General features: G+C 57.1%; 78 protein-coding genes and 28 pseudogenes (1 of these 106 running past the window's edge). 31 read left to right on the top strand and 75 right to left on the bottom strand.

Going from position 1 to position 115,343, the window contains the following annotated elements:
* A pseudogene (locus tag ACZ9DP_RS13050) lies at positions 1-750 on the top strand (citrate/2-methylcitrate synthase); the annotation flags it as partial.
* A 192-nt stretch (positions 751-942) separates the two neighbouring features.
* Here the strand turns inward: ACZ9DP_RS13050 and ACZ9DP_RS13055 are convergent.
* Positions 943-1,419 carry an Lrp/AsnC family transcriptional regulator gene (locus ACZ9DP_RS13055; protein ID WP_476202300.1) on the bottom strand — a complete coding sequence of 159 codons (477 nt, stop codon included), beginning with the start codon at positions 1,417-1,419 and terminating at the stop codon, positions 943-945.
* Between the two features lie 125 nt (positions 1,420-1,544).
* Here ACZ9DP_RS13055 and alr point away from each other — a divergent pair, with 125 nt between their 5' ends.
* The 4 genes and pseudogenes from alr to ACZ9DP_RS13075 all read left to right on the top strand — a co-directional run bounded on the left by alr (position 1,545) and on the right by ACZ9DP_RS13075 (position 5,956).
* Positions 1,545-2,678: an alanine racemase gene (alr, locus tag ACZ9DP_RS13060; RefSeq protein ID WP_476202302.1), complete on the top strand. Its 1,134-nt coding sequence runs from the start codon at positions 1,545-1,547 to the stop codon at positions 2,676-2,678.
* Between the two features lie 32 nt (positions 2,679-2,710).
* A pseudogene (locus ACZ9DP_RS13065) lies at positions 2,711-3,959 on the top strand (D-amino acid dehydrogenase).
* Between the two features lie 35 nt (positions 3,960-3,994).
* Positions 3,995-4,375: a RidA family protein gene (locus tag ACZ9DP_RS13070; RefSeq protein WP_476202304.1), complete on the top strand. Its 381-nt coding sequence runs from the start codon at positions 3,995-3,997 to the stop codon at positions 4,373-4,375.
* Positions 4,376-4,486: 111 nt separating this feature from the next.
* Entirely contained in the window at positions 4,487-5,956 is a 1,470-nt protein-coding gene (locus ACZ9DP_RS13075; protein ID WP_476202305.1) for an NAD-dependent succinate-semialdehyde dehydrogenase, read from the top strand.
* A gap of 193 nt (positions 5,957-6,149) precedes the next feature.
* Here the strand turns inward: ACZ9DP_RS13075 and ACZ9DP_RS13080 are convergent.
* From ACZ9DP_RS13080 to ehuB, 14 genes and pseudogenes are all read right to left on the bottom strand, one after another.
* Positions 6,150-7,396: pseudogene (locus ACZ9DP_RS13080) on the bottom strand (Glu/Leu/Phe/Val family dehydrogenase).
* A gap of 132 nt (positions 7,397-7,528) precedes the next feature.
* Positions 7,529-8,026: a UPF0262 family protein gene (locus tag ACZ9DP_RS13085; protein WP_476202306.1), complete on the bottom strand. Its 498-nt coding sequence runs from the start codon at positions 8,024-8,026 to the stop codon at positions 7,529-7,531.
* Between the two features lie 12 nt (positions 8,027-8,038).
* Complete coding sequence (locus ACZ9DP_RS13090; protein ID WP_476202307.1) at positions 8,039-9,220, bottom strand: acetyl-CoA C-acetyltransferase; 1,182 nt, start codon at positions 9,218-9,220, stop codon at positions 8,039-8,041.
* A gap of 72 nt (positions 9,221-9,292) precedes the next feature.
* Entirely contained in the window at positions 9,293-9,922 is a 630-nt protein-coding gene (locus ACZ9DP_RS13095; protein WP_476202309.1) for a 3-oxoacid CoA-transferase subunit B, read from the bottom strand.
* Positions 9,923-9,937: 15 nt separating this feature from the next.
* Entirely contained in the window at positions 9,938-10,636 is a 699-nt protein-coding gene (locus tag ACZ9DP_RS13100; protein ID WP_476202311.1) for a CoA transferase subunit A, read from the bottom strand.
* A 313-nt stretch (positions 10,637-10,949) separates the two neighbouring features.
* The gene (locus tag ACZ9DP_RS13105) at positions 10,950-11,447 is read right to left on the bottom strand and encodes an Lrp/AsnC family transcriptional regulator (protein WP_476202312.1); all 498 of its coding nucleotides are present in this window, start codon (positions 11,445-11,447) and stop codon (positions 10,950-10,952) included.
* 50 nt (positions 11,448-11,497) lie between these two features.
* Complete coding sequence (locus ACZ9DP_RS13110; protein WP_476202755.1) at positions 11,498-12,274, bottom strand: 3-hydroxybutyrate dehydrogenase; 777 nt, start codon at positions 12,272-12,274, stop codon at positions 11,498-11,500.
* 158 nt (positions 12,275-12,432) lie between these two features.
* Positions 12,433-13,191 (bottom strand): maleate cis-trans isomerase family protein, encoded by a 759-nt coding sequence (locus tag ACZ9DP_RS13115; RefSeq protein WP_476202313.1) that lies wholly within the window; start codon positions 13,189-13,191, stop codon positions 12,433-12,435.
* Positions 13,188-14,423, bottom strand: a complete 1,236-nt coding sequence (locus tag ACZ9DP_RS13120) for a M20 metallopeptidase family protein (protein WP_476202315.1) — start codon at positions 14,421-14,423, stop codon at positions 13,188-13,190. The genes ACZ9DP_RS13115 and ACZ9DP_RS13120 overlap by 4 nt, the downstream gene beginning before the upstream one ends.
* A complete protein-coding gene (locus ACZ9DP_RS13125) occupies positions 14,423-15,604 on the bottom strand; it encodes a M24 family metallopeptidase (protein WP_476202316.1) in 1,182 nt (393 codons plus the stop codon). Before ACZ9DP_RS13125 ends, ACZ9DP_RS13120 begins: the two co-directional genes overlap by 1 nt.
* Positions 15,605-15,625: 21 nt before the next feature.
* A complete protein-coding gene (ehuD, locus tag ACZ9DP_RS13130) occupies positions 15,626-16,285 on the bottom strand; it encodes an ectoine/hydroxyectoine ABC transporter permease subunit EhuD (RefSeq protein WP_476202318.1) in 660 nt (219 codons plus the stop codon).
* Between the two features lie 8 nt (positions 16,286-16,293).
* Positions 16,294-16,962: an ectoine/hydroxyectoine ABC transporter permease subunit EhuC gene (gene ehuC, locus ACZ9DP_RS13135; RefSeq protein WP_476202319.1), complete on the bottom strand. Its 669-nt coding sequence runs from the start codon at positions 16,960-16,962 to the stop codon at positions 16,294-16,296.
* 32 nt (positions 16,963-16,994) lie between these two features.
* Positions 16,995-17,810 carry an ectoine/hydroxyectoine ABC transporter ATP-binding protein EhuA gene (ehuA, locus tag ACZ9DP_RS13140; RefSeq protein WP_476202321.1) on the bottom strand — a complete coding sequence of 272 codons (816 nt, stop codon included), beginning with the start codon at positions 17,808-17,810 and terminating at the stop codon, positions 16,995-16,997.
* 65 nt (positions 17,811-17,875) lie between these two features.
* Entirely contained in the window at positions 17,876-18,694 is an 819-nt protein-coding gene (ehuB, locus tag ACZ9DP_RS13145; RefSeq protein WP_476202323.1) for an ectoine/hydroxyectoine ABC transporter substrate-binding protein EhuB, read from the bottom strand.
* Positions 18,695-19,073: 379 nt separating this feature from the next.
* Here ehuB and ehuR point away from each other — a divergent pair, with 379 nt between their 5' ends.
* Positions 19,074-20,456: a MocR-like ectoine utilization transcription factor EhuR gene (ehuR, locus tag ACZ9DP_RS13150; protein ID WP_476202325.1), complete on the top strand. Its 1,383-nt coding sequence runs from the start codon at positions 19,074-19,076 to the stop codon at positions 20,454-20,456.
* A 246-nt stretch (positions 20,457-20,702) separates the two neighbouring features.
* On the opposite strand, the gene istB is transcribed toward ehuR, so the two are convergent.
* From istB to ACZ9DP_RS13180, 6 genes and pseudogenes are all read right to left on the bottom strand, one after another.
* A complete protein-coding gene (gene istB / locus ACZ9DP_RS13155) occupies positions 20,703-21,440 on the bottom strand; it encodes an IS21-like element ISRel16 family helper ATPase IstB (protein WP_114710568.1) in 738 nt (245 codons plus the stop codon).
* A gap of 11 nt (positions 21,441-21,451) precedes the next feature.
* A pseudogene (istA, locus tag ACZ9DP_RS13160) lies at positions 21,452-22,981 on the bottom strand (IS21 family transposase).
* Positions 22,982-23,241: 260 nt separating this feature from the next.
* Positions 23,242-24,335: pseudogene (gene tnpC / locus ACZ9DP_RS13165) on the bottom strand (IS66 family transposase); the annotation flags it as partial.
* 61 nt (positions 24,336-24,396) lie between these two features.
* Positions 24,397-24,549: pseudogene (gene tnpB, locus ACZ9DP_RS13170) on the bottom strand (IS66 family insertion sequence element accessory protein TnpB); the annotation flags it as partial.
* Positions 24,530-24,991 (bottom strand): annotated as a pseudogene (tnpA, locus tag ACZ9DP_RS13175) (IS66-like element accessory protein TnpA). The pseudogenes tnpB (ACZ9DP_RS13170) and tnpA (ACZ9DP_RS13175), both read right to left, overlap by 20 nt.
* A gap of 375 nt (positions 24,992-25,366) precedes the next feature.
* Positions 25,367-26,495, bottom strand: a pseudogene (locus ACZ9DP_RS13180) (IS110 family RNA-guided transposase).
* Between the two features lie 280 nt (positions 26,496-26,775).
* Between ACZ9DP_RS13180 and ACZ9DP_RS13185 the strand changes: the two are divergent.
* From ACZ9DP_RS13185 to ACZ9DP_RS13200, 4 genes and pseudogenes are all read left to right on the top strand, one after another.
* The gene (locus tag ACZ9DP_RS13185) at positions 26,776-27,804 is read left to right on the top strand and encodes an NAD(P)-dependent oxidoreductase (RefSeq protein ID WP_476202327.1); all 1,029 of its coding nucleotides are present in this window, start codon (positions 26,776-26,778) and stop codon (positions 27,802-27,804) included.
* 658 nt (positions 27,805-28,462) lie between these two features.
* A pseudogene (locus ACZ9DP_RS13190) lies at positions 28,463-28,652 on the top strand (transposase); the annotation flags it as partial.
* Between the two features lie 236 nt (positions 28,653-28,888).
* Positions 28,889-29,146: pseudogene (locus ACZ9DP_RS13195) on the top strand (transposase); the annotation flags it as partial.
* 244 nt (positions 29,147-29,390) lie between these two features.
* Positions 29,391-29,611: pseudogene (locus ACZ9DP_RS13200) on the top strand (ATP-binding protein); the annotation flags it as partial.
* Positions 29,612-29,884: 273 nt separating this feature from the next.
* On the opposite strand, the gene ACZ9DP_RS13205 reads toward ACZ9DP_RS13200, so the two are convergent.
* From ACZ9DP_RS13205 to ACZ9DP_RS13215, 3 genes are all read right to left on the bottom strand, one after another.
* Positions 29,885-31,294: an aldehyde dehydrogenase family protein gene (locus tag ACZ9DP_RS13205; RefSeq protein ID WP_476202328.1), complete on the bottom strand. Its 1,410-nt coding sequence runs from the start codon at positions 31,292-31,294 to the stop codon at positions 29,885-29,887.
* A 136-nt stretch (positions 31,295-31,430) separates the two neighbouring features.
* Positions 31,431-32,834 carry an aminotransferase gene (locus ACZ9DP_RS13210; protein WP_476202329.1) on the bottom strand — a complete coding sequence of 468 codons (1,404 nt, stop codon included), beginning with the start codon at positions 32,832-32,834 and terminating at the stop codon, positions 31,431-31,433.
* Between the two features lie 407 nt (positions 32,835-33,241).
* On the bottom strand, positions 33,242-34,129 hold the full coding sequence (locus ACZ9DP_RS13215) for a LysR substrate-binding domain-containing protein (protein ID WP_476202330.1): 888 nt from the start codon (positions 34,127-34,129) through the stop codon (positions 33,242-33,244).
* Between the two features lie 290 nt (positions 34,130-34,419).
* On the opposite strand from ACZ9DP_RS13215, the gene ACZ9DP_RS13220 reads away from it, so the two are divergent.
* Both ACZ9DP_RS13220 and ACZ9DP_RS13225 read left to right on the top strand, forming a co-directional pair.
* Positions 34,420-35,832, top strand: a complete 1,413-nt coding sequence (locus ACZ9DP_RS13220) for an amidase (RefSeq protein WP_476202332.1) — start codon at positions 34,420-34,422, stop codon at positions 35,830-35,832.
* 48 nt (positions 35,833-35,880) lie between these two features.
* Positions 35,881-37,068: a M24 family metallopeptidase gene (locus ACZ9DP_RS13225; protein ID WP_476202334.1), complete on the top strand. Its 1,188-nt coding sequence runs from the start codon at positions 35,881-35,883 to the stop codon at positions 37,066-37,068.
* 286 nt (positions 37,069-37,354) lie between these two features.
* Here ACZ9DP_RS13225 and ltrA read toward each other — a convergent pair whose 3' ends face one another.
* Positions 37,355-39,178: a group II intron reverse transcriptase/maturase gene (gene ltrA / locus ACZ9DP_RS13230; protein WP_476202335.1), complete on the bottom strand. Its 1,824-nt coding sequence runs from the start codon at positions 39,176-39,178 to the stop codon at positions 37,355-37,357.
* Between the two features lie 181 nt (positions 39,179-39,359).
* On the opposite strand from ltrA, the pseudogene ACZ9DP_RS13235 reads away from it, so the two are divergent.
* Positions 39,360-39,495 (top strand): annotated as a pseudogene (locus ACZ9DP_RS13235) (IS66 family transposase); the annotation flags it as partial.
* Positions 39,496-39,610: 115 nt separating this feature from the next.
* Here ACZ9DP_RS13235 and ACZ9DP_RS13240 read toward each other — a convergent pair.
* The 3 genes and pseudogenes from ACZ9DP_RS13240 to ACZ9DP_RS13250 all read right to left on the bottom strand — a co-directional run bounded on the left by ACZ9DP_RS13240 (position 39,611) and on the right by ACZ9DP_RS13250 (position 41,875).
* Complete coding sequence (locus ACZ9DP_RS13240) at positions 39,611-39,910, bottom strand: IS66 family transposase (RefSeq protein WP_476202336.1); 300 nt, start codon at positions 39,908-39,910, stop codon at positions 39,611-39,613.
* A gap of 13 nt (positions 39,911-39,923) precedes the next feature.
* A pseudogene (locus ACZ9DP_RS13245) lies at positions 39,924-40,279 on the bottom strand (ATP-grasp domain-containing protein); the annotation flags it as partial.
* Positions 40,280-40,582: 303 nt separating this feature from the next.
* Entirely contained in the window at positions 40,583-41,875 is a 1,293-nt protein-coding gene (locus ACZ9DP_RS13250) for an LLM class flavin-dependent oxidoreductase (RefSeq protein ID WP_476202338.1), read from the bottom strand.
* Between the two features lie 604 nt (positions 41,876-42,479).
* Here ACZ9DP_RS13250 and ACZ9DP_RS13255 point away from each other — a divergent pair.
* Positions 42,480-43,244 (top strand): hypothetical protein, encoded by a 765-nt coding sequence (locus ACZ9DP_RS13255; RefSeq protein ID WP_476202340.1) that lies wholly within the window; start codon positions 42,480-42,482, stop codon positions 43,242-43,244.
* Positions 43,245-43,434: 190 nt separating this feature from the next.
* Here ACZ9DP_RS13255 and ACZ9DP_RS13260 read toward each other — a convergent pair whose 3' ends face one another.
* The 3 genes and pseudogenes from ACZ9DP_RS13260 to ACZ9DP_RS13270 all read right to left on the bottom strand — a co-directional run.
* Positions 43,435-44,727 (bottom strand): LLM class flavin-dependent oxidoreductase, encoded by a 1,293-nt coding sequence (locus ACZ9DP_RS13260; RefSeq protein ID WP_476202341.1) that lies wholly within the window; start codon positions 44,725-44,727, stop codon positions 43,435-43,437.
* Positions 44,728-44,932: 205 nt separating this feature from the next.
* Positions 44,933-45,340, bottom strand: a pseudogene (locus ACZ9DP_RS13265) (aminotransferase class III-fold pyridoxal phosphate-dependent enzyme); the annotation flags it as partial.
* Positions 45,331-45,501, bottom strand: a pseudogene (locus ACZ9DP_RS13270) (IS66 family transposase); the annotation flags it as partial. The pseudogenes ACZ9DP_RS13270 and ACZ9DP_RS13265, both read right to left, overlap by 10 nt.
* Here ACZ9DP_RS13270 and ACZ9DP_RS13275 point away from each other — a divergent pair.
* Positions 45,502-45,676, top strand: a pseudogene (locus tag ACZ9DP_RS13275) (transposase domain-containing protein); the annotation flags it as partial.
* Between the two features lie 168 nt (positions 45,677-45,844).
* Here ACZ9DP_RS13275 and ACZ9DP_RS13280 read toward each other — a convergent pair.
* On the bottom strand, positions 45,845-46,918 hold the full coding sequence (locus tag ACZ9DP_RS13280) for a dipeptidase (protein ID WP_476202756.1): 1,074 nt from the start codon (positions 46,916-46,918) through the stop codon (positions 45,845-45,847).
* A gap of 169 nt (positions 46,919-47,087) precedes the next feature.
* Complete coding sequence (locus ACZ9DP_RS13285) at positions 47,088-47,924, bottom strand: gamma-glutamyl-gamma-aminobutyrate hydrolase family protein (RefSeq protein ID WP_476202342.1); 837 nt, start codon at positions 47,922-47,924, stop codon at positions 47,088-47,090.
* 737 nt (positions 47,925-48,661) lie between these two features.
* Between ACZ9DP_RS13285 and ACZ9DP_RS13290 the strand changes: the two genes are divergently transcribed.
* The gene (locus ACZ9DP_RS13290; RefSeq protein ID WP_476202343.1) at positions 48,662-49,333 is read left to right on the top strand and encodes a methyltransferase; all 672 of its coding nucleotides are present in this window, start codon (positions 48,662-48,664) and stop codon (positions 49,331-49,333) included.
* Between the two features lie 365 nt (positions 49,334-49,698).
* Here ACZ9DP_RS13290 and ACZ9DP_RS13295 read toward each other — a convergent pair whose 3' ends face one another.
* Positions 49,699-50,649 carry a GlxA family transcriptional regulator gene (locus ACZ9DP_RS13295; RefSeq protein ID WP_476202344.1) on the bottom strand — a complete coding sequence of 317 codons (951 nt, stop codon included), beginning with the start codon at positions 50,647-50,649 and terminating at the stop codon, positions 49,699-49,701.
* 244 nt (positions 50,650-50,893) lie between these two features.
* On the opposite strand from ACZ9DP_RS13295, the gene purU reads away from it, so the two are divergent.
* Positions 50,894-51,781: a formyltetrahydrofolate deformylase gene (purU, locus tag ACZ9DP_RS13300; RefSeq protein WP_476202345.1), complete on the top strand. Its 888-nt coding sequence runs from the start codon at positions 50,894-50,896 to the stop codon at positions 51,779-51,781.
* A pseudogene (locus tag ACZ9DP_RS13305) lies at positions 51,781-52,193 on the top strand (tetrahydrofolate dehydrogenase/cyclohydrolase catalytic domain-containing protein); the annotation flags it as partial. The gene purU and the pseudogene ACZ9DP_RS13305, both read left to right, overlap by 1 nt.
* A gap of 14 nt (positions 52,194-52,207) precedes the next feature.
* Here the strand turns inward: ACZ9DP_RS13305 and ACZ9DP_RS13310 are convergent.
* The 7 genes and pseudogenes from ACZ9DP_RS13310 to ACZ9DP_RS13340 form a co-directional block, all read right to left on the bottom strand.
* Positions 52,208-52,805 (bottom strand): annotated as a pseudogene (locus ACZ9DP_RS13310) (3-oxoacid CoA-transferase subunit B).
* Positions 52,806-52,824: 19 nt separating this feature from the next.
* A complete protein-coding gene (locus tag ACZ9DP_RS13315) occupies positions 52,825-53,523 on the bottom strand; it encodes a CoA transferase subunit A (RefSeq protein ID WP_476202347.1) in 699 nt (232 codons plus the stop codon).
* A gap of 105 nt (positions 53,524-53,628) precedes the next feature.
* Positions 53,629-54,993 (bottom strand): annotated as a pseudogene (locus ACZ9DP_RS13320) (aldehyde dehydrogenase family protein).
* A 158-nt stretch (positions 54,994-55,151) separates the two neighbouring features.
* Positions 55,152-56,528: pseudogene (locus tag ACZ9DP_RS13325) on the bottom strand (aminotransferase).
* 338 nt (positions 56,529-56,866) lie between these two features.
* Positions 56,867-57,082, bottom strand: a pseudogene (locus tag ACZ9DP_RS13330) (IS110 family transposase); the annotation flags it as partial.
* Between the two features lie 191 nt (positions 57,083-57,273).
* Positions 57,274-58,608, bottom strand: coding sequence for an ISNCY family transposase (locus ACZ9DP_RS13335; RefSeq protein ID WP_476202348.1), 1,335 nt, complete (start codon positions 58,606-58,608; stop codon positions 57,274-57,276).
* 139 nt (positions 58,609-58,747) lie between these two features.
* Positions 58,748-59,701, bottom strand: a pseudogene (locus tag ACZ9DP_RS13340) (IS110 family RNA-guided transposase); the annotation flags it as partial.
* 112 nt (positions 59,702-59,813) lie between these two features.
* On the opposite strand from ACZ9DP_RS13340, the gene ACZ9DP_RS13345 reads away from it, so the two are divergent.
* Together ACZ9DP_RS13345 and ACZ9DP_RS13350 are read left to right on the top strand one after the other, a co-directional pair.
* Positions 59,814-61,183 (top strand): IS1182 family transposase gene (locus ACZ9DP_RS13345; RefSeq protein WP_476202350.1). Its coding sequence is split into 2 segments (ribosomal slippage): positions 59,814-60,048 and positions 60,048-61,183, totalling 1,371 coding nucleotides; the frame shifts between segments, so codons are not numbered across the junction.
* A gap of 445 nt (positions 61,184-61,628) precedes the next feature.
* Positions 61,629-61,967 (top strand): annotated as a pseudogene (locus ACZ9DP_RS13350) (NAD(P)-dependent oxidoreductase); the annotation flags it as partial.
* Between the two features lie 64 nt (positions 61,968-62,031).
* Here the strand turns inward: ACZ9DP_RS13350 and ACZ9DP_RS13355 are convergent.
* From ACZ9DP_RS13355 to ACZ9DP_RS13410, 12 genes are all read right to left on the bottom strand, one after another.
* Positions 62,032-63,213, bottom strand: a complete 1,182-nt coding sequence (locus tag ACZ9DP_RS13355; RefSeq protein ID WP_476202352.1) for an alpha/beta hydrolase family protein — start codon at positions 63,211-63,213, stop codon at positions 62,032-62,034.
* Positions 63,214-63,529: 316 nt separating this feature from the next.
* Positions 63,530-64,834, bottom strand: a complete 1,305-nt coding sequence (locus tag ACZ9DP_RS13360; RefSeq protein ID WP_476202757.1) for a CapA family protein — start codon at positions 64,832-64,834, stop codon at positions 63,530-63,532.
* Positions 64,835-64,944: 110 nt separating this feature from the next.
* Positions 64,945-65,991, bottom strand: a complete 1,047-nt coding sequence (locus tag ACZ9DP_RS13365; protein ID WP_476202353.1) for an ABC transporter ATP-binding protein — start codon at positions 65,989-65,991, stop codon at positions 64,945-64,947.
* Positions 65,988-66,989 (bottom strand): ABC transporter ATP-binding protein, encoded by a 1,002-nt coding sequence (locus ACZ9DP_RS13370; RefSeq protein WP_476202758.1) that lies wholly within the window; start codon positions 66,987-66,989, stop codon positions 65,988-65,990. Before ACZ9DP_RS13370 ends, ACZ9DP_RS13365 begins: the two co-directional genes overlap by 4 nt.
* 7 nt (positions 66,990-66,996) lie before the next feature.
* Positions 66,997-67,875 carry an ABC transporter permease gene (locus ACZ9DP_RS13375; protein ID WP_476202354.1) on the bottom strand — a complete coding sequence of 293 codons (879 nt, stop codon included), beginning with the start codon at positions 67,873-67,875 and terminating at the stop codon, positions 66,997-66,999.
* A 1-nt stretch (position 67,876) separates the two neighbouring features.
* Positions 67,877-68,818, bottom strand: a complete 942-nt coding sequence (locus tag ACZ9DP_RS13380; protein WP_476202355.1) for an ABC transporter permease — start codon at positions 68,816-68,818, stop codon at positions 67,877-67,879.
* Between the two features lie 6 nt (positions 68,819-68,824).
* On the bottom strand, positions 68,825-70,429 hold the full coding sequence (locus ACZ9DP_RS13385; protein WP_476202356.1) for an ABC transporter substrate-binding protein: 1,605 nt from the start codon (positions 70,427-70,429) through the stop codon (positions 68,825-68,827).
* A gap of 507 nt (positions 70,430-70,936) precedes the next feature.
* Positions 70,937-72,541 carry an ABC transporter substrate-binding protein gene (locus tag ACZ9DP_RS13390; protein ID WP_476202358.1) on the bottom strand — a complete coding sequence of 535 codons (1,605 nt, stop codon included), beginning with the start codon at positions 72,539-72,541 and terminating at the stop codon, positions 70,937-70,939.
* A 251-nt stretch (positions 72,542-72,792) separates the two neighbouring features.
* Complete coding sequence (locus ACZ9DP_RS13395; RefSeq protein ID WP_476202359.1) at positions 72,793-73,974, bottom strand: M20 family metallopeptidase; 1,182 nt, start codon at positions 73,972-73,974, stop codon at positions 72,793-72,795.
* Positions 73,975-74,186: 212 nt separating this feature from the next.
* Positions 74,187-74,654 (bottom strand): Lrp/AsnC family transcriptional regulator, encoded by a 468-nt coding sequence (locus ACZ9DP_RS13400; RefSeq protein WP_476202360.1) that lies wholly within the window; start codon positions 74,652-74,654, stop codon positions 74,187-74,189.
* A gap of 66 nt (positions 74,655-74,720) precedes the next feature.
* Positions 74,721-75,308: a carboxymuconolactone decarboxylase family protein gene (locus tag ACZ9DP_RS13405; RefSeq protein WP_476202361.1), complete on the bottom strand. Its 588-nt coding sequence runs from the start codon at positions 75,306-75,308 to the stop codon at positions 74,721-74,723.
* A gap of 14 nt (positions 75,309-75,322) precedes the next feature.
* Positions 75,323-76,648, bottom strand: coding sequence for an aspartate aminotransferase family protein (locus tag ACZ9DP_RS13410; protein ID WP_476202759.1), 1,326 nt, complete (start codon positions 76,646-76,648; stop codon positions 75,323-75,325).
* 236 nt (positions 76,649-76,884) lie between these two features.
* Here ACZ9DP_RS13410 and ACZ9DP_RS13415 point away from each other — a divergent pair, with 236 nt between their 5' ends.
* A complete protein-coding gene (locus ACZ9DP_RS13415; RefSeq protein WP_476202362.1) occupies positions 76,885-77,769 on the top strand; it encodes a MurR/RpiR family transcriptional regulator in 885 nt (294 codons plus the stop codon).
* Between the two features lie 818 nt (positions 77,770-78,587).
* Here ACZ9DP_RS13415 and ACZ9DP_RS13420 read toward each other — a convergent pair.
* The 3 genes from ACZ9DP_RS13420 to ACZ9DP_RS13430 all read right to left on the bottom strand — a co-directional run bounded on the left by ACZ9DP_RS13420 (position 78,588) and on the right by ACZ9DP_RS13430 (position 82,890).
* Positions 78,588-79,583: a D-alanine--D-alanine ligase family protein gene (locus ACZ9DP_RS13420; protein WP_476202364.1), complete on the bottom strand. Its 996-nt coding sequence runs from the start codon at positions 79,581-79,583 to the stop codon at positions 78,588-78,590.
* Between the two features lie 1,631 nt (positions 79,584-81,214).
* Positions 81,215-82,477 carry an ATP-grasp domain-containing protein gene (locus tag ACZ9DP_RS13425; protein WP_476202365.1) on the bottom strand — a complete coding sequence of 421 codons (1,263 nt, stop codon included), beginning with the start codon at positions 82,475-82,477 and terminating at the stop codon, positions 81,215-81,217.
* Positions 82,478-82,626: 149 nt separating this feature from the next.
* A complete protein-coding gene (locus ACZ9DP_RS13430) occupies positions 82,627-82,890 on the bottom strand; it encodes a hypothetical protein (RefSeq protein ID WP_476202367.1) in 264 nt (87 codons plus the stop codon).
* 227 nt (positions 82,891-83,117) lie between these two features.
* On the opposite strand from ACZ9DP_RS13430, the gene ACZ9DP_RS13435 reads away from it, so the two are divergent.
* From ACZ9DP_RS13435 to ACZ9DP_RS13455, 5 genes are all read left to right on the top strand, one after another.
* A complete protein-coding gene (locus ACZ9DP_RS13435; RefSeq protein WP_476202368.1) occupies positions 83,118-84,389 on the top strand; it encodes an ATP-grasp domain-containing protein in 1,272 nt (423 codons plus the stop codon).
* 38 nt (positions 84,390-84,427) lie between these two features.
* Positions 84,428-85,171, top strand: coding sequence for a hypothetical protein (locus ACZ9DP_RS13440; protein ID WP_476202370.1), 744 nt, complete (start codon positions 84,428-84,430; stop codon positions 85,169-85,171).
* 19 nt (positions 85,172-85,190) lie between these two features.
* Complete coding sequence (locus ACZ9DP_RS13445) at positions 85,191-86,522, top strand: MATE family efflux transporter (RefSeq protein WP_476202371.1); 1,332 nt, start codon at positions 85,191-85,193, stop codon at positions 86,520-86,522.
* A 568-nt stretch (positions 86,523-87,090) separates the two neighbouring features.
* Positions 87,091-87,777 carry a response regulator transcription factor gene (locus tag ACZ9DP_RS13450; RefSeq protein ID WP_476202372.1) on the top strand — a complete coding sequence of 229 codons (687 nt, stop codon included), beginning with the start codon at positions 87,091-87,093 and terminating at the stop codon, positions 87,775-87,777.
* A 909-nt stretch (positions 87,778-88,686) separates the two neighbouring features.
* Positions 88,687-89,928 carry an ATP-grasp domain-containing protein gene (locus ACZ9DP_RS13455; protein ID WP_476202374.1) on the top strand — a complete coding sequence of 414 codons (1,242 nt, stop codon included), beginning with the start codon at positions 88,687-88,689 and terminating at the stop codon, positions 89,926-89,928.
* 280 nt (positions 89,929-90,208) lie between these two features.
* Here the strand turns inward: ACZ9DP_RS13455 and ACZ9DP_RS13460 are convergent, their stop codons facing one another.
* Complete coding sequence (locus ACZ9DP_RS13460) at positions 90,209-90,400, bottom strand: hypothetical protein (RefSeq protein ID WP_476202375.1); 192 nt, start codon at positions 90,398-90,400, stop codon at positions 90,209-90,211.
* A 53-nt stretch (positions 90,401-90,453) separates the two neighbouring features.
* Between ACZ9DP_RS13460 and ACZ9DP_RS13465 the strand changes: the two are divergent.
* Positions 90,454-90,714, top strand: a pseudogene (locus ACZ9DP_RS13465) (IS110 family transposase); the annotation flags it as partial.
* Positions 90,715-91,258: 544 nt separating this feature from the next.
* Positions 91,259-91,678, top strand: a pseudogene (locus ACZ9DP_RS13470) (IS66 family transposase); the annotation flags it as partial.
* Positions 91,679-91,718: 40 nt separating this feature from the next.
* Here ACZ9DP_RS13470 and ACZ9DP_RS13475 read toward each other — a convergent pair.
* From ACZ9DP_RS13475 to ACZ9DP_RS13500, 6 genes and pseudogenes are all read right to left on the bottom strand, one after another.
* Positions 91,719-92,606: a MurR/RpiR family transcriptional regulator gene (locus tag ACZ9DP_RS13475; protein WP_476202376.1), complete on the bottom strand. Its 888-nt coding sequence runs from the start codon at positions 92,604-92,606 to the stop codon at positions 91,719-91,721.
* Positions 92,607-92,620: 14 nt separating this feature from the next.
* Positions 92,621-92,764 (bottom strand): hypothetical protein, encoded by a 144-nt coding sequence (locus tag ACZ9DP_RS13480; protein WP_476202377.1) that lies wholly within the window; start codon positions 92,762-92,764, stop codon positions 92,621-92,623.
* A 776-nt stretch (positions 92,765-93,540) separates the two neighbouring features.
* Positions 93,541-94,590: a KamA family radical SAM protein gene (locus ACZ9DP_RS13485; protein ID WP_476202760.1), complete on the bottom strand. Its 1,050-nt coding sequence runs from the start codon at positions 94,588-94,590 to the stop codon at positions 93,541-93,543.
* A gap of 237 nt (positions 94,591-94,827) precedes the next feature.
* A pseudogene (locus tag ACZ9DP_RS13490) lies at positions 94,828-96,234 on the bottom strand (condensation domain-containing protein); the annotation flags it as partial.
* 817 nt (positions 96,235-97,051) lie between these two features.
* Positions 97,052-98,344 carry a diaminobutyrate--2-oxoglutarate transaminase gene (gene ectB, locus ACZ9DP_RS13495; RefSeq protein WP_476202379.1) on the bottom strand — a complete coding sequence of 431 codons (1,293 nt, stop codon included), beginning with the start codon at positions 98,342-98,344 and terminating at the stop codon, positions 97,052-97,054.
* Positions 98,345-99,203: 859 nt separating this feature from the next.
* Positions 99,204-100,049 (bottom strand): LuxR family transcriptional regulator, encoded by an 846-nt coding sequence (locus ACZ9DP_RS13500; protein WP_476202380.1) that lies wholly within the window; start codon positions 100,047-100,049, stop codon positions 99,204-99,206.
* A gap of 1,054 nt (positions 100,050-101,103) precedes the next feature.
* Between ACZ9DP_RS13500 and ACZ9DP_RS13505 the strand changes: the two genes are divergently transcribed.
* The gene (locus tag ACZ9DP_RS13505; RefSeq protein ID WP_476202382.1) at positions 101,104-101,787 is read left to right on the top strand and encodes a winged helix-turn-helix domain-containing protein; all 684 of its coding nucleotides are present in this window, start codon (positions 101,104-101,106) and stop codon (positions 101,785-101,787) included.
* A 232-nt stretch (positions 101,788-102,019) separates the two neighbouring features.
* Here the strand turns inward: ACZ9DP_RS13505 and ACZ9DP_RS13510 are convergent, their stop codons facing one another.
* Positions 102,020-102,925 carry a glycosyltransferase family 2 protein gene (locus tag ACZ9DP_RS13510; protein WP_476202383.1) on the bottom strand — a complete coding sequence of 302 codons (906 nt, stop codon included), beginning with the start codon at positions 102,923-102,925 and terminating at the stop codon, positions 102,020-102,022.
* A gap of 1 nt (position 102,926) precedes the next feature.
* A complete protein-coding gene (locus ACZ9DP_RS13515; protein WP_476202384.1) occupies positions 102,927-104,405 on the bottom strand; it encodes a Gfo/Idh/MocA family oxidoreductase in 1,479 nt (492 codons plus the stop codon).
* Positions 104,406-104,822: 417 nt separating this feature from the next.
* On the opposite strand from ACZ9DP_RS13515, the pseudogene ACZ9DP_RS13520 reads away from it, so the two are divergent.
* Both ACZ9DP_RS13520 and ACZ9DP_RS13525 read left to right on the top strand, forming a co-directional pair.
* Positions 104,823-104,996: pseudogene (locus tag ACZ9DP_RS13520) on the top strand (IS3 family transposase); the annotation flags it as partial.
* A 92-nt stretch (positions 104,997-105,088) separates the two neighbouring features.
* Positions 105,089-105,322 carry a DUF6429 family protein gene (locus tag ACZ9DP_RS13525; RefSeq protein WP_476202385.1) on the top strand — a complete coding sequence of 78 codons (234 nt, stop codon included), beginning with the start codon at positions 105,089-105,091 and terminating at the stop codon, positions 105,320-105,322.
* Here the strand turns inward: ACZ9DP_RS13525 and tnpC (ACZ9DP_RS13530) are convergent.
* The 10 genes and pseudogenes from tnpC (ACZ9DP_RS13530) to ACZ9DP_RS13575 all read right to left on the bottom strand — a co-directional run.
* Positions 105,303-106,706, bottom strand: a complete 1,404-nt coding sequence (gene tnpC / locus ACZ9DP_RS13530) for an IS66 family transposase (RefSeq protein ID WP_476202387.1) — start codon at positions 106,704-106,706, stop codon at positions 105,303-105,305. The genes ACZ9DP_RS13525 and tnpC (ACZ9DP_RS13530) overlap by 20 nt on opposite strands.
* A 45-nt stretch (positions 106,707-106,751) precedes the next feature.
* Positions 106,752-107,024: an IS66 family insertion sequence element accessory protein TnpB gene (gene tnpB, locus ACZ9DP_RS13535; RefSeq protein WP_476202389.1), complete on the bottom strand. Its 273-nt coding sequence runs from the start codon at positions 107,022-107,024 to the stop codon at positions 106,752-106,754.
* 78 nt (positions 107,025-107,102) lie between these two features.
* On the bottom strand, positions 107,103-109,001 hold the full coding sequence (locus ACZ9DP_RS13540) for a recombinase family protein (RefSeq protein WP_476202390.1): 1,899 nt from the start codon (positions 108,999-109,001) through the stop codon (positions 107,103-107,105).
* A 42-nt stretch (positions 109,002-109,043) separates the two neighbouring features.
* Positions 109,044-109,232: a hypothetical protein gene (locus ACZ9DP_RS13545; RefSeq protein WP_476202391.1), complete on the bottom strand. Its 189-nt coding sequence runs from the start codon at positions 109,230-109,232 to the stop codon at positions 109,044-109,046.
* A gap of 188 nt (positions 109,233-109,420) precedes the next feature.
* Positions 109,421-109,711, bottom strand: a complete 291-nt coding sequence (gene tnpB / locus ACZ9DP_RS13550) for an IS66 family insertion sequence element accessory protein TnpB (RefSeq protein WP_476202392.1) — start codon at positions 109,709-109,711, stop codon at positions 109,421-109,423.
* On the bottom strand, positions 109,708-110,115 hold the full coding sequence (tnpA, locus tag ACZ9DP_RS13555) for an IS66-like element accessory protein TnpA (protein WP_476202393.1): 408 nt from the start codon (positions 110,113-110,115) through the stop codon (positions 109,708-109,710). The genes tnpB (ACZ9DP_RS13550) and tnpA (ACZ9DP_RS13555) overlap by 4 nt, the downstream gene beginning before the upstream one ends.
* A gap of 126 nt (positions 110,116-110,241) precedes the next feature.
* Positions 110,242-111,408, bottom strand: a complete 1,167-nt coding sequence (locus tag ACZ9DP_RS13560; protein ID WP_476202394.1) for an amino acid kinase family protein — start codon at positions 111,406-111,408, stop codon at positions 110,242-110,244.
* A pseudogene (locus ACZ9DP_RS13565) lies at positions 111,405-112,410 on the bottom strand (aspartate-semialdehyde dehydrogenase). The gene ACZ9DP_RS13560 and the pseudogene ACZ9DP_RS13565 overlap by 4 nt, the downstream one beginning before the upstream one ends.
* A 347-nt stretch (positions 112,411-112,757) precedes the next feature.
* Positions 112,758-113,771, bottom strand: a complete 1,014-nt coding sequence (locus ACZ9DP_RS13570; protein WP_476202395.1) for a 1-aminocyclopropane-1-carboxylate deaminase — start codon at positions 113,769-113,771, stop codon at positions 112,758-112,760.
* Between the two features lie 25 nt (positions 113,772-113,796).
* On the bottom strand, positions 113,797-115,343 hold the 3' portion of the coding sequence (locus ACZ9DP_RS13575) for a glycosyl hydrolase 2 galactose-binding domain-containing protein (RefSeq protein WP_476202396.1). 922 nt of this gene lie beyond the right edge of the window; only the last 1,547 of its 2,469 coding nucleotides appear in the window; its start codon lies off the right edge, out of view; the stop codon is at positions 113,797-113,799.

The following is a 115,343-nucleotide window of genomic DNA, read 5'->3' on the forward strand; positions in this document are numbered from 1 at the left end:
CTGCTACCTCCTGCTCTACGGCGAACTGCCGACAGCGGCACGGAAGGCGGACTTTGACCATCGGGTCGCACGCCACACCATGGTGCATGAGCAAATGCCGCGCTTCTTCAGCGGATTTCGCCGTGACGCGCATCCAATGGCCGTCATGTGCGGCACAGTCGGCGCTCTCTCGGCCTTCTACCATGACTCCACCGACATCACAGATCCGCACCAGCGCATGGTCGGCAGCCTGCGCATGATCGCCAAGATGCCGACGCTCGCCGCCATGGCCTACAAGTACCATATCGGCCAGCCCTTCGTGTATCCGCAGAACGACCTCGACTACGCCTCGAACTTCCTGCGCATGTGCTTTGCCGTGCCGTGCGAAGAATATGTGGCCAACCCGTCCTGTCGCGCGCCATGAACCGCATCTTCATCCTGCATGCCGACCACGAGCAGAACGCATCGACCTCGACTGTTCGTCTCGCCGGCTCTTCCGGCGCCAACCCGTTCGCCTGTATCGCGGCCGGCATCGCTTGCCTCTGGGGTCCCGCTCACGGCGGCGCCAACGAAGCAGCGCTCAACATGGTCACAAGCCGCTGGGTCTATCGCAAGCTCAGAAACTTCCGCGACGCCGGCATCTCTTGCCTGAAACGCGCTTATGGCTTGGGGCGCTGCACCTGGCGCGGGCTCGACCACTTCAAGGCTTATGTCTGGTCCTCGGTGGTCGCTTACAATCTCGCCCTCTTTGCCCGCCTCAGGCCGACCTGACGCCCTGATCTCGCAGCGTTCACAGCCCGCCCCGCAAGCCTCGGCCGATACCCCATGCCTCAATTGTCGCCAGATCGCTCTTCGGGCATAACCTGCATGGCCTTGTACCGTCACGCCTTCCAAAAATACGCGTCAGCCGGCAAACAACCTTTGAAAATTCCAGAAAAACAGACCTTTATGGACGGGAACTAGCTAGGCCGCGGGATTTCGCCTCGCCTTTTGGCGGGCCGCCAGGACATCCCGGATCGAGAAGCTCGAGTGTATCCGCAACACACCGGGAAGCGTTGACAGCACCTCTTTGTGTATTCGCTCGAAAGCCCCTGCACTGTCGACGTCAACACGCAGCATGTAGTCCGATCCGCCGGTCATCAGATAGCATTCGCGAATTTCGGGATGTTTGCGGACGGCCGCTTCGAACCTGTCGAGATAGTCTTCCGTTTGCCGCTCGAGCGTGATGTTGATGATCACGGCGATCGTTGCGTCCGAACTTGCCGTGTCGACTAGTGTCGTATAGCCGCGGATCGCCCCGGCATTTTCCATGATCTTGATACGCCTGAGGCAAGCGGATGGCGACAGGCCAACCTCGGTTGCGAGCTTGGCGTTACTCATGCGCGCATCGACGCGCAGCAGCCTCAAAATGTTCCGGTCGATGTTATCCAGGGCGGCCATGGCATAATCTTTCAAAACGCCTCATGTTATGCGACATTATACTGAATTTCGCTCATTTTGAGTGCAGATTCGCAGGCTCGTTCGCTGATTATTTCATATCTTTCGCCAAGTCTAGGGAGCGGAAGATGGATAACCTTCTATCGGCAAAACATGCAAGCACCGGCGTCGCGGGCGTAGGCGCAACGGGATATCTGACGATCGATATCGCTGCACTCAGCCGCAACTACGAAAAGCTCGCCGCGATGGTCATGCCGGGCTGCGCCGCCGCGGTTGTCAAAGCCGATGCTTATGGGCTCGGTGCAGAGCGCGTGTCGCGGGCGCTTTACGAACGGGGTTGCAGGCATTTCTTCGTTGCCCAGTTTGTTGAAGCGCAAGAGCTGCGGCTAACGCTCGCGCCCGATGCGCAACTCTTCGTGCTGAACGGTTTGCAGCCTGGAACCGAGTTGGCAAGCGCGGAGATGGGCATTATTCCCGTTCTCAATTCGCTGGAGCAGTATCGTCAGTGGTCCGCGGCTGCGCGTACGCTCAAACGCGCCCTTCCCGCAGTCGTGCAATTCGATACCGGCATGTCACGCCTCGGTTTCCCGCCAGAAGAGCGTGATGCCCTGGCCAAGGCTATGGATGAACAGGGCAATGTCGAAGTCCTGTTCATCATGAGCCATCTTGCGTCCGCAGACGAACTCGATGCGACCCAAAACGCTGAACAACTGGCGGAGATAAGGCGCATCGCCCACGAGTTCGCTCGCTTCGACATATCCTTTGCGAACTCCGGCGGCGTGTTCCTGGGCGACGCCTATCACGGCGTGATGGCCAGACCCGGGATCGCACTTTTCTGCGGCGCGCCGACGAGCGGTGCGCCGAACCCGATGGAGCCGGTCGTCGGTCTCGAGGTGGCGGTTGTGCAGACGCGCACCGTGCCGGCGGGCACAAAAGTCGGCTATAGCGGCGTTCATGTTACGAACGGCGAGGCACGACTTGCGACGATCGCTGCCGGCTACGCCGATGGTCTCCCCCGCGCCTTAAGCGGACGCGGCGCTGTCTACTACGAAGGCATCCGCCTGCCGATCGTCGGGCGCGTTTCAATGGACAGCTTGACGATCGATGTGTCTGCCCTGCCTGAGGGCACCTTAACTCTTGGAAGCCTCGTCGAGATCATCGGTCCGCATCAGACGCTCGAGGACATCGCGCGCGACGCCGGCACGATCTCCTACGAGATCCTGACCAGCCTCGGTCACCGCTATTATCGGCACTATCGCTAAGAGCCTTTGTCGGCTCCATCATTGGGGAAATCATGAAAGTTGTTGTTCTCGGTTCCGGCATCATCGGTGTCGCATCCGCCTACCAGCTGGCCAAGGCCGGTCATGAGGTTACACATCGACCGTCAGCCAGGACCTGCGCTGGAGACGAGCTTTGCCAATGCCGGCCAGGTTTCATTCGGCTATTGCTCGCCATGGGCAGCACCCGGCATCCCGATGAAGGCGTTAAAATGGCTGTTCATGGAGCACGCGCCGCTGATCTTGCGCCCGAAATTCGATGCGGCGATGCTCTTGTGGCTTCTCAAGATGCTGTCGAACTGCACGTCGGAACGTTACGCGATCAACAAGAGCCGCATGTTGCGCCTCGCGAACTACAGCCGTCAGGCGCTCGGCGAGCTGCGCAGTGAGACCGGGCTTGCCTATGATGAAGGTATGCAGGGCACTGTGCAGCTCTTCCGGATGCAGCAGCAGCTCGATGCATCGGCGAAAGACGTGAAGGCTCTTGCGTCCGATGGCATTCCCTATGAAGTGCTGGATCGGGACGGCTGCGTGCGGGTCGAACCGGCGCTGGCCCATGTCCGCGAGAAGATCGTCGGCGGTCTGCTGACGCCGAAAGACGAAACAGGCGACTGCTTCAAGTTCACGAACGCGCTCACGGAAAAGGCGAGAGAACTCGGCGTTCGCTTTCTCTTTAGCACAACTGTCAAACGCCTCGATGTCGAAGCCAATCAAATACGCGGCGTCGTGATCGGTGATGAACGGATCGCGGCCGATGCGGTGGTTGTGGCGTTCGGCAGTCATTCGCCAACATTGCTGAAGCGCTATGGCATTAAGCTGCCGGTCTATCCCGTCAAAGGATACTCGCTGACGGTTCCAATCATCGATGCCTCTCGCGCCCCGAAATCAACTGTCATGGACGAGACCTACAAGATCGCGATCACGAGACTCGGCGACCGCATCCGTGTCGGCGGCATGGCGGAAATCTCCGGCTACTCCAATGAGCTCGGCCAGGCGCGCCGGCGCACTCTGGAACACTCGGTCACCGACCTCTTCCCGGGCGGCGACATTTCCCAAGCGACCTTCTGGTCCGGCCTGCGCCCCATGACCCCGGACGGTACGCCGCTCATTGGCCCGACCAGGGTCAGCGGTCTTTATCTGAACACCGGGCACGGCACGCTAGGCTGGACGATGAGCACCGGCTCGGCCCGGGTGATCAGCGATCTCGTGAGCGGCCGCAAGCCAGAGATCGACGCCTCCGAACTGGCCGTCGCCCGCTACGTCTAACACCAACTCGAAGAATTCTTCCATGGAGACCTGATGTGATCACCGCTATTTCCACCGCCGAAGCCCCCGGGGCTGTAGGCCCCTACTCCCAAGCCATCAAGACCGGCGACCTGCTGTTCGTCTCCGGACAGCTGCCGATCGACCCGGCGACGGGCGAGTTCAATTCCGAACATGCCGTAAAGCAGGCCGAGCAATGCCTGAAGAACCTTGCCGCGATTGCCAAGGCCGCCGGAACCGAGCTCTCGAACACGGTCAAGACCACGGTATTGTTGACCGACCTCGGCGATTTTGCGGAGGTGAACCGCGTCTATGCCGAGTTTTTCTCGACGCCGTTCCCGGCCCGTGCCTGCTATGAGGTAAAGGCCCTGCCCAAGGGCGCCAAAGTGGAAATCGAAGCGGTCATCGCTGTCGGCTGAACTACTAGGCACCATTGCACGTGCTATTGCCGGAGCGGTCGAAGGATTGCTTCGGTTCTGCCGTTTGAGGACGGAAGAAACGGGCATCGGCCCAACTGAGAGGAGGACCGCGTGACCCTAACACAGGCGCTCACGAAGCATATCAAGAACCCTCGAACGTTCGGCGACCTTGCAGCAGTCGCTTGCGCCGTCGAAACCACCAGACGCTTTCCGGTCCACAATCCCTCGACCGATGAATTGCTGGCGGAGTTGCCGGACATGCAGGCCGCGGATGTGGCTCTCGCAATTGACCGGGCTGACGCCGCAAGAGAGCATTGGGCGGATCTGACTGCGCGCGAGCGCTCCGACACCCTATGGCGATGGCACCAATTGATTGTCGATCACATCGACGATCTCGCCGCTATTCTGACCTGCGAAATGGGCAAGCCGCTCGCCGAGGCGAAGTCCGAAATTTCACACGCTGCGGCATACGTCAAATGGTATGCGGAAGAGGCAAACCGTATATACGGCGAGACGATCCCGGCGCCGTCCACCGACAGACGACTGCTGGTGATCAAGCAGCCAGTCGGCGTCGTCGGCGCCATCACACCCTGGAATTTTCCGGCTTCGATGGTCGCGCGCAAGATTGCGCCGGCGCTGGCAGCCGGCTGCACGGTCGTTCTGAAGCCAGCAGAGCAAACGCCGCTCGTCGCCAGCGCCATGGTCGCGCTTGCCCGCGTAGCCGGTTTTCCGGAAGGTGTGCTCAATCTGATCTATGCGTCGGACGGCGATGCCGTTGGCAAAGAGCTTTGCTCCAATCCGAAAGTTCGCAAGATCAGCTTCACCGGATCGACAGAGGTCGGCCGGCAGCTGATGCGCCAATGCTCCGACCAGATCAAGCGGATCAGTTTTGAGCTCGGCGGCAATGCACCCTTCATTGTTTTCGACGACGCCGATATCGGCGCCGCCCTCGATGGAGCGATACAGGCCAAGTTTCGCAACGCTGGCCAGACCTGTGTGTCGGCCAATCGTTTGTACGTGCAGGCCAGCGTCTATCACCTATTCTCCGAGCGGTTTACCGAGCGCGTCGGGCGGCTTCGGGTTGGCGACGGGTTTAAACCCGACTCTGCTATCGGTCCTCTGATCGACAGCCATGCGCTTGCGAAGATTGAGGCGCATGTCGACGATGCGGTCAAAAAGGGAGCGATGGTTCGTTGCGGCGGCCGTCGGATCGGCACGAAGGGAACATTTTTCGAGCCGACCGTGATTACCAATGTCGCCGGTTCGATGCGTATTGCACAGGAAGAGACTTTCGGTCCCCTGGCGCCAATCATCCGGTTCGAAGACCCGGATCAGGTGATCCTAGAAGCCAACGACACGATCTACGGCCTCGCCGCCTATTTCTACGCCTCGAACCTCAAACGCGTTTGGCGTGTGGCCGAAGCACTGGAATATGGCATGGTCGGCATCAACACCGGCCGCATGTCGTCGGAGGCGGCACCCTTCGGAGGCATCAAGCAGTCCGGCATCGGGCGAGAGGGGTCTCGGCACGGTCTCGAGGACTATCTCGAAATGAAGTACCTTTGCATGGGTGGCCTCTAACGCAGTCTACCGCCTTCCAACGTCCGCCGCTCGGTTTGACGATGTTGAAGCCGGGTCATCGCGGAAAAAAAGAGGCTGCCGTCGAAACATGTTCCACGGCAGCCAAGTCGCTTGGGAGGCGAATCAAGTCCGGGCCACCGATCGCAGACCGAAAGCCCTCGGGCGGCGGGTAGCGGATCAAATCCCTATGGCTTCATAGGCATCGGCGATCTGTGCTGCGCATGACGTCTTCCAGTCCGGAACGAACGAGGTCGATTTCTGCGCCGCCTTCGAGGAACTCGTCGCGGATATCGGCGGGGAATTCCTTGCCGGTCATGCGTTCGAAAGTGTCTGGTTGCGCCGCTCGCGGCGGCGCCGTTCCATCAGGCCGAAGGGAATATGCGTCAGGTTCTTCACCCACTCGAAGTAGCTGACGACCACGCCGCCGGCATTGACGTAAAGATCGGGAAGAATGGTGACCCCACGGTTGCGAAGAAGCTTGTCTGCCTCGAAGGTCACCGGGCCGTTGGCAGCTTCGACGACGAGGTTTGCCTTGATGCGGTCCGCATTGCCCGCATGAATGGCGTTTTCCATCGCCGCTGGAATGAGAACGTCGCATGGCTGCTCGATGCCCGTCATATCACCGGGAAACGACGTGGCGCCTTCAAAGCCGAGAATGCTGCCGGTTTTTATCTGATGCTGCTTCAGTGCCTCGATCGCCAGACCGTCGGTATTGGCGACATAGCCGTCCCGTTCAGCAACGACGGTTACCTGGGCGCCGTCTTCTTCAGAGAGGAACTTCGCCGCATGGTAGCCGACGCTGCCGAAGCCCTGAACAATGACGGCAGCACCCTTCAGATCAGGCTTGCCGTTCAGCCCGGCGGTTCGCGGATCGCGAAGATAGCTTTGGACGGCGAACTGGACGCCCCTGCCGGTGGCTTCGGTCCGACCGGCAATGCCACCCTTCGACAACGGCTTGCCGGTGACGCAGGCGCGCGCATTGATCACATCAGTCGGATTGGCGCGGCGGAACTCGTCCATCATCCAGGCCATTTCCCGCTCGCCCGTGCCGATGTCGGGAGCCGGTACGTTGACGCCGGGGCCGATGAGACCACGTTTGTTGAGTTCCTGGGTGAAGCGGCGGGTGATGCGCTCGAGCTCCTGCGACGTCCATTCGCGCGGATCGATCCTGAGAGCGCCTTTCGAGCCGCCGAAGAGAACATCGACCAGCGAGCATTTGAGCGTCATCAGCGCTCCCAGCGCCTCGACCTCTTCAGCATCGGCATTCGATGCATAGCGGATGCCGCCCTTTACCGGTTCGCAGTGCTCGCTATGGACCGATCGCCAGCCGATGAAGCTGTACATACGGCTGCGCAGTCTGACGCCGAACCTCACCGTATAGGTCGAGTTGCATTGCATGATCCGCTCCGACAGCCCTTCGGGCAGATCAAGGAACATCATGGCATGGCGGAAGTTCTGGCCAACGCTATCGAGAAAGCCTGCGGAGCTGGTTTCTCCGGGCGTTACTTCGCGTTGTGGTATTGCATTCACTGGAGGTTCTCCTTGTTCGAGTATTTCAGGGACCGTGCTGTCTCAGCTCAACAAAATTCGTTGATCAACATTGCGAACAAGCAGCGCGTAGATCAGCGTGAACAGCCGGCGCGCGGTGTCGTTGTCGATGTTCACCTTCTTCGACAACCGGGCTCTCAGCAGTTCAGCAGCCTCGTTATGGACACCACGCCGGCCCATATCGATTGCCTCAAGCCGTTCAGGTCCAGGGTGGCGGACGGCGTCGTAGTAACTCTCGCAGATGCGGGTGTAGTCTTTGAGCAATCGGCGGAAGGGCGTGAGCGACAGGTAGTGACTGACAACATGCTCGCCCTGATCATCAGCGACATGCAATGCCAGGCGCCCGTCCACCGCTTCGATCCTGAGGCGATAAGGTCCGCCGTCGTGACCGATCGGGATGAATGTATTGGATTCCAGCAGGTCGATGACCGCGAGCGCTTGCTCCCGCTCAATTCTCGCGTCCCGGCCACCGAACGACCGGTCGAGCGATACGTCGCAGAGACGGTACTCGGCGGATGCCATGACATTGCCCCCTCAGAGCGCTTCCACGCACATGGCAACACCCATGCCGCCGCCGATGCAGAGCGTTGCCAATCCCTTCTTGGCCGAGCGGCGCTTCATCTCGAAGAGCAGCGTGTTGAGCACGCGGGCGCCAGACGCGCCGATCGGATGGCCGATGGCGATCGCGCCACCATTGACGTTGACGATCGACGGGTCCCAGCCGAGATCCTTGTTGACCGCGCAAGCTTGGGCGGCGAACGCCTCATTGGCCTCGACCAGTTCGACGTCACCGATCGCCCAGCCTGCCTTCTCCAGCGCCTTGCGCGATGACGGGATCGGGCCGGTGCCCATGACCTGCGGATCGACGCCGGCCGTTGCCCAGGACACGATCCGGGCGAGCGGCTGGATGCCGCGCTTGGAGGCCTGCGCCTCAGTCATCAAGAGGGTGGCTGCGGCGCCGTCGTTGAGACCGGAGGCGTTGCCGGCGGTGACCGTGCCTTCCTTGTCGAAGGCCGGACGCAGCTTCGTCATCTGGTCGAGCGTTGCGCCATGACGGATATATTCGTCCTGGTCGACAGCAACATCGCCCTTGCGGGTCTTGACGACGAAGGGAATGATTTCGTCGGCGAAACGCCCGGTCTTTTGTGCCGCTTCCGCCTTGTTCTGCGAGGCAACGGCGAAAGCGTCCTGCTCGCCGCGGGAAAGCTGCCACTGGCGGGCGACGTTCTCGGCGGTGATGCCCATGTGATAGCCGAAGAAGGCGTCGGTCAGACCATCCTTGATCATCGTGTCGATCATCCTGAAGTCGCCCATCTTCACGCCGCCGCGAAGATGGGAGCAATGCGGCGCCATCGACATCGACTCCATGCCGCCGGCGACGACGATATCGGCATCGCCGGTGACGATCTGCTGCATCCCGAGCGCCACGGCGCGCAGCCCCGAGCCGCAGAGTTGGTTCATGCCCCAGGCGGTTGCCTCCTGCGGCAGACCGGCCTTCATGGCGGCTTGACGCGCCGGGTTCTGCCCCTCGCCTGCCTGAAGCACCTGACCGAGGATCACCTCGTCGACCTCGCTCGCCTCGACGCCGGCACGCTCCAGCACGCCCTTGATGACGGCGGCGCCGAGCTCGTGCGCTGGCGTGTCGGCGAAAGCGCCGTTGAAGGAACCGACCGCGGTGCGGGCGGCGCTGGCGATGACGATCGATGGGGTGCTCATGGTGGTCTCCTCTATGGTCCTGCGGCGCCGGCGGAGTGCCGACTCCAGCTTCTCGGCAAAGAACTGTCGACCCTAGTTGACGATTGTCGCTTCGGTAGCGCTGCGGATCTCGCCGTCGGTGACTCCATCGGCGAGCTCGACCAGCTTCAGTCCGCCCTCGACGACGTCGAGCACACCAAGATTGGTGATGATCCGATCGACGACGCTCTTACCGGTCAGCGGCAGGGTGCAGGCCTTCAGCACCTTGGATTCGCCGGCCTTGTTGGTGTGGTCCATGACGACGACCACCCGCTTGACGCCGGCGACGAGATCCATCGCGCCGCCCATGCCCTTGACGAGCTTGCCGGGGATCATCCAGTTGGCGAGATCGCCGTTCTCGGCCACTTCCATGGCGCCGAGGATTGCCATCGCGATCTTGCCGCCGCGGATCATCGCGAAGCTCTGCGCCGAGTCGAAGAATGCCGAATGCGGCAGTGCCGTCACCGTCTGCTTGCCGGCATTGATCAGATCGGCATTGATCTGGTCCTCGGTCGGAAAGGGACCGATGCCGAGCAGGCCATTCTCCGACTGCAGCGTCACATGGACGCCGTCGGGAATATAGTTGGCGACCAATGTCGGAATGCCGATGCCGAGATTGACGTAGGTGCCGTCTTCGAGCTCGCGGGCAGCGCGCGCCGCCATCTGGTTTCTGTCCCAGGCCATGTCTTTCTCCTCCCCTTATGCCGCCGCGCGCGTCGTGCGCTGTTCGATGCGCTTCTCGTGCTGGCCCTGGATCAGGCGATGCACGTAGATCCCCGGCACGTGGATATGGTCAGGATCGAGGCTGCCGAGTGGCACGATCTCCTCGACTTCGGCGACGCAGATCTTGCCGCAGGTGGCGGCCGGCGGATTGAAGTTGCGGGCCGTCTTGCGGAAGACGAGGTTGCCCGATGTATCCGCCTTCCAGCCCTTGACGATCGACAGATCCGCGACAATGCCGGTCTCGAGAACGTAGGTCTCGCCGTTGAAGGTCTTGTGCTCCTTATCCTCGGCAACGACGGTGCCAACACCGGTCTTGGTATAGAAGCCGGCGATGCCAGCGCCGCCGGCCCGCATGCGCTCAGCCAGCGTTCCTTGCGGGTTGAACTCGAGCTCCAGTTCGCCACTGAGGTACTGGCGCATGAACTCGGCGTTCTCGCCGACATAAGACGAGATCATCTTCCTGATCTGCTTGGTCTTCAGCAGCACGCCGAGACCGAAGTCATCGACACCGCAGTTGTTCGAGGCGACCGTAAGGTCCTTGGTGCCCGCCTCACGAATGGCCTGGATCAAGAGTTCCGGTATACCACAAAGACCGAAACCACCCGCTGCAATAAACATCCCGTCAAACAGCAAGCCCTCAAGTGCCGAACCTGCGTCGACATAAATTTTGTTCATGTTCATCCTCATTGGAGCTCATTCACTGCGACCTCGAAGCAGCAATTGCCACCGGCCTGCGAAGGCGCCGAATGCCGGCTGTAGCGAGCACGCCGCTCATTCGGCCATCAGCGTGTCGATGGCTTTGCATTGGTGGTCATTAGTGCAATCTAGCCGTCTCCAACCGCGGTTTTGGAGCATTCCTCGATGGCGTGGAGGAGAAAGCTGCAATCTGTCGCCGTCGAACGCAGGATTCCACCACAAGGCAACTGCCAACGCCCTATCGTCAAAAGCCAATCATTAGCCGAAAGGACGTCGAAAAGGACGGGATCTACTACGATCCGGATCCCCCGAAGACAGGATCGCCAAGATCAATCGGAAACTCGTAGCCTGCTTTCACGCGGTCCATCACGACCATGGTCTTGAATCCTTTGATATCTGGATTTTCGTAGAAGAAGCGTCGCGTAAACTGCTCGTAGTCTTCCATGCTTTTAGAAGTGACGATTAGCATGAAGTCCGCCTCTCCCGTCACGTAGAAGCCCAACATGACTTCGCGCGTAGAGCGGATCGCATTTTTGAAGCGATCGACAATGTCGGCCCGCTCACGCTCGAGAGAAACCAGTACGATCATTGTGACAGGGCGGCCCAACGCCTTAGGGGATATGACGGAGATATCAGCTTCAATGACGCCTTCGCACCGGAGTCGTTTCAATCGCCGCTGACAGGCCGACGGCGATAGATTGACTTGAGCAGCAATTTCTTCCGACGTTAGACGATTGTTTTTTTGAACAATCTGAAGAATTCTTCCATCCATACGATCAAGTTCGAGCATGTCAGCATTCCCTACCACGACGTTTTGATGGACCATTCCGGACGCTTACTTCATGCCGCAGTCCAGCCGCCATCGATCGAGATGTGAGTTCCGGTGATTTGCCGTGCATCGTCGCTTGCAAGAAAGAGAGCGGTGGCTGCGATTTCTCCAACCGACACGAACTCCTTTGTCGGCTGAGATTTTAGCATCACGTCGCTGATCACTTGGGCCTCGGTAATGCCGCGCGCACGGGCCGTGTCCGGAATCTGTTTTTCCACAAGAGGCGTCAAAACATAACCGGGGCAAATCGCGTTGACTGTGATGCCGAATTCCGCGAGTTCAAGCGCTGCCGCTTTAGTAAGTCCCAAAATGCCGTGCTTCGCCGCCACGTATGCAGCCTTGAAGGGCGAAGCGACGAGTCCATGAGCGGAGGCGATGTTTATCACGCGGCCTTTTCCGCTTTTCTTCATCACCGGAATGGCTGCCCGTATCGTATGAAAGGCACTTGAAAGGTTGATCGCGATGATCTGATCCCACTTCTCGATTGGAAAGTCCTCGATCTTTTCGACGTGCTGAATGCCGGCATTGTTTACCAGCACATCAACGCTCCCGAAGGTGTTCACCGCGGTCTCGATCAGGTCCGCAACCTCGGCAGGTTTTGTCATATCTGCGTCGTGGTAGAGCGCTCGCGCTTTCGACGTCGCCTCGAGAAGGTCCTTGATCCCGTCGATCTCCCCAGGCTTTCCGAAGCCATTGACGACAACATTATCACCCGCTTGAGCAAATGCGGTCGCGATGGCCAATCCAATGCCACTGGTAGACCCAGTAACGACGACGCATCTGTTCATGATCACTCTCCCGACGCATATAAAGTTTCCGAAGTCGACAAGCCGGTCGGCAAATCGGCAATTAATCTTGCAGGGGCATATGAAACTGGTTTGTTCAGAAACCGAGCTCCGGTTCACACCTGTGCTCACCTGTAACGATTTGCCCTGTGAATCTTCAATCAAATGGTGAGTAGCTTCCCAAGGCCGGACAATGGTTGATTGTAACCCGCAAGTCGAAGAGCATCCCACAGCATAGCCTGATGAGCTGTAATCACCGGCTTTCCGATGCGAGCCTCAAGCGGATCGATGATCGTGGATGTCCGCAGACCGGTGCAAGGAATGAACAAGGCTTGTACGTCCGCCGAATGGATGGCCTCTCCTGCCGCTATGATGCTTTCGGGAGTCACGTTTATTATTTCATAGTCGTTTTCGATGTGAAACGACGCACAAGCGACAACGGAAATCCCAGCTTGGCTCAAGCAGTCGACCATTGCTTCGGTGACTTCGTCCGGATAGGGAGTCAGCATCGATATATGAGTGATTCCAAGCTGACTGAAAGCCTTGTAGGCGCCGGTCATCGGAGACGTCAGTTTGGCGCCGGGCGCAGTTCGATGAAGTTCTGCCTCCAGTGTATTATGGGAAATCAAGGCAGATCCGGATGTGCATCCGTAGGCAAAAACGTCCACCGACTCTCGTGGGACGAATAGCTCCGCTGCCCCAGCGATTTCATGTGCATGTCCGCGCAAATTCTCAATAGTGATCGGATTTTGCGTCTCGATCCGAGTTGCTGAGATGCTAACTCCATCTGTTGGCAGCATTTTCCGCAGCTCATATTCGGTCACAACATCGGTCGAAAGCGCAATCAACCCGATGACTACCTGTTCCGACATTCCGCCATCGAGTTGAGCTTCCATGTGCTTGATCGTTGAAGAGTTCATGACAACTTACCCTCATTTGCTGAACACTGAAGAGTCCTGACAATTGCCCAGGCGGCGCGGGCGGCCCGGAGGACATCGTCATCCGAGACTCCAAACTCTGCTGTATGGACGTGGGTCCTGTTGCCGAGCGCATCATTGCGGCACCCGACCCAGAAGTAGACGGATGGGAGTTTCTCCGCGTAAAACCCGAAGTCATCAGCTCCCGCTAATGGTCTCGTCGGAACGAGCGAGTTGATCCCGTAGCTCTGGGCGATAGCTGCACGGGCTATCTCGCTAATGGCATAATCGTTCACCACGGCAGGTTCCCCAGGAACCAACTTGAACTCGGCCTCTCCGTGATGCATTGCGGCGATTTGCTGGGAAAGTATCTCAAGGCGCGCCCGGAGCCTTTGGCGCGCCTCTGGCGATCGGGTACGCAATGTACCGTCGAGAACGACGCGGTCGCAGACAATATTCGTTGCATCGCCGCCATGGAACCGCCCTATGGAAATCACCGGTGCTTCGTCGGCATGGCTCTCACGAGATATCAGCTTCTGCACTTCAGTGACAAAAGTGGAGGCAATCGCAATTGCATCGACACCCAATTCCGGCCACGCAGCATGGCATTTCTTGCCCGTAAAGATGATCTTGAATTCGTCGGAAGACTTCGTCACCGGACCGGTCAGGACCGAGAATGTCCCGGACGCAATCTCCGGATTCACATGCATGCCAACGGCGCAATCGAAACCATCGAGGAGTCCTTGATTAGCGACCGAGCGGCCTCCGAGCGGCTCAGCCTCCTCAGCAGGCTGAAATACGACTCGAACCTTTCCTGCGAAGTGCTGGCGTTGAGCAAGGGCCGTAAGGACGACGCCGAATGCTGCCGATGCATGTGCGTCGTGGCCGCAGGCATGCATTTTTCCAGCAATTCGAGAGCGATATGGGAGATCCGGACGCGCCTCTTCGATGGGCAATGCATCGATGTCACCGCGCACGACTACGCTCACCGGTGTGCCATTGCCTTCACCAACGATGTCGACAAACAAGCCCGTGTTATGAAAGACTGTGGGGTTTTGCAATCCGGCCCCCGCCAAGAATTCTGCGATCTTGGCCTGAGTTTGATGCTCTTCATTCGAGAGTTCCGGATTGGCATGCATATAGTGGCGCAGAGCGAGGATAGTCTCCTCGCTCCCAGCCGGCAGATCAAAGCCATCGCTGCCAATTTCGAGATCGGTTTGGTCGGACGTGTTCATCAGTCGATCACGATCAATCGCCGTGGAGAATTTGCCAGGCATTCGGGCTGCTTATCGGTGATCAGAATGCTTTCGGTAATCTCGATTCCCCAGTCGCCGAACCAAAGACCTGACATGAAGTGGAACGTCATGCCTGGTTGCAATTCCGTCCGATCGCCCCTGCGGAAACTTGCCGAGTGCTCACCCCAATCCGGTGGATAAGCAAGCCCGATGGAGTAACCGCACCGGCTTGGTTTTTTCAGTCCGTAACGCTCGATGACGCCGTAGTAAGCTTGCGCGACATCCTCGCAGTGGTTTCCGGAAACGGCTTTTTCGAGACCAGCCGCCATTCCTTCGAGCACCGCCTTTTCTGCATCAAGGAATTTCTGGTCTGGTTTACCGAGGTAGAAGGTCCTCGATAGCGGACTGTGGTAACGTTTGTGAACGCCGGCGAGTTCAAAGAAAATGCTTTCTCCGGAACGAAGCTCGCGATCAGACCAGGTTAGGTGCGGTGCAGAAGCATCAATACCCGCACCGATCATAGGAACTGCCGCGGGGTAATCACCCCAAAAGCCATCAACGCCTCCTATTGCGGTATGGTAGATTTCAGCAACCACGTCCGACTGCTTGACGCCGGGACGAAGCACTTCGGCTACTCTCTGATGCATGGCTGCCGAAATTTTGCCCGCCGCACGCATGTATTCAATCTCGCGCGGCGTCTTGACGATCCGCTGCCATTTCACGAGGCGGGTCGTGTCTTTGAAAGTTGCGTTGGGCAAAGTTGAAGACAGGGCTTCGAAAGCCGCATGAGTGAAGTAGTAGTTATCCTTTTCGATCCCAATGACACCGGTCGACCAGCCGAGGTCGGCAATCAACGCGCCAAGCGCTGTCATCGGGTGATACTGTGAAGACTGTACATAGTGATCCGAATACGACTTGATACGGCTCTCATCCATGTAGACGGTTCTACGGGCGCCGTTAGCGTCCATTTCACGCCCGAACCATATCGGCGCTTCATCCTGACGAACGAGCACGCACTGGTGCACATAGAAAGACCAACCATCATAACCGGTGAGCCACGCCATGTTCGCGGGATCTGTGACAATCAGAAGATCGACGCCTTCGCGTTCCATTGATTTGCGAGTTGCTTCCAGCCGAGCTTTATACTCGGAGACATCGAAGCGTAATGTCAGTGCAGTCATATTGTCCTCTAATTCTGCTGCTCACGCAGCACGAAGGTTCAGATGGTTTTCTAGGAGTTTGATAATCGCCGCGGAGCAAAGGCTAACGACTAAGAAGCCGGTGGCGACCAGAGTGATGGGTTCAAGATAGCGATAGCTGAAGTTGGCTTGGGCCAGCGCTTCGCCCATGAGGTCGAGAACTGTAATCGCCGATAAAATCGGAGTTTCCTTGAACATTGCGATGACGTAGTTTCCCAAGGGTGGGATCATCGGCGGAATGGCCTGGGGCAGTACGATTTGGGTCCATGTCTGCCTCGTCGTCAGGTTGCAGGCCTTCGAAGCCTCCCATTGTCCCGCCGGCACGTTTATGATCCCTGCGCGGTACACTTCAGAGATGTACGTGCTGTAGTGCAGGCCTAGACCGATCACGCCAGCGACCAGAGGAGACAAGACAAGCCCGACGTCAGGAAGGACGTAAAAAAGGAAGTAAAGTTGCACCAACAACGGTGTTCTTCTGATTGCCTCGGTTAAAATGATCGCGAGACGGCGAACGGCGGTCACCGATGACATCTTCGCGATAGCGAAGAACAGCCCAATCACCAAGGCGACAACAGATGAGATCAACGTGATCTGAACTGTTACAGTTAGGCCCTGAAGCAGGGCTGGCGTGATTTCGGCGGCGAATTCCCAACTCCAATCCATGACTGACCTCACACTTTCACATCAACGATGCCGCGGCCGAAGCGCTTCTCGAGCAAGTGAACGAAGCTCGTCAACACGGACGCAATCAGAAGGTACGTGACCATTATGAGCAGGAAGGGCATCGCCGTGTCCCCTGTCTGAGCTCGAACCGTCTGCGCCTGAAAGGTCAGCTCCGATACTGTTATCAGTGAAGCCACAGCGGTTCCTTTCATGATCTCGATCGCGAGATTTCCAAAACTCGGCAGCATCAAAACAACCGCTTGCGGAAGGACAACCCACCAAAGTGCCTGCCATCGCGTAAGATTCAACGCAATCGTCGCCTCTCGTTGGTCGCGGCCAACGGCATTGATCGCCGCGCGCACGACTTCAGCGCCATATGCTCCTCCATTCAGACCGAGTGCCAGTACACCGGACTGAATCGGCGTCAGGGAAATGCCGACAAATGGGAGAACAAAAAAGGCCGCAAACAGTTGAACGAACACTGAGGTGCCACGGAAAATCTCTACATATGTACGAACAAAGAAGCGGACGAAAATGCTTCGAGTGGTAAGGCCGATACCTGCTAGCATCGCCAGGATCAGCGCTATAATGCAGCTGAAGACCGTTAACTGCAGAGTGGCCCAGGCTCCGCTCAAAATGAACCAGCCAAAGCCCATCGCGGATTCGAAATTTTGCATTTGTTCACCTTTCTCCGCTTGACAATGACCGCCTAAACGCGGTGTCCTGCGGCGATTACTTTGCGAAGAAAACTCTTCGTTCGCTCGTGGTGAGGCGACTGAAAAATTTCTGTGGGCGGACCCTCTTCAACGATCTTGCCGCGCTCGAAGAACAAAACTCGGTCAGCAAAGTCCTTGGCGAAGCCCATCTCGTGCGTCACCAGAAGCATCGTCATGTCTGTCTCATCGCGAAGATTGGAAATGACAGTCAGAACTTCCTCGACCAACTCCGGGTCGAGCGCAGACGTAATCTCGTCAAGCAATAAAATCTTCGGCTGCAATGCAAGGGCGCGCGCGATCGCAACCCGTTGCTTCTGGCCGCCCGAAAGTCTCGACGGATACTCCGCCGCCTTGTCGGCGAGTCCTACTTTCTCCAGCAACTGCAGCGCTCGCTCTTTGGCTACCGCCTTCGACAGGCGCCCGGTTAATACCGGCGCGAGCGCAACATTTTGCAGCGCAGTCTTGTGCGGAAAGAGGTTAAAGTGCTGGAACACCATTCCGAAATCGGCTCGCATCTTACGGAGATGCGCCTCCGATGAAGGCACTTCGCGACCGTTCTTGTGTTCACGATTCAGACTTACGCCATTGACGATAACGTCGCCGCCCGAAACAGACTCCAACGTCATCAGCATTCTGAGGATCGTCGTTTTTCCGGATCCGGATGGGCCAATCAGAGCCAAATGCTCGCCGGGCTTCACCGAAAAGGAGAGTTGGTCTAGGACCGTGATAGGTCCGTAGCGTTTCTCGACGTTTCGAAATTCAATAATTGGCGCGCATTCCGGCCCGGTCGGTGCAACGTGCAATCCCATCACCGTGGTCTCCTATTCTTGTATATCGAAGCCCAGCAGCATTTACTGCCGGGCCTTGATTGCTATTAGGGTTTGCACATTTCTGCCGCTGACTTGGCACTAGCCAGAAGCTTATAATTCGATTGAAGACCATACTTCGTCATGATCTGCTCGAACTCGCCGCTTTCCTTGAGCTTCTTGAGGCCTGAATTGTAGGCTTCGCGAAGGGCTGTATCATCCTTATTGAAAGCTGCGGCTGCACAGTCGACGGGCGTATCCGCAATGGGCATGACCACTTGCAAAGACTTGTCACCAGATCTTTGCTGCATATCCAGGACCCCAGCGTCGTTGAGAGCGACGGCGTCTACGCGCTTGTCTTGCAGCATCTTTACCGCGCTGGCATTGTCGGGGTACGCTACCAAGTTCTCCTTCTTAACGCCTGCTGCAAGCGCATCTTTCGCTTGCAAAGTGCCAGCACCCGCTGCCAACTTTAGCCCTAACGCCGCAAATTCCTTGTAGCTTTTGAATTTGCCATTCATATCCGAGCGGATCAAGAACGCTTGTGATGTGCAGATTGCCGGCTCTGCGAAATCAACGACGGCGCAACGCTCAGGCCGAATGTTGAGAGAGCCCGCGGACAGAATCCTTACGCGCTTGGCCTGGACGGCCGGGATCATAGCGCCGTACTGAATCAGTTCACCTTTGAAGTTTTTCAATCCGGAAAGCTCAAGGGCTGCGCGATCGATGTCGGGTCCAGCGCCGCTAAGAGTTCCATCGGGCTTAAGCTCGGTATAGGGCGGCTCGCCGCCGATGGCGATAGAAATCTCCTGGTTCACGTCCAAGTCTTCCGCGATCGCTGCGTTTCCAGCGGTCAAGGCGAAAATTGCGGCAAGCGCAACGCGCAAGCGGCGAGAGCCGACAAGCGATGTCTGACTGATGCTATTTGGTGCCATTGCTGTTCCCTTTCCTTTGTTCTGTGGATCACCGCATCCTCGTAAGACGTCGATTGATCCTACTTCGTGTTCAGACGTCGGGCTCCGTCGTTGATGCTGCGCTCGGTTGGATAAGCGCAGTGGCGGAGGCGCGAGCCTGTCCTAGGCAGTGGCGACTTATCGACTGCCCAAACGAACATGACAATTCAGTGAAGGCCTGTCAATTGACCAAATTGTACAAGAACAATATAAATTCATTTCCCTCGGCCTTGCAGATGCGTTATCCATAACGTTATGTTTCCACCCATTGGAGTGGCGGATTATGAGAAATTGCGGCGGAGCTTGATAAACCATGACAATGTGGACGCCTTCCAAAGATCGCCTTACACAGCCTTACTTCCAGTCGATTGCTGACCAGATTGCGGGAGCGATCTCCTCGGGCGCGCTCAAATCTGGCATGCAGTTGCCTCCACAGAGGCAACTTGCTGATAAGCTTGGCGTCTCGCTTCCCACTGTGTCGAGGGCTTATGAAGAACTTACTCGTCGGGGCCTTGCTGTGGGAGAAACGGGTCGCGGGACGTTCATCAAAAACCAAAATGCAAACGCTGATGCTGTCACACCCTACGTTCCAGAGCGCACTACCGGACTTGTTGACTTATCAATTTTGAAACCGGTCTCCGACAACTTGCACCTCGAGCGTATGAAGTCTGCACTCAGCAAGTTGGCTGTAGACCTACCAGCAAGCGCTGTGCTCGGTTCTCGTCCAAGCGCCATGTTTGCCCGGCACCGCTCCATTGCAACGGAATGGCTGGAGCTCTGTGGAGTGCAGACTGACGAAAGAACGGTTCATCTAACGAATGGAGGTACGCCAGCGCTGACAGTTGCGTTCATGACAGCGTGCCAACCCGGATCAACCATCGCGACCGAAGCAACAGGATTGCATGTCATGATGCCGCTGGCATCCTATCTCGGCGTAAAGGTGCAGGGAGTGGCGATAGACAGCAATGGAATCATACCTGAAGCGCTTGAAAATGCCTGCCAACAGAATTCGATTCGAGCGCTTTTCATGATGCCAAATGCTCTTGGGCCGACGACTTTTGTAATGAGCGAGCAGCGGCGTCTTGACATCGTGAACATCGCCCGCAAGTACGACCTGCATATCATCGAAGATGACGCTCTGGGGCCACTTGTCGAGCATAAACCGCCAACTTTCCATGCCCTAGCACCTGAGCGGACTATATACATTACCAGCTTCACGAAACCTATAATGCCCGGACTACGGACTGGTTATCTTGTCGCGCCGGAGCGTCTTTTGCCGGCCGTTGAGAATCGCCAACTCGTGACCAATTGGACTGCGACACCCTTGATCGCCGAAATCGCGGCGCGATGGGTTGAGGATGGCACGAGTTTAGAGCTTATTCGTTGGCAGCGCGCTGCACTTGTCGAACGTCACCAACTCGTTGCTAATATCTTCAAAGGCATCTCTTATTGTTCAAATCCATACAGTTTGCATATTTGGCTCCCGCTAGGTGAGAGATTTCCTGAAGACGAATTTGTTTCGCATGCTCGAAGGCAAGGGGTGGCAGTGGCGCGAGGCGCCGCATTTGCGATATCAGAAAGCAGCGCAGCGGTAAGAGTCTCAGTGGGATCGACAAGCCAAGAAGAACTCCAGCGAGGTTTGAGCGTTCTCCATAACTTGTTGCACAGTGAGCCGGAGCCAATCCTTTCATTTTAAGGGAATCCCGGCATATGCCGCAGTCGCGCGCGGAAGTACCAGAAATTCGACGGATCTCTTCACAGCTGCTCCGACGACGCTGTGGCTCGCGTCAGTATAAGGGTAAGCGCTCGTTTCCATGCCGATTCCGATGAAGCCGCCCCTTTGTTCCGAGATGATTGCGCCCCCGGATTCCGGGATGATCTCGCCCCCTTGAGGCTGGGGTCCTGCTGGCTGTGATTGTTGTCAGTTCATTCGTGTAACGAGTCAAGATTTCCGGCGCTGATTTCGCCGCAAGCTTTCGCCGGATAGGTCGATGCGATGGGCGTTATGAACGAGGCGATCGAGGATGGCATCGGCGTAGGTTGGGTTGCCGATGATCTCGTGCCAGGCTGATACCGGAAGCTGGCTGGTAATGATTGTCGAGCGACGTCCGTAGCGATCTTCGAGGATCTCCAGGAGGTCGTGGCGTGCCTGCTCATTGAGGGGTTCCAGGCCCCAATCATCGAGGATCAAGAGCTGGACGTGGCCGAGGGTTCGCTGCAGCCTTGCATAGCGGCCATCGCCGTGAGCGAGAGCAAGATTGGCAAACAGCCGTGGCACGCGCTGATAGAGAACCGAGCGATCATCGCGGCAGGCCTTGTGCCCAAGTGCACAGGCCAACCAGCTTTTGCCGACGCCGGACGGCCCGCAAATCGCGAGGTTGTCGTGGGCATCGATCCAGTCGCCGCCGATCAGCTTCATGAACAGCGCTCGATCGAGACCGCGGTCACTGCGGTAATCGACATCCTCAGGCACAGCATGATGGCGAAGCTTGGCAAACCGCAGGCGTGCGGCAAGCTTGCGATCGTGGCGCGAGCTCCATTCTCGTTCGAGCAGAAGCCCGAGCCATTCGGCATGGGAGAGTTGTTCGCTCTCGCCGTTGCTGATCAGTTCGTTGAACGCTTTGGCCATGCCGGTCAGGCCCATGGCGTTCAATTTATCAAGGGTGGGATGTGCAAGCATATGTCGTCTCCTTAGTGGTAATAGCGGGGACCGCGGATGTTGGAGTGGTTGATCGGTTCAGATGATGCTGTGCCTGATGACGCCGACGGTCGGTCGAGATTGTTGTCGAGAATGGAGCGCACCGATCCATAGGTTCGAGCGCCGATTTCCAATGCCCGGCCGCAGGCCGCATTGGCCCTCTCGCGCTCAAACGCTTTGACGAGGCGGATAATGCCCAGACAGGCTCTGTAGCCTTGTTCGGGATGCGGTCGATCGGCGAGGATGCGCTCGCAGAGCAATGCAACGTCTGAGCCGATTGCGGAGGCTTCGCGGGCTGATACGTTCGATCGTCCAGTCGGCAAAGCGACGATGGGAGGATGGCATATGCTCGGGCGTTGTCGTGTGCTTGCCATTGCCACTCGAACGCCTGTGGGCGGCAATCCGCTCACCTTTGTGGAAGATCTCAATGGTATTGGCGGTGATGCGGGCCTCGACCTGCTCACGCGCAAAGCGGTAGGGCACCGAGTAATAGTGCTTGTCGATATCGACATGATAATCGAGACCAGCCCGGCGTATCTTCCATTCGGCAAAGACGTATCGTTCCACAGGCAGCGGACGCAGGGCAGGATAATCCAGTTCTTCGAACAATTGCCGTCGCGTGCGCCCGACGCGACGCAGGACACGCCTGTCGTTGAGATCAGCGAGCAATTCGGCAATCGCCGCATTCACATCGGCAAGGCTGTAAAAGACGCGGTGGCGTAGCCGGCCCAGCAGCCAGCGCTCGACAATACGAACAGCCGCCTCCACCTTCGCCTTGTCCCGTGGCCGGCGCGGTCGCGTCGGAAGAACAGCGCTTCCGTAGTGAGCCGCCATCCCGGCATAGGTGCGATTGACTTGCGGATCAAAATGGCAGGCCTTGATGACGGCCACCTTGGCGTTGTCGGGAACCAGCAGCGCTGGTGCCCCGCCGAGGGCCTCCAGCGCAAGCAGGTGGCACTCAATCCAGTCGGGAAGCGTCTCGCTCCAGCGGGCATGTGCAAATGACAGGCTTGACGCCCCGAGCACGGCGACAAACAAATGAGCTTGCCGCGTCTTTCCCGTCAATCTGTCAATGACCACCGTCACCGTGTCGCCAGCATAGTCGACGAACAGCTTTTCGCCAGCCGCATGGTTCTGGCGCATAGTCACCGGCAGCTTCAGCGTCCAGCCGCGATACAAATCACAGTAACGACTGTAGCGAATCCCTCGGGATGAAGGTCGATATACTCGTCCCAGAGGATCTGCAGCGTCACATGCTTGCGCTTCAGCTCGCGGTGAACAAGAGCCCAATCCGGCTCAGCGCTGCGACGGTGTCCGGTCTTCGTGCCTGCAGCCTTGTAGAGAGCCGTTTCCAACATCGCATCGCTGACATCGTCGCCCAACGGCCAGGAAAGTCCGGTACGCTGCAAACGGCGCAATGTCTCGCGCACGGTCGAGGGGGCCGCACCAACGCGCACCGCAATCGACTTGTGGCCAAGGCCTTCCTCAAATCGATGTCTCAGTATCTCGCGGACACGCCGCATCTTTAGTCTCTCCGCTGGCATCCCGTTCCTTCCTCTCAGGCAACTGAAAGGACGAACGTCTCACCAGCAGAACACCCCGACAAACACCCCAATCAGGGGGCGGCATCATCTCGGAACAAGGGGGCGGTTAATTCTCGGAATTGGGGGGCGGAATGATTTCGGAATGCGGGGGCGGCTTGCCTCGGAATCTGCATCGTTTCCACGCACGTTGACGTCCCCTGCGACTACGGATCGCTTTCAGACGAAAGCGTTGCGTCAGGTCAGGCTGCTGTGGCTTTGGTGAAGTTGAAGGGTGGGAGATCGTCGATATCGGCCTCGTCGGAGCGCTGAGGCAGCTCGGTGAGGACGTGGCGCAACCAGGCTAATGGCTCGACGCCACAGGCGCGGCAGGTCAACATCAGGCTGTAGATGAGGGCGCTGGCCTTGGCTCCGTCGACGGTATCGCTGAACAACCAACTCTTGCGGCCCGTGGCAAAGATTCTGATGTCGCGCTCCAGAAGATTATTGTCGATCGGCATCCTGCCATCTTCGGTGTAGCGCGTCAGATAATCCCACTGGTTCAGGGTATAGGACACGGCATCGCCGAGCTTGCTGTCCGGCAAAACCTTTGGTGCGATGTCGTCGAGCCATTCCTTGAGGGCGTTCAGGACGGGTATGCTGTGTTGCTGGCGGAAGCGACGAATGCAGTCGGCCTGTGCCTCACCGTCGTCAGACTTTTGATCACGCACTTGCCTTTCAACCCGATAGAGCTGTTCGAAGAACCGGAGAGCCTGCTCGGGCGGTCTTTCTGGCTTTGAGGGCATCGACAAAGCGCCGTCTGGAATGGGCCATGCATCCAATATGGGTTGCACCCTCCAGTGTGCGCCAAGCGGTGTAGCCATCGCTCATCAAGATCCCGCGGTAATCGCCGAGGAAGGCTTGCGGGTATCTGGCCACGACCTGGTTGATAATCGAGCAGCACGATCGGCTGGTCACTGTCCTCGCCGCTCCGATAGGCCCACATAAACGATGTGCTGGTGGCCTCCCTGTTCTCTTCCTTCAGCACCTGGACCGTCGTCTCGTCGCCATGGATGAGAGGCTGTGATCTGAGCCGCAGTTTCAGCGCGTCATAGATGCGATGCAGGTGCTTCTCGCTTGAGCTGATCACCCAGTGGCCCAAAGTGCCTCTGCTGATAGGAACGCCGGCGCATTCGAAGGTCTGCGCCAGACGGTAGAGCGGTGTGCCATCGACGTATCTGTGGACGAGCGCGAAGGCCAGCGTCGAGGCCGTGGCGATGCTGCCCGGCAAGGGCTGCGCCGGCATTGGCGCGGTCATGACAGGCGTGTTGATCCCGGTGCGGTCGCAATGGCGGCAACAGTCGCTTCAGGATTAGCACAAAGCCCGATCGGTCGAAGAACAACAGCTTCATCCGGTCGCGATGGCGATTGCAGAAGGCAAAAACCGCAGGAGCAAACGGATCGAGTGCCATCGTCTCCTGGACCAGAACCGCAAGACTGTTAATGCCAGCCCGAAAGTCGATCGGTTCGCGATGCAGGTAGACCTTGATATCAGCGCCCAGTCTGAACACGACCCAGCGCTCCGATTATTGCTGCCAACGCGTCGACATCACCGCATTACAGCGTCAGACTTACACCGTTCGGCAGTGACGCACTCACCTTGGCTGGAGAGGACAACCGGTCGATCCTCTCCGATTGCGGTCGTCGGTCTTCACCACGCGTGGCAGGCCTATCCAACGCGCTGCTTTGTATTGGCAGGCTGCGATCGGTGCTGACCTGAACCGGAACAAACGCCGATGTTGAAGACGGCGGCAGAGGACGGACCTCCTTTGCCTTCTTTATCCATTTCCGAAGCAGGTTGACGTTGATCCCATGTTCAAGCGCAAGCCGCGATACCGGGACGCCTGGCTCAACGCAGGCTGCGACAAGGCGGTCTACCGAAGCTGGGTCATATCGACGTCGTCCGTCACAACCCACAAGCCTCACACGCAGTTTTTGCTCATCTTCTTCCATGATTTGGTGTCCACCTATTTTGGTGGACACCTTGTATGGGGATTTCGTTGTCAAGGGGCCTTGGCACCGATTTCGCGGCAAAGCGGTTAGGATCGTTATCACAGAACGGTTGGTTACTGCCCGTGCGTTGATCCGCGAGCATCAAATTCGAGGGGAGCCTGCCTTTGGGCGCATTGCATTGCGCCGCAACCTTGTATTCGGTGGGTCTGCAAAAGACCCGTACCATGAAGCAGTCGTTGGCTTCGGCAGCAAGGCCCCGAGGCGGCGGGCCCATTCTCATGACGGCAAATTACGCCATGGTGTCCATCGGGACACCGCCACCTCGTACACGCGGCTCTTTACGGCGGTTGATCCGTCAAGCGCCCTGCAGTGTGTTCAATTGATCGGGCGCAATGTGACGCCCGTCGGGATTTCGCCGACGGTAACCAATCGCCAGAGCGCGATGAGCAACTTGCGCGCGAGCGCAACGATCATCGTCGTTTTGCGGGCACCTTGTGCCGCTCGTGCCTGGTACCATTGCGTTAATTCACTATTTTCTTGGAATCTCAGGAAGCGCCAAGCCAATTGTATCAGCCCGCGTCGCACCCGGGCATTGCCTGCTTTGGCCAGCCCCTTCTCGCGTCGTTTCGATCCGCTCTCGTCGGGGGAGCCTGTCAGACCGGCGTTAACGCGCCACCGCCCGCCGGTCTCTGAGGTTGCGGCTAAGAACCTCGTGGACCAGCATGTCGGCTGTCTCAATCCCGACACCAATCACGCGCGCCAATAGTACAACCATTGCGTTATGCTCCGAAGCAGGCGCCTGCTCAAGCTGGGCAATTCTGGCTTTTTCAATCGTCGTGATTTGATCGCGCAGCATTGAAAGCCGAGCTATGTCGCGCGGCTGTCCTTCCGGAGTGCGCAGGTCCGGCAATTTCTTCGGCGCCCGGCGAAGCTCGGGCTTGAAGCCACGGATGCCGAGCCGAGCCAGCGCCCCTTTCATGCGATTGACTATCCGCGTTTTCTCGCTGACCAGGTTCTCCCGCTCGCGGCTCGGCCGCTTGGCATCCTCTTCCGCCAGTGATGGGATCGCCACCATACCGCAGTGGCCACGCTCGCCACGCAGCCAGCCGAGGAACACGCGCATCAGCATGGCCGTGTCTAGCCTGTCGGTTTTCGCCCGTCGATGTTCACGGTTCACGGCGACGCTGGTCGAATGGATGACGTGAGCCTCTATGCCTTGCGTCTCCAGCCACCGGGCCAGCCAGAAGCCATCTCGCCCAGCCTCGAAGGCCAGCGCGACCGGGTCCATCGGTATCCCAGAAGCCTCAGCCTCCGATCGCCAACGCGTGATTAGGTCGAGCAAAGCATTCGGATCGGGATCGAGTTTCTTGAGGGGGTGCCGCTGTATGCCGGGAAGCATTCCGGCCACCAGCCAGCTATTCTGACTCATCTCTATAACGATGAGCACAGTGCGCGCTTGATCTAAAACATTAACTGATCGGCTGAGATCTTCGACTTTGGACATGGTAGGCTATCCTTCGGGTTGATCGCACGACGATGGTGCCACCTCGCCGCTTTCCCGCATAGCTTCTCATGCCTCAGCGTACTCAAGAGCAAAAGGTGCGGGGAAATTCGCGCTTAGTAAGGATTTCGCCTGCCTCTCCCTCTAATAACGCAGGTATTCAGCGTGCACTGCGTGTTGAATGCATAAAAGTGGCTTCTCTTTCACTTTATGCTTGGACGCAGAGCGCGAAAGCTGCCTCACATCACCTTAAAACGACGTTGAAATAAGGAGCAGTCGGTCGATGAAAGTTCTATGCCTGTGGTACGCGACGGAAGAAGAGAAAAACTCCATCAGGGCTAGACTGCCTGCCGGTACGGAAGTCGTAGCTCCAGAAGGAAATTACCTCTCTCGATTTGACTGCGATTATGCTGACGTTGCGCACTTAGCGCCCGATGCTGATGCAGTTCTCGCCTTCAGTGTTCCGGATGGAATCCTTCAAATCTGCGAGAAACTCAAGATGTTTTCCTGGTTACATTCGGGGGTCGACGACCTCGGCCTTATGGGTGCACTTGATCTTTTCAAAAAACGCGGTGTCAAGCTTGCGAATATTCGCGGTGCGAACGCAGTGGCGGTAGCGGAGCAGGCGATGATGTTTGTTCTAGCTCTCGCCAAAAAGACGCTCCTCAAGCACCAGGCGACGGAAGAAGGTCGGTTTTTGTTCCCTCTTTACGCAGATGAGCACCGATCTGCAATGCTGCATGGGCGTACTATCGGGGTAATTGGGATCGGGAATATCGGCGGACGAATTGCGAAACACGCAAAGGGTTTCGAGATGGAGGTTCTCGGTGTCCGTCGGTCCAGGGACGGGCAAGCAGTTAATTGCGTCGATACCATCTACGGCATTGATCAGTTGCACGAGGTGCTTCCAAAGTGCGATTACGTTGTCTTGGCGACACCGGATACGAAGGAAACCCACGGCTTCATCGGAGCAAAAGAGCTCGCGGCGATGAAGCGATCAGCATTTCTCATCAATGTTTCACGCGGTATGTTAGTTCAGGAGAAGGCTCTTTATGAAGCTCTCACATCAGGGCAGTTGCGCGGTTTTGCAACCGACGTTTGGTGGCAGTATAACTATGGACAAACTTTTCCCATCGGCTGGGGTTCACGGCTCGGAATTCACAGGCTTCCCAACGTGACACTGTCCAACGATCAGGCGGCGAATGCGGATGACGTGCTTCAGCGCAATATCCAGTGGGGTACGGAGAACCTCGCCGAATTCTTGGCTGGGCAACCGATGAATAGAGAGGTCCGCCTAGATCTGGGCTATTAGCGCAATAGGATCATCATTCCGGCGGCGCTAAGACTACGCCGCCGGAATTTCATCGGCCTCGTGTCGAGTTTCTGATGAGCGAGGAATGAGGCCGATGGGGAAGAACACTTCGACACAAGTCGCCATGGCGGAGCATACTCCTGGGTTGATGTTTTTGATTGTGAGCATAGGATACAGCCGGGCACTAATGATGACTGCATTTCTCAATCCGGTCTGAAGGTCTGTCCGGTAACGCGTGTCTTTTCTTTCAGTTTGCTGGCTTAGGGAAGTTATTTTTCCGTTTTCCCGTGCCAGCCAAACGCCAATCGCATCATTCGAAAACTGGCGTCTCCAGCAACGTCTAAACACGCATGTTCAAAACCCTGGCTGGCAACGCGAGACGCGAACCTAGCTTCTGTGACACAAGTGCAACCTGCGCGAATCGCGGTGGTCGCGCACAGAAAGGATCCGATGCCGAAGCTTCGCTGAACAAGACCCGTGGGTACGCACAAAATAGTATCGGGCGGCAGGAACGCCTCTTAGACGTTGCGAATTTAGGTACAAAAGCTGCGCGCAGGTTGGGAAGCACGCGGAAATACTGCTTTTGAAGAGCATCAAGAAGTGTAACTCCGTTGGCCAGTATCGGATACAATTGAGACCTTGAGAACCTGCGTATAGCCAGCCGATTGTCGTGTTCGATGGCGATGGCCGGTTCGTCGGTGCGGTCCTGCGACCGGCCAGGCGCCCCAATAGCGTCGAGATCCGCGCTCTCCTGCGCCGACTGGTACGGGCGATCGGGACCAATTGGCCCAACACCTACTCTGATCCGGGCCGACAGCCACTATTGCAGTCCACAGGTCATCGACTGGTGACGCGCCAACGCTGTCGACTTTCCACCACCCTGCGCAAGCAGTCGCGGAGCTGGAAGCCACGATGACGCGCTTTGAAGCGTCGGCGAAGACGGCAAGGTCGTGAGCGTCCGGTGAGCCGGTTTTGTTGAAGGGCTTAAACGGTGCAGGTTACGTCACAGATGATTCATTTGCGACGTAACAAGGTATGAATGGCCAAGATTGAGATCCTAAGGGGTGCCTAGCGACAACGTCGATGGTCCATAGAGCTGAAGCTTTCGATATTGCAAGAAGCGTTCGGCACGGATGGCAGCGTTTCGGTTGTAGCGACGCCGCCACGACGTTCTCCGCAACAGATATACGCTTGGCGAGAGAAGTTCTCGCCGCCCAAGCTGGAAGCTGCGGAGACGTCATCGTTCATCCCGGCTTCCGTTATCGGGACGTTGGACAGCCCTGCCGACGGTTCCAGGAGGAGTGGTCTTCGGTCAAGGCCAAGGACGTTGAGATCGTTCTAAGGAATGGCCGCATTCTCAGAATCGCAGCTGACATGGATCTCGAGCTGCTATCGTCATTGGTCGCTTGCGTGGAGGCGGCATGATCGGGCCTTCGGGGAATGTGCGGGTTTATCTGGCCTGCGGAGTGACCGATATGCGGCGTGACAACGCTGGTTTCGGCGTGGTCCTTGGTGGCGTAGGCCAGTTCATCGAGTAATGTGGGGCACAACATTACTCGATGACGCACCAGAAAAGCTCAAATTAGCGGCGTGATCTTCTCGAGATCATCGATGACCGCTACGAGCGTCGATCAACGATCGTCACCAGTCAGGTGCCCTTGGATCGCTGGTGGGAAACATAGCAAATCCAACTCTCGCCGATGCCATCCTAGACCGCCTTGTTAACAATGGCTATCGCATCGATCTCACTCGCGAGAACATGCGAAAACAGCGTTTGCCAATAGCGCCTGAAACACCGCACGCTTGACCAGAAACAAAACCCGATCCAAACATCAACGAGACCCAGGATCAGCACGAGAAATGGCCGGCTTCAAATCGGAATCGGTGGCTGGCTTCATCGGAATACGCAGTCAAAACGCCTCCGCCTCCGGAACGGCGATCGCCGGTGCTGTATGCACGCTCCAGCGACCGCGTGTTGGTCGGTCGCGTGAGACGCGCTGCAACCGCCTCATACGTCTACGCTTTTGAAAAATCGTCAAGCCCGAGGGAAGCAAATGGGAGCAAGACGGTTGGCGAATGGTCACCCACGATTGATGCAAACGACCTTCGGCTGGGTCATCTCTTCATAGGCAAAGCGCACGCCTTCCCTGCCCATGGAGCCGTATTTGGAGCCGCCGAACGGCATGGCGTCGAAGCGGTAATCAGAAGAGTCGTTGATCATCACTCCACCGGCCTCGATTCTGCTTGCCGCCTCAAGTGCAACGGACAGGTTGCTGGTGAAGATGCCAGCGTGCAGGCTGTATTCCGGTTCATTGGCCATCTCAATGGCTTCATCGAGCGTCGCGAATGGTGCAAGCATCACGACAGGAGCGAACACTTCCTCGTGCCATAGGCGGCAGATGGTCGGCGTGCCTTCCAGTACCGTCGGTTGATAGAGAGATCCCTCGCGCTTGTGACCGCACAGCAATTTCGCACCCGAAGAGATCGCGTCATTGACGGCGGCTTCTGTGCGTTCGGCCACCTCCTTCGAGATCATCGGGCCAACATCCGTATCCTCACGCAACGGATCGCCAGCCTTGAGCTTTTTCGTGGCCGCGACAAAGGCGTCGCGAAAGCGCTCATAAAGCTCGGCCTGCACAAGAACACGCTGGGCGCCGATGCAATTCTGTCCGGCGGCCCAAAAGGCGCCAGACACACACCCTTCAACCGCCTTATCGAAGTCGCAGTCGTTCATCACGATGACCGGCGCATTGCCGCCAAGTTCCATCGCCACCTTTTTCAGGCCAGCTTTGCGAGTGATAGCTTCTCCCGTGGCGAAACCACCGGTAAAGGACACCATGCGGACGTCCCGTGCAGCAACCAGAGCTGTCACGGTTTCTCTATCACCGTGAATGACGGTAATGATCTCCGGTGGCAAGCCCGCTTCCACCAGCACGTCGACAAGGTTGATTGTCGAGAACGGAGTGAGGTTCGACGGTTTCAGCAACACCGCGTTACCGCCAGCGATCGCCGGGCCAAGCTTGTGCGCCACAAGGTTCAGTGGGTCATTGTATGGGGTGATGGCGGTGATGATGCCGAGCGGCTCGCGCGTGAACCAGCCTTGGCGCTGTTCTGATCCCATATAGGCATCGAAGGGCACGATCTCGCCGGCGTTCCGCTTTGCCTCCTCGGCGGACAGCTTCAATGTGTTGACGCAACGAAGCACTTCCTTGCGCGCCTGAACAATCGTTTTTCCGGCTTCGCGAACGATCGTTTCGGCATACGCCTGGCGACGGCTGTCTATGATTTGAGCAGCCTCTTCGAGTATGCTCGCGCGCTTGTGTCTTGGCAGCTTGCTGGAAATCTCGGCCCCGCGACGGGCGCGGGCCAGGAATTCGCCGATTTCGCGCGCATCTGTGGCGTCAACCGTCCCCAGGATAGACCCGTCATAGGGGCTATGGACAGTGATCGGCGCCAAGCTAGTCGTGGTGTGAAGTTTGGCAGCGGTCATTGGCCGGCTTCCTCTTGTGATGATGCGCCATCTGCGCGACGGCTGAGTTTCTAGGTCAGGGCAAGGAGAAATCCCTCCCTGTTCTCAATTCGATGGATGCGATTGAGTGCGGCCGGAACCTGCCGACCGCCTTCCGTCAGATCTTCTGACCGTCGCGAACGAGGTCGTCCATCACGGAGCGAACCGCCTTCTCGGCGATGGAGACGATCTCGTCGACTTCCGCCTTGGTGGTGACGAGCGGCGGGGCAAAGCCAAGGATGTCGCCATGCGGCATGGCGCGGGCAATCAGGCCACGGTCACGGGCAGCCTTGGAGACGCGAGCACCGACCTTCAGCGAGGCATCGAAGCGCTTCTTGTTCTCGCGGTCGCCGACGAACTCGATGGCGCCCATCAGGCCAACGCCACGCACCTCGCCGACGATTGGCAGCTGTGCGAACTTTTCCTTGAGCTGGGCCTGGAAATAGGCGCCTACGTCGCGGGCGTTGCCAGGAAGGTTTTCCTTCTCGACGATGTCGAGAACAGCGTTGGCGGCCGCCGCGCCGATCGGGTGGCCGGAATAGGTGTAGCCGTGAGAGAAGGCGCCGACTTGGTCAGCCCCCTCCTCCATCACTTTGTAGACCTTTTCGCCGACGATCGAGGCGGAGAGCGGGAAATAGGCCGAGGTCAGGCCCTTGGCGACGGTGATCAGGTCGGGTTCGATGCCGTAGTGGTGCGAGCCGAACATCGAGCCGGTACGGCCGAAGCCGGTGATGACTTCGTCAGCGATCAGCAGGACGTCGTGCTTCTTGAGCACCGCCTGGATTGCTTCCCAATAACCTTCCGGCGGCGGCGTGATGCCGCCCGTGCCGAGCACCGGCTCTGCGATGAAAGCGCCGATATTGTCGGGACCGAGGCGCTCAATCAACTGGTCGAGTTCGACGGCGCGGCGGGCGGAGAATTCCCGCTCGGTTTCGCCCGGATTTGCACCCCAGTAGTGATGTGGCACGCCGGTATGGACGATCTGCGACAGTGGCAGGTCCATATGGTCGTGATAGAAGCTCATACCGGTCATCGAGCCGGAAACAACGCTGCAGCCGTGATAGCCGCGTTCGCGTGAAATGATCTTCTTCTTCGTCGGCTTGCCACGCAGGTTGTTATAGTACCAGACGAGCTTGGCTTGGGTCTCGTTAGCGTCCGAGCCGGACATGCCGTAGAAGACCTTGCTCATCTTGCCAGGCGCCATCTTCACGAGTCGATCGGAGAGAATTGCGAGTTCGTCGGTCGTGTGCGCAGCGTAGGAATGGTAGTAGGCCAGGCGATAAGCCTGGCGCGAGATCGCCTCGGCGACCTCGGTGCGACCATAACCGACATTGACGCAATAGAGGCCGGCAAAACCATCGATCAACTGGTTGCCACGAGCATCCTGGATCCGGATGCCCTTCCCGGTCTCGACGATTGTCGGCTCTCCAAGCTTGCCACTGGCAAAATCCTTGAGCTGCGTGAAAGGATGCAGGACGCTGTTGCGGTCCTTTTCACTGATATCTTCGATGTTAATGGTCACTTTTTTTCCTTTCAATAACGAGACCCTGCTCCGCCGAACATGGGTTCGCAGGTCGTCGTCGTCCCGAGAGAGGCTTAGAGATCGTGGACGCCTTCGAACCTTCACTTATGAGTGAGCTTAGCGTGGCGTTGTCTTCGTTTCGTCGCGTTTTTTGACGTCCAGACGCAGGACTCCTGCAGATATGCTGCGCATTCTGCACGTTTTCATCGCGCCGATTTCGGCTGGCACGAACGGGCGCGCGTTAGCACGGTAACGCGATGTTCTAATCAGTCGTGACTTGCAGCTTTCCGAAAATTATTTCGTAGGGTTTTTTCGACCGCAATCCCTGGCGATAGCTACGGGCAAAGTAATTGGGCGTTGCGTGCTGACGTCCGTTGGACTAGCAGACATGCTCATTCTAGCCGAGCTTAAGTATTCCCAGATAACTCACTTTGCAGCCAGGTACTGAAAGCACCGACAGCCCGCGGATGTCCTCTCGCAGGAGGCATGACGAGGTAATAGGCGCTTTGCGACTTTACGGTCAGTTCAAACGGCTGCACAAGCAGACCCTGCTCAAGAGCTGCGCGGCATGTAAACGCATCACCCAAGGCGACGCCTTGTCCGTAAAGCGCCGCGGAATAGGAAAGGTACCAGTCGGAGAATTTAAGCCGCGCGTAGGCTAATAACGAGCCTTCACCAGCAGCCGAAAGCCAATGCTCCCAATCATGCTGTTGATCGTTCACATCGAATAAATGGACTCTTCGCAAATCAGAGGGATGTGTAATCGCGTGCTTGTTCAACAGGACTGGACTGCAGACGGGCGTTACCCGGACCTCCATAAGCTCAACCACGTCCATTTCCGCCCACCGTCCGTCGCCGTAGCTGATGAAAAGATCAGCTTCCTCGTCACTGACATCTGAAAGAGTTTTCGGTGTCTTGATGTTGATCCGGAGGTCCGGCTGCAGATCTAAAAAGCGGCCTATACAACCTGAAAGCCACCCTCCCCCGAATCCAGGTGTGCAGGAAACTGTCAGGGTTCCTTGCAAACCATGGCTGGCATTTCGAGTGGCGGCGGTTGTGAGAGTACTTAAGGCTCGGCGTACATCCAACGCGTACGCTAAACCTTGAGGCGTAAGAGTTAGCATGTTGTTCTCGCGCTCGAAAAGGCGGAACTTCAACCGCTCCTCGAGCTGCCGAAGTTGGTAAGAAACAGCACTTCTAGTGAGGTTCAGCTCTTCCGCCGTTTTTTGAATGGATTCGGTCTTTACGAAACAGTCAAGCGCGCGGAGCGCCTGGATTGGCGGATACGTTGCCATAGACTACCTTCCAAAAAGTATGCGAACGAATGCGTCCTAATGCGCTTCGGCCGAAAGGTCGTGTTTGTCTTAACTAATAGCCCGACGCCATGAACGCATAGCTAGGTGTTTGGCCACGCAGTTCCAAGACAGTACTGGTAGCCCGGTAGATCATTTCGAATGAGGCGCTAGGGTGTTTGACAAAACTCCTTTGTCAAGATGGCGAAGACATTGCGTTTGACCCGTTCATTTTGCCCGTCCTATCGTAACGGTGCGGTATTTGACAACCGTCAGATGATAGGGAGGAAAAATTGTTTCACGAACCGTCAAGCATTATCGCTGATCTTAGCGCTTGTGAGACGATTGAGCTCTTCCGCCGACGGCGCCTCTCGCCCTTGGAAGTTGTAAACGATTGCTTGAGGCGAATCGACTCGGTCAATCCAACCCTCATCGCTTTTTGCTGGGTAGATCATGAGGGAGCGCTTGAAGCCGCACGTCTTGCTGAAGAGCGTTGGTTTAAGGGCACACCGGCAGGTGCTCTTGATGGCATTCCAGCCACGATAAAAGATTTAACTCTGACTATCGGCATGCCGACACGCCGAGGATCGGCAACGACTGTGGCCACGGGGCCGTGGGACATTGACGCGCCCGTTTCCGCTCGTCTTCGCGAAGCTGGCGCCATCCTCATTGGAAAAACAACATCTCCGGAATTTGGCTGGAAGGGGGTCACCGACAGCCCTCTCTTCGGTGTTACGAGGAATCCTTGGAACCAAGAACTTACGCCTGGCGGTTCGTCGGGCGGTGCTGGTGTAGCCGCAGCATTGAATCTCGGTATGCTGCATCAGGGAAGCGATGCCGGCGGATCCATTCGGATTCCAGCCAGCTTCACGGGCACCTTTGGTTTTAAGCCGACCTTTGGCTACGTCGCACAGTGGCCTGAGAGCGCGATGAGGACGCTTTCGCACCTAGGTCCCATGACGCGAACAGTTTCCGACGCCGAGCTCATGATGACGGTCATCAGCGGCCGAGATCCACGTGACGGATTTTGCGGACCGGATTATCTAAGCGCAGTTGCGGTTGACGTCGATACGCTGGAGGGGTGTCGGATCGCTTATAGTGCCGACTTAGGACATGTCGATGTCGAAGATGACATCCGCCGTGTCACTGATGCCGCCGTGGATCAAGCGCGCGCGCTTGGAGCCATCGTCACTGAGGTAGATCCCGGCTTTCCGGACCCAATAGAGGTTATCGAGGTACTGTGGTGTGCCGGGGCGGCCCGGATTCTGCGGTCCCTTGAGGATCGACAAGTTGAGTTTCTCGAGCCCGGCTTCCGTGAGATGGCGGAGCGGGGCCTCCGGATTACTCTGGCGGAGTATGAGGCGGCCGAGACGTCTAGAAGTCAATTGGCGGCACAGATGGCGGCATTCCACCAAGAATTTGAATGTCTGCTCACGCCAACCATGCCAATTTCGCCGTTCCCGGTCGGCCGCATTGTGCCAGATCCGTCTATGAAGCAATGGGCAGCTTGGACGCCATTTACTTACCCATTCAATCTGACTCAGCAGCCCGCGGCTTCTCTCCCCTCGGGACTGGATGCGAAAGGACTACCAGTTGGACTTCAAGTAGTTGGCGCCCGGTACACAGATCGCCGCCTCTTAAATATTTGCCGTGTTTTCGAGAAGTGCTTAGGGCGACTCTCGCCGCCTCAGCAACCTTCTGCCTAGCTCTCTCTCAGGTGGCATGACGATTCTAATGGAAAGGTAGTAGTTAAGGTGGAATACGCTAACGGCTTCAATAAAGTAGACAAGACAGCACAAACATATGCGTTTGACGTCTCGGAGTACAGGCAGCGAACTGCGCGCCTTGAAACCATGCTCGTAAAGCGAAATATCGACCTCTTCGTCGGCTCTAGCCCCGAGAGTCTAAACTATTTCACAGGCTTTGACCCGCTCGGCACATACTTTCAACAGATGATCATTTTCAAAGTTGGGGATGCGGAACCGGCATTGCTTACCCACAAATGCGAGATGGTACTCGCTCAAATGCAGTGCTGGATCGACAATATGGTGATCTGGAAGCACGGAGACGATCCCACCCAAGTTGCCGTGGATATGCTCAAACGCTATGGCTTGCCGCGTGGAGCACGCGTTGGATTGGAGATGGGTAGCTGGTACCTCAAGCCAGCGGTCTATCAAGCGCTTCTCGACGCGATGCCAGAGGTTGAGTTCTTTGACGTGACTGAGGATGTGCTAAGACTTCGGACAATCAAGTCTTCCGCTGAAGTCGCGTACATGCGCTTGGCGGCTCACTATGCGGACCTTGGTTTCGAGGCGCTTGTGGAAACGCTCCGACCAGGCGTGACTGAGGCTGCCGTGTTAGGGGCCGTTCAAGCAAGAATGTCTGACGCGGGTTCTGAATATCCCACCCTCCCCTTCATCATCGGGTCCGGCTATAGGAGTGGGATCTTTCACGCGGTTCCAACTACAAAGCTGATCGAAGCACACGATCCTGTCCTGATCGAATTCACCGGTTCGAAAAATCGATATAACAGCAACCTTTGTCGGACGGTGATCGCAGGGAAAGCGCCCGCCAGAATGTGGGATCTGAGGAAAATTGTCGAAGATTCCTTTTGGCGCCCTTTCGAGTTAATCAAACCCGGCGCACCGATCGGAGAGGTTGATCGCCTCAGCCGCGAAATTAGGGATCGATATTCTGATTACATCCCTGCCCGTGCTGGCTTCGGAATGGGTCTCTCGTATCCGCCGACCTTTGCCGCGCGTCCTGACATTTTGATAGGTAATGAGGAAATGTTCGAACCAGGAATGGTCGTTTCCTTGGAGCCATCAATTGCGCAGTACAATGGCGTCACGATGAGCTTTGGTTACAACATTCTCGTCACGAATGATGGCGCTGAAATCATCCATAAGACCAGCCAAGAGATATTCGAGATCAACGCTTAGTAGATTGCGTCGAAATCGTGCCGTACGTGCGCAATTTCCGCGTGACACCATAAAGATTCGTGAAATCGCGCACCTGATGCTTGTTAGGACTGAGAGAGGAAAGAAACCCAGAGGTCCTTTTCCGGAGCAGACAAGGAAGGAGCTCAGAATTAGGCGCGACCCTGAGCAAGGTTTTGGCAGCGTCACAAAAAAGAACCGACCAGCGGGACACAAAAATGAAGATGAAATGGTCCCGGTAGGGACGATGGTTACCCATCGCCCCCCGGCCAGATTCGTACGTGCGGCACTACCGCATACGGCTCCCATCGGATGTTGTGACGGTGAGTCGAGCATCTGGATGCGGATGCACCAAGCGGCACGGTGGTAAGTATTTGCGAAGCAGTCTTTGGAAACGAGCCCAAGACATGCGGCTGCGCTGGCTTCGACGCATTAATGCGTGTCGCCAGGCTCGCCCGACCTCCCATAGGAAACCTCTCAATCTTCGCAGATTGTCAGGTACCGCATGGTAGTTCAGATACCCCTGTAACACTTGCCGTAGCCACCGACCTACTGCTGCCACCGGTTCATGGCGTCGCCGCATTAGCGTTTCCCGAATGGTCGTCAGCGTCGTGCGCATGCGCTTCTTCATCGTCACACGGACAATCTTGAAGCCCCCATCATTGCGCCGCCTGCCGCAGCAATGTGTGAATCCCAGAAAGTCGAAAGTCTCTGGCTTGCGGGTACCACGTTCCCGGCATTGTTGCACAGCATACCGCCCAAAGCGTATCAGCCGCGTCTTATCCGAGTGCAGTTGCAAACCAAAATGAGCGAGACGCTCCCGCATTGCTTGCAGGAAGCGCTGCGCCTCTCCTTCGTACCGGAATCCGATCACGCTGTCGTCGGCATAACGTACAATGATCACGTCGCCTTTAGCATTTCGAGTACGCCATTGCTGGACCCATAAATCCAATGCGTAATGCAGGTAGATATTCGATAGCACGGGGCTAATTACAGAGCCTTGAGGAGTTCCTCGCGTTGATGCTACGCGGCGGCCGTCCTCAATCGTGCCCGCTTTCAGCCATTTGTGGATCAGGCGGATCAGCCGGCGGTCACCTACTCGATGTCTCAGGAAACGAAGCGTCCACTCGTGATCGATTTCATCGTAAAACGAGCGAATATCCGCATCCAGTATCCAGTTGATTTTCCGCTTGTCGATCCCAACCCACAAGGCGTCCAGCGCGTCGTGCTGTCCCCTTCCTTGCCGGAACCCGTATGAGAAGCCGAGGAAGTCCTGTTCATAGATCGCGTTCAAAACCGTGGACACGGCCATCTGCACGACTTTTTCTTCCAACGCTGCAATGCCGAGTGGACGGAGCCTTCCGTCATTCTTCGGAATGTAGACCCGTCGGGACGGCTGTGTGCGATACGCACCGGACTGAATCTTCCGGTGCAATTCGTGCACGCGCCCTTCGAGTATCTTCTCATAGTCGTACCACGTCACGCCGTCCACACCGCTCGCCGCTTGCTTGCGAAGAGCATGGAAGCTCTCCACCAATAGCGCCGGGGTGATGTGATGCATCAGCGCCGTGAGACGCAACTTCGGGTCCCGTTTGGCGGCTTCCCGTACGCCCTCGATACCCATCGAAGCGTGTTTGATCCGGCTCTGTGTCCGGTACGCTGGGGTTTCGACGACATTCCTTCCGATTACACCCCTTCCCTCCATTGCCTCCGCAGGATGATCTCCCTTGTTCGGCAACTTCTCCGGTACTATGGGCGTATCCGACTTCTCATCAGCGTCGATGACTGGATTGTGGTCAACGACCTTCCCAGTCCCATCCAGTCCATTTGCACTGGACACTGATGAGATCTCGCTGCTTCCGTATGAAAGACTTCCCGACATGCACAGGGTCTCCGACCGCGCGGGATCGGGGCATGGCTTGCGATTGACGCCATGTACCGTGTTGCCTGCCGCTTCGCTTAACAGCGTCGGCATCCCGAAGTGAACATTTCGCGGCTCAATGGCCGGCCTGCCGGTTTCCCCTGTCAACGCTTCGACGCACACCTCGCGATGTGCCCCGCATGACTCGGGGTCAGAGTGATTCGCCACTTCTTCTCCGTATTGAACTTTCATCAACTATCTTTCATCGGCTTCGCAGCCGCACTAAGCGCTCGTTTCCACGCACGTTGACGTCCCCTGCGACCCTGCGACTACGGATCGCTTTCAGACGAAAGCGTTGCGTCAGGTCAGGCTGCTGTGGCTTTGGTGAAGTTGAAGGGTAGGAGATCGTCGATATCGGCCTCATCGGAGCGCTGAGGCCGTGTCCTACACCCTGAATCAATGGGATTATCTGACGCGCTACACCGAAGATGGCAGGATGCCGATCGACAATAATCTTCTGGAGCGCGACATCAGAATCTTTGCCACGGGCCGCAAGAGCTTGCTGTCAGGCAAAACCTTTGGTGCGATTTCGTCGAGCCTTTTCTTGAGAGCATTGAGGATGAGGACGCTGTGCTGCTGGCGGAAGCGACGAATGCAGTCGGCCTGTGCCTCACCGTCGTCAGACTATTGGTCACGCACTTGCCTTTCATCCCGATAGAGCTGTTCGAAGAACCGGAGCGCCTGCTCGGGCGGTCCGCCCCTTTCGTTCTGGCTTTGAGGGCGTCGACGAAGCGCCGTCTCGAATGAGCCATGCATCCAATATGGGTTGCACCCTCCAGCGTGCGCCAAGCGGTAGCCATCGCTCATCAAGATCCCGCGGCAATCGCTGAGGAAGGCTTGCTGGTATATCTGGCCACGACCTGGTTGATAATCGAGCAGCACGATCGGCTGGTCACTGTCCTCGCCGCTCCGGTAGACCCACATATACGATGTGGAACGCCTGCCTTTGGAGCTGACGTTGAGCGAATTTGTCGCAGCACCTCTCAATCGATTCAGGGTTCGGTTCCGGTAGACTGAAATGCCGGCAGAGCTTCCGACTCCTTGGGAGATGTAATTCCAGCAATGTCGTATGTCGTATGTCGTATGTCGCACGTAGCCGGGAACATTCGCGGATCAGTACATCGAGATTGTCCGTATCGACACGGATTGCCTCAACGCTTCAACGCTTTCCGCAGTAAGATAGTCGAATCCAGTTGGATCAGCCGACAAGGTAATTGGATGAAGATGAAGGCCCAGACGCCGGGCCGCTTGCACGAACCGCAGACCATTACTTGCGCCTTCAACTAGGATGATCTTCTCGCCATTGGCTTACATCTCCGATCTTTGAAGACTTACTAGCCGAGTTGAACCCCTTGGGTCGATCTGATCGACCTCGATCACCTGTCCCAGCTGCCTGCCTCGCAGACGCATCGATCTCTTCCACTGCGATGTTCACGCCCGTCGTTCTCGTAAGAGCCGTCGCAACTCCCAAAGACGAGGCGGAAGGGAGAGTGTCGCGCAGGCAAGGATAGCAGTCGCAACAAGGTATTTGACGATGCGACGGGTATTCGAACACATCTGTGAACTTTCTCGCTGATGTGAAAAATGCCGCACTGATTATGATTTGATTGTTTCCCTCAATGTGGAGCCCGGGTACTCCTTACGGAAGACACCGCGCTTCTGTAGGATCGGGACGACCGATCGTGTGAACGCCTCGAAAGAACCCGGCATTTCGGTTGGTGTCACGATGAAGCCATCACATCCTTTGGTTTCAAAGAACTCCTGAAGCTGATCGGCCACGCTCTCAGGAGTGCCAACGACTTGAGGGCAAAGTTCGCTTGTGGCGAAACGTTTGGCTGCTTCGCCGAGAGTAAGATTGCTAGCCTTGGTCCCCTGGAGAACGACATCGAAAGAGCCACGCGAGCCGGCTTCGGCCGGGATTTCGCTAATTGGTTTGTCTGTCGGGTATCGCGACAGATCGAGCCCGGTGTGAGCCGACATAAAGGGAATGCCGAGGCGAGGGTCGACCAATTCATTGATATAAGCCTGCTTCTCGCGGGCAATCGATTCCGTTTCGCCGACGACCGGATCCACCGAGACAAGGATGGCGCAATCGTCCGGATGCCGCCCGGCCTTGTCGACGCGATCCTTCATGTCGGCATAGAAGTCCTGCATATCGGGCAACGAATGCTGAAGCGTAAAGACAAGCTCGGCGTAGCTGGCGGCAAAATTGCGCCCACGCGGCGACGATCCGGCCTGCATGATGACCGGGTGCCGTTGAGGGCTCGGCGGAACGGTGAACATGCCCCCTCCCCCGATATATTTCCCGGCTATTTCGGTGCGGCGCATTTTCGCTGCGTCGATGAAATCGCCGCTTTCCTTGTCGAGGACGAGCGCGCCGTCGGCCCAACCCATCCACAAGTCGATACACGCTCTCAGGACCTCTTCGGCGCGGTCGTAGCGTTCATTGCGCGGCAGGAGCGTATCCTTGCCAAAAATCTGCGCCTCTCGGTCGATTGCGGACGTCACGATATTCCAGGCAATTCGGCCGCCGCTCAGCACATCGAGCGAGGAAAGCACACGGGCTATCGCATACGGCTCCTGGAAACTCGTGGATATCGTGACACCAAGTCCGATGCGCGATGTCGCCCGCGCCATCATCGCGACAAGGGGGACAGGATCGAGGAGCGACATCTGCCCACCCCGCGCCATGATGGTTTCGTTATAGAAGCACAAGACATCGGCGAAAAAGAGTCCGTCAAATCTGCCGACCTCAAGCGTTCGCGCCAGCGTTTCCCAAAATGCCGGGTCAAGGAACCGATTCTCTGTTTGCGGATGGCGCCACATGGCATGATGATGGCAAGTTGGCCCCGCCATGAGAAACGCTACGAACCTCATCTGACGCGACATTCCGGTCTCCTTCAATTTGGTGTTTGACGTCAATGCCGCCATCAAACGCAAGGGACGTGCCAAGATAGAAATCTCTAACTAAGTGGCTGAGTTAACAACAAAACATTAAAAGTACCAGACCTTTTCCGTAAACCCGATACATTACATTGTGCTGGCAGGTTCAGGACATTTGATGGCGTTCGAGATAACGGAGTGAGCCAGCGACTCGATCAGACCGATGTGCTTTCCGCGTACCGCAGAGATTGAACCTGGCCAGGGGCAAACGGTCAGAATGGCGGCTAAGAAGCGTTTCGGGAACCCGGCCGGTCATCTTTGACCGGCGCTTGTGCTCGAAAAGGAGCTACCGCCGAGGACCTTATCGCCATCTCGTCTCAGCCGCTCCACCTCCAGGCCTCGAACTGCAATTCCATCTGTCGAGAAGCCGGCCCCGGGCGCTCCAGTTGGCTAGGAGGACAACGCGATGTTCACGGCCACACAAGCGTGCTTTTCTTCGGTTCGCCGGGGCGGAGCTAAGCTAGCCGCTGCACACTAGGCAGCGCAGCTTGTGTGGCCCAAAAAAGTCGGCTCGTCGGTAGCTCAACTACAAGACATGATAGTTTATTCTATGGCTCTGTCTCTTATTTTGAGTTTCATTATCGGACTACGGCGGGTACTGATCATGGATCGACATGCGACAAGTCTTGATGCATCGAAATACGTTTGTCTGTTTGATGAAATAGGCCGCAAAGCGGGCATGCGGTTCAAAATGGGTGAAGACTTTGAAGAGTATCTTGAAATCACCGCACGTATTGTTGGAAAAGTGCCGACTTTTCCGAACTTCCGACCGGATTGTTCACGACTTGAAGCTAGCCGGGCGTTTTGGATTGCCGGACATGACCGATCGGGCAAAGTAGCGCATGTTCAGGCCGTTCGCGTCGACGATCTGACGACTACCAACTTGGCTGAGCACCTCGAGTCACTGGAAGCAAGCTACGCGGATCCAAGGAGACATGCCGGCTCAGGCTCCTCATGCGTTTGCTGTGCCCCGAGCGCTCGGAGAATAACCGGAATCGTGGCTTATCACGGCGACTTGTGGCTCCGAGATGATTTTAGGGGACAGGGATTGCCCAGTACCCTGGCAGGTGTTGCTTTCGGACTGGCGTGGGCGAAATGGTCACCCGATTTCATCTATGCCCTCGTTCCCACTTGGTTGATCGAAAAGGGAGTGGCCGATCAGTATGGTTATCTTCACAGAGAAGAACATGGATCCGTTCTGAACTTACCTGATCGATGCATCGAGGATGATGATTGGCTTATTTGGCTGACGCGGGGCGAATTGTCCCAGCTCATCAAACGCACAGTGAACTCGATGCAGGAACAGTCATGTTGAGAGGCTCATCGGCGCTGCCCGTTGCAATTTATATTTTAGGTGAATTCGTCGATCGGTAGGCTGATGGGCGCGCCTCCAGGATGACCACGCGATGATGTAAGCGGCAGGGCAAGCCTGGCAAGAAAGTTGCGACGCTTGTTCAAACTCATCTCCTATTCCTCCTAGAGGTGGAAGAGATGTGGCGCATTGATTACGTTTTGATCGTTTCCCTCAGTGTCGAGCCCCGATACTCCTTGCGGAAGACTCCACGTTTCTGGAGGATCGGGACGACCGATCGCGTGAAGGCCTCGAAAGAACCGGGCATTTCGGTGGGCGTTACAATGAAGCCATCGCAGCCCTTGTTGTCGAAGAATTCCTGAAGTTTGTCGGCTACGCTCTCGGGCGTCCCGACGACTTGGGGACAAAGCTTGCTTGTGGTGAAACGCCGCGCCGCTTCGCCGAGCGTGAGATTGCTGGCCTCGGTCCCTTCAAGGAAGACTTCGAAGGAGCCGCGCGAGCCGGCAATCGCGGGAATGTGGCTAATTGGCTTTTCTAACGGGTGTCGCGACAGGTCGATACCAGTATGGGCCGCCACGAGGGCGATGCTGAGGCGAGCGTCGATCATTTCATTGATGTAAGCCTGCTTCTCGCGGGCGATCGATTCCGTTTCTCCGACAATCGGATCCACCGAGACGAGGATGGCGCAGTCGTCCGGATTTCGCCCCGCCTTATCGATGCGATCCTTCATGTCGGCATAGAAATCCTGCATGTCAGGCAACGAATGCTGGAGCGTAAAGACAAGCTCGGCGTAACTAGCGGCAAAATTGCGCCCACGCGGGGAGGATCCAGACTGCATGATGACCGGGTGCCGCTGAGGGCTCGGCGGAACGGTGAACATGCCTCTCAACCCGACGAATTTCCCGGCAATCTCGGTGCGGTGCATCTTCGCCTCGTCAATGAACTCACCGCTTTCCTTGTCGATGACGAGCGCGCCGTCGGCCCACCCCTTCCACATGTCGAGAAAGATTTTCAGGACCTCTTCGGCGCGGTCGTAGCGTTCCTCATGTGGCAGGAGCGCATCTTTGCCGAAATTCTGCGCCGCCAGATCGTCTGCGGAAGTTACGATATTCCAGGCAATCCGGCCGCCGCTCATCACATCAAGCGAGGAAAGAAGGCGGGCAACCGCATATGGCTCCTGGACGCTGGTCGATATTGTCACGCCGAGTCCGATGCGCGACGTCGCCCGCGCCATTATCGCGACAAGAGGAATAGGATCGAGCAGCGACATCTGCCCACCCCGCGCCATAATGGTTTCGTTATAGAAGCACAAGGCATCAGCGAAAAAGAGTCCGTCAAATCTGCCGACCTCAAGCGTTCGCGCCAGCGTTTCCCAAAATGCCGGGTCAAGAAACCGATTCTCTGTTTGCGGATGGCGCCACATCGCATGGTGATGGCAAGTTGGCCCCGCCATGAGAAACGCTACGAACCTCATCTGACGCGACATTCCGGTCTCCTTCAATTTGGTGTTTGACGTCAATGCCGCCATCAACGCAAGGGACGTGCCAGATCGTGCCCTTGGAAGTGGTGGAGCTCGCGGCTGATGGCCGTGCTTTCGACATAGGGCCGGAGAGAGATCAGCTTGCCACAGCAGGCAGACTGATTTGGGGTCATCGCTTATTTGCGCCATGGTCTCAAGGGTTATGTACCTGGCCCAGCGTCTCGATCATCTCGTCAAGCTCGGCGGCACGTCGCGCAGAGAATTCGCGTTGGGTCTCGCCGGGGTTGGCATCCCAGTAGTGGTGCGGAACTTCGGTATGGTCGATCTGCGGCAGCGGCAGATCCATGTGATCGTGGTAGAAGCTCATTCCCGTTATCGAGCCGGAGACGACGCTGCAGCCGTGATAGCCGCGTTCGCGCGAGATGATGTTCTTCTTCGTCGGCTTGCCGCGCAGATTGTTGTAGTACCAGACAAGCTTGGCCTGGGTCTCGTTGGCGTCCGAGCCGGACATCCCGCAAAACACCTTGCTCATTTTGACGGGCGCCATTTTGACAAGGCGATCGGAGAGGATCGCGAGCTCGTCTGTCGTGTGTGCGGCGTAGGAGTGATAGTAGTAAAGATTCTGATGATGCGCTCCAGAAGATTATTGTCGATCGGCATCCTGCCATCTTCGGTGTAGCGCGTCAGATAATCCCATTGGTTCAGGGTGTAGGACACGGCATCGCCGAGCTTGCTGTCCGGCAAAACCTTTGGTGCGATGTCGTCGAGCCATTTCTGCAAGAGGGCGGTGGACGGACATGGGCGATGCTGGCCACGCTTCTCCAAACGGCAAACGAACAACGTCGACCCGCTCGACTGGCTTTCCTAGACCTTGACCCGCATTGCTAAAGACTGGCCAGTATCAGAGCTCGAGGCGCTTATGCCTTGGAACTTCGGGCCTGACGCCATCAGCTAACCGCTTACGGCCAAGTCGACCGAGAAGAGCCGTCGCCGTCGGCGCGAGCTATGGGATTTTCGAACCTTCGGACCTCCTTTTCCACATTGGTTGAATAATGTTGAACAGTCGGAGGGAACTCGCTCCAATCGGCGGGCCGGGATCGAGCGAGGCGCCCACAAGCGCATCCTATTCGCCGAAGGTGCGTTCCAGAATGCTGATCCAGTTTTCGTGGGCGAGCTTCGCAATCAATTCCTCGGAATATCCATGGTCGCGCAGGGCATCGATAATTCTCGGCAGCCCCGTCACGTCGTGGATTGGATCGGGCATCTTGGTGGCCCCGTCGAAATCAGAGCCGAAGCCGACGTGGTCCTCTCCGAGTTTGTCTATCAGATGGTCTAAATGCCTCAGCATCGGCTCAAATGTGATATCGGGCGACCGCTTGCCGTCCGGGCGTAGGAAAACGGAGACGAAATTGAGCCCGACAATGCCCTTCGTCTCGCGGATTTTGGCCAACTGCCGATCGGTGAGATTACGGCTCAAAGGCGTGACGGCATGGGCGTTCGAATGGGTAGCGACAAGTGGTGCATCCGAGATCGACGCCACATCGTCAAAGCCCTTCTCGTTGAGGTGTGAAAGATCGACGATGATCTTGAGCTCGTTGCAAGCCTTCACCAACGCCTTGCCTGCGTCGGTCAGGCCAGGACCGATGTCCGGGCTTGCGGGGAATGCAAAGGGAACGCCGTGGCCGAATGCGTTCGGCCGGCTCCAAACAGGCCCGATCGAGCGCAGACCCATCTTGTGGAAGGCGTAAAGAGCGTCAAGATTGGGGTCGATAGCCTCCGCCCCCTCCATGTGCATGATCGCAGCAATGCTGTCCTCGGCCATCGCCGCACGCACCTTTCGAGCGCTACGGCACACCGTGAAGGCGCCGCGCGAGACGCGCTCCATCCAGAAGAGGTGCCCTACCATTGCAAGTACGCTCTCTTGCGAAGGTCCGAGCTTCAACGCCTGCGGCAGCGGCAACTCGTAGGGCGGGTTGTCCATCGCGTCCGTGAAACCGGCGTAATCCTCCTTGGGCGAAGGGGCGAAGAGGGCGAAAAAGCCGCCAGCGAACCCGCCGGCACGCATGCGCGGCAGGTCCAGATGACCGGCTCCATCGCCCGTTAACCACATCGTTTCCCGCGTCTCGGGCGCCTTGAGCAGTCGGAACAGGAAGTCGTCATGGCCGTCGAATATGGGTACCTTTTTTGTCATGTCGATCTGGCTTCGGACCTGTGACGTAGCATAGGCGCCGCTCGCTGCTGACGGGCCTACGGCAACCGGCGGGAACAGTGGAGATTTCGTCATAACATCACTTTCAGGATCATTTTTGGATGCGTATGGTGGAGTCGAGATGGGCTCACTGTTGCTAGGTGCCAGCCTTGCGAGTTCATTCGACGGCTTCCGTTATCCCCAGCCTGATGGCCGCGCGAGCGCGAACCGCGCCTCCGAAAGCGCGGAAAATACGTGCGGATGGTTCGTCGGATTTTACCCAGTATTCGGGATGCCATTGGACGCCCACGGCGAAAGCGCGCGCACTCCGGACCGACACCGCTTCAACAGTTCCGTCTTCAGCCCGCGCTTCGACCTCAAGCTCTTCTCCCAATCGGTCGATTGCCTGGCGGTGGACGGAATTCACCTTGATATTGCCTGCACCGATCAGGCCGGAGAGGCAGCTATCTGGCTTGATCGTCAAGGTTTGGCGGATGGCAAACCGCGCATCGCGGCTATCGCTCGGCGGCGCCCGATGATCGAGCATGCCAGGGCGGTCCTGGATTTCGGTCGCCAGTGTCCCGCCAAGTGCGACGTTCAATTCCTGAAGGCCGCGGCAGATCGCAAGCAGCGGAATCCCTTGGTCGATCGCCTTGCGGATCAAAGGCAACGTGGTTGAATCTCGAGCAGGATCATACGGGCCGTTTGCTTCGCTCGCATCACCGCCATAGAGCGATGGATGCACCCCTGACCCAGACCCCGTGACAATCAGGCCATCGACAGAGGCGAAGAGCTGGTCGAAATCAAGCCGGTCGCCCAAGGAAGGAACGACCAAAGGAAATACCCCTGCCCCTTCAACCGCCGCCTCAAGATACTGCAGGGGTGTCGCGTGCCACAGATATTTGTACAGTTCAACGACATCAGCCGAGACTGCAACAAGCGGCTGACCTGGGAGTGCATTGCCCTTCCTATCAGCGACGCAAGATCTGTTGAGTCTGACGTCTTCGCCCTGCATTATTTAAGGCCTCCCTCTACGCATTGCGATTCAAATAGATCATTTTACTATTCGTTGCAACAATTGTTTCGCATGCGACTCTTCAAATAGAAACCGCACGCAGGCATCGAGCTGTCGCACCGCTCGGTCCTTGTCTGCATCGAATCGCACGGGGAGCAGTGCCATGGAAGGAGCGGCTATCCGAACCATAATGATACGGGGCTTCCGCTGCATGGCCCTCGAGTATCAAGCGTCATCGTGAACTGGTCCGTTGACGACCCGCTGCGGCGAGCTGATCCACTTCCGTCTCTGTCCTGAAGGCAAACCACTCCTCGGGATATCATCGAAAACGACTGAACACGCTGCCTGCTTTCGCGCAAATCGTCCATGCCGGCTTCGTGCCCCCTAACAAGATGGCGAACACAAATTGTCGTAAGTTCGCCAGCGCGATGAAAGGGACCAGTGTCAAATGACCTTGGCGCACTCATCAGTCTTCTTCGGGACGAGAGAGGACGCAATAATGGCACAGTCATTAGCAAAGCCCGTTATCTGACGGTGTAGGCTATATCCTGTTGGACCAGCCTCGCAACAAAACAAGAGCTTGGTCGGTAAATTCAAGCGTCCAGTTGACTTAGATCAAACCCGGACCTCCGATGAAGTATAACATAAACCGGGGGAGTTTCTCTGCGATGACGAAGCTTACCAGCCGGGCGCGAACCGTTCGCAGTATTTGTTATGGCTACGAGGAGAGTAGGAATATGACGGATCTTGACCAGATAAGAACGAGGCTCAAACTCAGCCAGCAGCGCAATTTTCCTCTGCGTATTCACGAATTTGGACTAGAGTTGACTGTAAACGAGGAGGTCTTTTCACCACAAGACTTCCTGAATTGGCGTTGGCTTGCTGAGAACTTTCCTCCTGTTGCCGGGAAAAAGGTCCTGGAGATCGGCTGCGGCTGCGGCCTCCCAGGACTGTACCTCGCAAAACTCGGTGCGCTGTCACTGCTTGCTTGTGACATCAATCCTAAGGCGGTGACGAACACGTTAGAAAATGCGGCAAGAAACGGCATCCAGAATGCCGAGGTAATCCAAAGCGACATTTTTAGCAATATTCCGCCTCACCGAAAATTCGATCTTATATTTTGGAACTTTCCATCGACCTTCGCGCCGGACGATTACGAGTATAGGAGCAATCTCGAACGAGGGGCTATCGATCCGGGTTATAGAATGCTCAGCCGCTTCTTATCGGAAGGCCCAGAATTCCTCGCAGAGTCTGGCAGCATCCTCCTAGGCTTTGCCAGCGGTGGCCAGGACGATCTTCTCTGGGAAATCATCACCGCAAACGATCTCGCCGTCGTGCTTCTAAGGTCCGGTACCTACCCTAATGTGAGCAAGACCTACAGGATGTTCTCCATACGCAAAAAGGCCTAAGCGCATAACTTCAGAACTGTGGCATTGCGTTTTTTCGCCGTCGCCCCGCCTCCGTTCAACACATGGTGCATTCAACCGCGCGTCGACACGGGCCCCTCCTAGGCCCGATACGTCACTCCCTCTGTGCACAGCTACTTGTCGTGACCGGCACAGTGCCCGCTCGTCTTTGTCGAAGGCCCAGGGCTTGGGATGGCATGCGCGAGCTTGACCGGTGACAAGGCGGATGGCGCCCCGGCGACCGCACCTGAGAAGATAAGTTTCGCGGAGACAAGTATGCGGCTTGGAACGATCATCACCATAACCCAAACGCGAATATAAAGAGCACGAACTGCATCAATCCGCTCGTCTACCTTCACTCCGCGTCATCACTGCCGATCTTTTTTTGGGCTTTTCCCAAACATCGCTGCATAACAACGAGTAAAGTGCCCAGCGCTTGAGAAGCCGGTCGCAAAGGCAATCTCGGAAATAGATAGTGGACTTTGTTGCAGGAGGCGTCGCGCATGAGCGAGCCTGATTTTCCGCGATGCTTCCAAATATCCCATTTTGAGCTGCTCAGAAAAAAGCCGATCAAGATGACGCCGACTAATCCCCGCGTAAGCGGCCATCGAAGTACGATTCGGCGGTCGTTCAATCGTCGTCTCCATCTTTTCTAGGACATTCAGCAGGACGGGATGGTTGACGTGAAAGCGTTCGGCTGCCGAGGCGCGCTGCGGTGCGGCCGGCTCCGCCACCCCCGTATGAAGATACCAGTCGCTGACGCGCCGGGCAAAATCCGCGCCCATTCGTTCGGAAATCAACGCATGCATCATGTCGAGGGGCGCCACACCGCCGCCGCAGGTGATACGGTTTCCGTCTAACACGAAGCGGGCTTGTCTCGGATTGAGATGAGGAAAGGCTTCGATGATCGCTGCGGCATGCTCCCAGTGAATTGTGAAATCCCGCCCATCGAGCAATCCCGCCGCTGCCAGTAAATAGGGTCCGCCGGAAATACCCCCCACCCGTACGCCGCTGCGCGATAGTTGACGAAGAGCCGTATAGAGCGCAGGTGAGCCCAGGGTTGATGGATTCCCGCCCGCGCAAACAAAGACCGTGTTCAGCGGCGAGCGATCGAGCCGCTGACACGGAATGATCGCACCTGACGAACTTACGACGGGGTCCCCGTCTATGGAAAGCGATTTGACATCATAGAGCAATTGGCCAGCAAGCAGGTTTGCGGCACGCAACGGTTCCGTTGCCGACGCATAGGACATCAGCGCGAAGTCGGGCAGCAGAAGGAATCCCATCGCCTGCGTCAATCGTGTGTCTTGTGGGCTCATGGCTCATTCCTGTCATTTGTTGTCTTTCCTATGCTATTTAGCTCAAAAAACCTTCACTATACAATGCTGAACGACGTGGAGCACATCAGCGCTACTCAGCTTTCTCCGTCTTCCTGATGGTGCTGCGAGGCTTTGCGGAAAGCCCGTGGGCTGAATTCGCCGAGTTTGCTGATTTCAAACACCATTGATAGGCAGCGCTGCGCCGCTTTCACGGCCAGCTTGCTGTAAATCGACAGGAGTAGCTATGACGGAGAACCTTATCCTGACCGTATCGTGCCAGTCGACGCGAGGCATCGTCGCTGCGATCTCGAGCTATCTTGCCGACACAGGCTGCAACATCGTTGATTCAACGCAATTCGATGACCTCGACACCGGCAAATTCTTCATGCGCGTGTCGTTCATTTCCGATGGCGGCGCGTCGTCCGAGAAAATCAAGGAAGGCTTTTCGCCCATCGCCGAGAAATTCACCATGGCCTGGGAGCTTCACGACAGCCGTCACCGCATGAAGGTGCTGCTGATGGTTTCGAACTTCGGCCACTGCCTGAACGATCTGCTCTACCGCTGGCAAATCGGGGCGCTGCCGATCGATATTGTGGGCGTTGTGTCTAACCATCTTGCGTACCAGAAGGTGGTCGTCAATCACGACATCCCGTTTCATCATATCAAGGTGACAAAGGATAGTAAGCCGCAAGCAGAGACGCAATTAATGCTGGTCGTCGAGGAAACAGGCGCCGAACTCGTGGTTCTGGCTCGCTACATGCAGATCCTCTCGGATGCGCTGTGCAAGTTAATGTCGGGAAAGATCATCAACATCCACCATTCGTTCCTGCCATCCTTCAAGGGAGCCAACCCTTACAAGCAAGCCTATGAGCGTGGCGTGAAGCTGATCGGTGCGACGGCACATTATGTGACGGCCGACCTCGATGAAGGCCCCATCATCGAACAGGATGTTGCCCGCATCACCCATGCGCAGTCGGCAGAAGACTATGTGTCGCTCGGCCGCGATGTCGAGAGCCAGGTTCTGGCACGCGCCATCCATGCCCATATTCACCATCGCACGTTCATCAACGGCAACAAGACGATTGTCTTCCCCGCAAGCGCCGGCTCCTTCAAGTCGGAGAGGATGGGCTGATGACGATATGTATCGACGGCAAGTGGGCCGCGAATTCGGACATCGACAAGGCGAAGGACGTCGCCTGTGTTCTGGAGACCGAAAATGGTGTCTCGCGGTAATCATTGTCGGCGATGATCCAGCCAGCCACACCTATGTCGGGGCTAAGAACCGCATGGCCAAGGAATGCAGATTTCATTCGTGCAGCTCAAACTGCCACAAGAAACCACGCAGGAAGATCTGGTCGCCCTCGTCCACGCTCAATGCGATTCTTCCATTCATGGCATTCTGGTACAATTACTGCTGCCGAAGCACTTGAGTTCCGATGCGATCATTCAATCCATCCTGCCGGAAAAGGACGTCGATGGGTTTCACGTCGTCAATGCCGGCAGGCTTGCGACTGGAGACTTGGAGAGCGTTAGTATCCTGCACAACCAACCGTCAGGCCTAGTTGACGATGGTGGCCTCGGTGGCGCTGCGGATCTCGCCTTCGGTGACACCGTCGGCGAGCTCGACCACCAAGATTGGTGATGATCCGATCAACGACGCTCTTACCGGTCAGCGGCAGGGTGCAGGCCTTCAGCACCTTGGATTCGCCGGCCTTGTTGGTGTGGTCCATGACGACGACCACCCGCTTGACGCCGGCAACCAGATCCATCGCGCCGCCCATCCCCTTGACGAGCTTGCCGGGGATCATCCAGTTGGCGAGGTCGCCGTTCTCGGCCACTTCCATGGCGCCGAGGATTGCCATCGCGATCTTGCCGCCGCGGATCATCGCGAAGCTCTGCGCCGAATCGAAGAAGGCCGAATGCGGCAGCGCCGTCACCGTCTGCTTGCCGGCATTGATCAGATCGGCATCGATCTGGTTTTCGGTCGGAAAGGGACCGATGCCGAGCAGGCCATTCTCCGACTGCAGCGTCACATGGACGCCGTCGGGAATATAGTTGGCGACCAGCGTCGGAATGCCGATGCCGAGATTGACGTAGGTGCCATTTTCAAGTTCGCGGGCAGCACGCGCCGCCATCTGGTTTCTGTCCCAGGCCATGTGTCTCTCCTCCCCGCCCTTAAGCCGCCGCGCGCGTGGTGCGCTGTTCGATGCGTTTCTCGTGCTCGCCCTGGATCAGGCGGTGCACGTAGATCCCTGGCACGTGGATATGGTCAGGATCGAGGCTGCCGACCGAGACGATCTCCTCGACCTCGGCGACGCAGATCTTGCCGCAGGTGGCGACCGGCGGATTGAAGTTGCGCGCGGTTTTGCGGAAGACAAGGTTGCCCGATGTATCCGCCTTCCAGGCCTTGACGATCGACAGGTCAGCGACGATGCCGGTCTCCAGCACGTAGGTCTCGCCGTCGAAGGTCTTGTGTTCCTTGCCCTCGGCAACGACGGTGCCAACACCGGTCTTGGTATAGAAGCCGGCGATGCCAGCGCCGCCGGCGCGCACGCGCTCGGCCAGCGTTCCTTGCGGGTTGAACTCGAGCTCGAGTTCGGCGCTCAGGTATTGGCGCATAAACTCGGCGTTCTCGCCGACATAAGACGAGATCATCTTCCTGATCTGCTTGGTCTTCAGCAGCACGCCGAGGCCGAAGTCGTCGACGCCGCAATTGTTAGAGGCGATGGTCAAGTCTTTGGTGCCCGCCTCGCGGATCGCGTCGATCAACAATTCCGGTATGCCGCAAAGACCGAAACCACCCGCTGCAATAAACATCCCGTCAAACAGCAAGCCCTCAAGCGCCGACGTCGGATTGTCGTAAATCTTGTTCATACTCCCCCCATAGGTTCTTCTGTTGCGACGCCGAGGCGCCACCCAAATTCGTTATCTTGGTTTCCAAACACCCGCAGTCGTTTCCGGTCGTCACCGCGATCTCGTTCACCCGCGATTGATGCAAACCACCTTCGGCTGGGTCATCTCTTCATAGGCGAAGCGAACGCCTTCGCGCCCCATGCTGCCGTATTTGAAGCCACCGAACGGCATGGCGTCGAAGCGGTAATCCGAGGAGTCGTTGATCATCACCCCGCCGGCCTCGATCCTGCTTGCGGCTTCGAGTGCGACAGACAGGTTGCCGGTGAAGATGCCTGCGTGCAGGCTGTATTCGGGCTCATTGGCAAGCTCGATGGCTTCGTCGAGCTCTCAAACGGTGCAAGCATGACGACCGGGGCAAACACTTCCTCGTGCCACAGGCGGCAAGTCGTCGGCGTGCCTTCCAACACCGTCGGGTGATAAAGGGACCCCTCGCGCTTGTGGCCGCAGAGCAATTTTGCACCGGCAGCAACGGCGTCATTGACGGCTCCTTCCGTGCGTTCGGCTACCTGCTGCGATATCATGGGACCGACATCGGTACCCTCGAGCAACGGATCGCCTGCTTTGAGCTTTTTCGTGGTTGCGACAAATGCATCGCGGAAGCGCTCGTAAAGCGCAGCCTGCACAAGAACACGTTGTGCGCCAATGCAGTTCTGGCCTGCTGCCCAGAAGGCGCCGGACACACAACCTTCAACCGCTTTGTCGAAGTCGCAGTCGTTCATCACGATGACCGGAGCATTGCCGCCGAGCTCCATCGCGAGTTTCTTAGCCAGCTTTGCGGCTGATGGCTTCTCCGGTAGCGAAGCCGCCGGTAAAAGAGACCATACGCACGTCCCGAGCGGACACCAGGGCTGTAACCAGCTCTCTATCGCCGTGGACGACGGTTATGATTTCCTGAGGCAAGCCCGCCTCCAATAGGGCCTCGATAAGATTGATCGTGGAAAACGGCGTCAAATTCGATGGTTTCAGTAGCACGGCGTTGCCGCCGGCGATCGCAGGACCAAGCTTATGGGCGACCAGATTCAGCGGATCGTTGTATGGGGTGACGGCGACGATGATGCCAAGTGGCTCGCGCGTGAACCAGCCCTGGCGCTGTTCTGATCCTACGTAGGCATCGAAAGGCACGATCTCACCGGCGTTGCGCTTTGCCTCCTCGGCCGAAAGCTTCAACGAGTCTTCCGGCTTCGCGAACGATGGTTTCGGCGAAGATGTCGCGACGGCGTTCGGCGATTTGCGCCGCGGCTTCAAGAATGCTCGCCCGCTGGTGCTCGGCAAGTCACGAGAAAGCTCAGCCCCACGTCTGGCGCGAGCGACGAGTTCGCCAATTTCGCTCGCGTCCGTCGGGTCGATCGATCCCAAAAGAGACCCATCGTAGGAACTGTAAACCGATATAGGCGACAAGCCGGAGGTGATATGCAGTTTGGCAGCGGTCATAACGCCAGCTTCCCTTCCCTGATGTTGCGCCAGCATGCGCGGCGGTTAATTCTCTCGAACAATGCACGGCCCATCGGCCGCCGCCGAGCTCCACTTGGCACGGCGGACGAATGAGACCTGAGCTTGCATGGCGGTCGAGTTTGCCGGCCGCCGATCACCTAGATTTTCTGGCCGTCGCGAGCGAGGTCGTCCATCACCGAGCGAACCGCCTTTTCAGCAATGGAGACGATCTCGTCGACTTCTGCCTTGGTGGTGACAAGCGGCGGCGCAAAGCCCAAGATGTCGCCGTGCGGCATAGCGCGGGCGATGAGGCCACGGTCTCGGGCGGCCTTGGAGACGCGGGCGCCGACCTTCAGCGATGGATCAAAGCGCTTCTTGTTCTCGCGGTCGCCGACAAACTCGATGGCGCCCATCAGGCCAACGCCGCGCACTTCACCGACGATCGGCAGTTGCGCGAACTTCTCCTTAAGCTGTGCCTGGAAGTAAGCGCCAACTTCGCGGGCGTTGCCGGGCAGGTCTTCCTTCTCAACGATGTCGAGAACCGCGTTGGCCGCAGCCGCACCGATCGGGTGGCCGGAATAGGTGTAGCCGTGCGAGAAGGCACCGACTTTATCCGCCCCATCCTCCATCACCTTGTAGACCTTCTCGCCCACAATTGAGGCGGAGAGCGGGAAATAGGCCGAGGTCAGGCCCTTGGCGACTGTGATCAGATCGGGTTCAATGCCGTAGTGCAGGGAGCCAAACATGGAACCTGTGCGGCCAAAGCCGGTGATGACTTCGTCGGCGATCAACAGGACATCGTGCTTCTTGAGCACACCCTGGATTGCTTCCCAATAGCCCTCCGGCGGCGGCGTGATGCCGCCGGTACCAAGGACAGGCTCTGCGATGAACGCCCCGACATTGTCGGGGCCGAGGCGCTCGATCAGTTCGTCGAGTTCAGCAGCACGTCGTGCAGAGAATTCGCGTTCAGTCTCACCGGGGTTGGCACCCCAGTAATGGTGCGGCACGCCTGTATGGACAATCTGCGACAGCGTCAGGTCCATGTGGTCGTGGTAGAAGCTCATGCCGGTCATTGAGCCGGAGACCACGCTGCAGCCGTGATAGCCCCGTTCCCGCGAGATGATCTTCTTCTTCGTCGGCTTGCCGCGCAGGTTGTTGTAGTACCAGACGAGCTTGGCCTGAGTTTCGTTGGCGTCCGAGCCGGACATGCCATAAAACACCTTGCTCATCTTGCCGAATGCCATTTTCACAAGGCGATCGGAGAGGATTGCAAGCTCGTCGGTCGTGTGTGCGGCATACTAGTGATAGTAGGCAAGACGATAGGCCTGACGGGAAATCGCTTCGGCGACTTCCGTGCGACCATAGCCGACATTGACGCAATAGAGGCCGGCAAAGCCATCAATCAGCTGGTTGCCATGGGCGTCCTGGATGCGGATCCCCTTGCCCGTCTCGACGATCGTCGGTTCTCCAAGTTTGCCGGTCGCGAAATCCTTAAGCTGCGTGAAAGGATGCAGGACCGCGTTGCGGTCCGTCAGACTGCTGACAAACCCCTTATATGAGGAAGGTCAAGGCGGAACGGGGATGTCAGGGCAACATTTCCACTTCTCCTGGTTTGTCCATTGCGGAATCCATGGTCTGAGCCCGATGGCATGACCGGCCCGTTTATCCGAGCCAGATCCACCTTATATACGGTCGCCGTTCGAAACAGCGCGCACCAACATCCCGCTTGCGACGGGGCAAGGGCTCAGGAGGACGAAACCCTTCTGGACAGGCGGCATTTCAAGCCAAGGGTTTGTTCGGTTCGTCCCACCTGGATCCGCCGGGACTGATCAGGTCCCGGAAGATGGCAGAATTCAGTTTGATGGCTAACGCATCAGGCAGTCGTCATGGCCGCTCCCTCGATGACGACGCCGGCATTGATGTATTTCCACATCGCCACAAGCAGCTTGCGAGCAAGCGCCACAATCAGCGTCTTCTTCAGCCGCCCGTTGTTCTGCTTCACCCGCTCTTTGAACCATAGGGTGAGCGCCGATTGCGGTTGATGGCGCACCCACAGCCAGGCAAGCTGAACGAGCGTCGTTCGTAGCCTAGTGCCCGTCCATAAACGCCTGTTTTTCTGGGGTTTTCAAAGTTGCTTGTCCACTGAAGGATGTTTGTTGGGACGGGTGATGGCACAGAACCCTGCAGGTTATGGCGCGAAGCGCGATCTGGCGGCAATGGGTCATGAGGTATCGGCCGCCGCTCGCCGGGTGTGCTCTGAACGCTGCCGGATGAGGGGTGTCAGGTCGGCCTGAGGCGGGCAAAGAGGGCGAGATTGTAAGCGATCACCGAGGACCAGACATAAGCCTTGAAGTGGTCGAGCCCCCGCCAGGTGCAGCGCCCCAAGCCATAAGCGCGTTTCAGGCAAGAGATGCCGGCCTCGATGCCAGCGCGGAAGTTTCTGAGCTTGCGATAGACCCAGCGGCTGCTGACCATGTCTTCGATGCTGAGGCCGCGCTTCTTGTGGAAGGCCATGTCGCGGATGCCGCGGGCTTTGGCTCCATTCAGATTTTCGCGGCTGGCATAGCCGCCGTCGGCCGCGGCCTGACGCGGCGGCTCGCCGTAAAAAGCGATGTGGCGTTCCAGCATCGGCAAGAAGCGCTCGCTGTCGGTCGGGTTGCCGGCTTCGATGACGAGGTCGAGGATCAGTCCACTTCTGCCGGTGGTCAGATTGAGTTTGTGGCCGTAGTCGACGTCGCGGCTGCCCTTGACGATGATGTCGGCATGCGGCTCGAAGAGGCTCACCAGCTTCTCGCCGGCCGGGACCGGCTCCCCGGCCAGGACCCGCCGTTCGGTCTGGGCGATGATCCGCTCGATCAGCGGCCGGTAGTGGCGGTGCTGGGCCTGCCACAGTTCGCCGCCCGGGCCCGTCGCCAGGGGCAACTGTTCACTCGCCTGCTGCAGATCACTCAAGGTCGTGCGCGTGATCTTGAGCAGTTCGCGGTAGTGCTTGATCCGTTTCGGGCGGCCGCGGGTATATTCGATCGCCCGAGCCCGCTTCTTTGCCGCGCGACGGTGGTCATGCCATGGGATGGCACGACCCTGTGCATCGGCCTGCTGCAACAGCCGCACCATCACCCGGACAGCGTCCCATAACAGGCTGCTGTCACTCGGCTCGTGGATCAGTGCGGCCGTGACGGTGCTGTCCACACGCACGACCTTGCCACTTTCCAGCCTCTCCTGCCGGGCGCTCGCCAGTAGCACCTGGTTGATCTTTTCAAAGGTTTGCGCCCGGATCGCGCTGATCGTCTTGTGCAAGGCCGACTTCTTCGGATTCCACCCCCACGGCAGCCGGGCAAAGGCCCGAAACGAGGCGGAGTCTTCGAGATGGAAGGCCAGTTCCTGATAACTCAACTGGCGATGCTGCTTGAGCAGCGCGCAGCGCAGCACAGCCTCGGCCGGCAGCCCCTCGCGACCGGTCTCCTTCAGACCATGCCGGCGCAGGTCCCGCGTCACCAGCCCGAGCAGATCGCCATGCTCATCCAGCCATTGCGACATCGCCTTCAGTTCACGACCAATCTCGTGTTCGGCGAAAAGATCGAATACACTGGCTTGGACGGTGCGTTCTTGGCGCATTGTCGGCTCCGGCGGTTACGGGTTTGTCTTTAGAATCAGTAGCTTGATCTAAAGTATACCTGAAACCGCCGGGCTTTGCCCGCGGAGATATCGCGATTCCTACAATAATTTCAGCAGTTTACCGTTTATGGACGGGCACGAGCCTAGGATTGCCGGATTTCGACACGCCCTGCTCGTGATCAATCGCCCCACTCTTCCACGGTGTTGCGACCAGGCCCGCATAGGCAGCCAATTGTCGCCGGTTGTCGAAGTGGCGGGACAGGCCTTCCGACCACAGCACGGCGGCAAACTCCGGTCCGATACCTTTCAGAGCGAGTAGCATGCTCGGCGCCGATGAAGCACCCTGCTGGGCCGCCAGCATGGCGTCGCGCTCAGCCTCGATCGCCTTGATCTGTTCGATCAGCAGTTCCAGCCGGTCGAGGATGCGGCCAATCTGCCGCTTCAGATGGACAGGCAGCGGACGCCCGTCGCCGGTCCTCAGTTCCTCAAGGCACTTGCGCCGGTCTCGACGCAGTGGTTCGTAGCCGGACACGCCCTGGGCAAACAGCAGGCCCTTGACGCGATTGACGTGCCTTACGCGCTCGTTGGTCAAGACCTTGCGCTCTCGCGCAAGGCGGCGGCGGTCCTCTTCCTCAGGTGTCGGTACCCTGAGCATGGCGCAAACGCGCGGCTCGCCCCGCTTATAGGCGAGCAGCGCGCGCACCAGCGCTTCGCCATCGATCTTGTCGGTCTTGGCCCGCCGCCGCCGGCGCGAGGTCGCAATAGAGGCGGGATCGACGACGTGGCTCTCGATCCCCTCCGCCTCCAGCACGCGGTGGATCCAGAAGCCGTCGAGCCCAGCTTCCTGGATGACGATGATCGGAAAGCATCGTCCCGTCCGCGCCTGGGCCTTCCTGTTGAGTTCGGCAAACCGTTCCAGCAGGGCGGCGATGTCGCCGGCCTCCACCCAATACTTGGACATCTTCTCGCCGCCACCCGGCGACAGCGAGGTGACCAGCCATTTCGAGCGGGAGAGTTCCATCGAGACGAAAATTGCGCGAAGATCAGTGTGGATAGCGGTCGGCGTTTCGGGGTGGTGTGCTGCAACCGGCATGCTGGCCTCCAGTGTGAGATGTTTTAGCGACCCTCACTTTGCCACAGCGCGGCCCGCTATCCACCTCCTCATAGGATCTGGCATCGCTCAGGGGTTTGTGATTCAGTGGGACATGTTGAAGAAACCTGCCCCTTCCCAGACGGCTCTCGAGATGGTGACGCTCGACAGTCTCGTGCCGAAGGATCATCTGCTTCGCAAGATCGATGCGGTGATCGACTTTTCCTTCATCCATGACCGCGTTGCCGGGCTTTATTGCGCCGACAATGGCCGCCCGCCGCTCGATCCGACCTTGATGTTCAAGGCTTTGTTCATTGGCTACCTGTTCGGCATCCGATCGGAGCGGCAATTGTGCGCGAGATCGAGGTCAACGTCGCCTATCGCTGGTTCTTGCAGATGAAGCTGACGGATGGTGTGTTTGACGCCTCGACGCTTTCCCAGAACCGCCGGCGTCGTTTCAACGACACGCGCGTCGCCCAGGACATCTTTGATCATATCGTCGAGCAGGCGATCGCCCACAAGCTGGTCGACGGCACGGTGCTCTATACGGATTCGACGCATTTGAAGGCGAATGCCAACAAGGGCAAATACGATCTTCAGATGATCGAGAAGTCGCGCGCCGATTATTGGGCCGATCTTGACCGGGCGATCGAGACCGAGCGGGCGCTTCACGACCAGAAGCCGCTGAAGCAAAAGGACCGCGAGCCGGAGGTGAAGGAAACCAAAGTCTCCCGCACCGACCCTGACAGCGGCTACATGGTGCGCGACGGCAAGCCGAAGGGCTTCTTCTATCTCGATCACCGCACGGTGGACGGTAAGCTTGCCATCATCACCGATACCCATGTGACGCCTGCCAATGTGCACGACAGTATCGTCTATCTCGACCGGCTGGACCGGCAGCGTGAGCGGTTCGGCTTCGAGGTCGGCGCGGTTGGCCTGGATGCCGGCTATGCGACGTCCGGCATCGCCAAGGGTCTTGAGGACCGCGCCATCCTCGGGGTCACCGGCTACCGCAATCCGACCCCGCCCAAGCCCGGCATGATGCGCAAGTCGAAGTTCGTCTACGAGCCTCAGATAGACGGCTACCGCTGCCCCGAAGGCCAACTGCTCGCCTATGCCACCACCGACCGCAACGGCTATCGGCACTACCGCTCCGATCCGGCCATCTGCGGCGACTGCCCGTTGTTGGCCTCCTGCACTGCCAATGCCAAGGATGAACGCACCATCACCCGCCATGTCTGGCAAGACGCCCGCGAGCGGACCGACGCCCACCGCCTGACTCCTTGGGGCAAGGCAATCTACAAGCGGCGAAAGGAGACGGTCGAACGCTCGTTTGCCGATGCCAAGCAACTTCATGGGCACCGCTATGCCCGTTTCCGAAGTCTCACCCGCGTCGCATGCCAGTGCCTACTGGCCGCCGCCGCCCAGAACATCAAAAAGATCGCAATGGCTCTCACAAAGGCTCCCAAACCAAGCCTGGCGTGAGGGCATGAGCCCTTCTTCCACCCCGCAAATATAACCCCGACCAAAAACCGCAATCCGCAAAAACAAACCCGCCGAAAAATCGACGGGTTTGTCAGCGGTCTGCAGGACCGCGTTGCGGTCCTTTTCGCTAATGTCCTTGATATTGATGCTCACTACTGCTTCCTCTCAGGCTGCGATATTTCCGATGCAGACTTATGGAGGTTAGTTGTCCTGAACACCGTCTCGGTAGCTATTTGGCATGTCGGCCTGCAGGGATTGTGCATTTTTGTTCGGAAGGATGCAGGATATTGACATCGCGAGGCTCTATCGATCATTTACGGCGGAAAGGACGACCATTTGCACTCCCGGATCGCGTCAATCTCGGTAGTGCCCTGCCAAAGGAAGCAAAACCGCCGTCAGACGACTAAATCGCGCTCCGGCACCGGCTCACTCTGCGCAACGCGGCCGATGTCGCTGGACATCTGGGTCCTTCATGCTGTCCGGCAAGACTGTTGGCATCATCGGCTTCGGTGCCATCGGCCAAAATGTCGCACGCCTGCTGAGCGGCTTTGGCTGTACCATTCTCTATTCCAAGCGAACGCCGCTGCCGGCGGCCTAGGAGGAAGCCCTAGGCGCCCGGTTTGCCGCCCTCGACGAGATCTTCGCCAAGGGGGACGTCATCACGCTGAACTGCCCATTAACGGCCGAGACAACAGGGCTGATCGACCGCAAAGCGCTTGCGGCGATGCAAGCCAAGCGCGGTCCTTGTCAACACAGCAAGAGGCAGCGTCGGCGGCAAGGATGATGCCTCCCGCACGCACCGACAGCTGAAGGCGCTCCAGTGCTGGGATTGCGACTTGAACAGCCGGTCAATCGGGGCAATTCCCCGGTACGGGTTTGCCGGCAAAGCGATCCTTGATCCAGGCAAGCTGTTCTTGGACCGTCTGAGCCATAACTTGGCTGTGGTCGAGGTGGGGATAGGAGAGGAAGGTCACTTCCCGATGCGTGCGGCAGATCCGCTTTACGGTCGCCTCGATCCCGTCCGAGCGCACGGCGGTGTCGCCCGGGCTAGTGATGACCATGATTGGCCCCCGGATCGGCTTCTCACCGGGCACAAACCCGGCGAACCAGCCAAGGACCTCCGGCAGGTCCGCCCAGCCCGGTTTCAACAATGTGCTCGGCGCCACGCCAGCGTAGCAGGCTTCGGCGTAGCAAGTGCAGCCCTTGGTCGTGACATCCGCGTAGTGCTTGAGGCCAGCGTCGGTTAGCATGCTCGCAGGATCGAATTCGGGGAAGACTGACTTCACGTCGCAGGCTATCGTAACGATGCCACCCCCCTCGTTGGGATCAGATTGCGCATTGATCATCGCAACTGCCTGATCCTTCTGCATGCCACCCGCGACGGAAACCGCGCCCAGATAGTCAGGGTCCTTCAACTCGTGCTGTAGTGCCGCCACATTCCAGGCGGCCACCCCGCCTCTCGAGTGGCCAGCCGCAACCCAGCGCCTGCCGAGGTCCGGATCGGCAACTCGGGCAGCCTTTATCGAGTAGACAACGTCGCTTGCGAGGGCGATGCCGCTGTATTGGTGCGGACCTTCGGATCCGAGTCCGCGATAATCAGTCGCAACGATGGCGAAGCCTGCATTCAGCATCTGGGCGAAAAATTCATTGCGGCTATAGTAATCCTTCATGAGTGACGGCGCACATTGCCTTGCCCACCCTGTTGTGCCGTGTGCCCAGCCGATTATCGGCCAGCCCCCATGGGGCGGCTGTCCCGCAGGCTTCAAGACCACGGCCGATGTAGCCACTTCTCTTCCCTCGGCGCTCCGCGAACCGTAGAGGATTCGCAGGGCCGGCGCGCTCGCGCTCTCGGGAAGAATGTAACCCCCATAGCTTTCTTTACGCAGCAGAGTGCCCGGCTTACTTTCCGCCAAATCGGCCGGCGAGTCGTAAAAGCTTGTAAGTGGTAGTGCGCGCGCCGCCTCTCTCGCAAGCGCCTCGACCGGGCTTTGGGGTGGAGCCATCTCAGCCATTGGCTTCGACTTACTCATTCCAGTATCCTCCACTTAGTTTCTTTGACGGCGGTACCGTCACACACCTGTTCTGCGAAATTTCAGCTTTGTGGGCTTTGTCGGAGAGGCTTTCGGCGAAAGCACCGCATGACACGCTGTAAAGCTGCACGCTTGGATGCCAACCGGCGCACAAAACTTCCAGGCAGAGACAAAAATGGATGATCGCCATGTTTCTCAAAGAACGCAAATGTCCGGTGGACTAGATACTCTAGGGGTGTCGCTTGCCAGAGATAGTTGTAAGTTTGACACGTCCGCCGAAGCCTTGTGAAAATGCTGCCTTGGTCAGATTTGGCAGTCACGGCCTGATAACTCCGACGTCGTTTTCAATAGCAATCTCGGTTCCAAATGACTCCGAGAGCTTTTGAAGACGCGCCAGAATGGATTGGGCTTTTGGCAAGGGGGCGAGGCTTGGAATTCCACGGTTGGCAAACCGTTTCGAGTGACCTAATTCGATCGGGTAGAGCCGCAGTTCCACAAGTCTGTTTTTTTGGTAGCGGCTTGAGGTCACAATGCTTTCGTAGAAGACCGGATCCTTAAAGCCTGGGGCTGTTTGGTATCCTGATGCCATCTCGGCAACAGTGACCTCGGCATCCGTATCAGCCCGCGGGTCTTTATCATAAGCGTCAAACATGTCGGCGCCCACGGGAGTCCGGAGATCATCCATTATGAAGTTTCCAAGGCTATAGAAAATTGGCCGGCCTCTGTAGATTTCAATTCCTCGCAATTGATGGGGTCCATGCACGATGTACGCGTCGGCCCCGGCATCGATTAGCGAGTGTGCGAAGGCTCTTTCGTAATCGGCCGGCTCCTGGCTCCAATTTCCTGGTTCGTGCCCGTGGTTAGTGGCGATGCAGAAGTCGGAGAATTGTTTACCCCGTCTTAGATTGCGCAGAACGTTGGCGACGTCGCCGGGGTGCGTTTCATAGCTGTAGCCCGCTTTCTCACCCGCTTTGTAGGTTACACCAGCAAGTTCGACTTTGTTGGCATCCTCATCACCTCGCTGCCTGTAGTTTGGGAGGGAATCACGTATGCTCCTCAAACTCGCGAGCATCTCGGGCGCCACGACGACGCTCTTGGTCAATCGAAGAGCGTTAAGCCCTGGTCTGCCAGGAGCCTCACCGACGGGATCGCATGCACGGGACATCGGCGTGAACGTCGAAGCAAATGACACCAACGCCACACGACCACGCGGGCTTTCGACAAAGCGAGCGGCGCCAGCTTGCGAAAGATTTTCGCCCACACCTGCATAAACAACTTTGTTCTGATCGAGTGCCCCGCATGTCTCTCGCATGCCTGCAACACCCCAATCGAACGTATGATTGTTGGCGTAACTTACGATGTTGAAGCCCATTGCCTTCAAATCAGGTCCGACATTCGGCAGGCTGACGTGATACGCACCGCCATATTCGGCTTGGGGACTTCCCGTGAAGCATCGGCTATCAAAGATGTTCGTTTCCAGATTGCCAAACGTAGCATCAGCACCTTGGAGAATGTCGACGATTGCGTCCAAGCCCGGATGGTGGCTTTTTGTAAGCGCTCGCGACACAATAAGGTCGCCCACAGCGACCAAAGTGAAGCCGTCCGCAACATTCGTCTCCATCGAACCGACGGAATCATAGTTGCTCACCTCGATCTGCCGGGAGACACTATCCTCGTGCGATTGGTCCACTATAATTTCTCTCTTTCGAGTTCTTCATGGCGTCCTTGACATCACCGATCGCGTAGAAAGCTATTCCAAGCGAGTGAGGGATTGGACACCGCAGACGGCTGTTCGTCGACGCCCGTCGCCGGAGCCCGTACGTGACAGGCCACAACTCTGCCGTCCGCCATAGGAACCAACGGCGGCACTTCAGCGCGGCATCGTTCGATCGCGAGTGGGCAGCGTGGATGAAATGCACAACCGCTCGGCGGGTTGACGGGGCTTGGCGCCTCGCCCTCAAGTGCCACTTCCAGTCGAACCACCTCGGGATCTGGTATCGGTGCGGCGGCGATAAGCGCCTCGGTGTACGGGTGAACCGGTTTTGCGAAGAGCGCGTCGCATGGCGCCAGTTCCACAATCCGTCCCAAGTACATGACCGCAACGCGATGCCCGATATGCTCGACGACGCTGAGATCATGCGAGATGAAGACAAAGGCGATACCCATCTGTTGCTGGAGATCCATCAGCAGATTCAGGATTTGTGCCTGCACGGACACGTCAAGAGCCGAGACTGCCTCGTCGGCAATGATGAGCGACGGCTCAAGGGCCAGCGCGCGGGCGATGCCAAGCCGCTGCCGCTGGCCACCCGACATTTCGGACGGAAGCCTGTGCATCATCTCAGGCGACAGTCCGACCTTTCGGAGCAGGTCCGCGGCGAGCGCCTGGCGCTGCTTGCGGGTTAGGCGCTCGAAGTTCTCGACAGGCTCGGTGATGATCTCTCCTGCCGTTAGACGCGGGTTCAACGACGAGAAAGGATCCTGAAAAACCATCTGCATCCGACGCCGCGAGGCTCGAAGCGCATCCTTCTTTAGTCCCGCAATATCGGTGCCGTCGACCAGCACTCGCCCGCCCGTTGGATCCACCAGCCGCATCAAGAGCCGCGCAACGGTTGACTTGCCGCATCCCGATTCGCCTACAATGCAAAGAGTTTCCCCTGGCTCAACGGAAAATGAAACATCCTCCACCGCCCGGACCACCGGAATCGTCTTTTTCAGGAACCCTGCACCAAGCGGATAATGCTTGGTTAGATTCTCAACTTTCAGCAAAGGACCACTCATGCGCCCATTACCTCCTCGGCTCGCCAGCAGGCTGCGTAATGGCCCGGCCTGACCTCACGCAGGCTGGGCGCCTTTTCACGACAAATCCCGATCGCGAACGGGCAGCGAGGCGCAAAACTGCATCCCACAATCGGCTCGCGTAGGCTTGGAACGATCCCAGGAATCTCTGCCAGTCGCTGCTGCCGGCCGCGCCTGGGATCAGGCATGGATCGCATGAGACCCTTGGTATAGGGATGCAGGGGGTACTCGAACAAATCCTTCACGGTCGTCTGCTCTATGATGCGACCCGCATACATGACAATCACACGCTGGCAGGTCTCGGCGACCACGCCTAAATCATGCGTGATGAGCATCACCGCCGTACCCATGCGCTCTTTCAAGTCGACGATAAGCCGCAGAATCTGCGCCTGGATGGTGACGTCGAGCGCCGTAGTCGGCTCATCAGCGATTAAAAGTTCTGGTGAACAGGCGAGTGCCATGGCAATCATGGCGCGCTGCCGCATCCCGCCCGACATTTCATGGGGATAGTTGTTTAAGCGTCGTTCGGGGTCGGCGATACGCACCAGACGAAGCATCTCAAGGGACTTTTCCAAAGCTTCGGAGCGAGAAGCATGCGTGTGAATTTGGACAGCTTCTGCGATTTGACGACCAACGGTGTGAACTGGGCTTAAACTCGTCATCGGCTCCTGAAAGATCATCGCAATGCGGTCGCCGCGGATCTTTCTCATCTCTCTCTCCGAGAGATCCAGGAGGTTACGCCCTTTAAAAAGGATCTCGCCGCCGACGGTCTTGGCTGTACGTATTGGCAGCAAGCGGAGAATCGACAGAGCTGTGACACTTTTACCGCAACCCGATTCACCGACCACCCCTAGTGTTTCGCCGCTATTCACCTGGAAGCTGACGCCACCTAGTGCACGTGTAACGGTATCCTCACCATAAAAGTGGGTCTCCAGTTCGCGAACATCGAGAAGCAACTGACTTCCTGTGTTTTTGTTCATCTTCATGTCAGCGTCTCCGCTTCGAACGGGGATCAAACATATCACGCAGGCCATCCCCAAGTAGGTTGACGGCAAGAACGGTGATCGCGAGACAGATGCCGGGGGCAAAGATCGTCAATGGCGCGATTCCAAGATACAAGCGAGAACTAGAGATCATATTCCCCCAACTGGGAATCTCGGGCGGCACGCCCACGCCCAAAAAGCTCAGTCCGGCCTCAGTGAGAATTGCATCTGCACATACGATGGCGCTCTGCACCATAAGCGGCGGAATGGTGCTCGGAAGGATATGGCGCCACAGCACCTTCGGGAGGCGCGCGCCCCCGCAAAGCGCGGCCTCTACGTAGGGTCTCTCTCGAACACTCAGAACCACTGACCGAACCAACCGCGTCACGCTTGGCAACTGTGGGATCGTAATGGCGACGATGAGGATACCTATCCCGGACCCCGTCAGAGAAATAAGGGCAATGGCCAGCAGAATTGTTGGTATCGACATCAGGCCGTCCATGATCCGCATAACGACGTTGTCGAACCTGCGACTATAACCAGCGAGGATGCCGATCAGGAGTCCGCCCCCAGCAGCAAAGGCCGCCGACAGCAATCCCACTATAAGGGAAATCCGGGCGCCGTAGATGGTTCGTGCAAACACGTCTCGGCCCAAATTGTCGCTTCCAAACCACATCTCGGGTGAAGGCGCCTGCAAGCGGACGAATGGGTCCATGTTCACTGGATCGCCCGCGTACAGCGGTGCGGCAAGCGCCAGAATAATCAACACCGTCAAGAGACCGCCACCTACAAATACGAGGGGGTGTCGTTTGATTAGACGAGGAAGATCAGAGATTTTTAGCCGGAAGGCCGGCACGGGATCAAGTTGAGCAGAGAGAGTCATATCAGTACCGGATACGAGGATCGACCAGGGTGTAAGAGAGATCAACCGCGAGGTTGATCAACACGTAAAGGCCTGAAACGAGGATTAGTACGGCCTGGATGATCGGGTAGTCACGGTTATTGATCGCATCGACGACCAAACGACCTACGCCGGGAATGTTGAACACGGTCTCGGTAATGACAACACCAGAGATCAGACCCGCCAAACTTAGGCCAATTACCGTGAGGATCGGCACTCCGGCATTCTTCAGGCCGTGGTGGAAAAGCATCGAATATGATGACGCACCCTTGGCAGCGGCGGTTCGCATGTAGTCTTCCGACAATACTTCAAGCATGCTCGATCTTGTGATCCGGGCGATGAACGCAACATAGGGAACGCTCAGAGTCAGGGTGGGTAGAACGAGGTGCACAAACCAAGGGCCGGGGCCACGGCCAATGGGCGCGTATCCCTGGACCGGCAGCCAATGGGTTCTGATTGCGAAGAAGTATACGAGAGAATAGCCGACAACAAACACCGGAACAGAAAAACCAATCGCCGCAAACCCTGCCAGTACGCGATCGACAAGGCCGCCGGCACGCCACGCAGCGAAGACGCCAAACGAAACCCCTATCGTGACTGAGGAGATGATCGTCAGGAACGACAGAGAAATCGTCGGCTCCAGCCGGTGTGAGATCAGTTCAAGAACGGGGCGGCCCGTGAAAATTGAGGTTCCGAAATCACCGCCAAGGATGCCAATCGCCCAATGTACAAACTGAACCAGCAACGGATCGGTTAGTCCCAATTGTTCGCGGATGCCGGCGATCATCTCTGGGGTAGCCGCGTCGCCAGCGATTATCGCTGCCGGATCACCGGGCGCTAGCCGGAGAAGCAGAAAGACGAAGACTCCGACCATCGCCATTACGGCGATGGCCGAAACCATCCTTCGAAGGATGTAGATGCTCATAGTTTCTCAAACCTTCTGCATGTTCCACATCGCGACAAGCTGCGGCATTTCGATGACCCCGGTAAGCGCCTTGCTTCGTGCGGCCGGCTGTACGAATTGACCCAGCCGAACGTCGCCAACGAAGTCCCACCAGATTCCTTGCATCTTTCGGGCCAGGGCTTTGCGTTCTTCGAGCGTTCCAACATCTGGCCATTTGGCTCGGAGAGCCTGATATTCGTCGTTTTTGGGCCAGCCAAACCAGGCCTTGTCGCCACTCGCGTTCAGGAAGGTTGCCGAAGTCGGATCGCCCTGGAGATAGTCAGAATCGTTCGTGATGAAGATACTCCAACCGCCGCTCTCGACCGGCCCCCTGTTCGCGCGGCGTTTGACAAGCCCGCCCCAGTCGCTCGGCGCAAGCTCTGCGTCAACTCCGATCTTACGCAGTGTGGCCGCCAACAACTGCGCGGCATCCCGGATCCAGGCTATATTTGCGGGCTGCAAAATGACGACCTTCTCGCCGGCATATCCGGCTTCCCTGAAGAGCTGCCTGGCCTTCTCCGGGTCACCTCCCTTCTTGAACCAGCCGGTATTTTCGTCGTTTGAATAAGGTGTAGTATTTCCAAATATCGAGGTAACGGGTCGACCGTATTTTGGATCGGGGGCCGTCACGCGCAGGAACGCCGCCTGGTCGATCAGGTGAAGCATCGCTTGCCGCGCCTTAACGTTGTCGAACGGCTTCTGCAGAAAGTTCATACGCAGGCACATATCGTATCCAGACTTATCCAAAACTTGGAGTGCAAGGTTGGGATCACTCTCAATCACTGAGTAAAGGTCGACGGGCGGCTGCTCAACGAAATCGATCTCGCCAGCTTGCAGGGCCGCGAAAGCAGTTTGTTCATCGCCGATATTGTCCCAGATGACACGATCGACTTTGACGACCTTGCCACCGGCGTAACCGTCAGATGCGTCGCTGCGTGGCACATATTTTTCGTTGCGATCGTAGGTGAAGCTCGCCCCCGGCTTAGCAAGAGCATGATTGAACTTGAACGGCCCTGATCCGATATTCGCGGTCACCTGTTCAGTCGCGGGACGTTCCGCGTCCTTCTCGCGCATGATGAACAAGACTGGCGTCGACACGTTCGCCAACAGATCGATCAGCAGCCCGAGCGGCTCCTTCAGCGCGATCGTGAAAGTCTTATCGTCCTTCTTCGAGATGTCGCTTGCCCGCTCCATAAGCAGTTTGCCGCCGGAATTTACTTGGCCCCAGCGGCGGATCGAGCCGACACAGTCCGCGGCTGTAACGGGGGTGCCATCGTGCCAGCTCAGGCCGTCACGGAGCTCGAACGTATAGGTCTTCTTGTCGTCGGAAATGCTCCACTTCCCAACCATTTGCGGTTGCGGCATGAACTTGGAGTCGAGCGAGAACAGTGTGTCGTAGATCGCCAGGCCATGGTAGGCCGTAATGCCTGCCGTCGAAAAGATCGGATCGAAGACGCTAAGGTCAGCGCCCATCACCATGCGGACGGTCCGTGTGTCGGCTGGCGCAGTTTGCGCCCGTAGGACCGACGGGATCGATAAAGCTGTTCCAGCGGCGATGCCCGCCTTCATGAGGTCGCGTCTAGAGATTATCATGTTCTGGTTCCCCTTTCGTTTCTTTATTGCGACGCCCGCCAGTTGTACCTTCCGGCACCGTGAACGCTGTCGCCTACATAGCTATGTGTACCGCAGCATGGACCATTGTGCAACATATGTTTTAGTTTTGTTTATATAATTCAAACGTCTCATTCCGCGCGTTGGCTGCGTGGGATGGAAGCCGTTGTTGCCGCACTCATCGTCGCGCACTTTTTGGAACCGGCAAGTTGCTCCTTACCGTGGAGGCAGATCTTCAGCGAAAGTGCCGACCGTCGCAGCAAACTAATGTTGATTCGCTCGCAGACTTAGCCTACCTAGTGCGGTGGATGGCTGCCGGTGCATATCACAGTGCTTATCCAAATATACAGGACATAGGCGCGCTCTCGCCTGCGACGATTGCCGGCAGGCTGAGTAGGCAATTTCGTAAGCTGAAAATCAAAATCTCGACCATCGCGGTGACGACGATGGTCAAAATTATTATGTGATATATAAAGGCAGCCGTTGCAGTTAATCCTTTTGTATGTTCCACATCGGGATAATCTGCGGCATGCCAATAACTCCTGTAAGCACCTTACGACGCGCAATGGGCGAAACGATCTGTCCGAGTCTTACGTCCCCGACAAAATTCCACCAGACGTGTTGCATCTTCCGGGCAAGGGCCTTGCGCTCCTCAAGCTTTTCAATCTTTGCCCAGTCGGCCCGGAGCACTTCATATTCGTCGTTCTTCGGCCACCCGTACCAAGCTTTTTCGCCGCTGGCTACGAGGAACGGAGTGCCGAGGGGGTTTGCCAGCGAGTAGTCAATTTCATCGGTGATGAAGATGCTCCAACCGCCGCTCTCGATCGGACCTTTGTTCGCTCTGCGAGCGACCAACCCACCCCAGTCGCTCGGCGCCAGTTTAGCGTTGACGCCGATCTTTCGCAACGAAGCTGCGACGATCTGAGCAGCGTCATTGAATTTCGCCACATTTGTCGGTTGCAGAATAACAATCTTCTCTCCGGCGTATCCCGCTTCGTTGAAGAGTTGTTTAGCCTTCTCGGGATTCCCGCCTTTCTTAAACCACCCCGTGTTTTCATCGTTTGTCATCGGAGTATTGTTGCCAAATATCGAGGTAACGGGCCGGCCGAAACTTGGATCTGGCGCCATGGCTCGCAGAAGTGCTTCCTGGTCAACTACGTGGAGCAGCGCTTGACGTGCTTTAACGCTGTCAAACGGCGTCTGCAGAAAATTCATGCGGAGGCAGATGTCATCACCTCCCTTATTCAGCACTTCGAGTTCAAGGTTGGGATCATTCTTGATCACGGAGTACAGATCGACAGGCGGCCCCTGGAGGAAATCAATTTCCCCTGTTTGCAACGCAGCAAGAGAAGTCTGCTGATCGGCGATGTTCTCCCAGATCACACGATCAACCTTGACAACCTTGCCCCCAGCGAGACCATCAGAGATTTCACTGCGTGGCACATATTTTTCGTTCCGATCATAAGTGAAACTAGCACCGGGTTTGGCAAGAGCTTCATTGAACTTGAATGGACCTGATCCGATGTTCGTTGTCACCTGCTCAGTCGCAGGGCGGTTTGCATCCTTCTCTCGCATTATGAAGAGGCAGGGCGGTGTTAGGTCCGCAAGAATGTCGATCAAAAGCCCCAGCGGCTCCCTCAAGACGACGACGAAAGTCCTCTCGTCGACACGCGAGATGTCGTTGGCCAGTTCAACGATGAGCTGGCCGCCCGGATGAACCTGTCCCCAGCGGCGGATTGATGCAACACAATCGGCAGCTGTAACAGGAGAACCATCGTGCCATGCCAAGCCATCGCGAAGCACGAATGTGTAGGTCTTTTTATTGTCGGAAATGCTCCAATTCTCCACCATCTGCGGATGCGGTGCAAATTTAGAGTCAATCGAGAAAAGCGTGTCATAGACGGCTGCGCCATGGTCGGCGGTAATGTTCGCCGTTGTGAATATGGGGTCGAAAACCTGAAGATCACCCGTCTTTACCATTCGCATAGTCATAGGATCGGCCCCTGCGGCTTGTGCACGCAAGATAGATGGAATTGTCAAAGCGGTTCCGGCTGCCATGCTGACCTTGAAGAGATCGCGTCGAGAAATTTTCATGATTTAATTCTCCTTTATATTTTTGACTGCAGGCGCGGCTCCCCACAGCCTCGGTATTTTGGCTGCCAGCAAGAGCAGCTGACAGCCCTTCCGCATTGCCGCTTCCGATGAAACATCTATCTTATTAGAGGAACGCTGGCGGCGTATGTTTTATTGTCAGCCAGATGGTTCATTCGTCTCAAAGCTGGGAGTTATACATTTCTAAAGTGGTAGGCTGGACGCCCAAGCAGCTCCTCGTCGCGGCGGGGCTTTCAAGCATGCAGAAGATCCCAACAATACCGGATCGCCATCTCGGTTGTCGGGATGAGAACTTTGTCGGAAACGCCAAAGGTGGGAGTGTGGACGCCGGATTCATTTCCTGGTTCTTTACTGCCAAACCAGAAATAGATCGACGGCACACAACTTGAGTAAAAGCCGAAATCATCGCTGCCGGTGCTGGCCGCTCCTTCGACATACTTGTCCGCGCCGGCCGATTGAACGACGAGTCGACGGAAACGTTCGACCATGGCGTGATCGTTGACTACAGGAGGCTCGCCCAATTGGGAACTGAACACTGCTGTGCCTCGATGCATTGTAGCGACACCCTCGGCAACCTCGCGTACGCGTCGCACCAACAGCTCGCGCCGCTCGCGACTTGCCGTCCGAATCGTGCCTGTGATCGTGACTGATGGGCAGATGATATTCGTCGCCTCTCCGCCATGGATAGTCCCGATAGTCACGATCGCCCGATCGGCAACCGGCATTTCCCGGGAGACCACCTTCTGGACCTCATTGATGAAGGCGCCAGCAATTGAAATTGCGTCCACACCAGCATCTGGGTGGGCGCCATGCGCCATGGTCCCCTTGAGTTCGAGCGCGAATTGGTCGGCAGAATTCGTCACAGCGCCCGCACGAGCGCCATAGGAGCCTACCGGGATATCCGTGCGGACATGAAGACCTACCGCGGCGTCGAATCCGTCGAGCAGATTTACTTCCGCCACGGTCCGACCACCCACTGGCTCGGCTTCCTCTGCCGGCTGGAAGAATACGCGCACCTTTCCTGAAAAATTGCCACGCATGCGGTGAAAAGCAAGGGCAGTTCCTAGGGCGATCGATCCATGCACGTCATGGCCGCAAGCATGCATTACACCCGGTACTTGCGAGTTGTACGGTAAGTCATCACGCTTTTCCTGGATCGGTAGCGCATCGATGTCCCCGCGGAGCGCGACAGAGCGGGCGGGACCAGGCGCTGAGCCCTCTATGTCAATGTAAACGCCGGTTTTGTGAAACGCTTTCGCCCCAGTCATGCCGAAGCGTTCCAGCGTTTCGATTATTCTCTTTTGAGTCTTCCATTCCTCGTTTGAAAGTTCCGGCTCGCGATGCATGGCGTGACGCATTTCGATCACCGCATCACGCTCTATCTCGGAGATTAGGTTGTTTGCGAGAACCCTCATTTTTGGCCTTCCCCTAACTTGGTTGGCATCATCTCCTGATGCTGACGTTACTGATAGAATCGTGGTGAAAGGTACGAGATGGTATGTTTGCGCCAAATGCTAGAAAAGTTGCCCGCTTTCTGCGGACCTGGGCCGGGTGGCTGCTGCGCAAATCCCGACATGGGCGGAGCCGTCTCCGTCCTCACTCACTTTGGGCCCTCAGCGGGCAGATGTTAGGCCTCGATGGGAAAGGCGAAGCTAGCTTTGACGCGATCCATCACCACCATTGTCTTAAATCCCTTGATATCGGGATTTTCATAAAAGAAGCGGCGGGTGAACTGTTCATAGCCCTCCATGTCTCTTGCGGTAACAACAAGTATGAAGTCAGCTTCTCCAGTCACATAGTAGCCGATCATTACTTCCCGGGTATTTCGGATCGCGCCTTTAAACCGATCGACGATATCCGCTCTTTCTCGTTCGAGCGATACCAATACGATCATTGTAATATGTCGACCGACCGCTTTCGGGGAGACGATCGAAACGTCCGCCTCTATAACTCTTTCGTTCCGTAAGCGCTTCAAGCGTCGTTGACATGCTGTCGGAGACAAGTGAACTGCCTCTGCAAGTTCTTCCGAGCTCAGGCGATTGTTCTTCTGAACTGCTTCAAGAAGCGCCACATCAATGCGATCTAGCTCGATCATTGGAATATCCTGCACAAGGGAACTGCATCCGACGCCAAGACTTCATGGTTCCTCCCTACAAAGGGCCTAAGCAAGGGTTACGCGATGAATATCGCCCAACTCAGTGAGTGGCCGCCCCGCTATTTCTCGCGCGACGACGTCGTCAATTGGAGTATCATAGGTCCTCACGATGTAGCCCAATACAGAATAGAAGCCGACTGTCGCCATGAGGTCGATAACAGCTTGCCTCCCTATTGTGGCCGATAGCGTGCGTTCGAGATTAGACGGCAACTGGAAGCCATCGAAAAGTGCATCGACGGCCCGGGCGATAAGCCCGTCTTCCCCCTCAGGGGACCCGCGCATGGCTTCAATTCGGGCATCTGAAATGCCGAGAGCACGAGCGCGGCTCAAATGATGAACCCATTCATAACTCGAACCCATGCGATGAGCGGATCGAAGAATAACTAGTTCTGACCGGACAGCACCCAAAGCGCTGTCTTTGACGATATGTTGGCGTAGCGGAGCCCATGCCTTCAGCAGGGCCGGATGGTGAGCCATGGTACGATAGACGTTGAGCGCACCGGCAAAGCCTGCCTTCATATCCGCAATCTCGGCCGGCCAGTCCTCGTCCGTTATGGGCGGGCAGGAAGACGTCATCTTAGAGGAGACACTCATATCAACTCCTAGTCTCAGCTTCTAACGACCGCATTGATCGTCGCAGCGAGCCGATCCACGATCAGATCAATCTGATCGGGCTGAATGATGTAAGGGGGCGCGAGCAGGACATGGTCGCCATATACCCCGTCGATGGTGCCACCCATCGGATAGCACATTAGGCCCCGCTCCATCGCTTCGTTCTTAATTTTGGAGTGGATTTTGCGGGTTGGATTGAAAGGCTCCTTGGTATCCTTATCCGCCACAATCTCGACACCACAAAAAAGACCCCGGCCACGGATGTCGCCGACGTAAGGGGATTGGCCGAGTGCTGCATCGAGTCCGGCCTGGAGCCGATCGCCCATCTTCAAGACGTTGGCCAGGATCTCCGGACGTTTTAGGATTTCGACCACCTTGCTGGCTGCCGCCGCAGCGATCGGATGACCAATATAGGTATGTCCATGCTGGAACAGGCCCGAACCTTCCGCAAACGCACGATAGATCCTCTCTGACAGCATAACTGCGCCGATTGGCTGGAAGCCACCACCCAAGCCCTTCGCAATCGTCACCAAGTCGGGAACGATGCCCTCCTGCTCAAGGGCGAAAATTGTGCCAGTGCGACCCATTCCGCACATCACCTCGTCGAGGATCAGCAAGATGCCGTACTTGTCGCAGACCTGACGGACACGCTTGAAGTAGTCCGCCACAGGTCCCACGGCACCCAGAGTCGCGCCAACCACGGGTTCCGCTACGAACGCCATGACCTTATCCGCCCCAAGCTGGATGACCTTAGCCTCCAATTCGGCCGCGAGCCGCTCGGCGTAGGCTCCCGGTGTTTCGCCTGGCTGCATATCACGATAGGCATAGCAGGGCGAGACATGGTGAGTTTCCGGCAAGATCGGCTTGAACTGCTCGCGGCGCCAAGCATTTCCTCCGGTTGCTAGTGCCCCAATTGTGTTTCCGTGATAGCTCTGTCGGCGTGCGATTATATGGCGTCGTTGAGGCTGACCAATCTCGACGAAATACTGGCGCGCCATCTTGAGAGCCGCTTCGATTGCTTCAGAACCGCCGGAGACCAGATAGACGTAGTCGAGCCCTTCGGGCGCCAATCCAACCAGTTGCTCAGCTAGGCGCTCGGCCGCATCGGTCGTGAAGAACGACGTATGAGCGTAGCTGATACGCCCCATCTGTTCCTTCATTGCCTCCATTATCTCTGGATGATTGTGGCCGAGACAACTCACCGCTGCACCGCCCGACCCATCTATGTAGCTGCGACCATCGCTATCCATAATGAAAATGCCTTCTCCTGCTGCAGCTCTTGGGAGGCTCGTACCGATGCTTCGATGAAGGATTTTAGTCATTGAATATCTCAAGTGCCCGATTAACCGGAGGCCGGCGCGTTCGCATATTGAATTGCAGGTTTTTCCAAAAAATGCAACAAGTGTTTTATACAAAGATTTTTGATGCATTTGTTTTCTGCAACCAGTATGTTCAAGGTAGATGCACCGCGACATTAGGTCGAAGTTCCTTTGATGTTTGACTTTTTCCTTCGCTGGAGTGAAGGTTCGGATGAATTATGGCAGCTTAGGTGAGGCAAATGTTGCAAAAGGGTCCTCTGCATGCTCGGATCATCGAGCGGTTTGACGATATGTCGCAACAACTGCAACAGGCGGCTCGTCACATCTTGGAGCAGCCTCAGGAAGTGGCGCTCGTGTCGATGCGAGAGTTGGCGCGTAACGCGGGCGTGCAACCCTCGACAATGACGCGATTAGCGAAGTTTCTCGGATTCTCCGGATATGAGGACTTTCGGGGCCAGCATGCCGACGTCATTCGAGTGAGCGCTGATGGGTTTGCCGCGCGTGCGTTGCAGAGAACCGAAGGCGCGGCGAACGGGGAAGGACTTCCGCATCGCATGCTCCAAAGCCTTTCTGCTCAGGTTGCTCGTCTGTGCGAGCCCGACACGCTATCGCGGCTTAATATGATGGCGGATCGCTTAGGCAGAGCTCGGAGAATTTACGTTCTCGGCCTGCGTTCTTGCCATTCGGTAGCCTGGCATTTCCATTATGTCATGACATTGCTTGGCGAAAAGACTGTTCATCTCGATGGTCCTGCCGGCACAAGCGGGGATGCGCTCATTCGCGCCAACGCCGACGATGTTCTGCTTGCTATTTCGATAAATCCTTACTCGCTTCAAACTCTTGAACTTGCCGAAGCCGCCAGCGAAAAAGGCGTGGGCATCGTTGCGATAACCGACAGCGAAGTTTCCCCCCTCGTGACAATTGCTGAGACCGTGGTGCTCTTCTCCACGGAGAGTCAAACCTTCTTCCATACATTGACTCCCGCTCTCGCAATTTCGGAAGTGTTGTGCGGGCTGCTAGCAGCTCGTGACCGAGTCGCATCTCTGGAGGAGCTTAGACGGGCCGATCACCATCTTTCATCGATGAACACATACGCCAGTTCTATCCCGCGGCGAAAGATTTGAACTGTCTGAAACGTCGCTTGGATGGGATACCGTGGGCCTGCCGAAAAAACCCGGGGCATTAATCCCATTGTCGAATAAACTACCTCGCATCGACACTAAAGACGGCAATATTCGCCGGCCTGTTTCATTCTCGATGGTGAGAAATATAACGCCCTCGTCGGTCCCGGTTTCTGCCGCAATAGAACTAAACCGCGGTCATCAACCAGTGCCGCGCAGCGTGACCTCCGCGCGGGTGACGATGCTCCTTGCCACCAGGGTCCTTTCGCCCTTTCGCAAAAGGACGATGGGATGCTGCCGGAGCGTCTGGCCGATGTGTCTACCGTCTTGCGCTGCACGTTCGTGACCAGTCGGGCGTACGGCGGCGACTCCTGTCGGTAAAGCCGGGGACGGCAAATCGATCCGGCCAAGCTGTCTGCGCACATTCCCCGCTGCAGAGGATGCAGCAACTGCGCCGACAGCATCACAGTGCGGCCGCCGCCGCCTTTGCATGCGCAACGCGGATGACGCTGCATTCGCCACCAAAACTGCTACCCTTGAGATTGACCGGTTCCGAGGCTCGCTACCCAGCCGCATAAGCAGTGGTCAGCGCCGTTCGGGTCTGCAGGCTCGGGACCGCTTCCAATCACGATCTCATCGCGGTTCAATACCTGATCTGGCCGCTGCTCCGCCCGCCTGCCTTTGTGAAACCGCCCTGGAGGTAGTTCGCACCCTGGGGGCGGCGCTGCGCTTAAGAGGGTCGGCAGTTCCTGCTCAGAGGCTTCGACAAGATCAGCGGTGGATGGGCGCTGAACTGTACCACCCACAACTCGCTCAAACGCCTAGGTGATACCGTTTCCGAAGTATCGGGTGTGGGCGACATCCAGGATGCGAGCGATCAAGCTCGAGTAGCTGTGTCCGGCAGTCATCGCGGCTAAGACATAAGGGGAGTGCATACTGAGTCCCGGCATCGAGTTGATCTCCAGAACAAAGGGCTGGCCGGAGCGGTCGATCCGGAAGTCGACGCGGGCATAGTCCCGGCACTGGCAGGCACGGAAGGTGGCAACTGAAATATCCCGCAGCAAAGTCGCAAGGCTGCTCTCGATTTGCGCCGGGAAAATCTTCCGCAGCCGCACAGTCGCTAAGTGCTTAGCTTCCCAAGTTATAAGACCAGTTTCGCGTTCGCCGAGGTCGATCTCCACCAAAGGCAACACCTCGGGCTCTTCGTTTCCGAGCAGCGCGACGGTGATTTCGCGCCCCTCGATGTATTCTTCCACGAGCGCATCCTGCGCGTACTGCGTGACGATCCCGTCTACGGCCTCCTTCAATTGAGCAGGCTCATTTACGAGCTGCAATCCCAAGCTCATGGTTCCGTAACGCGGCTTTGCTATAACCGGGAAATGCAGGTCGCCGGTACTCTCGGTGCCGCGACGCATCACGCGGAAGTTTGGCGTCGGCACTCCGCGATCGCGGATAAGCATCTTGGTAACGATCTTGTCGGGCGCCAACGCAAGCCCGAGTGGGCTCGGTCCGGTGTACGGGATGCCGGCCATCTCGAGCATAGCTGGAACATGGCTGTAACGTGACTCGCCCTGAATTCCGCCGGCCCTGTTGAAGACGATGCCGGAGGGGCGGGCTTGCGGATTGGGGGGCATGAACCGCTCGAGCGCAGCGAGCAATCCTTTATCTCCTTCGCACAATAACGTCTCGTGTCCGCCCTCTTGTAGTGCCGTCACCACGTTTTCAGCGGTGTCGCGGCCATATTCCTCCGGATAAGGCTGACCAAATCGGTTGATCACGCCCGTATGATCATGGTTCCTCACGACGGCTACCCTCATGAGATGCTCCCTGGATGTTTTCCTGCTGTCGCGTTCATTCGTTCGGATGGTTGACCGGAGACAACTGGCCTTCTACGCGCCCCGCGGCACAGCCGGCTAAGGGGTGAGCGGTTTTTTTCTCCGTCAGGCGGATCGCCCAGCTCTTCGAAGCTATCAGTCGCGAGCTTCGTCACATTTCGCGCAGCTCGAAGGCTATCTGCGAGCTGCCGCACGGAATCCCCGCCCGACCGCAACGGTCCGCTACCATCGACAACCCGGTCTAGGCGTACTTGTGCTGAAGTTCGGGCACGACCGTGTTGTCGTGCCACGCCGCTCGTATCCAGATTGCCGGGACTCTCGAACTCCTCGAAAGAGGGCTCCACAATGTACTTAAGCTGGTCGTAGTGATCACTGTTGGCGGTCAGCCCACGAGAGAATTTTATAACATGATAACGCGCGATGCTGTTGGCTTTCAGGTCACCCTTAGTACTTGCGCGCGTCCCTCCGATCAAATTCATGATGCGCAACACCTCATGGCGAGCCAGTCCATTCACAGCCGACCGCAGGGCCGTCTCGTCCAATTCGCCGCGAAGCCGAACCCCGACCTGGGTGTGAGACGGCTCGTAGCTGCCCTCCAGACGCGACAGTGACCACAGCCGCTCCTGAGGAAGTGACTGCGGCAACCGCGGCGGACGAGGCAAGGTTACAATTGACGAAGCCGCGTCCCACGATGCAGAATCTATCGCATGGACTTGGATCATTCGAGTAGGTTTCATCTTAGCCTCCGGCCGGATACAGAGATAGCAATAGTCGTAATGGATGCTTCACCGTCTCGATGCAATCGGCGTGCCACCTAAATGGTTGTGCGGGAAAAGTGAGGCAAAACCCATACGTTTCGCGCCGTGCCAACGGAATATTTGCGTTTCGATGTGGGGTTCTGAACAAAATACCTTCAATTGATGTCGGCCGAACACAGAACTGACCCGGTTGGCAGAGGACGATAGTTGGGGACTCAGCGATTTCTGCATTGTCGAGGACGATGCGGGGAGAGGAGATGCTTCAGGGCTGAGGAGCTATCTGCGATGCAGCGGTAGCATGAGCTTGGCTAGAGGAAAAGCGCCTTGCGACCTGTTCGAGGGTGGGGCTGTCCGGTTTCGCAATCCGAGGACCCTGGTCAAAATGCGGCGGGCGGGAGGTGCGGTTTACGCGCGGTTGCATGCCTTTGCCCCTACTGGGATTTAGGCCGCGGGCTTGTGCGCCCTCCCGGGCCGGCGACGCAATCCTTGATCCAGGCGTGCTGGTCTCGGACTCTGAGCCATAACTTGACTGTGGTCGAGGTTGGGATAGGAGCGGAAGGTCACTTCCCTATGGGCGCGGCAGATCCGCCTCACGGTCGCTTCGATCCCCTGCGAGCGCACACTGCCGTATCGACCGGGCTAGTGATGACCAAGATTGGCCCCGGAAATTCTTGCAAATAGCCGGCCATCCGAGAGCTGCGCCAATCCCGATCTTCCTGCTGCCGGCAAACAGCATCATATCTCGGCCGGCAGGATGGGAGCCCTCACGGAGGGCAATACATCGTCCAGACCTGTGTCTCTTTCGTGCTCAATTGTACCATCCTTCGGCGATGATCAGCTCTATTCTTGAGACGACTACGCCGGTGCCGAAGGATGGGGAATCGCTGACCGTTTCTGATCGCCAAGGGTCGGAAATGGTGTTATTGACCACGTAATCAAGTCGACGGCCTGCTGAAGTATCTCTGCCGTGTGAGTTGGGCTGGGTGAAGAGGCAATGACATATCCGATCAGGTCTCCGTCATCGCCTTTCCTGATGATCGGCGTCTTGGATTTAACATACAGGCGGACATCGGCGATACCCGGTACAGCAGCCGCCCGGCTGACGCCATCGATCCAGTCGAGGGTGCCATCGCGATCAGGAACGAGATAACGGGCGGACGCAGCCTGCAAATGCCTTCTGCGTAAGTCCCATTGCTCGCCGACGACAAGCTTGATGTGCTCGCTGACGAGATCGACGCCGCAAGCCAGCTGAACCAGTTTAGGATCCCCACCCGAAAGACGTGGATTGACCTCAATGACGACTGGGCCGCGCTTCGTCCACCGGAATTCAATGTTCGTAGGTCCCCAACCAATGCCGAGAGCTCGCAAACAGCTCAGCGAAACATCGGCGATACGTTTATATTCGTCGTCAGTCAGCGGGGCGGGAATGGTATACTCCCGAAAAACGAAATGCGGTGGGGGGCCGAAGTCAGCGACACCAACGGCAATAAGCTCATTTCCCATTATGTTCGCGCCATAGTATGGGCCTTGTGCAAATTCTTCGACCAATATCCTCGGGGAAGATCGCGACATATGCTTTCCGCCCAATAGATAGGTCGTATGTTCGGCCAACTCATCGACGTGGCGGCACAATCGGACACCGCTGCTGCCGATACCCACGGCTGGCTTAAGAATCACCGGCAAGCCAATTTCCGCGGCGGCGTTTTTTACGTCTATTGCATTCACTGCTAAGCGGTAAGCAGGTATTGGAACGCCGGCCTGCGCGAGGAGCTGACGTTGAGTGAATTTGTCGCAGCATCGTTCAATGGATGCAGGATTCGGTCCTGGCAGGTCGAAATGCCAACAGAGCTTGCCAACACTGGCATAGAACGCTTCCCTGACGCTCGTGATTCCAGCAATGTCATAGGTCTCGCGCAGCTGGGAACATTCGTCGATCAACGCATTGAGATTCCTTGTATCGACGCGGACTGCCTCAGCGTTTTCCGCTGCAAGATAGTCGTACTGAGCTGGATCAGCGGCCAAGGTAATTGGATGAAGGCCAAGACGCTGCGCCGCTTTGACAAAGAGCGGACCGTTACTCCTTGTGCCTTCAATCAGGATCAGGGCGCTTCTTGCCATTGGACCCTCCGTGCGTGCTGTGTGGCCGTCCGAGCATAAATCAGCATTCAGCCATGCTCAGCTTCAGACCTTGTTATGAGAGTATCATTGTCAGCGACCTGTGTTCGTGAAGATTCTGTAAATTTACCTCAAGTTTGCTACATCTGTTACTAGATGCCGTAATGGGCCGGCGCTTCCGAGATTGTAGCAAAAAGGTGGCTGCCCCTCCGAGTGACGACGTTGGAAACGGGCCCGAATGAGTCGGCCACAAGCATCGAGCGAAAAACAGCCGTGGATGTTTTTTTGGAAGCCCGTAGCGTTTGAATCGTCGATGCTGCGGGCAAGCTCGCGCGCGAAACGAAGGTTGCCAGTGATCCGGAAGCCTGCAGCTTCACTTTGTTGCGCAGGGGGTTTGAGTTGAAGCGGATCGGCATCGACGGGGCATCCTTTGGAAATGCACGTCAGGAATTCGTCGCAGCACCGTCCGCCCTGCATGCAACAGACCTATTGCAACAACTCCTTCATATTAATTCACAGAACCTTTGCAACCGCAGATCTCGAACGATGATACATTCGTCGCATGGACTGTGTCTCACATATATAGAGCTTATGCCTGTACCGCACCGGGCTGGACTCAACTCACGAGGGAGGATCCATGCCCATGGCAAGAAGAGCGCTCATCCTGATTGAAGGCGCAAGTAATAGTCTGCCGTTCGTGCAAGCGGCCAAACGTCTTGGCCTTCATCCAATTACCTTGGCCGCTGATCCAAATCAGTACGGCTATATTGCGGAAGGAGACTTCGAGGCAATAAGTGTCCACACACAAGATCTCGATGCGCTGATCCGCGAATGTTCCCGGCTACGGGTGTCCTACGACATTGTTGGAATTACGAGCGCCCTTGAATCAGTCTATGCGACGGCGGCCAAGCTCTGCCGATATTTCGGTCTACCGGGGCCGGACCCCGTCTCCATTGAACGATGCTGCGACAAATTCGTTCAACTTCAACTCCTCGCGGAGGCTGGCGTTCCAGTGCCTGCCTATCGTTTGGCAGAGAATGCGGCGAGCGTAGCAAAATCTGCTGCGGAAATCGACCTGCCGGTGGTTCTTAAGCCAGCCGTAGGCGTCGGTAGCAGTGGTGTCCGTTTGTGCCGCAATGCCGATGAGTTAGCTGAACATACCACCTATCTGTTGGGCGGGAAGTCTCCAACGAGCATCCTGGTTGAAGAATTCGCGCAAGGCCTACATTATAGCATTGAGATTATGGGAAATGAAGTCATTGGAATCGCCGCCGCTGACTTCACCTCCATACCACTTTTCATCTGTCGTGAGTATACCTGTCCGGCCCCGTTAACTGATGATCAGTACAAGCGCATCGTCGATGTTTCGGTGAATTGTCTGGAAGCACTCGGTCTGGGTTGGGGGCCAACGAATATTGATATCCGGTGGACGGAGCGCGGTCCAGTGGTCATTGAAGTCAACCCGCGTCTTGCGGGTACTCCCAATCCTCAATTGATTCAGCTGGCTTACGGCGTCGATCTTGTCACCGAGCACATCAAGCTTGTGGTCGGCGAGGAATGCGACTTGCACCGAAGCCACTCGCAAAGCGCAGCGGCGCGGATCCTGATTCCTGATCGCGATGGCACCCTCGATTGGATCGACGGTGACAGTCGGGCAGCTGCTGTGCCAGGTATTGTCGAGGTCAAATTTCATGTTGAGTCCGGGACGGCGATCATTAGGAAGGGTGACAACCGAGACCGCATCGGCCATGTTTTCGCCACTTCAACCAACTCAGATCGGACCGAGGCGATACTTCAGCAGGCGATCGACTTAATTACGTGGTCGATCACACCATTTCCGACCCTTGGCGATCAACACCAATCAGCAGACCCTCCGCCCCTCGCGCCACGGGAGGTGGCGCTCCGTCACACGTGATTGTCACCGGGCGTGGTGCAATTGAGAGCATGAGAGAAATGGGTTTGTTGAAAAGAACTAAATTAGCACGCTGCGGATCAGACGAAGAGTATGGCGAATTACTCGGCGGGCGTTGGTTGAGGAATGAAGGCGCACACTTCTTGCCGCTCGCGCATCCTGAGAATCATCCCGATCCCTTGGAGAATCGCATCGGCGCTGAAGGGCTTGAAGCCGAGTATCGATCGCTGTCGACCCCTCATGCATCTCTTCAAATGTCAGCTCTGGCGAATCCGGGTCATCTTCAGCCGGTACCGGGAGCGGTTCTGCGCGCAATTCGTGGCGTGGCGGGAGCGATCGGGCGAGGAATGACGCTTATGCGCTCGCCCAACGAAGCGTTTCGCCACCGGAAGATTTCGGCGCTCAGCGAGCCGGAACTCAGCCGTGCCGCCGGCGCTGTCGATAGCGCGACGGATATATATCCACTGCCCATAAACCTTGAGAAAGATAGTGTCGACAAGCCATCTGCCGGTAACACTCCGCTTGCCCAGGCTGAAGAACTCCAGCGACGAATCTACGAGGTGAACAGCCCTGCCCTAGATCATGATGTGGTCGTTTGCAATGCCACGCTCGGTCATCATCTTTTCAAGATGCAGGCTGGGACCAGACTTCAAATACCAGCAGATCCAAAGCAGGATGACAGACCAGTCAAACTGGTGCCCTTTAAGCATCGCAACTTTCCGAAATTGCTTCAGGGGCTCCGTGCCGTATTACCGGTAATGCAAATCCTGCAGCAGATCCATTAGGAATCGAGTTGAAACAAAAATGGCCAGTCTCGCTTCCAAATCATTCCCGGTCACCAATCGGCAGGTACTGGCGATCGCCATTCCTACAACGTTCGCGTCCCTTACGACGCCGCTGCTCGGCCTCGTCGGCGCGGCCGTGGTCGGCCGACTCGGCGATACCGCCTTGCTTGGCGGTTTCGCAGCGGGTGGCGTGGTTATCGACGGCGTTTTTGCGACCTTCAATTTCTTGCGCTCCGGCACGGCCGCTCTTGTCGCCCAAGCTTCTGGCAGAGGCGATGCCCTGGAAGAGCGGGCAGTCTTCTTGCGTGCACTTGTGATCGCCGTCCTCTTCGGCTTCGCTCTGGTGCTGCTTGCACCGCTGATTGCCGCCGCCGGCGAATGGTTCATGAACGCGGAACCGGGCCTGATCGCCTCAATGGATCTTTGCATTCGGTTCCGCCTTATCTCGGCGCCAGCAGCGCTCATAAACTATGCGAGTTTCGGCTATTTCCTCGGACGTGGCGAGGCCGGCCTTGCACTTCTCCTGCAACTCCTCCTTAACGGGGTGAACATCGCATTGTCGATCTTTCTTGGCCTTTATCTCGGCTGGGGGATTGCAGGCGTCGCCTTGGGAACGATGTGCGGCGAAGTCGCCGCCATGAGCGCCGGCTTAGTCATCCTGCTTGGGCGCTTCCGGGCGATGCCGAAGAGATCGCCTCAACATACGTTCAACGTCGTGGCGGTGAGGTCGATGCTTCACCTCAACACGGACATCACGATCCGGTCCTTTGTGCTCATGGGCGCGTACATCCTGTTTATGCGGCAGAGTGCGCAGCTGGGCACGCTGACCCTCGCCGCCAATGCGGTGCTTATGCACTCTCTACTGTTCGCAGACAACTTCCTCGGCGGGTTCGCGGCAGCCGCACAGCAACTCGCTGGTCGTGCCATCGGAGCCTGTGATCAGCCGGCTTTCGTGCGTGTCGTCAGACTGACCGCCGGCTGGGGATTCGCGCTTGCGGTCTTTGCGAGCGTCCTGGTCTTCGCATTCGGCGAACAGTTCGTCGGCTCCATAACAAAGGCAGCTGACGTGCGCGCGGAGGCGGTATTCTATCTTCCTTGGGCGGTCTTCACAGCACCGAGCGGTGTGCTGGCCTTCCAAATGAACGGCGTGTTCGTGGGCGCGACTTGGTCGCGCGACATACGCAACATCATGGTTATATCCTTCGCAGCCTTTATCGCTGCGTTGTTCGTGTTCGGGCAGATGTTCGGCAACCACGGGCTCTGGGCCGCCCTTCACGTTTTTCTGCTCGTCCGGGGGATAATCCTGCTGTCGGTCATGCCTCGCCGTCTCCGAGCCACTTTTGCGGAATGATCAGGCGTGGTTCGTCACGCTCGCTGCCAAGAAGCACGTTTGGCGGCCAAATAGAACAAGGCGCTCATAAGTATCGGAGAGATTGAGAATTGGGCAGTCGAGCGGTAGGGATGGGAAAATGCCGCGGACCTGACGTTGCCTGTTTGGTTTGTAAAATCCGCGACACCGAATTTGTCGCTCGGCTGCTTAGCTTGTTCTATCTAAACCATTGCACCAAAAACAAAAAACTCTGCAAGCTGCTTGTTCACCAGTTGGCATGCCTTTTGTATTTCCCTTCTTGTGGGCCAACAGACAACCGAACGACATCCAAAACTTGGTGCGACCACGAGGCATGGAGGGAAGTTGGAGAGCACCGTTAAGGCCTGTGTGCGCATAAGGCGTGCCGGCGCAGTCTGTGCCCGATTGGCAGATGACGTAGATATTGACCCCTTGGCGCACCTGAATTGGCCGGGCGCCGGGGCCGGTAAACGAAAATGTGTCGGCAGAATGACTGGTGAGGATAACATTGAGGAATGAACGGGGTGCTAGGAGTCAGGTGTCTACGCGGCCGGTTGCAATTACTGCAGCGATGACCCCTCTGGTCCTGATTTGTTCAGAAGATGCCGAGTTTGTGTTGTTCTTCAGTCATTTCTTAGAGGCGGATGGCTTCGAAAGCGGGCTGGTGGGCGGCGTCGAGGAAGCGGTCCGACAGGCGACTGAGCAGGCTCCTCACGCCATTCTCCTTGACTGTCAACCGGCTAGCGGCGTAGGACGGGCGATCTGCGCACAACTAAAAGGCGAGCTGCGGCCTGCCGCCCCGCGTGTGGTCGCGCTGATTGCACCGGGCGCCGAACAACAGCACCTCGACCTTCTAAAGGCCGGTATCGACGAAAGTTTCGTACGGCCCTTCGCGCCAGCCAAACTGCTCGCCTATCTACACGCGAAACTTGTATACGGGGACGAGGACTGCCGACCGCTGGTTTGCGGAGACCTTGAAATGCGCCTCGCCAGTATTCGGGTACGCTGCAACGGCCAGCAGATCCATCTAAGCCGGACCGAATTTAATCTGCTGCGCCATCTAATCGAGAGTCGACGTAAGGTATGCAGCCGCCATGAACTGATGGGCGCGGCCTGGCCCGAAAACATCTATGTCCATGAGCGCACTGTCGACGTCCATATCAGTCGGCTCCGGAAGGCGCTTAAGGCAGTTTCGTCCCACAATGTCATACGAACGGTACGCTCGACAGGCTATGCCCTGGAAGAGCAGGAAACCTGACCAATTGTCCCAATAGACGTACAAGAACACGAGATGCGACTTAAGAACTTGCTCAGCTCTCTGAGCGGATTGCCCGTCGTCGTGGCGCAAGCCACATTGGGGAAAGCGCAGGCGGAATCTTTCGACGTAAAGGGGGCGGATCAACGGGCTGGTGCCGAGCGGTGGTTATGAGCCGGCGCTGGGCGGGGTTACCCGTGCGCAAGGCAAGCCGCATCACTTTGCTTGGCCGCTCGGCCAGCTGGCCAAGAATAACCACCTCAATGTCCCGCCTTATTGTCCGCTAAATTGCGGACACGCCGATCGTCAACGCCGGTTGGCAACTCACCGTCGACGACGGTCAGCCTCGCCAACCAGCTGGTCAAGGTATGCTACCCGATGATCCGAGTCATTTGTGCCCGGCGCTGGAGAGCATCGCTGCCCCCATCCTGTTTGCTCAACAGGCTCACTACGGTACGATTATCTGCGATCTCGAGCGCAACAGCGTTCTTGATCTGCTCCCCGAACGAAATGCAAATGTCGTAACTGCATGGCTGGCGCGTCATCGGGGTAGAAATCATTTAGGCCATGAATGAAATCGGAGCAGGAGGTCATGACGGCCAAGAAAACCCCTCGTAGAAGCAAGCATCGCTGCAAAGCTTGCGGCAATTCCGCAAGGATCAACGTCGCAATCTATGTAAAGAGGTCACGCGCCTGTGCAACGCTGGAATCGCCTCGCCGAGACAGGTTGCAGAGCAGGTTGGATTGAGTGTCCGTGCGCACAACGTCTCCTTCAAATAACTTCACAGAATCTTTGCAGTTGCGAATTGCAGACAATGATACGCTCACCGCAGGTCTGAGGCACGGGTGAAAAAGCTAATGTCGCTTTGCGCTCGGATCACCTCAGAGCGCGCAACGTGGAGATCAACGCTAATGGCGAGCAGAGCGCTCATCCTAGTTGAAGGTCATAGGGGTAACGGTCCGCTATACATCCGAGCGGCTCAATGTCTTGGCCTTCATCCGATTACCCTATCGGCTGATCCAGCTCAGTACGACTATCTTGCGGCCGGCGTCTTTGAGGCAATCCGTGTCGACACAGATAATTTCGACGCGGTCCTAAACGAATGTTGTCAGGTATGTACGAGGTATGACATTGCTGGCATTACTGGGTTCACCGGCCTCGACGAGTCGCTTTATGTAACAGTTGCCAAGCTCTGCCGGTACTTCGATCTACCAGGACCAAACCCCGCGTCGATTGAACGATGCTGCGACAAGTTCGTTCAACGTCAACTCCTCGCCGAGGCCGACGTTCCAATGCCAGCTTTTCGGTTAGCGGCCAATGCGGCCGAAGTAGAAGCCTCTGCCTCAGAGATTGGCTTGCCCGTGGTCCTAAAGCCAGCTGTAGGCAGTGGCAGCAACGGTGTCCGATTGTGCCGCGATGAAGTTGAGTTAGCCGAGCATTCGACCCGCCTGCTAGGTGGGAAACACAAGTGGCGGTCTTCACAGAAGATATTGGTCGAAGAATTCTCAGAAGGCCCCCAATATAGCGCTGATACGATGGGAAGTGCAGTAATTGCGGTTGGTGCGGCTGACTTCGGCCATCCACCGCATTTCGTCGTTCGTGAAACCGTCTTTCCGGCCCCGCTGACTGATGGCGAGTATAAACGTATCACCGATGTTTCGCTGAACTGCTTGCGAGCTCTCGGCCTTGGCTGGGGGCCAACGAATATTGAATTCCGATGGACGAAGCTTGGGCCGGTCGTTATCGAAGTCAATCCGCGTCTTCCGGGCTGGACCACTCCTCGGCTGGTTCAACTGGCTTACGGTATCGACCTCGTCACCGAACACATCAAGCTCGTCGTCGGCGAGGAATGCGATTTGCGCGCAAGGCATTCGCATACTGCGGCCGCGCGGAATCTGGTTCCTGATCGCGATGGTATCCTTGCTTGGATCGATGGCGACGGTCGGGCGGCCGCTGTACCGGGTGTCGTGGAGGTCAGGTTCTATGTTAAACCTAAGACGCCGATCGTCAGGAATGGTGATTACCTAGACTCGATCGGACATGTCATCGCCGCTTCGCCCACCCGTATTCGGACCGAGGCCATTCTTCAGCGTGCCGTCGACCTAATCAGTTGGTCGATCACATCATGTCCAACATCTGGCGAACAGGAATAGTCTGAAACTCCCTGCATCGCTGCACCAGCGCAGGTGGCGCTCGACAGCAGGTGATTGTCGCCGTGAAATTGGCGCAATGAAAGCACGGGAGAAGCAGGGCAACGATGATGCTTGGCGTCCCCGCTGACCGGCTGGATCGAGGGAATGATCGAGCAGACGTCATTTTCTTCGGGCTGCCGCGCCAGCACTACAAAGTAAGTCTGTATGTCCTTCTTCGTGGTTGAGGTGGCTCGCCCTACACTGGTCTTCCGAGGGTTGCTCGGATAGGCCGAGCCGTTCCTCACGACAGGAGGACGAGCCGTGGCAGATTATAGAGAAGCTTTTGTCGGAAATCGATGTCGCCAAGCTGAAGAATCCAATTGCGATTGCTGAATCTGGCCGGAACGGAGAGATCCGTTATGTCGGCGAGGTTGATGCATCGGATGCCAGCATGCGCCGCATTATCCAGCGAATAGTCGCGAAGTTTGGTCACGTGCATTTCTGCTACGAGGCCGGCCCCACCGGTTAGGGCCTTCACCGGCTCATCAAGTCGCTCACATGCTTGTTGAGAGTGCGTGGACGTATCGCCATCCGCCGAAGGTGGGCGTAAGGAAGCTGTACTGCTTGGAGGAAGCCCCGCCGAAAGTGCGAGAAATCGCGTGGAAAGCTCAGAGCCGATTGACGCCTCGATATCGCTTGCTGGCCGCACGTGGAAAACGAACGACGGTGGTTTGCACTGCAATTGCCCGTGAACTGGCCGGCTTCATGTGGGCTGTTGCAAGGGAGGCGCAGGCGATCAGAACATAGGTCACTGCAGCGAACTTGCACCTCGCGCATGGGCGGAGACGGGACAACGGCAGGGGAATATCCGTCAGCCGCTTTGTGACCGGTACTGACCGACGCCCGCAGTAAGATAGGAATAGCCCCGGACGCACAATCGGGAATGCGGTATCCAACCCGCGCATCAGAGCTTGATCACCGACGTCCTTGAGTTCCGCCTCCACCAGGTAGTGGCCGACGCCGGGAGTGGAGCGACGAGCGGAAGGCGCAGATCGTTGCTGAAAGCGGGTGTCACGGTATGCGCGGTAGCACGGCGTCATGGACTGACCTGTGAGCAATTATTTCACCTGGCGACGGCTGGCCCGCAAGTCGTGCGATACCCTGCCGGTGGCTGAAGAAGTTCGTTGTTTGCGCCAGCGGTCTTGGACGTGTTTGCGATACCTGCAGCGAAAGAGACGAAACGAGCGCGTCCATCGAGACAGCGAGCCCGTCCCGGTGTAAGTGAACTGGAGACCGGCGGCGTGCTCGTGAGGATAATGACTGCCCCTGCTGTGGCAATGACCTGCCTTGGATCGGCGACGACGTCAGCGAGAAGCTCGACATCGTTCCGGCCCAGTCCCGCGTTCTGACAATTCGCCGCCCCAAAATATGCCTGCCGTGCCTGTGAGGAGGTCGTTGCCCAGGCCTCGGCTCCCGCGCGGCTGATCGAAGGCGGCATTCCGACAGAAGCAACGATCGCGCAGGCGCTCGTCTCCAAATACGCCGACACCTCCCGCTCTACAGGCAGGCGCAAATCTATAAACGCCAAGGGATCCATCTCGGTTGCTCGACGGTCGCAGATTGGGTCGGCCGTGCCGCGCGGTACCTGCGCCCGGTCCACCAACGACTGCTGGAGCATCTGAAGGCCTCGTCCAATTACCGCCGACGAGACGACCGCTCTCAGAGAGCACAAAGAAACTTGCGCTCCCTCACAGAGCATGACTACCCATGGCCGTCCCAATTTGCGAACTGACGCACGAAACCTAGGTCGATCAAGTCTTGCGCTTACACGGTGCCCGCAGGACATAGGTGTCGAATTCTGCGAGGTGTGCTTCGTACGCCTCCAAAGTTTGGAGCGCGCAGCTTCCGCGTCTGGCCGCGATCAATTCTACGAGACATTCCACCGCTGCGAACGCAGGGGTCATGGTGTGAAAAAACGAGGGTGTTTCAGTCTGAACGCTGATCACAATTTCCGAAAGCTTAGCGATCGGAGATAGTTCGCTGTCGGTCAAAGCGACTAGTTTCGCACCGTGCGAGACAGCGAACTCGGCGACCTGCATTGTATGGCGACTGTACGGACTGACCGTAATCGCTAATAATACGTCTCCGGGACCGAGAAATCTGAGTGCATCATTCGCCGTGGCCCCTATTCCATCGATTAGTATCGTGGGCGAGCCAAGCAATGACCCGACATAGTGCATCAGATGGGCCGCTGGAAAACTCGAGCGGAGGCCGATGCAAAAAATTTGCCTTGCCTCCACCATAAGGTCGGCTGCTGCTGCCAGCACGGAAATCATGGCGGGCCGCGCGAACTCGCTTAGATGGCCATGCAAGGCTTTAATTGTATCGCCGATGAGAACACCATCGCCCTCGATATCCCGTCGCACCAGCAATTCCTCTTCACGCCCGACGAAACTCTCTGGCCCCTCCCTGATGCTGGTCGCGAATACCTCCTTCAATTTCTCGAAACCATCGAAGCCAAGGCGCTTCGCAAGTCGCGTTAGTGTTGCCGGCGGCACTCGTGCTCGACGCGCCTGCTCTCTCATCGAGAGCAGTGCGACCTCAGTCGGATGATCAATCAACCAACGCGCAGCGATCTTCATTTGGCGGGGGAAGCGCTCGTAGCTGTCCTTTATGAGATTTGCGACGGTGAAATCCATTCTGACTTACTTCCTCAGGTCGATCGATCAAGGCTGAGAACCAGCAGAAGCGCAAACAGCATTGCTGCAACGAGGCTCAACGGCCACTTCGTGCCGTAACTATGGTCTTTCTTAAGCACCCAACGCAACGCGACAATGACGAGGAGCACGAACAGCACGTTGCGGGCGCCTTGTAGAACTGGGTGGGCAACTCGGTGCACGGCTCTTCGGGCTATCCGTCGTGAGCTCTGTCACGGTCCGGGCGACTAGGATTTCTGCGACCTGCCGCGCGTAATCTCCTCTCCAACGCATTGATGCGAATGAATGAGTGAGGTCGGGCGGCAGGTGGCTGACCACTCGCTCGCGAAAGACGGCGGAAGCGTGAACGCTTCGCGCAACCATAATGAGATGACTCGGGTCGTGATGCGGACATCTGCGCGAGATGGGAGCCGGGGTCCGCCGCCAGGCGGGGAGCTGAAACTCTGATGGAGCCGTAAGCTGTCGAAACCGGCTCCACCTACGCGGGCGAACCGCAGCTTGCCAGATCATCCTCGGTGATGAGACCGCCGGCCGCGCGTATATCGGCTGCGATCGGCTGGGCGATCCCGCCGGCAGGCGATGCGCGCAGAGAGGTCTGTGCTGCAATAGCGTAGCCGGATAGCCTTTTCCATGATGTAGATAGCGGTCGTCATTACCCTTTCGCGACCAAGCACGCCTTCCCCGGGCGCGCGGTCCAGCGAGGCAGTACTCGGTGGAATTGGCGAAGCGATGCTGCCGTGCCGCAGTCACCGCCCCATCAACACCCTCCCTGTCGACACACAGCGTTTCTACCTTGGCAAGCGGCAGAGTCACCGCCACCGCCTCACGGCGCTTCCGTATAGGAAAACGGCGGGCCCTCTGTGCTCTACTCGTTCTGTGTCGGTAGTCCGCAATGCGGGCGAGCACTTCCATCTCATTATTTGGGCAAATCGTCCAACCAGCGGGCGCCCTCGATATGCGGCCGGGAAAAGATCTTTCCGATCTTTTCCGAAGCCTTGCTTTGATGGTATCGCATATACATGCGGTCATCGGCTCCAAGGTCCAGGATCTCAATCTTTCCTGTGTAATGCGACATGACGTATTTGAATGTCTTTTGGATGCCGCTCAGACGTTGGTTGATGCCTTGCACAATCTCTAGTCCGCGGCGGAGTGAAACCTGAAAATGCGATGCACCTTTCACCGGCCTGCCTTGAAAGAGATAATATGGGCGGATACCTATTTGATGACACTTGGCGAAGGTTGCCGCTAAGATCTCGGCATCATCGTTGACTTTCCGGAGAAGCACGGATTGATTGAGGAACTGCACGCCACGCTCGCGTAACCAGCGAATGTTGCGCTCAGCATCGACCGAGATTTCACCGATGTGGTCGAAATGTGTGACGATCACTGCGGCCTTGCCCGCTTCATGGATCCGTTGGAACAAAGCCGGTAACGCAGGGTCCTCGAACCTCTTGGGCGTGTAGGCGACCATTTTTGTGCCGAATCGAATGGACTCTAAATGTGGGAACGGCAGCAGATGGTCAAGAATTTCATCGAGTCTGGCGGTGCTGAGCATGAACGGGTCGCCTCCCGAGAGCAGCACGTTCGTCATCTCAGGATGACTTCCGATATATTGCGCAATCTGCGCGAAATCAGCTGCGATTTCATCGGAGTCCTTGCCAACAATGCGTTTGCGAAAGCAGTAACGGCAGTATGAAGCGCAACGGTCCGTTACCAGCAACAATCCCGTCCGGGCGTATTTGTGCTGAAAGCCCGGTACAACCGTGTTATCGTGCTCGCCGCTCGTATCCAGATTGCCAGGACTCTCGAACTCTTCGAATGAGGGTTCTACGATGTATTTGAGCTGGTCATAATAGCCACTCTTGATGATCTGTTCACGATAGAATCTTGTGACATGATAGCGCGTGATGCTGTTGGCTTGCAGCTCACCGGGGGTAACGATGCGCGTCCCCTCAACGAAATTCATGACGGCGGTATCGGTTGGCGGATCCGAGCTGATGGGCGAATATTGAAACGAGCAATCTTGAGGCGCCGCAGACGTCGCCCGCACGTTCAGCTCACTATAGCTCGGGCTCTGATCCTTGCAGTCAACCGAGATCGCCACTGGATTCCCCTCCTGCTTCGCCCCAAAAAGCTCTTGAATGCGCCCGTCCTGGGGATAGGCCGCTTCCGTCTGGTTCGGCTCTGCCAGAAGACGGTGACGTTCCTCCCCCAACGGAAGTGCCGCCGACCAAACTCGCTGCCCAAGGTCGGCCGCCATCTCGCTCAGCGCGTGCTGCAAATAGCTCACAAACGGCTCGACCGTGCTGCGCTCAAACAGCGACGGCGCGTAGATCAGCCTTCCACGAATCGCCTCGCCGACCTCAACAAACTCAAGCGCAAGATCATGTTGCTCCACACGTTCGTCAACGCTGAGGTACTCAAGTTTCAGCCCCGGCATCTCCGCAGGCGCCGCACCATTATTTCGCCATACAAGTTTACCCGCGAAGATCGCGGTGTGAGATTCGTTACGGGGCGGATTGGCGAGTTCGATCACCTGTTCAAACGCCAGGTCCTGGTATGCCTGCGCCCAAAGCGCGGCGTTCACCCGCTCCAGCAAGGCCTCCAGAGTCGGATCGCCTGACAGATCAATCCGCAGCGTCGGCGCGTTGACGAAGGGGCCGATCAGCCCCGCAATCTCCGAGCGCGTGCGGTTGGCGTCCGACGTGCCAATGACTAACTCTTCCTGACCCGACAACCGTGCCAACACGAGCGCCCAGCCAGCCAGCAGAGTCACGAACAATGTGATCCCGTGACGTCGGCTCTGCGCCTTGAGCCGCGTGGTCAGCGGCTCCTGTAACACGAACTCGACGTAACTGTCCCTGCAGTCCTGCCGCGCCGGACGCGGCCGGTCTGTCGGCAGTTTCAGCATCGTTGGCGCGCCCACCGGCGTCCGGTCACGATGTTCCGACTGGCCCTCCAACAGCTCGCCCGCCAGCCAACGACGCTGCCCAACCGCATAGTCCGCATACTGCACCGGCAACGGCGACAGCCGATCGGCGCGGCCGTTGCGGGCCGCAGTGTAGAGCTCGCTCAAGTCGCGCGCCAGGATCTTTCCAGACTGGTCATCCGAGATCATGTTGTGCATGGTAATAAGCAGCACGTGGTCGTCCACTGCCAAGCGCAAGAGCCGAGCACGGATCAGCGGCCCGGCTTCCAAGTCGAACGTTGCCTGCGCTTCGTGGCTCATGAACTTCGCGAGGGTCGCCTCCACATCTGCTGCCGCCGTCAGATCGTGCTGTTTCAGTGGCATCCGGCCGCCCGACGGCCCGATCCGCTGGAACGGTCGGCCGTCGTCCACCCCGAAGGTAGTGCGGAGCAGCTCATGACGCGCCACCAACCCGCCCAAAGCAGACCGAAGGACTGCCTCGTTCAACTCGCCGCGAAGCCGAAGCTCCATCTGAACGTGACGGGCTTGGCTGCCGTCCGCCAGACGCGACGAGAGCCAAAGCCGCTCCTGGGGCAACGACAGCGGCACCCGCGGTGGCCGAGGCAAAGCTTCAATTGGCGGAACCGCACCCAACAGTGCAGCGTCTATCGCATTGATTGGGAGCGTTCGAGTAATTTTCATGGTAGAGCTCTTCGGCCGGAGACTGCAGGATCGCCATGGTCGTAACGTGTTCTTTACCCTGTCCCTTGCAATCGGCGTGCCACTGAACAGATCGTGGGGCAAGAGGCGCAAGGTCAAGTGATTTGCTCGCAGCAACGGAACTTTGCGACCAGTATGTCAGCTTCCGAACATAAACAGGGCTTGTCGCAAACTCGGACTTTGGGCGCGGGGATGTCGTGAAAAGTCTGCTTCAGGCTTCGTTAACCATTGCGTTCCGAAGAGGCGCGCATCGCTGACCGCATACTGCCGCGACCAGATCGGTTCTCTTGGCCGCAATGAACGACGTGCCTGAACTAAGGCTCGGTGGACACGTCGAACCTGCGATGACTGCAGTACGACCCGTATCTCCTAATAATTGCTGCCGCAATGTCCTGCGTGAAGTCTCAGGCATAGCTCGCAGCGGATTGGTCGCGGCTCGTGTCGACGATCTCTTGCCGGTCCCGTACGCTCCATGTGCCTTTCACTTTACCCCGGACATCGCCGAGATACTAGCCTTCCACAACAGGCGATTGTCCACGAACTGCTGATGCGGACAGCAGTCCGGACGCTGCAGATCCCAAAAGGCTGGGCGTCGAGATCGGCATCATTGGCGTGCTTCACACCGGGGAAAAGGCCACGCCCCATCATCCCCATGTCCGTTGCGCGTCGTGCCTAGCGGATCTCTCACCAGACCGGTCAAATGCGTTGCATTCCGGCCGGGCCTCTTTCGCTGACATCTTCGCTCAAGATGAACTCCGCTTCTCCAACGGGCTTGCCCATCTCGACGACCCGCCCGCCTTCACTGGCAATCTCCCGCAGGCTCGCTTGCGCGCGCCGCCCCGTCCAGAATGTCCAGACCGCGTTGAAGCGTCTGCCCGTCAATAGTCAATGGAGGAAGAAATTTGATCACCTGGTTCTCCGCGCCGCATCGTTCTATCACAAGTCCGTCCTCGAAGGCCTGGCGGACAATTTTCTCGGCCAGTTTGCCCGTATTGCAGTCGAGCCCCATCATCATGCCCCTTCCACGTACGGAAAGGTTAGAATCTCGGTTGCTTTGAGCGACTTGCCGAAGGCGCTCGCTCAGGATGCGTCCTGTTTCGACAACACACTTAGACAGGTTTTCATTTGTCCAGTATTTGCGCAAGGCAGCCGTCGCCGTTACGAGTGCAAGATTGTTGCCTCTGAAAGTCCCACTGTGTTCGCCCGGTTGCCAAACGTCTAACTCGGGTTTGACCAGCAAAAGGGACAGCGGCAGCCCACAGCCACTGAGCGACTTCGACAAAAGAACGATGTCTGGAGATATATCCGCAAATTCAAAGCTGAAAAAATCTCCCGTTCGCCCGCAGCCCGCCTGAATGTCATCGACAATCAGGAGGATGCTGTTCATTCTGCAAAGTCGCTCGATGGACTGTAACCAGTCTTTGCTTGCAGGATTGATGCCCCCCTCACCTTGGATGGTTTCCAGAATGATGGCTGCCGGCATGTCAACACCACTGCTAGCATCGGCGAGCACCGTGTCCAGATATTCTGAAGTGTCTTTGTCGGCTCCCCAATACCCGTCGTAGGGCATGAACACTGCGCCGCCTGCAGGAAGACCTGCTGCATCTCGGTAGTATCGATTGCCAGTTACTGCAAGCGCGCCTAAGCTCACTCCATGATAGCCGTTGGTGAATGAAATTATGCTGTGCCGCCCAGTGGCCTTCCGCGCCAGTTTCAAAGCAGCTTCGACGGCATTAGCGCCCGTAGGACCGGCAAACTGAAATTTGTATGTAAGACCACGCGGGCGCAATATTATCTGGTCAAAATACTCCATAAACTCTCGTTTCGCTGACGTAGCCATGTCCAGAGCATGGATAATCCGATTTGATTTCAAGTATTCTACGGCATCGTTTAGGATGTAAGGGTCGTTGTGACCGTAATTAAGGACACTTGCGCCAGAAAGAAAATCGATAAACTCACAACCGTTTTCGTCCTCGAGAATGGCTCCTGCCGCCTTTCTGAACACCACAGGGAAGGATCGTGAATATGACCGCACGTTCGACTCGAGGGTTTCGAAGGCAAACAGCGAGTTAGAGCTACTCTCTTGAAGCATGATCTTCCTCCGTCAGACAATTGCATCATAGCGTCGCGCATAGTCCTGAATGAGCCGATGCGATCTCGGGCTGCCTTTTTTAGCCAATTTCCAGTTGGAATCGTACCCTTTTATACGACAACGACGGCCCGTGCGCCTACCTGGGATGGTAGTGTCGTCACCGATCGTTCTTTGGTAATGGCTTAGCTCGGGGCGAGAATCTGCGAAATCCAGGAATTAACCGGACGTATCGAGCGGCAATCTGGATTGCCGCGCTGCACGGACGGATTCCGATCACCGCACGGTTTCCGTCCTGATGGTGGCTTTGTGTCAGCAACCTTGAATCTCCTCTGTCCACGAGGGGCGTTTCCTGCCGTCAAAGTGAATGCTGACCATGCGGCATATAAGACAGGTGCTTCGGCCCCTCTGCCGGCTGGACAGCGAACGCGAGATCGAGGTCGTCATAGGAAGGCGTCCAAGCATGCGACCTTGCGTGCCCTTCAGGTTCAGCATTTCATGCAGGGCGACCTCATGCCACTTTGGGATCCAAGGGAGCGCTTAGCTGCTTGTTCTGGCCGGACTTCCAACGCCCTCGCCACTCTGCGCAAGGCGCTCGCGGACCCAATCGGCATTTGGCGTTCAGGTCGCCGCCAACCAGAGCGATACTGGCAGTTAAGTTACGATTTTGCGAAGAAGAGTTGTAGCCCCTTCGCAGTTCCTGCGTTTTTAATCGTGGCGGGCTCTCTTGAATGTCGGTCCGGAACCGACGCGTCGCTTCGGAGTCCTGCTTACACGCTCGTTCCTCACAAAGGCGGTAGAGGCTTTGATTTGACAGTTCCACATTTGATTTGCGGGAGCGCGTCACCTTGGATGCCGCTCTTTACAATTCGATAATCCCAAAATCCACTGCTTTCATAGCTGCGACTGTTCTGCTAGTAACATCCAATTTTCGCATCGCATTTTTTACATGAAAATTGACCGTATTGTCAGATATTCCTAAAATAATACCTATATCCCACGATGATTTACCTCTAGCGACCCACAAAATACATTCCTTTTCTCTTAACGAAAGGTTTGGGGCGCTTGCAATACCATTTGAATTCGCGAAACTCGCAACCTTCAAATGGAAATGTGCCGCGGCCAATTGCAAGTAGGTGATTGTTCTGTTGTCGAATTCGCATTCCGAAGGCTGAGCAAAGCTCATGATGGCAACGCTGCTGTCCGGGCCGTGCATCGGAACACTGATGCCTGACCTCAAGCCGAATGTCGCGGCCTCGTCGAAAACCCGCCGTTCGATTTCAGTGGTGCTTGCGTCGTTGTAGACTTCGCTCCAACGAAAGGCGCGCGCCCGCTTTCGGCTCTTGTTGATGATGGGATCTATTCTGTCATACCCCATTTCGGAACAGCGCTTCAGCCATTCATCGGGATAATTCAGCATCACCTTCGGATCGCATCGAGCCGGAGTGAAAACCTTCTGGTTGGGTCGAAGAGGACCATAGGCGATCCACGGGCAATCAAAATATAGGGCAAAACCAGACAACAGGTCGAACAACTGATCGGATCGGGCAACGGCATCAGTCTGGTGGAGAAATCGGCAAAACTCGACAGCAACCGCCTCGGTCGCTGCCTTAGGGAATGGCATCGGCGGGACCAGAGAAAGCGGATCGGACACTCTTACTGCTGGCCTTCGAACTTGAAGGGCAGCATTCACCCGTTGGCGTTCCATAGTCGCTCCTTAAGTGCACCAGATGTTGTTGTTACTGGTGCACGAAGCTTTCGGCTGTAGGCTACGGCTCTGCCACCGTGGCAGGACCGTAGTGCAGATTTATGCCGACCTGGGAGTCCTGTTGGTCGGCAGTTCCTGCCGCCTAGCCAGGATGGAGCTTCAACAATCATGCCAAACTGGAAGCAATAGCCTCAATAAAGCATTTTCCACTTTTTTACCAACGACGTAGGCTATGCCACTGCCGGCAGCTAGGTCGAATGTTCACCATCTCTCGGGTTCGACAAACCCGACAGTAGGTGTCGGTTTCCAGGCGTTTTCGCCGTCAGTTGCCACGAACTTCCATGCACCGCGCAAATTAGAGTATCGCGCCAGGAAACGGCGCCCAGGATACCTTCGAGCGGAATTCACACGCGCAATACCAGCCGCGCTGCGCATGCCCGGCTACGTCACACACGCGACGACAGCACTTACGCCATATTGCTTTAGAACGACGGCCTACTTTGGCACAGTGCATGCATGGTTGTAAGCAAAACCCATCACCGACCGAGGAGAAGTCGTCCTTATGATAACACCGATCGAAGTTGCTGTAGCCGGCCAAGCCGCGCTTTCCCAAGTCGCTGAGCCGCGAAGGCTTGGTCCCGGACCAATGATCTCAGGTGGCCCGATCTGGAAGGTACGATTGCTGAACGGTATCTCCGGGTTGATCAATCCACGATCAGCCGCTGCATTGTTGCCGTATCTACTCAACTGCTGGAGCGGTTCAACCGGTGGAACGAACTACCGGGAACTGGCATATTGACGAGAACTACATCAAAGGCCGTGGTCCAATCCCATTCATGCTGAAGCATACTGTCGGCGGCAATTCAGTACGTCACAATCCCTGTCTACCATTCGGAGGAATCTGAAATCCCCGTCGTCTCATCAGTCGCAGCATTGCTCTTCCAAACTTCGAACTCGCGACAGAACCACAAATCGAGCGGCCGGTCGATGGCACATCTGAAGGGTCTACGCGATGTCGAATGACGCTACTAATCCGGGTTCCCTGCCACCGCCAATGGTACTGATCGCCGCGGCAGACGATAGCTTTCGCACATTTTTGGAATATACAGTTAAAAGCAAGGGCCTTGCTGTTGCGGGCGTGAGCGACGGGGAGGCGCTTGCGAAGTGCCTCGAGACAATGGCCCCGGATCTGCTGCTTCTCGAATCACGTATACCCGGTGTGGAGACGCAGACACTCTGTGAACGCCTCCGCCTGGACTGCCGGACGCGGTCAATGTCAATTATCGCGCTTGCGGCCGAAGGTGATGAAGCAAGTCGGCAAGAACTGCTCGAGTCCGGTGCCGACCAGTATCTCAGCAGACCATTCTCGCCCGAGATACTCATGACAAGTATTGGCGCGATCTGGCACGACGCGAATCGGAATCCCGCCCTCGGCCTACGAGAACTCTTGACCTTTCTCGATCTCGAACTGGAGGTCAGCAGTTATCGCGTGCGGCGAAACGGCCGCACGATTCACCTCGCTCCAACGGAGTTTCGCCTGTTGCACCATCTCATGAAGAACCCACATAGGGTTTACTCCAGAGATGAACTGCGGGAGGCAGCTTGGCTGCGCGCTGTTCATGTTGGACCCCGCACCATCGATGTTCACATCGGCCGCTTGCGAGCGGCTCTCAATACGGCCGGCGGACAAAGTCTCATACGCACCGTATGGTCCGTCGGATACGCGCTTTCCGAGTAGGCACAGCGGCACAGCAGGTATTCTGACAATAGGTAGCTTCGTCGATCCGCGTCCCTCCCGTGTCCTCAATTCACGAATGCTCGGCGAGCATTCCCCGTTCTTCGCCGGGTCAATCCCAAAAATGATGGTGTCGTTGTAAGGAGTCGGAACAGGCCGAAATCTCTCATTTGCAGGGGGTAACGCGCCGCATAGGATGTTTCCTCTCGTTCACCTTTGCCGCGATGTCATCTTACTACGGGATTCCAAGCTGCTCGGTCTCGCCCAATTTTAAACTAAAGGCGCGTTGCTCTGCGACACTTTTCGCTTGCTCCAGATCATAACGAGCCATGTAAAGGAGATCGGTCAAGCGGTTCGGTTTTCTCGCAACAATTGCAGACGCCAATGCCTCAATGTCATTCTCGACTTCAGGAATGACCGCCGAGAAAAAGTCTCTGTACGCGGACACAATAGGCTTCGCAGCCTCAATTTCCGAAATCAGTTTTCTTGAAATCCGCGGGAAAGCCGAATGGATGCGATAGCCGTAGCCAGGTCCCGGAACAAATCCGATTGCAGATCTTTGTCCACGACGCCACCTCTCCGCAATAAGAGAAACGCCAAATGCCCAATCTTGCCATTTCGGAACCTCCTCGCGATGAATAATCCCGGACGCTAACTCGCTTTTTCGGTAAACGATTGAAATAGGAACATGGTGTTTGCGTAGGACGAGATCCACCTCCAAGGGATACGACGAAATTGTCAAACCAGAAAAATCACCGAACATCTGCGACATTGTATGAACAAATACGATATCGGGATTTTCGTTCAAAATATCGACCGCTTCAGATAGATAGCTTAATCCATTGGGGAGCGGTAGCAAGATATCGTCGGCATCTAGACAAACGACAAAGTCACCGGTGGCCGCTTTCAATCCTAAGTTTCGCGATGCTTGGACTCCAACGTTTTGCGAATTTCGTATTAGCTTTATTCGCCTTTCGACAACGAGGGCGTTCGTGTGGTCCAGACTCAATGCGTCATCGGATGCGTCGTCCACAACAATGATTTCGGTTTCGATACCTGAACGCAGTTCAACCGATCCGACGCACTCGGTCAAGAATGCGCCCGCATTGTGTAGCGGGACTATGACGGAGACTTTAGACATTTTAATGCTTAGCCGAAAACGCTACGTCGTCGCCCATATATGCATACCATGGATCGTCGCTCTCCTGCAGAATTGGCCAATGAGGTTCTGAATAATTGAAATCGAATGTGACATCATCGTTTCCGCCGCAGGCAACGAGCTTCAATAAACCATCGAGCACGGCACAGGAGGGAACATGCGAAGCGAAGTCACTATAGGTTGGCTCATTAAGGAGCCAGCGTCGGAAGACTTCCGCTTCAGCTGAATAAGAATAGGAGTTTCCATATGGGCGCTCGAAATGCTCCGTCCGGATGAACCCTTGCGTCCGAGCTAATCTTGCATTCGAGCGCGTCACAACTGTTGCGGAGTTGATCCCTCTTATGTCGGCATCACCCATCCGGGCGCCAATGGGATGTTTTGTCACTCTCGCAGCGATTCCAAATGCCGGCCCCAATCGGACATCAATATCAGTGCAATGAAGGCGTCCGTTGATGTTGTAAGGTACATCTGGAAATGGCCCCCAGGACCGCATGCCTGGCGTGGTCTGTTCAAGAGAAATTGTTCCCAAAGTAAGCACGCGACCTGTTCTCCGAAACTTTAGCGCAAATGACGCCACGACGTCGGTTTCTCCGTAGGTTAAACCACCCTCCAGTGTTGCGTATCGTTCATCATAGCCAGCTGTAAGTTCGTTTATTCGCTCCGGAATGCGCGAATGCTGATCATGCGGTCCGGCCGAAAAGCCGCGAAGAGTAAGCGTCAGCTCATCATCAGGATAGATGCGCCTGTTCACCAGCAGGAGCCGCGCCAGATTGTCGATGTAGTGATAGGCTCCATGCATCAACATCCCATACCCATATTTGTAGGGATGATCTTCTCGCTCGGCAAATTCGTATGGAAGGTTCCACACCCCTGCCGCTGTCTTCACATGGGCTGACGTAATGGGCATCTGCAATCGGTCCACCATCATAGCAGCAGGTTGGCGCAGGCGGCGCTCATAGATTTCATGGAGCCTTCCCATGCAAATGATAGCAGTGTGGAGATTTGAATCGGCGGATGCTTCCGCGATTGCTTTAACGCTTGGCATGAACGATGAGCGGTCAAGTACCCTGTTTTTTGTCGGAAGGACTAGAGGCTTTGCTACCAAAACATCAAACTGCGCAGCTAACCCATGCTTGATGTATGCCTCGTGGGACTGCGGCTCTGTAGTAATAACCAACTTCGTTCCATGTCCGTTGTGTGCGATGAGGACACCACAATCAACAAGCCATTCAATTCCAGCGTCCGGTCCATGCTGGAGAACTTCTTCGGGGATATATGTTCGTTCGACAGGCCTTATCGGCAATTTTGTAAGCCGATCTTCCACTTTGTCTTTCTGAGATTCGCGATCGATGACTTGGAATGTCTTTATATAGCCCTGATTGATGGCGTCGCATATGCAACGGGAATATTTGAAATCGGCCACGGGGCCGTAACCGACGATGATTAGCTTCATGGTCACCATTCGTGGGGCACATCCGGCTCGATCCTCCGGTCCCCGGTTACCGACCCGTCGACGTTCGCCGTCGCTTTGGATCGTTTATTGTCGACTATGCCAACTCGGTGTGCCGTTTTATCCAGACGTTGAATTTAAGGGCGCGACGCTCTAAACGGCCGTAACGCGTTTGCAAAATCTCTGAAAGCAAAGTGCGTGCCAGACGAAAAACTCGTTTGCAGACAACATGATAGATCGAACCGGCTCTCTCTTATTTCCGAATTGTCCTACATCGGACAATGGGCACGACGGAAAGTGAAACTATCGCATGGCGGATTCGATCGAGTCAGTGGCGATGCGCCCGCCAGCGCGCGGCCTTCCCTTGAAATCTGCAGGACCGCATTGCTTTTGAGAGCATGGTGTTGGTTGCCTGTTAACCGCCATGGAAGCTTCCAAGCCGTGCTCAAATCCGAGTTCTTTCACCTCAACCGCTTCGATGGCCCGCAAAGCCTCCTGGCCGTCCTCAAGGAATACATCAACGACTACAATCAACAGCGCATAAAGCTGAAACCGAAAGGACTGAGCGCTGTGCAATGGAGAATCCAGTCCCCAATTTCGTAGCCCATCAAGCGTCCAATCTTTGGGGTCAGTTCACCGTATCCATCCGAGCAGGACCGCGGGATTTTGAGCGTCTCGCGTGGTAATGTCGGTTCATGGAGATCGATGAGGACAAAATCGACGATGCAGTTTTGGCGCTGCTATGGCTGACGCTGCATAACGAGCGTTGCGCATGGAAGGGTTTCGACTGGGCAACGACGGATCGGCTTCACAAGAAGGGCATGATCGGTGACCCAGTCAACAAGTCGAAGTCATTGATCCTGACCGATGAAGGCTTGGAGTGTTCGGAAGCGTTGTTCCGGAAGCTGTTTACGCGGCCGCCGCAATAGCGGTTCCCTTTTGTGCTTTCCACTCCCAAGGCAGCAGTTCGTGCAGGCGGGAGACGGGAAGATCGGCGATACGGGCGAACACATCGGCAAGCCATGCCTTTGGGTCGACGTCGTTGAGACGGCAGGTCGTGATGAAGGTGAGCATGATGGCGGCACGATCGGCCCCACGCTGGGAACCCGCAAACGTCCAGTTGCGGCGCCCGAGGGCAATACCTCTCAGCGCCCGCTCGGCGGCATTGTTCGTCAGACAAATCCGGCCATCTTCCAGGAAACGGGCAAAACCATCCCAGCGCTTCAGCATATAGTCGATTGGCTCGATGACCTCGGAGGATCTGCTGAGCGTGGCGCGTTCCCGTTTCAGCCACTCGTGCATGTCATCGAACAGCGGCTTGCTCTTCTCCTGCCGCGCGGCCAGTCGTTCTTCGGCGCTCAATCCATTGATCTGGCGCTCGATCTCGAACAGCGCATTGTACCGTTGGACGGCCTCCAATGCGATCGGCGAGATCGGCTTGCCTCTCCGTTTGCGGTCACGGGCACTTTTCTGGATGTCGGCCAGTTCAAAGAATTTACGTCGCGCATGCGCATGGCAAAAAGCAAAGGTGATCGGCACCGCTTTCTTCTCGGCGACACTGAGCGGCTCGAAGCCATTGTAGCAATCGCTCTGCAGAATGCCGCTATACCCGGCTAGGTGTTTCTGCGGGTGCACACCGCGCCACTTGTCGAACAGGATCGTTGCCAGCAGATGAGGGCCGATGAAGCCGCGCGGCGTGGCATGGAACGGCGCCGGCGGCTGGCTGATCGCCTCGCAGTCACGGCAGGTAAATTTCTCCCGCACCGTCTCGATCACTTTGAACCGGCGCGGAATCTCCTCCAGCGTCTCGGTGACGTCCTCGCCCAGTTTCGACAGGCGCGACCCGCCGCAACATGCACAGGTGGCTGGAGAATCGATCAACACGCGCTCGCGCTCGATATCCTCCGGCCAGGGCTTCCGGACCGGCCGTTTGCGCGTGAACGAACGCACGCTCGAGGCCCTGGCGGCAGCCGCCTGCGCCGCAAGCTCATCCTCCGTCGCCGCCATCACCAGCTCTTCGAGCTGCAATTCCATCTGGTCGATCAGGCGCGACGTGCGCTCGGATCGCCGGCCGCGCAGTTCGCGCTTCAGCTTTTCGATCGCCAGTTCCAGGCTGGCGATCAGTGCCTCGCTGTCGGACAGCATCGCCTGCGCATTGGCAGCTTGCGCCACCGCCATGTCCCGTTCGGCGACGACGGTATCGCGCTCCGCGACAACGACATCGCGTTCAGCCTGTAACATCTCACGCTCGGAAAGCAGCGCCAGATAGGCGCTCGCAAGGTCCGCGGGGAGATCGATAGGCTTCGAATTCATGAAGCCATTCGATCAGATTCACTCAATATTTTCAATGTAATAATGCTATCCGACCTTCGTCGGACGCCATGTTTCCTGCGGATTGCGCCAGTCGATCCCGGACAGCAAATACGACAGTTGCGCAGGCGAGATCGCCACCGCGCCACCTTCGGCGGAAGGCCAGACGAACCGGCCTCGGTCCAATTTCTTTGTAAATAGGCAACTGCCCTGGCCATCGCTCCAGATCACTTTTATGAGCGATCCACAGCGTGTTTCATAATGCATCCCTTTGTCAGAGTCCGGGTAGGCGGACAACCTTATCATATTGATAATCTTCATAATATTTTGGCCGTCGATCGATTACACCCTGCACCCTTATCCGGACGACCTCTGAGCTAAGCGCTTCGACTGGGACCATCACGGTGAGCCCGGGAGGATTTGCGTTGCGGGTATGATACCTTTCAACACAAGGGTCCTTGCCGATCCCACGCAGATACCGAGTCGTTCAGCTGCCTTCATCAGGCTGATCATCGGGCTACCGACTTTGGCGGTATCATATTCTGGAATGCCCAAGCGCTCGCGCATGTCGCGTACACGCACCGTCGTCCAACTTTCACCATCGCCGGTCTTGCAAAGCATTCGATTGAGGGACACCGCGAGTTCTCGGTCCGGCCAATGTCCCCCCAGCGTTCGTAACGCCTCTACGGCGGACGGCGCCATGTCGCTCGGATATCGGCCAGCCTTGACACGTGCCACGCGCACCTCAGTATGGCGACCGCCGGTCCAATGGATCAAGAGCACGGCCTCGTTGGTCTGATCATCGAGGTTGCAAACAATCTCCTGAATCAGGATATGGATGAGCCGTTGCTTCGTTCGCGTATCGGTCGACGGAGCATTCCAGGCCGCCGACAAATCATGCGCAAGCTGGAAGAGCCGGCCACGGTCGATCGCTGGTCGTGCCGCTGACAGCGCAGTTAGTTCCTCGACCTTACGTTCCAGCACACTCACGCGCTCCAGCGCATCGTTCCATCGAGCTTCCAACTCGCGCGCGACGTGCCGTTTGGCTGGATCGACAAGCTCATACCTGCGGCCGGCCAGCGATGCCTCGTACCTTGCCCCTTCCAGGTCCCGCCCAACTGCCGCGATGATATCTTGCCTGGACCGCTCGACCTGATCCGCGGCGAAGATCGCCGCTTCGATGGCCCGATCAGAGACCGCCTCGATAATCTGGGTGGCGACAGCGCGATCGATCCTCACACCACCAATGCCGATGCATAGACCGACACCCACATGAGTATCGTCGCCGCGGCACTGATAGCGGTGTGCGTTGCCTTTTGCACTGCCATAGAAGACACGCATCATTCTGCCGCAACGTCCGCAGCGCATCAGCCCCGTCAGCAGGGCGCGACCACCGCGCGCCGATTTGCGCGCGCAGTTCTTCTTCATGTGCGCGTTCTCAAGCAGAAGCTTTTGATTGTCCTCATACTCCTGCCAGCTGATATAACCGGGATGATTGTCACGCAGCAGTACGCTCCATTCATTCCTGGGCTTACGTAGCCCGTTAGCCTTTCGAGCGCGGCCCTCAACAATCCGCGTCCGTTGTGCTCGCCTTCCAAATGCATAGGCTCCCGCATAGAGTGGATTATGAAGGATTTGCATGACGCTGTGGTAGGCGGGCGCATTCCAGGCGAGTTTGCAGATTTCGACATTACGCAAGACGACCGGCATCTTGATGTCGGCCGACCGTAGCCACAGGAAGACCTGGCGCGCGCTCCCCAGTTCTCGGAATTTGGCAAAGACGAGCCTGATCGTCTCCACCACATGCTCGTCCGGATCGATTTCGATCTTGCTCGCTTCGCTCCAGCAGAGGACTGGGGGCAACATAAATCGGAACTCACGGCGCCTCGCTTTGGAGTCGCGGGCGGCAATGCCGCGCTGTCGCATCAAGCTCAGTTCATATTCCGACATCGTTCCTTTCAACCCCAGCAGCAGACGATCGTTGACAAGCCGTGGATCATAAGCGCCGTCGGGATCGATGACCAATGTACCGGCCAGCGCGCACAGGTCGATCAGATGATGCCAGTCCCGCCCGTTGCGCGCCAGGCGCGACGCCTCGATGCAATAGACCGCTCCCACATTGCCAGAACAGACCAGCGCAACAAGCCGTTCAAATCCAGGCCGCTCCACGCTACCTGAGCCCGAACGACCGAGGTCGTCGTCGATCACTGTCACAGATGCGAAGCCGGTCGTTTCGGCAGCTCCGGCCAGATCGTACTGCCGGCGCTGGCTTTCGAGATTGCCGGTCACCTGCGCCATGGTCGATTGCGGACATACACCACCGCTGCGCGGCCGAGATGGTCAGGCGTGATCCTGGTGTTCATCCACGCCTCCCGTCTTCGTCTTCTCGCCTGCTTCCAGAGCCTCCAGCAGAAGATCCGCGAGGGCTTCCACCAGCCCTTTCGTGTTTCGAACCACTGGTCCCTGACGATTTGAGCGCTCCAGCTCCAGGACGAGCTGATCGCGATTTCGATACCGCCTGTTTCGCATCACCCTTCTCCTTCTTCCTCGAAGGACGGGATTTTGCGCCTGGTGCCTGAGTCGCGCCGAACGATACCAGTACCGCAGCCAATTCGTTGAGGCCGTCGATGCTGATCTCAGGCAGCCCCAGCGCCATGTTGGCGCAGTAGCTTTGGTCGAACATCCAGTTCGGCAACTCGCGGGAGAGATCGGGCCGCTCATCCGTGTAGATGCATGTCAAGCTCTTGCCGCGTCTGAAAGGCGAGACCTGCACCTTGCTCCCGAACATCGGGTGCCAAGGATAAGCGATCGTCGAAAAACGAAAACCGTATGTAGAATGTCGGTAATTGGGCGCTACGCCCTCGAAAAACGAAAAGATTTCCATCCAGCGGGTTCAGTTTCAGGACCTCCTGCACCCGCAGCGCAAGCGATGGAAACCCACAGCGCATGTCGGTATAGCCGGTCGCAATCCACACCCGCACATTTTGACCGGAGGTAAGCGAGATCATCGCAGCGTTTCCAGTCCGCGCATGATCCGAAGCAGCGCATCGACATCAACGGCGCTATCCACGATCACCCGCCTGCCGTTTAACGCAACAACCTCGATGCGACTTTCGTTTGATGAGCTTGCCTTGCCCGCCAACGGCTCCGTCGTGACAACCGCCGGGATAAATCCCCCAACTGCGTCAATCGCTTCAATGTCGCCCAGCTTGCCCGCACGCGCCAGCTTGCGCCATTCATAGAGCTGCGAACGAGAAATCCCATGTCGCCGCGCCGTCGTTGCGCACAATCCCGGCTCCAAAAGGCTCTCCGCTACGATCCGTAGCTTCACCTCTTTGCTGAAACGGCGACGCCGACCAGTGTCGACAATCTCAAGACGGTTATCACGCTGACTGTCAGTATAAATGTCCATACAAACAGTCAGCTACGTTTCCGGACATCTCTCAAGGCGGCCTTCCGCGTATGCGTACAGTTCACCTTAGGGGCGAAGTGTTTCAGAACGAAGGGGCAGTCTCATCGGATTCGGCGCCGGTTGGACTTATTGCGTATTTTCCGGCGCTTCATTTGTACCGATGAGCAACGAACTATGAGCGGAGCGCTGCTTAGCCGCTCTCGGCGCAACTGGTTCGCCGTCTGTTCCGGGATAGATTCGTTCATGGATCTCGCGCGCCCGGGAAATCGCCCGCGTATAATCGTCTTCCAAATAGATGCGCAACGTTGAAGAATCTAGCTCAGTCACTGCGGTTCTTGAACCAACGGAAACCGAGCGATTGCCGGTCAGCGCGACAATCCGAAGGGCAAAATCAACGTCGTTTAAAATGCATATTCCGGCCCCGCGGTTGTCCTCCGTACAGATTGCGCTGATGTCCTCCTGATCAAGAAGCGCCCGGAGCTTGTTGCGTTCCGCAAGGCTGCCGCACGATAACACCGCTGCGTCGCGAGCCAGTGTCACGGAAGGGGCGTTCCCATGCCCTGTGACAATTGTGCCACTAACTACTCCGTCGCTGGTGAGCGATTTGCAAGCAATGGTGACCGAGTGGTTTTCGGCATGCTCCACCGCCCTGTGGTGCAGTACTTTTGCGCCATATCTCGACATTCGTGCGATTGTCCCATAGCCAATCTTCGGAATCAGTCGCGCTCCTGGCACAAGATAAGGGTCTGCTGTATAGACGCCCGGAACGTCCGAGTATATTTCACAAGAGCGCTCTCCCAACATGGAGGCAATTACGACAGCTGTCAGATCAGAGCTATTTCTGCCGAGAAACGTTAACCTTCCCGACTGATTAATTGCCTGTCCGCCCGTGGCAATGACAATGTCATTCTCCTGGAATGCTGCAACAATTGAACCAGGATCTACGCTTTCTATTGAAGCGCGACCGAAGTCTGAATTCGTACGTATCCCAAGAGAATAGCCGTTTAAAGACATGACGGGAATCCCTTGCCGGCTCACGGCGGCCTCCAACAGGCAGGCACTGAGCATCTCTCCGGTTGCGAGTGCCGCATCGAGGTTCGATGGTTTTACTTGCTTGTTGACGCCGAGCATGACTGATTTGAGGTTGTCGGTCGTTCCCGACATTGCGCTGACCACGGCAACGATTTTGTCTTCCCCCGCCGCGAGTCGCTCGGCTAAATGCCGAGCGACTCGACCGAAGTCTTCAGGATGCTGAAAACTAGAGCCTCCGAATTTCAGAACCGTTGCGTTCATTGTCCACCAATCACGTTGTTGGAAATTGCAAGCTCTGCGATGAGAAGTGCGTTAAGCGCCGCTCCAACCTGACGATTATCTGCGACGATCCAGCGCCTGAGCCCGCACGGATTCTCGGGGTTTACCCTCACGCGCCCGACGTGAACAATCGTAGGATCTTTGAGAAGGCGTGGCGTCGGATATCCTTCATGAGTTCCGTCTGCATAGAGCCGAACATCGGGCTCTATCGAAGTGAATGGGCTCTTCTAGCTCGAGATACACCGCCTCCGAATGGCCATTTATTACGGGAACTCGAACGCAGGTGGATGTTAACCGCAGATGAGGCAGACCTAAGATTTTTCGAGACTCCTGAACGAGCTTGTGCTCTTCTAAAGTCACGCCCTCCGAGGCGATCTCACCAACTTGCGGTATTACATTGAACGCAAGGGGAAAAGGGAAATGCTCCGCGGTTGGCGGCGCGCGTCCACGCAACGTGCTTCTCGTCCCAATAGCTCGTCGATCCCTTTCAGGCCGCCCCCCCAAGGCGGCCTGAAAGGTGGTCAAAACGATCTGATGGACATCAAATTCAGTTACCAATGGTCTGAGAGCGCGGACCAGCTGAATCGTGGAACAGTTTGGATTTGCCACTATCCCCGAATGCGGGCGAACCGCGAGCGCATCAGGATTAACTTGTGGTACGAGGAGTGGTACGTCCGGGTTCATTCGAAAGGCGTTCGAGTTGTCGATCACGAGGGCGCCTTGGGCTGCGAACAGAGGGCCATATTTGGCGCTTATCGCGCCCCCTGCTGAAAAGAATGCGATATCGGCTTGGGTATCGTCGATCTCGTCGAGGGGCTCCACGATGCAGATTTCATCTCGAAACCTTGTTTGGCGACCGACCGAGGTGCGGGACGCTAGCAACCGCAAACGAGAGACCGGAAGCTGGCTCGATTCCGGCAACTTGATCAGTTCAGCTCCGACGGCCCCCGTGGCTCCAATGATAGAAATATCTAAGGCTCTCATGATACTCGACCTCCAGAGGGCAGTTCCGGGCAGCTCGCTGCCCGCGTGGCTATGTTCACTGCTCCTATGGAGGCTGTGTCAGGCTTCTGACTTATGGTGGACGATCACCCCCACACTCTATGTGATGATGGAATCATCAAAAACTACTAGGTTCGGTAGGGGTAGTATTGAATACACCCGCTGTGCATCACACAGAAAACATTCTGCATACTGTACTATTTGTTGCAGGTGCCCTGTCACTCAGACCGACGTCGGCTCTAAAATGCTGATTTCCGTGACTCGCAAGGCTACCTTCGTGGAGCAGTGCGACCGCATAGCGCGTGCATTCGCCGCAAGATCGCCTGGCGTCAGCCGTTGCGAAAGCCATAGCTGTAACCGTTGATCGCCGGAGCGCCACCCAGATGCGCATAGAGGACCTTCGATCCTTCTGGAAAAAAGCCCTTCTGCACGAGATCGACCATCCCTTGCATTGATTTGCCCTCGTAGACCGGATCGATGATCATGCCCTCCAGCTGCGCGCACAAGCGGATGGCCTCCTTCGTTTCCTCTGACGGAATGCCATAACTGGGATACGCATATCCCTCGAGCAGAAGCACGTCGTCGTCGTCGATTTCCGTGTCGAGGTCAACGAGCGTTGCAGTATGCCGGGCAATCTTTAGAACCTGCGCCTTGGCTTGGGCGGGGGTTGCCGAGGCATCGATCCCGATCACGATGCGCTGTCGCCGGTCTCCGGCGAACCCGACCACCATGCCAGCTTGCGTCGAACCCGTCACCGTGCAAGCCACGATATAGTCGAAGGCAAATCCAAGCTGCTTCTCCTGTGCACGGACTTCCTCCGCGAAGCCAACGTAGCCGAGACCACCCAATGTGTGAACGGATGCCCCGGCTGGTATTGCGTAGGGTCTACCTCCTCTTGACTTGACCTCATCGAGTGCCTCTTCCCAACTGCCGCGGATGCCGATGTCAAAGCCCTCATCGACCAGCCGCACCTCTGCTCCCATGATACGGCTCAAGAGAATGTTACCGACTCGGTCGTAAACGGCATCTTCATGTGGTACCCAGCTCTCTTGGACAAGCACGCATTTCATGCCGATCTTGGCGGCGACCGCCGCGACCATCCGCGTGTGGTTGGACTGCACGCCGCCGATCGAGACAAGCGTATCGGCTTTCGACGCGATCGCAGCGGGGATGATGTATTCCAGCTTGCGAAGCTTATTTCCGCCGAACGCGAGACCGGAGTTGCAGTCCTCGCGTTTGGCGTAGATTTCCACCTTTCCCCCTAGGTGCTTGCCGAGGCGGTCGAGCTTCTCAATGGGCGTAGGTCCGAAGGTCAGCGGGTATCGTTCGAACTTTTTCAGCAATGTTCTCTCCAGTGACGTACCTTAATCAGACTTCGACTACTCGCCGGCTACCCAGGGTTCTGATCTGACCGGTTGGAACAGTCTCCGCAGACGTTCCAGCTCTCGGATGAAGCCTCAGCCGCCGCATCGCACCCGGCGGCAAGTGGAACCAATCATCCTCCGCCCGATAGGCTTCAAGATCGACCTGTACCGATTGTGCCAGCCGGTCGCTGCGCAGATCAAGGAACCAGTGATCGTCCTGCTGCGCAACGGAGGCCGTGATTTCGGCCTCATGAAAGGCTTTTGTCCTGCCCGATGGGAAATAGAAAGCTTCGGCGATCAACGCCTCGGTCTCCGGCGCTGTGAGACGCGCTACCGTAACGTCATGCGACGGCGGGCCGAAGCGGAAGGCATAGGTAGTGTCGAAGAAGGCGCCGAAGAGATCGGTGCAGGCGATCTTGCGCTTGGCGCGGGCTTCGATCGAGAGGCCAAGCATGCCGCTCACCACTTTTTGCCAGCCATCGCGCAGGCAGCGGACCTCGAGATCGAGTTCGAGCGTCACATTGCTCTCGTTGATCACATGAACATCAAGGCCGTTGGTGCCTTCGTCGGTGAAGAGCACCTGCACGGGCCGGAAGGCGCGGCGCAGCGCATACCATATTGGCTTCGGTTCCCCGGTCGAATCGATCACGCCCCAGCCGGGGCCGGGCAATAAATCCTGCAGGTTCCAGACCAGCGCGCCGTTGCAGCCCGAACCCTGCCGCCGCCACTCCGCATAAGTCACTTCCGCGACTTCGCCGGTGACCGCCTGCGACAGAGCAAGATAGAGATCGGGATCCTCCCGGCGCAGCCGATCCGACTCGAAACCATAGAGCTCGCGGAGATAATGATCGCGCACATCCTCGAAATCCCAGGAGGCGCCACGATCGCGCGGCACACGCTCCTTCCATAGCGGACTTTGGACTGGAGGAACCGACAGATGCCGCGACAGCGTCCGGGCCTGCGGTACATGCGCGAAACCCAAGCTTTCCGCAGCAAAGCGGACATCAGCGCGGCGTGAGTCATCGAGAGGACGCATATAGGCTCCGACGCCATAATAATGCGTCACCCCTTCATTCGGAGAAAACGGCATGGCGCCGCCGAAGGGCGAATTGACGACATAGGGGACATCCGGCCGAAGCGATCGGGCAATCGCCGGGATGATCTCCTCCACGATCGGGCTCGCCCACAATCGCTCCGGCAGGCCGAGCATCGCAGCCTGCTGATGGATTTCGCTGCCGCCGCAAACGACGGCGAGTGATGGCGACAGCCGCGTGGCGGAAAGAAACTGCGACACTTCCGCCTCGACGTGGGCGTTCAAGGCCTTGTCGCTTTTCGGATAGTCGAAATTGGCGAACATGAAATCCTGCCAGACCAGCAGGCCGAACTCATCGCAGAGGCGGAAGAAATCCGGCGTCTCATAGGCCATGGTGCCGCCGATGCGAACCATGTTCATGTCGGCCTCCGCCGCCAGCCCCAGCCACGGCTCATAATCGTCGCGGCCGCCGGGCAGCCGCACGATATCGGCCGTGGTCCAGACCGCGCCACGACAGA

The organism is Rhizobium sp. USDA 4016 (assembly GCF_056279705.1).

Excerpts from the sequence above, each read along its gene's own strand:
- ACZ9DP_RS13055 (WP_476202300.1), bottom strand. The coding sequence starts at position 1,419 with ATGGCCGCCCTGGATAACATCGACCGGAACATTTTGAGGCTGCTGCGC.
- alr (WP_476202302.1), top strand. The coding sequence starts at position 1,545 with ATGGATAACCTTCTATCGGCAAAACATGCAAGCACCGGCGTCGCGGGC.
- ACZ9DP_RS13085 (WP_476202306.1), bottom strand. The coding sequence starts at position 8,026 with ATGGCATCCGCCGAGTACCGTCTCTGCGACGTATCGCTCGACCGGTCG.
- ACZ9DP_RS13090 (WP_476202307.1), bottom strand. The coding sequence starts at position 9,220 with ATGAGCACCCCATCGATCGTCATCGCCAGCGCCGCCCGCACCGCGGTC.
- ACZ9DP_RS13095 (WP_476202309.1), bottom strand. The coding sequence starts at position 9,922 with ATGGCCTGGGACAGAAACCAGATGGCGGCGCGCGCTGCCCGCGAGCTC.
- ACZ9DP_RS13100 (WP_476202311.1), bottom strand. The coding sequence starts at position 10,636 with ATGAACAAAATTTATGTCGACGCAGGTTCGGCACTTGAGGGCTTGCTG.
- ACZ9DP_RS13105 (WP_476202312.1), bottom strand. The coding sequence starts at position 11,447 with ATGCTCGAACTTGATCGTATGGATGGAAGAATTCTTCAGATTGTTCAA.
- ACZ9DP_RS13110 (WP_476202755.1), bottom strand. The coding sequence starts at position 12,274 with ATGAACAGATGCGTCGTCGTTACTGGGTCTACCAGTGGCATTGGATTG.
- ACZ9DP_RS13115 (WP_476202313.1), bottom strand. The coding sequence starts at position 13,191 with ATGAACTCTTCAACGATCAAGCACATGGAAGCTCAACTCGATGGCGGA.
- ACZ9DP_RS13120 (WP_476202315.1), bottom strand. The coding sequence starts at position 14,423 with ATGAACACGTCCGACCAAACCGATCTCGAAATTGGCAGCGATGGCTTT.
- ACZ9DP_RS13125 (WP_476202316.1), bottom strand. The coding sequence starts at position 15,604 with ATGACTGCACTGACATTACGCTTCGATGTCTCCGAGTATAAAGCTCGG.
- ehuD (WP_476202318.1), bottom strand. The coding sequence starts at position 16,285 with ATGGATTGGAGTTGGGAATTCGCCGCCGAAATCACGCCAGCCCTGCTT.
- ehuC (WP_476202319.1), bottom strand. The coding sequence starts at position 16,962 with ATGCAAAATTTCGAATCCGCGATGGGCTTTGGCTGGTTCATTTTGAGC.
- ehuA (WP_476202321.1), bottom strand. The coding sequence starts at position 17,810 with ATGGGATTGCACGTTGCACCGACCGGGCCGGAATGCGCGCCAATTATT.
- ehuR (WP_476202325.1), top strand. The coding sequence starts at position 19,074 with ATGACAATGTGGACGCCTTCCAAAGATCGCCTTACACAGCCTTACTTC.
- istB (WP_114710568.1), bottom strand. The coding sequence starts at position 21,440 with ATGCTTGCACATCCCACCCTTGATAAATTGAACGCCATGGGCCTGACC.
- ACZ9DP_RS13185 (WP_476202327.1), top strand. The coding sequence starts at position 26,776 with ATGAAAGTTCTATGCCTGTGGTACGCGACGGAAGAAGAGAAAAACTCC.
- ACZ9DP_RS13205 (WP_476202328.1), bottom strand. The coding sequence starts at position 31,294 with ATGACCGCTGCCAAACTTCACACCACGACTAGCTTGGCGCCGATCACT.
- ACZ9DP_RS13215 (WP_476202330.1), bottom strand. The coding sequence starts at position 34,129 with ATGGCAACGTATCCGCCAATCCAGGCGCTCCGCGCGCTTGACTGTTTC.
- ltrA (WP_476202335.1), bottom strand. The coding sequence starts at position 39,178 with ATGAAAGTTCAATACGGAGAAGAAGTGGCGAATCACTCTGACCCCGAG.
- ACZ9DP_RS13240 (WP_476202336.1), bottom strand. The coding sequence starts at position 39,910 with ATGTGGGTCTACCGGAGCGGCGAGGACAGTGACCAGCCGATCGTGCTG.
- ACZ9DP_RS13250 (WP_476202338.1), bottom strand. The coding sequence starts at position 41,875 with ATGTCGCGTCAGATGAGGTTCGTAGCGTTTCTCATGGCGGGGCCAACT.
- ACZ9DP_RS13255 (WP_476202340.1), top strand. The coding sequence starts at position 42,480 with ATGGCTCTGTCTCTTATTTTGAGTTTCATTATCGGACTACGGCGGGTA.
- ACZ9DP_RS13260 (WP_476202341.1), bottom strand. The coding sequence starts at position 44,727 with ATGTCGCGTCAGATGAGGTTCGTAGCGTTTCTCATGGCGGGGCCAACT.
- ACZ9DP_RS13285 (WP_476202342.1), bottom strand. The coding sequence starts at position 47,924 with ATGCAGGGCGAAGACGTCAGACTCAACAGATCTTGCGTCGCTGATAGG.
- ACZ9DP_RS13290 (WP_476202343.1), top strand. The coding sequence starts at position 48,662 with ATGACGGATCTTGACCAGATAAGAACGAGGCTCAAACTCAGCCAGCAG.
- ACZ9DP_RS13295 (WP_476202344.1), bottom strand. The coding sequence starts at position 50,649 with ATGAGCCCACAAGACACACGATTGACGCAGGCGATGGGATTCCTTCTG.
- purU (WP_476202345.1), top strand. The coding sequence starts at position 50,894 with ATGACGGAGAACCTTATCCTGACCGTATCGTGCCAGTCGACGCGAGGC.
- ACZ9DP_RS13315 (WP_476202347.1), bottom strand. The coding sequence starts at position 53,523 with ATGAACAAGATTTACGACAATCCGACGTCGGCGCTTGAGGGCTTGCTG.
- ACZ9DP_RS13335 (WP_476202348.1), bottom strand. The coding sequence starts at position 58,608 with ATGCGCCAAGAACGCACCGTCCAAGCCAGTGTATTCGATCTTTTCGCC.
- ACZ9DP_RS13355 (WP_476202352.1), bottom strand. The coding sequence starts at position 63,213 with ATGAGTAAGTCGAAGCCAATGGCTGAGATGGCTCCACCCCAAAGCCCG.
- ACZ9DP_RS13360 (WP_476202757.1), bottom strand. The coding sequence starts at position 64,834 with ATGGAGACGAATGTTGCGGACGGCTTCACTTTGGTCGCTGTGGGCGAC.
- ACZ9DP_RS13365 (WP_476202353.1), bottom strand. The coding sequence starts at position 65,991 with ATGAGTGGTCCTTTGCTGAAAGTTGAGAATCTAACCAAGCATTATCCG.
- ACZ9DP_RS13370 (WP_476202758.1), bottom strand. The coding sequence starts at position 66,989 with ATGAACAAAAACACAGGAAGTCAGTTGCTTCTCGATGTTCGCGAACTG.
- ACZ9DP_RS13375 (WP_476202354.1), bottom strand. The coding sequence starts at position 67,875 with ATGACTCTCTCTGCTCAACTTGATCCCGTGCCGGCCTTCCGGCTAAAA.
- ACZ9DP_RS13380 (WP_476202355.1), bottom strand. The coding sequence starts at position 68,818 with ATGAGCATCTACATCCTTCGAAGGATGGTTTCGGCCATCGCCGTAATG.
- ACZ9DP_RS13385 (WP_476202356.1), bottom strand. The coding sequence starts at position 70,429 with ATGATAATCTCTAGACGCGACCTCATGAAGGCGGGCATCGCCGCTGGA.
- ACZ9DP_RS13390 (WP_476202358.1), bottom strand. The coding sequence starts at position 72,541 with ATGAAAATTTCTCGACGCGATCTCTTCAAGGTCAGCATGGCAGCCGGA.
- ACZ9DP_RS13395 (WP_476202359.1), bottom strand. The coding sequence starts at position 73,974 with ATGAGGGTTCTCGCAAACAACCTAATCTCCGAGATAGAGCGTGATGCG.
- ACZ9DP_RS13400 (WP_476202360.1), bottom strand. The coding sequence starts at position 74,654 with ATGATCGAGCTAGATCGCATTGATGTGGCGCTTCTTGAAGCAGTTCAG.
- ACZ9DP_RS13405 (WP_476202361.1), bottom strand. The coding sequence starts at position 75,308 with ATGAGTGTCTCCTCTAAGATGACGTCTTCCTGCCCGCCCATAACGGAC.
- ACZ9DP_RS13410 (WP_476202759.1), bottom strand. The coding sequence starts at position 76,648 with ATGACTAAAATCCTTCATCGAAGCATCGGTACGAGCCTCCCAAGAGCT.
- ACZ9DP_RS13415 (WP_476202362.1), top strand. The coding sequence starts at position 76,885 with ATGTTGCAAAAGGGTCCTCTGCATGCTCGGATCATCGAGCGGTTTGAC.
- ACZ9DP_RS13420 (WP_476202364.1), bottom strand. The coding sequence starts at position 79,583 with ATGAGGGTAGCCGTCGTGAGGAACCATGATCATACGGGCGTGATCAAC.
- ACZ9DP_RS13425 (WP_476202365.1), bottom strand. The coding sequence starts at position 82,477 with ATGGCAAGAAGCGCCCTGATCCTGATTGAAGGCACAAGGAGTAACGGT.
- ACZ9DP_RS13430 (WP_476202367.1), bottom strand. The coding sequence starts at position 82,890 with ATGCCGATCCGCTTCAACTCAAACCCCCTGCGCAACAAAGTGAAGCTG.
- ACZ9DP_RS13435 (WP_476202368.1), top strand. The coding sequence starts at position 83,118 with ATGGCAAGAAGAGCGCTCATCCTGATTGAAGGCGCAAGTAATAGTCTG.
- ACZ9DP_RS13440 (WP_476202370.1), top strand. The coding sequence starts at position 84,428 with ATGGGTTTGTTGAAAAGAACTAAATTAGCACGCTGCGGATCAGACGAA.
- ACZ9DP_RS13445 (WP_476202371.1), top strand. The coding sequence starts at position 85,191 with ATGGCCAGTCTCGCTTCCAAATCATTCCCGGTCACCAATCGGCAGGTA.
- ACZ9DP_RS13450 (WP_476202372.1), top strand. The coding sequence starts at position 87,091 with ATGACCCCTCTGGTCCTGATTTGTTCAGAAGATGCCGAGTTTGTGTTG.
- ACZ9DP_RS13455 (WP_476202374.1), top strand. The coding sequence starts at position 88,687 with ATGGCGAGCAGAGCGCTCATCCTAGTTGAAGGTCATAGGGGTAACGGT.
- ACZ9DP_RS13475 (WP_476202376.1), bottom strand. The coding sequence starts at position 92,606 with ATGGATTTCACCGTCGCAAATCTCATAAAGGACAGCTACGAGCGCTTC.
- ACZ9DP_RS13485 (WP_476202760.1), bottom strand. The coding sequence starts at position 94,590 with ATGAATTTCGTTGAGGGGACGCGCATCGTTACCCCCGGTGAGCTGCAA.
- ectB (WP_476202379.1), bottom strand. The coding sequence starts at position 98,344 with ATGCTTCAAGAGAGTAGCTCTAACTCGCTGTTTGCCTTCGAAACCCTC.
- ACZ9DP_RS13500 (WP_476202380.1), bottom strand. The coding sequence starts at position 100,049 with ATGGAACGCCAACGGGTGAATGCTGCCCTTCAAGTTCGAAGGCCAGCA.
- ACZ9DP_RS13505 (WP_476202382.1), top strand. The coding sequence starts at position 101,104 with ATGGTACTGATCGCCGCGGCAGACGATAGCTTTCGCACATTTTTGGAA.
- ACZ9DP_RS13510 (WP_476202383.1), bottom strand. The coding sequence starts at position 102,925 with ATGTCTAAAGTCTCCGTCATAGTCCCGCTACACAATGCGGGCGCATTC.
- ACZ9DP_RS13515 (WP_476202384.1), bottom strand. The coding sequence starts at position 104,405 with ATGGTGACCATGAAGCTAATCATCGTCGGTTACGGCCCCGTGGCCGAT.
- ACZ9DP_RS13525 (WP_476202385.1), top strand. The coding sequence starts at position 105,089 with ATGGAGATCGATGAGGACAAAATCGACGATGCAGTTTTGGCGCTGCTA.
- tnpC (WP_476202387.1), bottom strand. The coding sequence starts at position 106,706 with ATGAATTCGAAGCCTATCGATCTCCCCGCGGACCTTGCGAGCGCCTAT.
- tnpB (WP_476202389.1), bottom strand. The coding sequence starts at position 107,024 with ATGAAGATTATCAATATGATAAGGTTGTCCGCCTACCCGGACTCTGAC.
- ACZ9DP_RS13540 (WP_476202390.1), bottom strand. The coding sequence starts at position 109,001 with ATGGCGCAGGTGACCGGCAATCTCGAAAGCCAGCGCCGGCAGTACGAT.
- ACZ9DP_RS13545 (WP_476202391.1), bottom strand. The coding sequence starts at position 109,232 with ATGCGAAACAGGCGGTATCGAAATCGCGATCAGCTCGTCCTGGAGCTG.
- tnpB (WP_476202392.1), bottom strand. The coding sequence starts at position 109,711 with ATGATCTCGCTTACCTCCGGTCAAAATGTGCGGGTGTGGATTGCGACC.
- tnpA (WP_476202393.1), bottom strand. The coding sequence starts at position 110,115 with ATGGACATTTATACTGACAGTCAGCGTGATAACCGTCTTGAGATTGTC.
- ACZ9DP_RS13560 (WP_476202394.1), bottom strand. The coding sequence starts at position 111,408 with ATGAACGCAACGGTTCTGAAATTCGGAGGCTCTAGTTTTCAGCATCCT.